At 55.8% G+C, this 115,343-nt stretch carries 97 protein-coding genes and 1 tRNA gene; 53 read left to right on the top strand and 45 right to left on the bottom strand.

Annotation, left to right across the window (positions count from 1 at the left end; translation table 11 throughout):
* Nucleotides 1-1,753: 1,753 nt before the first annotated feature.
* The 9 genes from ACZ500_RS22995 to ACZ500_RS22955 all read left to right on the top strand — a co-directional run bounded on the left by ACZ500_RS22995 (nucleotide 1,754) and on the right by ACZ500_RS22955 (nucleotide 10,411).
* The gene (locus tag ACZ500_RS22995) at nucleotides 1,754-1,963 is read left to right on the top strand and encodes a hypothetical protein (RefSeq protein WP_464229753.1); all 210 of its coding nucleotides are present in this window, start codon (nucleotides 1,754-1,756) and stop codon (nucleotides 1,961-1,963) included.
* A 10-nt stretch (nucleotides 1,964-1,973) separates the two neighbouring features.
* The gene (locus ACZ500_RS22990) at nucleotides 1,974-2,198 is read left to right on the top strand and encodes a helix-turn-helix domain-containing protein (RefSeq protein WP_464229752.1); all 225 of its coding nucleotides are present in this window, start codon (nucleotides 1,974-1,976) and stop codon (nucleotides 2,196-2,198) included.
* Between the two features lie 162 nt (nucleotides 2,199-2,360).
* A complete protein-coding gene (locus ACZ500_RS22985) occupies nucleotides 2,361-4,919 on the top strand; it encodes a phage/plasmid primase, P4 family (RefSeq protein ID WP_464229751.1) in 2,559 nt (852 codons plus the stop codon).
* 234 nt (nucleotides 4,920-5,153) lie between these two features.
* Nucleotides 5,154-5,501, top strand: a complete 348-nt coding sequence (locus ACZ500_RS22980; protein WP_464229750.1) for a hypothetical protein — start codon at nucleotides 5,154-5,156, stop codon at nucleotides 5,499-5,501.
* An 8-nt stretch (nucleotides 5,502-5,509) separates the two neighbouring features.
* Nucleotides 5,510-6,880, top strand: a complete 1,371-nt coding sequence (locus tag ACZ500_RS22975; protein ID WP_464229749.1) for a DEAD/DEAH box helicase — start codon at nucleotides 5,510-5,512, stop codon at nucleotides 6,878-6,880.
* Between the two features lie 174 nt (nucleotides 6,881-7,054).
* Entirely contained in the window at nucleotides 7,055-7,609 is a 555-nt protein-coding gene (locus ACZ500_RS22970) for a hypothetical protein (RefSeq protein ID WP_464229748.1), read from the top strand.
* Nucleotides 7,610-7,681: 72 nt separating this feature from the next.
* The gene (locus ACZ500_RS22965; RefSeq protein WP_464229747.1) at nucleotides 7,682-8,191 is read left to right on the top strand and encodes a hypothetical protein; all 510 of its coding nucleotides are present in this window, start codon (nucleotides 7,682-7,684) and stop codon (nucleotides 8,189-8,191) included.
* Nucleotides 8,139-9,713: a hypothetical protein gene (locus tag ACZ500_RS22960; RefSeq protein WP_464229746.1), complete on the top strand. Its 1,575-nt coding sequence runs from the start codon at nucleotides 8,139-8,141 to the stop codon at nucleotides 9,711-9,713. Before ACZ500_RS22965 ends, ACZ500_RS22960 begins: the two co-directional genes overlap by 53 nt.
* 11 nt (nucleotides 9,714-9,724) lie before the next feature.
* Nucleotides 9,725-10,411: a hypothetical protein gene (locus ACZ500_RS22955; RefSeq protein ID WP_464229745.1), complete on the top strand. Its 687-nt coding sequence runs from the start codon at nucleotides 9,725-9,727 to the stop codon at nucleotides 10,409-10,411.
* A 172-nt stretch (nucleotides 10,412-10,583) separates the two neighbouring features.
* Here the strand turns inward: ACZ500_RS22955 and ACZ500_RS22950 are convergent, their stop codons facing one another.
* Complete coding sequence (locus tag ACZ500_RS22950; RefSeq protein WP_464229744.1) at nucleotides 10,584-11,024, bottom strand: hypothetical protein; 441 nt, start codon at nucleotides 11,022-11,024, stop codon at nucleotides 10,584-10,586.
* A 233-nt stretch (nucleotides 11,025-11,257) separates the two neighbouring features.
* Here ACZ500_RS22950 and ACZ500_RS22945 point away from each other — a divergent pair, with 233 nt between their 5' ends.
* From ACZ500_RS22945 to ACZ500_RS22935, 3 genes are read left to right on the top strand one after another with little or no spacing between them, the layout of a single operon-like run.
* Entirely contained in the window at nucleotides 11,258-11,428 is a 171-nt protein-coding gene (locus ACZ500_RS22945) for a hypothetical protein (protein WP_464229743.1), read from the top strand.
* On the top strand, nucleotides 11,425-11,628 hold the full coding sequence (locus ACZ500_RS22940; RefSeq protein WP_464229742.1) for a hypothetical protein: 204 nt from the start codon (nucleotides 11,425-11,427) through the stop codon (nucleotides 11,626-11,628). The genes ACZ500_RS22945 and ACZ500_RS22940 overlap by 4 nt, the downstream gene beginning before the upstream one ends.
* Before the next feature lie 47 nt (nucleotides 11,629-11,675).
* Complete coding sequence (locus tag ACZ500_RS22935; protein WP_464233109.1) at nucleotides 11,676-12,899, top strand: tyrosine-type recombinase/integrase; 1,224 nt, start codon at nucleotides 11,676-11,678, stop codon at nucleotides 12,897-12,899.
* Here the strand turns inward: ACZ500_RS22935 and ACZ500_RS22930 are convergent.
* Nucleotides 12,853-12,939: transfer RNA gene (locus ACZ500_RS22930), tRNA-Leu, on the bottom strand. The two genes, ACZ500_RS22935 and ACZ500_RS22930, sit on opposite strands and share 47 nt — an antisense overlap.
* A 146-nt stretch (nucleotides 12,940-13,085) precedes the next feature.
* On the opposite strand from ACZ500_RS22930, the gene ACZ500_RS22925 reads away from it, so the two are divergent.
* A complete protein-coding gene (locus ACZ500_RS22925; protein ID WP_464229741.1) occupies nucleotides 13,086-14,048 on the top strand; it encodes a bifunctional riboflavin kinase/FAD synthetase in 963 nt (320 codons plus the stop codon).
* A gap of 132 nt (nucleotides 14,049-14,180) precedes the next feature.
* A complete protein-coding gene (locus ACZ500_RS22920; RefSeq protein WP_464229740.1) occupies nucleotides 14,181-15,239 on the top strand; it encodes an FAD:protein FMN transferase in 1,059 nt (352 codons plus the stop codon).
* Here ACZ500_RS22920 and hflX read toward each other — a convergent pair.
* The 7 genes from hflX to ACZ500_RS22885 all read right to left on the bottom strand — a co-directional run bounded on the left by hflX (nucleotide 15,205) and on the right by ACZ500_RS22885 (nucleotide 21,378).
* On the bottom strand, nucleotides 15,205-16,911 hold the full coding sequence (gene hflX, locus ACZ500_RS22915) for a GTPase HflX (protein WP_464229739.1): 1,707 nt from the start codon (nucleotides 16,909-16,911) through the stop codon (nucleotides 15,205-15,207). The two genes, ACZ500_RS22920 and hflX, sit on opposite strands and share 35 nt — an antisense overlap.
* A gap of 224 nt (nucleotides 16,912-17,135) precedes the next feature.
* Nucleotides 17,136-18,503 (bottom strand): replicative DNA helicase, encoded by a 1,368-nt coding sequence (dnaB, locus tag ACZ500_RS22910; RefSeq protein WP_464229738.1) that lies wholly within the window; start codon nucleotides 18,501-18,503, stop codon nucleotides 17,136-17,138.
* A 36-nt stretch (nucleotides 18,504-18,539) separates the two neighbouring features.
* Nucleotides 18,540-19,001, bottom strand: coding sequence for a 50S ribosomal protein L9 (rplI, locus tag ACZ500_RS22905; protein WP_464229737.1), 462 nt, complete (start codon nucleotides 18,999-19,001; stop codon nucleotides 18,540-18,542).
* A gap of 22 nt (nucleotides 19,002-19,023) precedes the next feature.
* The gene (locus ACZ500_RS22900) at nucleotides 19,024-19,968 is read right to left on the bottom strand and encodes a DUF2232 domain-containing protein (protein ID WP_464229736.1); all 945 of its coding nucleotides are present in this window, start codon (nucleotides 19,966-19,968) and stop codon (nucleotides 19,024-19,026) included.
* A gap of 72 nt (nucleotides 19,969-20,040) precedes the next feature.
* Nucleotides 20,041-20,298 (bottom strand): 30S ribosomal protein S18, encoded by a 258-nt coding sequence (gene rpsR / locus ACZ500_RS22895; protein ID WP_028320406.1) that lies wholly within the window; start codon nucleotides 20,296-20,298, stop codon nucleotides 20,041-20,043.
* Between the two features lies 1 nt (nucleotide 20,299).
* The gene (gene rpsF, locus ACZ500_RS22890) at nucleotides 20,300-20,698 is read right to left on the bottom strand and encodes a 30S ribosomal protein S6 (RefSeq protein WP_464229735.1); all 399 of its coding nucleotides are present in this window, start codon (nucleotides 20,696-20,698) and stop codon (nucleotides 20,300-20,302) included.
* A 380-nt stretch (nucleotides 20,699-21,078) separates the two neighbouring features.
* A complete protein-coding gene (locus ACZ500_RS22885; protein WP_464229734.1) occupies nucleotides 21,079-21,378 on the bottom strand; it encodes a chaperone modulator CbpM in 300 nt (99 codons plus the stop codon).
* A gap of 99 nt (nucleotides 21,379-21,477) precedes the next feature.
* Here ACZ500_RS22885 and ACZ500_RS22880 point away from each other — a divergent pair, with 99 nt between their 5' ends.
* On the top strand, nucleotides 21,478-21,621 hold the full coding sequence (locus tag ACZ500_RS22880; RefSeq protein ID WP_464229733.1) for a hypothetical protein: 144 nt from the start codon (nucleotides 21,478-21,480) through the stop codon (nucleotides 21,619-21,621).
* A 22-nt stretch (nucleotides 21,622-21,643) separates the two neighbouring features.
* Here ACZ500_RS22880 and dnaJ read toward each other — a convergent pair whose 3' ends face one another.
* Nucleotides 21,644-22,783 (bottom strand): molecular chaperone DnaJ, encoded by a 1,140-nt coding sequence (dnaJ, locus tag ACZ500_RS22875; RefSeq protein ID WP_464229732.1) that lies wholly within the window; start codon nucleotides 22,781-22,783, stop codon nucleotides 21,644-21,646.
* A 622-nt stretch (nucleotides 22,784-23,405) separates the two neighbouring features.
* Between dnaJ and ACZ500_RS22870 the strand changes: the two genes are divergently transcribed.
* From ACZ500_RS22870 to aspS, 13 genes are all read left to right on the top strand, one after another.
* Entirely contained in the window at nucleotides 23,406-24,542 is a 1,137-nt protein-coding gene (locus ACZ500_RS22870) for an SPFH domain-containing protein (RefSeq protein WP_464229731.1), read from the top strand.
* 147 nt (nucleotides 24,543-24,689) lie between these two features.
* Nucleotides 24,690-25,922: a TFIIB-type zinc ribbon-containing protein gene (locus ACZ500_RS22865; protein ID WP_464229730.1), complete on the top strand. Its 1,233-nt coding sequence runs from the start codon at nucleotides 24,690-24,692 to the stop codon at nucleotides 25,920-25,922.
* Nucleotides 25,923-26,059: 137 nt separating this feature from the next.
* Nucleotides 26,060-27,304, top strand: a complete 1,245-nt coding sequence (locus ACZ500_RS22860) for a DNA recombination protein RmuC (protein WP_464229729.1) — start codon at nucleotides 26,060-26,062, stop codon at nucleotides 27,302-27,304.
* A 134-nt stretch (nucleotides 27,305-27,438) separates the two neighbouring features.
* Complete coding sequence (locus ACZ500_RS22855; RefSeq protein ID WP_464229728.1) at nucleotides 27,439-29,601, top strand: ATPase, T2SS/T4P/T4SS family; 2,163 nt, start codon at nucleotides 27,439-27,441, stop codon at nucleotides 29,599-29,601.
* Nucleotides 29,602-29,611: 10 nt separating this feature from the next.
* Entirely contained in the window at nucleotides 29,612-30,406 is a 795-nt protein-coding gene (locus tag ACZ500_RS22850) for a response regulator (RefSeq protein ID WP_464229727.1), read from the top strand.
* Nucleotides 30,403-31,656, top strand: coding sequence for a methyl-accepting chemotaxis protein (locus ACZ500_RS22845; RefSeq protein ID WP_464229726.1), 1,254 nt, complete (start codon nucleotides 30,403-30,405; stop codon nucleotides 31,654-31,656). Before ACZ500_RS22850 ends, ACZ500_RS22845 begins: the two co-directional genes overlap by 4 nt.
* A 1-nt stretch (nucleotide 31,657) precedes the next feature.
* Nucleotides 31,658-32,071, top strand: coding sequence for a chemotaxis protein CheW (locus ACZ500_RS22840; protein WP_464229725.1), 414 nt, complete (start codon nucleotides 31,658-31,660; stop codon nucleotides 32,069-32,071).
* Nucleotides 32,052-33,656 carry a chemotaxis protein CheA gene (locus ACZ500_RS22835; protein ID WP_464229724.1) on the top strand — a complete coding sequence of 535 codons (1,605 nt, stop codon included), beginning with the start codon at nucleotides 32,052-32,054 and terminating at the stop codon, nucleotides 33,654-33,656. The genes ACZ500_RS22840 and ACZ500_RS22835 overlap by 20 nt, the downstream gene beginning before the upstream one ends.
* A gap of 13 nt (nucleotides 33,657-33,669) precedes the next feature.
* Nucleotides 33,670-33,888 (top strand): hypothetical protein, encoded by a 219-nt coding sequence (locus ACZ500_RS22830; protein ID WP_464229723.1) that lies wholly within the window; start codon nucleotides 33,670-33,672, stop codon nucleotides 33,886-33,888.
* Nucleotides 33,889-34,130: 242 nt separating this feature from the next.
* Nucleotides 34,131-35,483, top strand: coding sequence for a sigma-54-dependent transcriptional regulator (locus ACZ500_RS22825; protein WP_464229722.1), 1,353 nt, complete (start codon nucleotides 34,131-34,133; stop codon nucleotides 35,481-35,483).
* Between the two features lie 395 nt (nucleotides 35,484-35,878).
* Nucleotides 35,879-37,912 carry an ATP-binding protein gene (locus ACZ500_RS22820; protein ID WP_464229721.1) on the top strand — a complete coding sequence of 678 codons (2,034 nt, stop codon included), beginning with the start codon at nucleotides 35,879-35,881 and terminating at the stop codon, nucleotides 37,910-37,912.
* Nucleotides 37,913-38,046: 134 nt separating this feature from the next.
* Nucleotides 38,047-39,324 carry a histidine--tRNA ligase gene (hisS, locus tag ACZ500_RS22815; protein WP_464229720.1) on the top strand — a complete coding sequence of 426 codons (1,278 nt, stop codon included), beginning with the start codon at nucleotides 38,047-38,049 and terminating at the stop codon, nucleotides 39,322-39,324.
* Nucleotides 39,325-39,337: 13 nt separating this feature from the next.
* Nucleotides 39,338-41,140, top strand: coding sequence for an aspartate--tRNA ligase (aspS, locus tag ACZ500_RS22810; protein WP_464229719.1), 1,803 nt, complete (start codon nucleotides 39,338-39,340; stop codon nucleotides 41,138-41,140).
* A 30-nt stretch (nucleotides 41,141-41,170) separates the two neighbouring features.
* Here the strand turns inward: aspS and ACZ500_RS22805 are convergent, their stop codons facing one another.
* The 7 genes from ACZ500_RS22805 to xseA all read right to left on the bottom strand — a co-directional run bounded on the left by ACZ500_RS22805 (nucleotide 41,171) and on the right by xseA (nucleotide 47,782).
* Nucleotides 41,171-41,590, bottom strand: coding sequence for a hypothetical protein (locus ACZ500_RS22805; protein WP_464229718.1), 420 nt, complete (start codon nucleotides 41,588-41,590; stop codon nucleotides 41,171-41,173).
* A gap of 604 nt (nucleotides 41,591-42,194) precedes the next feature.
* On the bottom strand, nucleotides 42,195-42,986 hold the full coding sequence (locus tag ACZ500_RS22800) for a TlyA family RNA methyltransferase (protein WP_464229717.1): 792 nt from the start codon (nucleotides 42,984-42,986) through the stop codon (nucleotides 42,195-42,197).
* A gap of 18 nt (nucleotides 42,987-43,004) precedes the next feature.
* Entirely contained in the window at nucleotides 43,005-44,924 is a 1,920-nt protein-coding gene (gene dxs, locus ACZ500_RS22795; RefSeq protein WP_464229716.1) for a 1-deoxy-D-xylulose-5-phosphate synthase, read from the bottom strand.
* Nucleotides 44,921-45,829 (bottom strand): polyprenyl synthetase family protein, encoded by a 909-nt coding sequence (locus tag ACZ500_RS22790; protein ID WP_464229715.1) that lies wholly within the window; start codon nucleotides 45,827-45,829, stop codon nucleotides 44,921-44,923. The genes dxs and ACZ500_RS22790 overlap by 4 nt, the downstream gene beginning before the upstream one ends.
* Nucleotides 45,822-46,061 (bottom strand): exodeoxyribonuclease VII small subunit, encoded by a 240-nt coding sequence (xseB, locus tag ACZ500_RS22785; RefSeq protein ID WP_464229714.1) that lies wholly within the window; start codon nucleotides 46,059-46,061, stop codon nucleotides 45,822-45,824. Before xseB ends, ACZ500_RS22790 begins: the two co-directional genes overlap by 8 nt.
* Before the next feature lie 222 nt (nucleotides 46,062-46,283).
* Nucleotides 46,284-46,427, bottom strand: a complete 144-nt coding sequence (locus ACZ500_RS22780) for a hypothetical protein (RefSeq protein ID WP_464229713.1) — start codon at nucleotides 46,425-46,427, stop codon at nucleotides 46,284-46,286.
* Entirely contained in the window at nucleotides 46,391-47,782 is a 1,392-nt protein-coding gene (gene xseA / locus ACZ500_RS22775; protein WP_464229712.1) for an exodeoxyribonuclease VII large subunit, read from the bottom strand. Before xseA ends, ACZ500_RS22780 begins: the two co-directional genes overlap by 37 nt.
* A 357-nt stretch (nucleotides 47,783-48,139) precedes the next feature.
* Between xseA and ACZ500_RS22770 the strand changes: the two genes are divergently transcribed.
* The gene (locus ACZ500_RS22770) at nucleotides 48,140-49,633 is read left to right on the top strand and encodes a pyruvate carboxylase subunit B (RefSeq protein WP_464229711.1); all 1,494 of its coding nucleotides are present in this window, start codon (nucleotides 48,140-48,142) and stop codon (nucleotides 49,631-49,633) included.
* A 196-nt stretch (nucleotides 49,634-49,829) separates the two neighbouring features.
* Here the strand turns inward: ACZ500_RS22770 and ACZ500_RS22765 are convergent, their stop codons facing one another.
* The gene (locus ACZ500_RS22765; protein WP_464229710.1) at nucleotides 49,830-50,393 is read right to left on the bottom strand and encodes a TraR/DksA family transcriptional regulator; all 564 of its coding nucleotides are present in this window, start codon (nucleotides 50,391-50,393) and stop codon (nucleotides 49,830-49,832) included.
* Nucleotides 50,394-50,811: 418 nt separating this feature from the next.
* On the opposite strand from ACZ500_RS22765, the gene tmk reads away from it, so the two are divergent.
* The 7 genes from tmk (at nucleotide 50,812) to ACZ500_RS22730 (ending at nucleotide 59,573) form a co-directional block, all read left to right on the top strand.
* Nucleotides 50,812-51,540, top strand: coding sequence for a dTMP kinase (tmk, locus tag ACZ500_RS22760; RefSeq protein ID WP_464229709.1), 729 nt, complete (start codon nucleotides 50,812-50,814; stop codon nucleotides 51,538-51,540).
* 35 nt (nucleotides 51,541-51,575) lie between these two features.
* Nucleotides 51,576-52,547: a DNA polymerase III subunit delta' gene (holB, locus tag ACZ500_RS22755; protein ID WP_464229708.1), complete on the top strand. Its 972-nt coding sequence runs from the start codon at nucleotides 51,576-51,578 to the stop codon at nucleotides 52,545-52,547.
* A gap of 307 nt (nucleotides 52,548-52,854) precedes the next feature.
* Complete coding sequence (locus tag ACZ500_RS22750) at nucleotides 52,855-53,688, top strand: PSP1 domain-containing protein (protein WP_464229707.1); 834 nt, start codon at nucleotides 52,855-52,857, stop codon at nucleotides 53,686-53,688.
* 11 nt (nucleotides 53,689-53,699) lie between these two features.
* Nucleotides 53,700-55,607 carry a methionine--tRNA ligase gene (metG, locus tag ACZ500_RS22745; RefSeq protein WP_464229706.1) on the top strand — a complete coding sequence of 636 codons (1,908 nt, stop codon included), beginning with the start codon at nucleotides 53,700-53,702 and terminating at the stop codon, nucleotides 55,605-55,607.
* A complete protein-coding gene (gene xth, locus ACZ500_RS22740) occupies nucleotides 55,604-56,377 on the top strand; it encodes an exodeoxyribonuclease III (protein ID WP_464229705.1) in 774 nt (257 codons plus the stop codon). Before metG ends, xth begins: the two co-directional genes overlap by 4 nt.
* 208 nt (nucleotides 56,378-56,585) lie before the next feature.
* Entirely contained in the window at nucleotides 56,586-57,737 is a 1,152-nt protein-coding gene (locus ACZ500_RS22735) for a glycosyltransferase family 2 protein (protein ID WP_464229704.1), read from the top strand.
* A gap of 78 nt (nucleotides 57,738-57,815) precedes the next feature.
* A complete protein-coding gene (locus ACZ500_RS22730) occupies nucleotides 57,816-59,573 on the top strand; it encodes a glycosyltransferase (protein WP_464229703.1) in 1,758 nt (585 codons plus the stop codon).
* A 6-nt stretch (nucleotides 59,574-59,579) separates the two neighbouring features.
* Here ACZ500_RS22730 and ACZ500_RS22725 read toward each other — a convergent pair whose 3' ends face one another.
* Nucleotides 59,580-59,753, bottom strand: a complete 174-nt coding sequence (locus ACZ500_RS22725) for a hypothetical protein (protein ID WP_464229702.1) — start codon at nucleotides 59,751-59,753, stop codon at nucleotides 59,580-59,582.
* Between the two features lie 266 nt (nucleotides 59,754-60,019).
* On the opposite strand from ACZ500_RS22725, the gene ACZ500_RS22720 reads away from it, so the two are divergent.
* From ACZ500_RS22720 to ACZ500_RS22705, 4 genes are all read left to right on the top strand, one after another.
* On the top strand, nucleotides 60,020-60,973 hold the full coding sequence (locus ACZ500_RS22720; protein ID WP_464229701.1) for a class I SAM-dependent methyltransferase: 954 nt from the start codon (nucleotides 60,020-60,022) through the stop codon (nucleotides 60,971-60,973).
* 67 nt (nucleotides 60,974-61,040) lie between these two features.
* A complete protein-coding gene (locus ACZ500_RS22715; protein WP_464229700.1) occupies nucleotides 61,041-62,516 on the top strand; it encodes a glycosyltransferase family 2 protein in 1,476 nt (491 codons plus the stop codon).
* 103 nt (nucleotides 62,517-62,619) lie between these two features.
* Nucleotides 62,620-64,023: a protoporphyrinogen/coproporphyrinogen oxidase gene (locus ACZ500_RS22710; RefSeq protein WP_464229699.1), complete on the top strand. Its 1,404-nt coding sequence runs from the start codon at nucleotides 62,620-62,622 to the stop codon at nucleotides 64,021-64,023.
* A gap of 42 nt (nucleotides 64,024-64,065) precedes the next feature.
* Entirely contained in the window at nucleotides 64,066-64,986 is a 921-nt protein-coding gene (locus ACZ500_RS22705) for a glycosyltransferase family 2 protein (RefSeq protein ID WP_464229698.1), read from the top strand.
* Nucleotides 64,987-64,993: 7 nt separating this feature from the next.
* Here the strand turns inward: ACZ500_RS22705 and ACZ500_RS22700 are convergent, their stop codons facing one another.
* The 3 genes from ACZ500_RS22700 to ACZ500_RS22690 all read right to left on the bottom strand — a co-directional run bounded on the left by ACZ500_RS22700 (nucleotide 64,994) and on the right by ACZ500_RS22690 (nucleotide 66,276).
* Nucleotides 64,994-65,263, bottom strand: coding sequence for a hypothetical protein (locus ACZ500_RS22700; protein ID WP_464229697.1), 270 nt, complete (start codon nucleotides 65,261-65,263; stop codon nucleotides 64,994-64,996).
* A gap of 106 nt (nucleotides 65,264-65,369) precedes the next feature.
* Nucleotides 65,370-66,032 carry an endonuclease III gene (gene nth / locus ACZ500_RS22695; RefSeq protein ID WP_464229696.1) on the bottom strand — a complete coding sequence of 221 codons (663 nt, stop codon included), beginning with the start codon at nucleotides 66,030-66,032 and terminating at the stop codon, nucleotides 65,370-65,372.
* The gene (locus ACZ500_RS22690; protein WP_464229695.1) at nucleotides 66,001-66,276 is read right to left on the bottom strand and encodes a hypothetical protein; all 276 of its coding nucleotides are present in this window, start codon (nucleotides 66,274-66,276) and stop codon (nucleotides 66,001-66,003) included. The genes nth and ACZ500_RS22690 overlap by 32 nt, the downstream gene beginning before the upstream one ends.
* Nucleotides 66,277-66,828: 552 nt before the next feature.
* Between ACZ500_RS22690 and amrA the strand changes: the two genes are divergently transcribed.
* The 3 genes from amrA (at nucleotide 66,829) to ACZ500_RS22675 (ending at nucleotide 71,247) form a co-directional block, all read left to right on the top strand.
* Nucleotides 66,829-67,416, top strand: a complete 588-nt coding sequence (gene amrA, locus ACZ500_RS22685) for an AmmeMemoRadiSam system protein A (protein WP_464229694.1) — start codon at nucleotides 66,829-66,831, stop codon at nucleotides 67,414-67,416.
* Between the two features lie 110 nt (nucleotides 67,417-67,526).
* Complete coding sequence (gene clpB / locus ACZ500_RS22680) at nucleotides 67,527-70,109, top strand: ATP-dependent chaperone ClpB (protein WP_464229693.1); 2,583 nt, start codon at nucleotides 67,527-67,529, stop codon at nucleotides 70,107-70,109.
* A gap of 61 nt (nucleotides 70,110-70,170) precedes the next feature.
* Nucleotides 70,171-71,247, top strand: a complete 1,077-nt coding sequence (locus ACZ500_RS22675; RefSeq protein ID WP_464229692.1) for an MBL fold metallo-hydrolase — start codon at nucleotides 70,171-70,173, stop codon at nucleotides 71,245-71,247.
* On the opposite strand, the gene ACZ500_RS22670 is transcribed toward ACZ500_RS22675, so the two are convergent.
* The 3 genes from ACZ500_RS22670 to ACZ500_RS22660 form a co-directional block, all read right to left on the bottom strand.
* Nucleotides 71,237-73,057: an ABC transporter ATP-binding protein gene (locus ACZ500_RS22670; protein ID WP_464229691.1), complete on the bottom strand. Its 1,821-nt coding sequence runs from the start codon at nucleotides 73,055-73,057 to the stop codon at nucleotides 71,237-71,239. The two genes, ACZ500_RS22675 and ACZ500_RS22670, sit on opposite strands and share 11 nt — an antisense overlap.
* 264 nt (nucleotides 73,058-73,321) lie before the next feature.
* On the bottom strand, nucleotides 73,322-74,473 hold the full coding sequence (locus ACZ500_RS22665) for an acyl-CoA dehydrogenase family protein (RefSeq protein ID WP_464229690.1): 1,152 nt from the start codon (nucleotides 74,471-74,473) through the stop codon (nucleotides 73,322-73,324).
* Between the two features lie 270 nt (nucleotides 74,474-74,743).
* Nucleotides 74,744-74,950: a hypothetical protein gene (locus tag ACZ500_RS22660; RefSeq protein ID WP_464229689.1), complete on the bottom strand. Its 207-nt coding sequence runs from the start codon at nucleotides 74,948-74,950 to the stop codon at nucleotides 74,744-74,746.
* A gap of 174 nt (nucleotides 74,951-75,124) precedes the next feature.
* On the opposite strand from ACZ500_RS22660, the gene ACZ500_RS22655 reads away from it, so the two are divergent.
* The 3 genes from ACZ500_RS22655 to ACZ500_RS22645 all read left to right on the top strand — a co-directional run bounded on the left by ACZ500_RS22655 (nucleotide 75,125) and on the right by ACZ500_RS22645 (nucleotide 77,982).
* Nucleotides 75,125-75,667: a helix-turn-helix domain-containing protein gene (locus ACZ500_RS22655; RefSeq protein ID WP_464229688.1), complete on the top strand. Its 543-nt coding sequence runs from the start codon at nucleotides 75,125-75,127 to the stop codon at nucleotides 75,665-75,667.
* 263 nt (nucleotides 75,668-75,930) lie between these two features.
* Nucleotides 75,931-77,367 (top strand): thiolase domain-containing protein, encoded by a 1,437-nt coding sequence (locus ACZ500_RS22650; protein WP_464229687.1) that lies wholly within the window; start codon nucleotides 75,931-75,933, stop codon nucleotides 77,365-77,367.
* Between the two features lie 21 nt (nucleotides 77,368-77,388).
* Complete coding sequence (locus tag ACZ500_RS22645) at nucleotides 77,389-77,982, top strand: Zn-ribbon domain-containing OB-fold protein (RefSeq protein ID WP_464229686.1); 594 nt, start codon at nucleotides 77,389-77,391, stop codon at nucleotides 77,980-77,982.
* 82 nt (nucleotides 77,983-78,064) lie between these two features.
* Here ACZ500_RS22645 and ACZ500_RS22640 read toward each other — a convergent pair whose 3' ends face one another.
* The 20 genes from ACZ500_RS22640 to gmd all read right to left on the bottom strand — a co-directional run bounded on the left by ACZ500_RS22640 (nucleotide 78,065) and on the right by gmd (nucleotide 104,747).
* Complete coding sequence (locus ACZ500_RS22640) at nucleotides 78,065-78,868, bottom strand: glycosyltransferase family 2 protein (RefSeq protein ID WP_464229685.1); 804 nt, start codon at nucleotides 78,866-78,868, stop codon at nucleotides 78,065-78,067.
* Nucleotides 78,869-78,884: 16 nt separating this feature from the next.
* On the bottom strand, nucleotides 78,885-80,081 hold the full coding sequence (locus tag ACZ500_RS22635) for a CgeB family protein (RefSeq protein ID WP_464229684.1): 1,197 nt from the start codon (nucleotides 80,079-80,081) through the stop codon (nucleotides 78,885-78,887).
* Between the two features lie 63 nt (nucleotides 80,082-80,144).
* Nucleotides 80,145-80,897, bottom strand: a complete 753-nt coding sequence (locus ACZ500_RS22630) for a DUF268 domain-containing protein (protein WP_464229683.1) — start codon at nucleotides 80,895-80,897, stop codon at nucleotides 80,145-80,147.
* Nucleotides 80,898-80,931: 34 nt separating this feature from the next.
* Complete coding sequence (locus tag ACZ500_RS22625) at nucleotides 80,932-82,272, bottom strand: lipopolysaccharide biosynthesis protein (protein WP_464229682.1); 1,341 nt, start codon at nucleotides 82,270-82,272, stop codon at nucleotides 80,932-80,934.
* A gap of 37 nt (nucleotides 82,273-82,309) precedes the next feature.
* Entirely contained in the window at nucleotides 82,310-83,296 is a 987-nt protein-coding gene (locus ACZ500_RS22620; RefSeq protein WP_464229681.1) for a glycosyltransferase family 2 protein, read from the bottom strand.
* A complete protein-coding gene (locus ACZ500_RS22615) occupies nucleotides 83,289-84,191 on the bottom strand; it encodes a glycosyltransferase family 2 protein (protein WP_464229680.1) in 903 nt (300 codons plus the stop codon). Before ACZ500_RS22615 ends, ACZ500_RS22620 begins: the two co-directional genes overlap by 8 nt.
* 26 nt (nucleotides 84,192-84,217) lie before the next feature.
* Nucleotides 84,218-85,522 carry a glycosyltransferase WbsX family protein gene (locus tag ACZ500_RS22610; protein WP_464229679.1) on the bottom strand — a complete coding sequence of 435 codons (1,305 nt, stop codon included), beginning with the start codon at nucleotides 85,520-85,522 and terminating at the stop codon, nucleotides 84,218-84,220.
* Nucleotides 85,523-85,600: 78 nt separating this feature from the next.
* Nucleotides 85,601-85,759, bottom strand: coding sequence for a hypothetical protein (locus ACZ500_RS22605; RefSeq protein ID WP_464229678.1), 159 nt, complete (start codon nucleotides 85,757-85,759; stop codon nucleotides 85,601-85,603).
* Between the two features lie 25 nt (nucleotides 85,760-85,784).
* A complete protein-coding gene (locus tag ACZ500_RS22600) occupies nucleotides 85,785-87,425 on the bottom strand; it encodes an alginate O-acetyltransferase AlgX-related protein (RefSeq protein WP_464229677.1) in 1,641 nt (546 codons plus the stop codon).
* 37 nt (nucleotides 87,426-87,462) lie between these two features.
* Nucleotides 87,463-87,669, bottom strand: a complete 207-nt coding sequence (locus ACZ500_RS22595) for a hypothetical protein (protein ID WP_464229676.1) — start codon at nucleotides 87,667-87,669, stop codon at nucleotides 87,463-87,465.
* A gap of 125 nt (nucleotides 87,670-87,794) precedes the next feature.
* Complete coding sequence (locus ACZ500_RS22590) at nucleotides 87,795-89,249, bottom strand: MBOAT family O-acyltransferase (RefSeq protein WP_464229675.1); 1,455 nt, start codon at nucleotides 89,247-89,249, stop codon at nucleotides 87,795-87,797.
* A gap of 12 nt (nucleotides 89,250-89,261) precedes the next feature.
* On the bottom strand, nucleotides 89,262-90,185 hold the full coding sequence (locus tag ACZ500_RS22585) for a class I SAM-dependent methyltransferase (RefSeq protein ID WP_464229674.1): 924 nt from the start codon (nucleotides 90,183-90,185) through the stop codon (nucleotides 89,262-89,264).
* Between the two features lie 39 nt (nucleotides 90,186-90,224).
* Nucleotides 90,225-92,678 (bottom strand): rhamnosyltransferase WsaF family glycosyltransferase, encoded by a 2,454-nt coding sequence (locus ACZ500_RS22580; RefSeq protein ID WP_464229673.1) that lies wholly within the window; start codon nucleotides 92,676-92,678, stop codon nucleotides 90,225-90,227.
* A 318-nt stretch (nucleotides 92,679-92,996) separates the two neighbouring features.
* A complete protein-coding gene (locus ACZ500_RS22575) occupies nucleotides 92,997-94,469 on the bottom strand; it encodes a glycosyltransferase (protein WP_464229672.1) in 1,473 nt (490 codons plus the stop codon).
* Nucleotides 94,470-94,526: 57 nt separating this feature from the next.
* Nucleotides 94,527-96,704, bottom strand: a complete 2,178-nt coding sequence (locus ACZ500_RS22570; protein WP_464229671.1) for a sulfotransferase — start codon at nucleotides 96,702-96,704, stop codon at nucleotides 94,527-94,529.
* Between the two features lie 401 nt (nucleotides 96,705-97,105).
* Complete coding sequence (locus tag ACZ500_RS22565) at nucleotides 97,106-98,887, bottom strand: PglD-related sugar-binding protein (protein WP_464229670.1); 1,782 nt, start codon at nucleotides 98,885-98,887, stop codon at nucleotides 97,106-97,108.
* A gap of 84 nt (nucleotides 98,888-98,971) precedes the next feature.
* Nucleotides 98,972-100,048 (bottom strand): LPS export ABC transporter permease LptG, encoded by a 1,077-nt coding sequence (gene lptG / locus ACZ500_RS22560; protein WP_464229669.1) that lies wholly within the window; start codon nucleotides 100,046-100,048, stop codon nucleotides 98,972-98,974.
* Between the two features lie 3 nt (nucleotides 100,049-100,051).
* Nucleotides 100,052-101,203: an LPS export ABC transporter permease LptF gene (lptF, locus tag ACZ500_RS22555; RefSeq protein ID WP_464229668.1), complete on the bottom strand. Its 1,152-nt coding sequence runs from the start codon at nucleotides 101,201-101,203 to the stop codon at nucleotides 100,052-100,054.
* A 217-nt stretch (nucleotides 101,204-101,420) separates the two neighbouring features.
* The gene (locus tag ACZ500_RS22550) at nucleotides 101,421-103,601 is read right to left on the bottom strand and encodes a glycosyltransferase (RefSeq protein WP_464229667.1); all 2,181 of its coding nucleotides are present in this window, start codon (nucleotides 103,599-103,601) and stop codon (nucleotides 101,421-101,423) included.
* A gap of 60 nt (nucleotides 103,602-103,661) precedes the next feature.
* Nucleotides 103,662-104,747 carry a GDP-mannose 4,6-dehydratase gene (gene gmd / locus ACZ500_RS22545; RefSeq protein WP_464229666.1) on the bottom strand — a complete coding sequence of 362 codons (1,086 nt, stop codon included), beginning with the start codon at nucleotides 104,745-104,747 and terminating at the stop codon, nucleotides 103,662-103,664.
* Nucleotides 104,748-105,185: 438 nt separating this feature from the next.
* Here gmd and ACZ500_RS22540 point away from each other — a divergent pair, with 438 nt between their 5' ends.
* The 7 genes from ACZ500_RS22540 to ACZ500_RS22510 all read left to right on the top strand — a co-directional run bounded on the left by ACZ500_RS22540 (nucleotide 105,186) and on the right by ACZ500_RS22510 (nucleotide 115,100).
* Nucleotides 105,186-106,124 carry a glycosyltransferase family 2 protein gene (locus ACZ500_RS22540; RefSeq protein WP_464229665.1) on the top strand — a complete coding sequence of 313 codons (939 nt, stop codon included), beginning with the start codon at nucleotides 105,186-105,188 and terminating at the stop codon, nucleotides 106,122-106,124.
* Nucleotides 106,121-106,648, top strand: a complete 528-nt coding sequence (locus ACZ500_RS22535) for a hypothetical protein (RefSeq protein WP_464229664.1) — start codon at nucleotides 106,121-106,123, stop codon at nucleotides 106,646-106,648. Before ACZ500_RS22540 ends, ACZ500_RS22535 begins: the two co-directional genes overlap by 4 nt.
* A complete protein-coding gene (locus ACZ500_RS22530; protein WP_464229663.1) occupies nucleotides 106,645-107,724 on the top strand; it encodes a Coenzyme F420 hydrogenase/dehydrogenase, beta subunit C-terminal domain in 1,080 nt (359 codons plus the stop codon). Before ACZ500_RS22535 ends, ACZ500_RS22530 begins: the two co-directional genes overlap by 4 nt.
* A gap of 20 nt (nucleotides 107,725-107,744) precedes the next feature.
* Entirely contained in the window at nucleotides 107,745-108,959 is a 1,215-nt protein-coding gene (locus ACZ500_RS22525; RefSeq protein ID WP_464229662.1) for a polysaccharide pyruvyl transferase family protein, read from the top strand.
* 164 nt (nucleotides 108,960-109,123) lie between these two features.
* Nucleotides 109,124-110,458 carry an IS1380 family transposase gene (locus ACZ500_RS22520; RefSeq protein WP_464229661.1) on the top strand — a complete coding sequence of 445 codons (1,335 nt, stop codon included), beginning with the start codon at nucleotides 109,124-109,126 and terminating at the stop codon, nucleotides 110,456-110,458.
* Between the two features lie 580 nt (nucleotides 110,459-111,038).
* Nucleotides 111,039-113,456 carry a hypothetical protein gene (locus ACZ500_RS22515; protein WP_464229660.1) on the top strand — a complete coding sequence of 806 codons (2,418 nt, stop codon included), beginning with the start codon at nucleotides 111,039-111,041 and terminating at the stop codon, nucleotides 113,454-113,456.
* Between the two features lie 309 nt (nucleotides 113,457-113,765).
* Complete coding sequence (locus ACZ500_RS22510; RefSeq protein WP_464229659.1) at nucleotides 113,766-115,100, top strand: IS1380 family transposase; 1,335 nt, start codon at nucleotides 113,766-113,768, stop codon at nucleotides 115,098-115,100.
* The last annotated feature ends 243 nt before the right edge of the window (nucleotides 115,101-115,343 follow it).

Here is a 115,343-nt window from a genome sequence, read left to right as displayed (position 1 = left end):
TATAGAGGGGTGCTGGTTTAAACATTTAAAGATGCCCTCGCGGAAAATGGACCGCCTGGTGCTTGACCCCGATGCCGAACGCGCAGAACAATTCAGAGGGGATACGTGGTCAGGAAACCCTTTCAGTCAGAAGAATTCGATTTTTTTTAGCTTTGAAGTTGGTTTCCAGCCAGCGTATAAAAAAAGCGCAATCTGTCACAGATTGCGCTTTTTTTATGGCTTATGGTGCCGAAGGCGAGATTGCCCTAAGAGGACATAAGCTATTGAAATAACTCGATCTGGTCTCTTCATAGTTGATGGAAAATTTCCCCATTCTGCAACCCATCCGCAACCGATTTCCATGCTTTGCAAAGCCCCTGAGTAGGATCAGATCAGGGGCTTTTTCATCCCTTCCAAGCGGAACGTCGCAACATCCAAGAGGAACTGGAGGAATCTCATGATACGGGGAAATCATTCCGGCAGATCGGGCGTGAGATCGCCGCCGAGATCGAGCGGATCTTTGAGGCGAGGGTGAAGCCGAGAACCATCGAAAAACAAGCTGAACGAAGTGCGACAAATGTCGCACCCACCCAAACCTCGCACCAACCGGGCGTTTCAGGTGGTGACAGGTGGGGACAGCCGATTCAATGGGATCATTGTGACCCATTTGTTTTGCTGCCTACCGCCCGGCAAGACAGCCGATGCAATTGGAATGGGGCCACTTTGACCTATTCCCAATTTAACATTTTAAATTCATCGCAAAGCAATTGATATTCTTGACTAAGAGCCGATGCCGTGTATTGGCGATATGCCGCATAATGTGTCTCGCGAGACAAAATATATCTATAAATTCTTGTATATGTAGAAGCCGAGGAACATTACTGCATGTCTCATGAAGTGTCTCATTAAAAAGCTAGATCATTTTGGACCGTTCGCACCAACCGCATCACTTTAACACATTCCCACTTGAACATTTTAAATTCATCGCAAAGCAATTGATATTCTTGATCAAGATCAGATGCATTCTGGTTGACCGCAAAAAAAAACGGGGGAAAAGCGAAAAAAAGAGCTTCTAAAATCCGCATAGGTAGAAAGGGAAAAATATTACAGTATGTCTCACAAAGTGTCTCACTGCACCGAAGCGGGCATTAACAGTAGCTGGCATTAACAGTCAGTTATAACTGTAAAAAACAGAGCTAAATGCAATAGAACATTCTGTATTAACAAAAATTTAGGAGTCAAACCCCATTTTATTTTTTTTCAAAAAATATCGCAAGACGAAATCACAATAATAACAATGTCTTCGCTACAGGAAGCCGTAATACATCGTATAACAAAGGGCATATTTTGGTGATAAAACCCCCTAATGGTAGGGGAGAAGTTTTTTTTGCACCGTAAGACCGACGAAGATTCAATAAGCCCGAGCAGACATTGCACGGGCTTTTTTTGTGCAGCCAGGATCGAAAAAAAATATTTTTGGAGGATGAATTTTTCCTCCCTTAGATGCCTCCCTGAATGCCTTCCTTAGCTGCCTCCCTGAACGCCATTTGACAAGTGGTTCCGCATAGTTATACCGTGCGGCTCATGGACGCAATACAAACAAGCAGGAGGGTCTCGGGGGTCGGCAGTGTTGGTCGCTTGCAGCCACCGGCGACGAATTTACAACAGCCCGCACGGATCTCCGCGAGGGCTTTTTTCATGTCCGCAGAAAGGGGGGAGCGGACTGGTGAGATTTTGGTGAAAATCTATCAAATAAACTTTCAAGGAGGAACACATGGATACATCGCGTCAGAAGGAACTCATACGGAAGCGCAAATCATTGGTCAAACTTCACTATGGAACCTATAGGGAATTTTCGCGTGAGACCGGCTTATCCACCACAACCATCGCTGATACGCTAAACGGACATCGTGTCCCTGATGCAGCCGAAAAAACATACTGGTCGAGGAAATTAAAGACAAGTGTTGATGAGCTTTGGGGATAGGGGGGGCACCATGAGTGATAAGGAATGGATGCGGGTCAAGACTGTAGCGCAGTACGCTGATATCTCCCCGCGTACTGCACGGGAATGGCTGAAACGGGGGCTCAAACACTCACGTTTGCCGTCCGGGACTGTTCTCGTGAAAAAAGAATGGGTCGATGGATATTTGGAGCAATACAGCGGACATGATGATGTGGTTGATGGAATCGTCAAAGAGATGACAGAGGGCTTATGCTGACACGCGAGCAATACGAAGCGACACAGGACTTGGCTGCGGCTGAAGCCCGGCAGGGACTTGGGCCAAGGCGGAAGGTCCGAAGACGTCCACCGCCGGAACTCAGGCGGGCGTGGGACGCGATGAAATTGACAAGTCAGCCCAAGACAGGGACGGAGGATCAAGATGAACGCACAGAACGAACCTAGAAAAGGCAACCCCGTGGTGACTGCCATCACCACGGGGCGCAAACAACATAACTCACTCCTAACTGATGAGAATGGATCACTTCCACAAGGATGTCAAGCCGAAAAACAACCCAACGTCATCATAGAGGCCGCCCACCTATATGCGGCATCAGGCTTTTCCGTGCTCCCCACCGGACTCGACAAGCGCCCGCATCGGGGGGTTTCGTGGGATCGTTACAAGGCGGAACGGCTGCGTCCATCGGAAGTCGATCGGGTCTTTCGGGGAGCTCCGGGCGTAGCGGTTATTTGTGGAAAGGTCTCGGGGAACCTGGAGGTGCTTGACTTCGATGCTGGCGGAGCTCTGTTCGATGAGTGGGCCGCCCTCGTGCCCGCCGATCTTCTGGAACGCCTGGCTATCGAGCGGACCCCGTCGGGGGGCGTGCATGTCTGTTATCGTTGCGCGGGCGATGTCTCGGGGAACTCCAAGCTGGCCTTCATTATTAAAGAGGGCAGGCCGGAAATAGCCATTGAGACCAGGGGCGAAGGCGGTTATGCCTGCACGGACCCGACGCCGAACTACTCGTTTTTCCAGAACACCCTTCATGCTTTAGTCACCGTTTCGGCCGAGGATCGAGAAATCTTGCTCGAAGCCGCCCGGAGCCTGAACGAGCACATTCCGGTGCTCCAAGAGGCTCAGAAGCCGTCCAAAATGAAACCCGGCGAAGCGCTGCGCCCTGGCGACGATTTCAACGAGCGCGGCGACGTGCGAGCGCCTTTGCTTGATGCTGGATGGACACCGGAGGGTCATGGGAATGTGAACGGAGCTCCGGCGGAGTACTGGACTAGGCCGGGGAAGAAACGGGGCCGATCTGCGACTCTCATTGAAGGCCGAGTATTCTACGTGTTTTCGACGAATGCATGGCCATTTGAGGGTGAGAAGGCATACACAGCGTTTGCAGTCTACGCCCTCCTGAAGCATTCCGGGGACTTCACTGCAGCGGCGAGGGCTCTGGCGCGCGAAGGTTACGGAACAAGCCCAGCTGTCCCAGTCACCACGGAGGGTAATGAGATCTCCCCCGACGATATAATCAAAGCTGCTTTCGAAGGGCAAAAAGGAGCAAAAAATCTCCTCATCCGGCTCAGACGCGGAAGGCTTGTCTTCGATCATGCGGCCGGGGAGTGGTTCACGTGGGATCAACACTTTTGGGTGCCCGATCCGCACGGCGAGCCCGTTGCCGCCCTCGATGACGTCCAGGCTCTCTTCGAGGCTGCGAGAGCATATTGCAGCGCTGAGATCGTTCTCCTGGCGGAGAAGCTCAAGATCAACACGGATGAGATCGCGCAAAGGCAACTGAAGACTCAGCAGGCTGACATTGAAGCCAGGGAAAAAGCGGTGATGGTGCAAGTCAGGAACCTGAACCTGATCGCCTACCGCAAGGCAGTCGCCGAGTTTGCCACGATCGGTCGTGATGGACTAGGCATATCCGGCGAGGAATGGGACCGGCACCCCTGGCTTCTGCCCTGCCTCAACGGAGTCGTCGACCTCAGGACGGGCAAACTCCGGCCGGGCTCACCCTCAGACTGCTTGAGAACAGTGTCACCCACCCCTTATGACCCCAACGCCCAGTGCCCGCAATGGCAGCGAACCCTCGGGGAAATTTTCGACCAGGACCATAACCTTGTGGACTTCATGCGCCGCATCCTGGGCATGTCCCTGGTTGGTGAAACCATCGAGCATGTCCTCATCGTCCTCTATGGGGCGGGCCGCAACGGGAAAGATACTATCCTCAGCGTGATCGGGAGCATCCTCGGGCCACTGGCTGGTCCAGTGCAGGCTGAACTCCTCCTCGATCAAGGAAAGCTTCGATCATCTTCCGGACCGTCCGCCGACATCGTAGCGCTGCGTGGGCGACGGTTGGCCTGGGCATCCGAGACGAGCGAGGGACGAAGGATGGATGCGGGGCGGGTCAAATGGCTGACAGGGGGCGGTCATCTCGTCGGTCGTGCCCCGTATGGCCGGCGCGAGATGTCATTTCCACAGTCGCACACTCTTCTTGTGCTCACCAATAGCAAGCCTCACGCGCCAGCAGACGATTATGCACTGTGGAAACGGATACATCTGGTGCCTTTTAGCATCTCCTTCGTCGATGATCCGCAAGCAGCCCATGAACGGAAGGCCGACAAGGGACTCATGGAAAAGCTGAAGACTGAAGCGGCGGGCATTCTAGCCTGGATGGTGCAGGGCTGTCTCGAATGGCAGCGAGAAGGCCTAAGCCCGCCAGCCGTCGTCCAAGAAGCAACCCTAGCCTATAAGACCGCCGAAGACCTCATTGAGACTTTCCTTGAGGACGTTTGTATTAAGGATGAAAACGCGGTCGTCTCAGCTCGAAGTTTATACGATACCTATAAAGCTTGGTGTGACGGCAATAGCATCAAACCGATGAGCGGCACAGCCTTCGGCGAGAAGATGGGGAGGCGCTTCGACAGAGTGCTACCACGTATTCATGGGAAGCAGCAGAAAGCATACAAAGGCGTCGGCATCGCTGTGGCACAGTGATAACCCCGATTGGACATAGTGTTACCGGTGTTACCAGTTAGAGCCTTTTTGCAGTAATTTTCTTAGATAGAAAAAAAGAGGTTCTTTATAGGGGTGTTTCTTGCAAAAAGCCCTCAACCGGTAACACCGGTAACACAACCACCATGCCACCAATGAATTGTCATACAAATTTAACCAATTATGACGGAGGAAACAAACATGAGCGGACGAGACCTTTATCATGCGCACCAAATCATGATGAGAAATCTCATCGAGCGCCAGCAGGACGGAACCGCACCGATCAGGTTCATGCGGGCCGTGACAGCGAACAGGGCCGAAGGCGGTCCATCAACCGGAATGTCAACAGGCTGGACGCCGGTCCCCGCCGGAGATTTTGAGGCGGCGCTCCTTCTCCCCGCTCGCCTATCACGAAGGGAAGCCCTGGCATGTGCACGGGCGATCATCAAGAGGTTGGTGCGCACCCCTGACAACCATTTCCGATGCCCTGACGACTTCGAGCAGGAACTCGTGAGCGACGCCCTCGCCGTGGCGGCCGGGAGTGATACGCCCTGGTTGCAGGCGGATGTCGATATACCTTTTTGAGGAATCCCATGCTTATCGAAATCTCCAAGGAACTCAAGATCGACGGGCCGCCCGATTTCTTCGAGCGGGATCTCATGGCTCGGCTGAGCTTTCAAAACCCGGCATTCCTAGAAGCCACCGAACGCGGTCGATGGACGGGGAACATTCCATGCACCATCGCGAGTTACACGCGGGATGATCTTAGCCGCCTGACGGTGCCGAGAGGCTTCGCCCGGCAGTTGTGCATCATAGCCCGGATGGAGGGTATCCCTTTCACCATCAAGGACCAGCGCCGGACTCTAGAGCCTGTGGATTTCGCCTTCACGGGCCGGTTGTGGGACTTCCAGGCTAACGCTGTTCAATCTGTCTTGGCTCATGACTTCGGCACCCTGGCCGCGCCCACAGGCTCCGGCAAAACCGTCATGGCCCTAGCGATCATTGCCGCCCGCCGGCAGCCGGCGTTGATCCTGGTGCATACCCGCGAATTGGCCGCGCAATGGGTTGACCGTATCGGTGCTTTCCTCGGGATACCAGCAACCGACGTCGGCATGATCGGCTCGGGAAAGAAGCGGATCGGCGAGCGGATAACCGTCGCCCTGGTTCAGTCTCTTTATAGGTGCGCGTCGGACGTGGCACAGCACGTCGGGTTCATCGTGGTCGATGAATGTCACAGGACGCCCAGCCGGACGTTTACGGAAGCCGTCGGGGCGTTTGACAGCAGATACATGCTCGGGTTGAGCGCAACACCCTGGCGGCGAGATAAACTGTCTAGGCTCATATTCTGGCATCTGGGCGACGTCGTGCACGAGGTGGACAGGGCCGCCTTGGTCGAGGCCGGGCATCTCGTGGAAGCGGAAGTCGTACAGAGAGAGACGTCGTTCCGGACTGACCTGGACGCTTCCGAGCAGTACAGCCGGGTTCTGAGTGAGTTGACGATTGATCCGGACCGTAACGCGATGATCGTCGCCGATCTTGCAGAGGCTGCCCGAAAAGGTTCGGGGATCTGTCTGGCATTGACCGACAGGAAAGCGCACGTTGAAACGCTGCATGACATGCTCAGAGACCAGGGCATCGAGGCCGCAGCCCTTCACGGTGGATTGCCAGCAAAGGAACGGGGGCGCGTGGTCGATGCTCTTCATGAAGGAAAGGTCCACGTGCTCCTGGCAACCGGGCAGCTGATCGGGGAAGGCTTCGACCTTCCGGCGCTGTCTGCGCTTTTCCTTGCAACGCCCATCCGGTTCAGCGGCAGGGTGCTGCAATATCTCGGCCGAGTGCTGAGACCGGCGCGGGGCAAAGAACGCGCTACGGTCGTGGATTTCATCGACAAAGGTGTGCCGGTACTGCGTGCCAGTGCCGCTGCACGGGCGAAAATTTATAAACATCTTTCAGCAGGGGGATGACATGTTGTATCTAGTGCCGATCGTTCTGACAACGCTTTTCTGGCTCTGCCTGTTTCTTGCAGCCCTTTAGAGCCCTAGTTTTAAAAAAGTCCATACCAACCTATGCCCCCACCGAAGATCGTCGATTCTGGGGCATCCTGGGAAGCCCACTAACCACATAAAGGAGATTTTGTTATGAAGAAAAGACAAGCCCCCACCGCAGAAAACATCAAGGCCCGTATCAAACTCGTTCGTGAAGCCCAGAGATCCCTCGATGAGGAACGGGCACACATTGAGCAGCGGCTCGAAGTTCTTCAGAAGGATCGCATCGCTATCTTGGGTGCTCACGCGATCGGGGAGGCGACAGACGAAGAGGTTCAGGAAGTTCGGACTGAAATCGAGGAATTGCAGGCGCGGCTTAACGAGCTGCCTTTTGCTCTAGAAGGGTTGCAAACGATCTGGAGAACCCTCCATGACCAGCTCGCCCGTGCAGCCAAGGAGCAAGACCAGAAGGATGCTGAGGTCAGATACTTCGAGCTCAAGAAACGCATGGCCAACGGGTCGCTAGCGGTCTTTAATAACAACAAAGGTCGTCTGCTTATCCTGGCAAATGCGTGCGGGAAAGAAGCGGAAGCCCGCAAGTTCATCCGTGATCGCCAAGAGCAGTTCAACAAGATGTCAACAATTGAAAAGACTGAGCTCCATCATGCCGAGCAGAAAATGACCGAAGACACGGACCTTAACGCCTAATTTCGAGACACCCCCCTACTTTTACCGGGGGGTGTCCTTAACTTAAATGAAAACTTAAGAGGACGTCAAGCAATGAATAATAAAAGGAGAATTGACCTAGTCAAGTTAGACAAGCTGCTTCGTGATGGCAAAAGTCAACGAGATGCTGCTAAAGTTTTCGGCGTGACTGAAGCTGCAATTTCGTTGGCACGCAAGCAATTGAAGCGCCGGATAGTCCGCACGGTGGGACTTGAAAAGGCTAATGAGGTCGTAAACAACCACCTGGATATGATGTCGCAGCTACGCAAGATCAACAACGCCATTAACGCTGAACTGACCCGTGCACAAGAAAGCGTCGAAGGTGCAAATGGCCGAGACCGTCTGGCTGTGCAGGAAATCATCATTAAGCTCTCAGCCGAGATCAGGCGGCAATTGGAATCTCAGCTCAAGATTGTCGAGGTGTGGCATGACATGAAGATTGTGGCTGAGTTCCAGGAGGAAGTTTTGAGCGTCCTGGATGAAATGGAACCTGGTGCAAGGGAGAGAGTCATTGGAAAACTGCAAGAAAGAAGCGCTTTACGCGGGACTATTGCGTTCTCTTGACGAGAGGTACAACGCGAATGACAGTGACTTCAGCCGCTACCATGACGATCCGGTGGGCTTCATCGAGGAGGTGTTGGGGGAGCATATCACCAATGACGTCCGGACCCTGTGCGAATCCGTGCGGGATAACGTCATCACCGTTGGACGCTCTGCGAACGCGGTCGGCAAGACGCACGCTATTGCACGGCTTGCAACGTGGTTCTATCTCACTTTCCCCGACAGCCAGGTATATAGTGCGGCCGCGCCACCGCAGGCGAACCTGGAGCGGCTTCTGTGGGGCGAACTCGGCGGCATCCTGGCAAAGCACCCACACCTGTTCGAGGGGCACACCGTGAAGACCCTTCACGTCTCACGCGGACCACAGAGCGGGATCTATGGGGTAACAATTCCGTCCAGCGGGACCGAGAGCGAGAAGATGGCCCGGTTCAGCGGCAAGCACGCGCCGCACCTGATGTTTCTCTGCGACGAGGCGGACGGCATTCCTGACGCGATCTTCACGGCAATCGAGAGTTGCATGTCTGGCGGTCACACCCGGCTTGTCTGCACCTTCAACCCCCGCTCCGAGGTGGGGCATATCGCCCGGATGGAGCGGGAGGGTCGCGCCAAGGTCGTGGAGCTTTCAGCCTTCAGCCACCCGAACGTCACGACTGGCACCGATCAGATTCCCGGTGCCGTCACGAGGGGAGTCACGGTCAGGCGACTCAGCGAATGGTGCCGGCCGCTTGTACCTGGCGAGGCTGAGACGGACAGCTTCCGGCTTCCAGACTTCCTGGTGGGGGCGACCGCTGCAAGCCAATCAGGCCAATCTTATCCCGCATTAGCGCCCGGACAGTACAAGGTGCTTGAGCCCGCCTTTGACTACATGGTGCTAGGGCGCTACCCCGCGCAGGCTTCCACACAGCTTATCAGTCGGGAGTGGATCAGCGCAGCCCGGTCTCGTTGGGATGCCTACGTGGCGCAGCATGGTGAGATTCCGCCGGCCGGGACAAAGGCCGTCATGGGGGTGGACGTGGCCGAGTTTGGCGCCGATGCCAATGTGGCGGCCTTCCGCTATGGTGGGTATGTCGAGCGGCTGATACAGTGGGCAGGCGTGGACATTGCAAGCACCGGGGACAGGGCAACAGATGAATACCGAGCCAGGAAAGTGCTCCGGGCGTGCGTTGATGCGACGGGTGTCGGCGCGGGCGTGGCACCCCAGATGCGGCGCTCTGGCTGTGCGGCCTCGGCGGTGAAGGTGGCGTCTTCACCTACCCAGCGGACCGAACTAGGTGAATTTGAACGCCTGCGTGACCAGTTATGGTGGTCATGCCGGGAATGGCTTCGGACCGATTCCGGCGCGATGTTGCCCCCTGATGAGATGTTACTCGAAGAACTGGCGACGCCCACCTATGAGGTTCGCAACGGCAAGATCAAGATCATGGCGAAAGACACCATGCGGGAGCTGCTGAAGCGCTCCCCGGACCGGGCCGACGCGCTGTGCTTAACGTTTTATCAACCGGACCTGCTGTTTCCAGGGCTATAGGAGGACCGATCATGATCAATATCATCGAGAGCAAACGTAACGAGAAAAACGGAATTTGGACCCTCAAGACCGCTGAGGACGAGAAGTTGCACCTGAGTCACATCTTTGCGGGCATTTCGTGGCCTATCGCCGCGACGCCCGCATACTTCTGCCTGATCGGTTGCGAGCATAGGGATGAAACGCGCTTTGAGGGAAAGGAGACGCCCGAAGGCCGATTGATCCTTTTGACTGAGGCCGAGGTTCCCCCGATCGACCTGACGGGACTGTGCCGTTTGTTTTCCGACGCAACTATCACCTATGGCTGTGATCGGACGTTCGGACCGTCGATGCCCGATGGAAGCGACGCGCAAGACTTCTGTAAATTCCTTCGCGCCTATGTTTGGGAGCACAAGCTATCTGGTGTGCCCATGCCGGAACCGGCACCGTCAGCCGATAACTTCCTGCTTGGCTTGGGTGTCGTGCGGAAGCACACTATCGAGAACGGCCGACTGACACTACCCGATGACTCACCCATCCGGGCACAATTGAAAGGACTGACCGTTCAAGACTTGGAGGACAGACCTGACCAGCGGTTCCATGCTGTCAACGCTGCAAGATTTGCACTGTGCGGCATGGACAAACATGGATACTATCGCAAGCCATTCAAGTTGGTGCGCAGACCCGCGCGTCATATTGGAGGGAACCCTGTAGGGCATTAAAAGCGATAGGCTCAATTGTAGAAGACCGCAGGATGCCACAGAATCGACGATCTACCCTAAAGCCATGTCCTACTATGGCACAAATCGAAATAGACGCTCTAAGATGCTCATTGTCAATGCCGCCCGTCTTGTGCGGTGCGGTATTGACGAACACTTAGGGGATCTCGGCGCGTCATTGCCCGGCAGAAGACTGCAAATCATCCAGCATATAGCCACTGATAAAAACATTGAAAGTAGCAGTACTTGTGTAAGGTACCATAATAACAATATCGCTGCCGCCACTGAAATTGATACCGGAGTTGAATTGTCTTCCGCTTCCGCTTCCTCTATATCGCGGACAGTCATTTTCAGAGATTTGTAAATAGCTAACACCGCTTATTGTCGTTCCAGCAAATATTTCAGTTAGAATATATTTTTTGCCATCTGGCACAGTCATCATAACGATTTCTTGCGTGGTTTCACTGGTCTTCAATTCCTTAAACACACTGACGATGTTGCTCTTATACTGAGGCAATGTGTTTAAAGGGTTAAGCGGCCCTGCGTGGACACTGTTAGAAAGCAAGATCAAGGCGGCAGCAACAATAATGGTTCTCAAATAGGTTTCCGGTCGCATCGGTGTCCCTCCTGGCTCAGTTTATGCGATCATGCTTTGAACTTTTCTTATTGACAGACTGAGTAATCCTTGTCAAGATGAATACGCGTAAATTCATAACCGGAGGGCCATCCGTCAATGGCATTTCGTATTTCTGGAAACATATCGCCCGAAGTGGCCGGTATCCGCGAGGACCGGAAGGCTTGTTATGAGCCTACGCACCACTTCGGGTTTTTCTTTTAGGGAGGTACATCATGAAGCTAGGAGAGCAGATCAGAATATGGGAGCGTTTGGAACGTCAGCACCCTGGACTCACGAACAACCTTTACGACTTCCTGTGTCCGACGGGGGGGACTGACCCCGACGAGGAACGGCTGCAAGCGCTGGATCGCCTCGTGGCTAAGTATCTAGGAGGTGGCCGATGAACGACAAAATGCGAGCACAAGCGTGGTATCGCGCGAGGGAAGACCAGATCGCCGACTTTGCGGAGATCGAGCCCCTTTTACCATTCACCCTCTTGGACTACATCAATACCGCCCTGGCCGGGGATATGGAACATGCCGGTCAGATTCATGCGGCAATGATGGAAGCAAAAAACAACATTGCAGCCGCTCAGCCGAGTTGAGATCGGCGTTTCTATGACCTAGAGCACAGGGGGACAAACTATTGAGCGTGAAAGTGAGGCAACGGCCGGCGGGCTCGGGGATCTGGTGGATCTTCATCGACCATCAGGGGGTCAGGAAGGCCAAGAAGGTTGGGACGGACGAGAGGGCCGCACGGGAAGCCGCGAAGAAGATCGAGGCCAAACTCGTGCTGCAAGAGTTCCATCTCGAAAAGAACGGGGGTGAAACCCTGCCGACTTTCAAGGTCTACGCCAGTGAATGGCTCGAAACCTACATCAAGCCGCTCAGAAGGCAATCGACCTATGAGCGGTACAGGGAGACCCTTGGAAGATACGTCTTTCCCACAATCGGGAACCTGCCTATTGACAAGATCAAGCGGGGACAGATCAGGAACATGCTCTTGCGGATTCATGCCAGGGGGCTGTCCAGAAGCACGGTTTGCCTTGTGCGGGACGTCATGAGCGGGCCATTCGAGTACGCCATTGACGAGGAACTTTTACAGGCGAACCCCGTCAAGGGCATCCTGAAGCGGCTGAATATCCGCAGGGATAAGAAGATCACCATCGAACCGCTTGACCATGCCGAGGTCCAGGCCTTCCTTGAAACGTGCCAAGAGCATTTCAGGGATCATTATCCGTTCTTCCTGACAGCCTTCAGGACCGGAATGCGCCTGGGTGAACTCCTGGGCCTTCAGTGGGGGGATGTCGATTTCAACGGGAAGTTTATCATGGTGCGGCGGACGTACAAACTCGGGAAATTCAACGCCCCCAAGAACGGCAAGGTCCGGCGCGTCGATATGAGCGATCAGTTGCACGCCGCCCTGCAGGCGCTTCTGTCTCAGAGGAAAAGGGAGGCGTTGAAGGCGGGCCTTGGGGAAGTGGTTGAAAGCGTATTTCACCGGGACGGAAAGCCCATCGAACAGAACTACATCCGCCGGGTGTTCAAGCGGGCCCTCATGAAGGCCGGTTTGCGGGAGATCCGGCTGCACGACATCAGGCACACCTTCGCATCCCTTCTATTGAGCGACGGACAGAGCCCTGCCTACGTCAAAGAGCAGTTGGGGCACCATTCCATTCAGATGACCGTGGACGTCTATGGGCACCTTCTGCCGAGCAGCAACCGGGACGCTGTCAACCGACTCGACTCGCAACCATCCGCAACCTATCCGCAACCAGCCCAAAAGCAAGAGGCGCAACCTATTGAGATTGCGCCTCATTTTTATGCTATGGTGCCGAAGGCGAGACTCGAACTCGCACAGGCGTCCACCCACTAGACCCTGAACCTAGCGCGTCTACCAATTCCGCCACTTCGGCACGCAAGAATGGGGTTGAAAATTTAGATCCTTGATACTATAGTTTCGCATAAGCGTTGTCAATACATTTATGCGGCTCTGACAGGCCGGCTGGGCAATTCACGAGGATTGGCGCCGGCCTTCCGTATCGGAAACCAAGGAACAGTTATGACCACCCTTTACAGCCTGGATCAACTGGAAAAACCGCTCGTCAACCCTGTCCTTACCATCGGCAACTTCGACGGCGTCCACAGGGGGCATCTCGCCCTCTTCGATACAGTCAAGGCCCGCGCCCGGCAGGTCGAAGGGCAGTCGGTCGTCCTCACATTCGACCCGCACCCCATCAAACTCATGAAGCCCGAAAAGGCTCCGCCGTTGATCACGCCTACGGAGCAAAAACTTCAATTGATCGATGCAGCGGGCATCGACGTGATCCTTTGTCTTCGGTTCACCCGCCAGTTTGCGTCTCTTTCCGCGGAGGACTTCGTCCAGAATGTCCTGGTGCGAAAGATCGGCATCCGTGAGTTGGTGGTGGGCTACGATTATGCCTTTGGCCGCAACCGGGAAGGCAACACGGCATCTCTCAAGGCTGCAGGCAGAAAATTCGGTTTCGAAGTCCATGTGATGGACCCGGTCCACATCGATTCAACCCTGGTTTCGAGCACCGCCATCCGGCAACTGGTGCGGGCCGGCCAACTGGACGAGGCGAAGAAGCTCCTCGGCAGAAACTACCAGATCACCGGCACCGTCAAGACCGGCAAGAACAGAGGTGGACGGCTGCTGGGATTCCCCACCGCCAATCTGAACGTCGTCGACGAACTGGTGCCGCAGCGCGGGGTCTATGCCGTGGAGGTGCTCACGGACAGCGGAACCTATCAGGGCGTAACCAACATCGGTTACAATCCCACTTTCGACAACGGCGCCTTTTCCATCGAAACCCATGTCCTCGATTTCAATGAAAATCTGGTTGGCAAGACAATCCGCGTCCGTTTCATCGCCCGCATCCGCCAGGAACGGAAATTCGAATCTGTCGCCGCCCTGGCCGAACAGATCCGGAATGACATCATCGAGGCACGGGAGATCTTCGCCCGAAACCGCAAGCGATCGGTGACCGAGTCTTCGGCCTCCTGACCCTCTTCGACAAAGTTTTTCTTTCTGTGGGATCCTGCGGTTTTCGGTTGCATTGGATCGCTTTTTGGTATAGGTCTTCCCTGTGTGTTTTGCGTGGAAAGAAATCCTGAAAAGGTACTGGGAGGAAGCTATATGAAGACGACCCATTCGTCCGCCCTCCAGAAGGGCGTCGACCGACGTACGTTCCTGAAGCTTTCAGGCATGCTGGGGCTTGGGGCGGCTGCAGTGCCTGTCCTTGCCACCCAAGCCGAAGCGGTCCGGTTCAATCGTGACGAACATAAAGTCTCCATGACGCGCGTCGCCATGGGGACTTTCGTTTCCATGACCCTTATTCACCCTTCCAGGGACGAGGCCCAGGACGCCATGGGCCGCGCCTTCGACGAAATCGACCGGTTGAGCCGTGAGTTGAGCCGCTTCGACAGCGCCACAGCCGTTTCGCACCTCAACAGCGAAGGAACCCTGCGCGATGTCCCCCCCGAGCTTGCCGACGTCATCGATCGCTCATTGCGCTATTACCGCCTCAGCAACGGCTGCTTCGACATCACGGTGAAACCGATCGTCGATCTCTTCCAGGCCTGTTTCGACATGTCGGGGCAGGCTCAGACCCTCGAGCCCGACCTGGAAAAGGTTCTTCCGCACATCGGCGCCGAGAAGATCGTCTTTTCCGGGCGCACCCTGCGCTTTGCCCAACCCGGCATGGGTATCACCCTGGACGGCATCGCAAAAGGTTACATCGTCGACCGGGCCTCCGAAATGCTCACCCGGCTCACCATCCGCAACCACCTCATCAACGCCGGGGGAGACATCAGGACCTGCGGCTCCAAAGAGCACCACAAACCGTGGTCCATTGCCATTCAGGACCCGCAGAAACAAAAACGCTACCCCGACGTGATCCGCCTCAGCGAAGGGGCCGTAGCCACCTCCGGGAACTACGAGGTGTACTATGACCATGAAAAAATGTTTCACCACATCGTCAACCCGAAGAACGGCCACTCACCGCTTCAAAGCAGCAGCGTATCGGTGTGCGCCGCCACCACGATGGATGCCGACGCCCTGTCCACAACCGCTTTCGTCATGGAACCCGCCCAGGGGCTGCGGTTTATCGAGTCCTTGCCCCGCTGCGAGGCCTTCATCCTGACGAGGGCAGGCGATACGTTCAAGAGTTCAGGTTGGGGGAATCAGGCCATATAAGCCCCCCGATCATCTCGACAAGTCTGACCAGTGTGGGAGGATGCAGCGCCGACACAGCGTATCCTCCCATTTTTTCGGCCAGATCCTCCGCCTCCCGCGCCTCCAGAAGATCGGCCTTGTTCAGGAGCTTGAGAATCGGGATCTCCTGCAGTTTCAAATCCTCCAGAATACGTTCCACGGTCGCTGCCTGCTCCTCCAACTGCGGATGGGTAATGTCCATCACGTGCAGGAGTAGATCCGCGTCCTGAAGCTCCTCCAGCGTCGCCGCAAACGCCTCCATCAGACTCTGCGGCAGATCACGGATAAACCCGACCGTATCGGTGATAATAGCCTCGCGCTCCTCTGGGAAGCGCAGCCTCCGGCTGCTGGGGTCCAGGGTCTCGAAAAGACGGTTGCGCGCACCGACCGTACTGTGCGTCAGAGCGTTCAGAAGAGTGGACTTTCCCGCATTCGTATAGCCCACAATGGAGATCACCGGCAGCCGCCTTGCATTTCTCAAGCGCCTCCTTCCGGCGCGCTGAAGCTTGATCGCGCCCAGCTCTCGGTTCAACGCGGCGATCCGGTCTCTGACCCGGCGGCGGTTGATCTCGAGTTTGGTCTCCCCCGGTCCGCGTCCCCCAATCCCGCCTGTAAGCCGCGACATCGCGGTATTCTTGGACGCCAGACGCGGAAGAAGGTATTTCAGCTGAGCCAGCTCCACCTGGATCTTCCCCTCACGCGTCACGGCGCGCCGCGCGAAGATGTCCAGGATAAGCTGACTGCGATCGATAATCTTGAGATCGGTGTACTTTGTCAGGTGATCGACCTGGGCAGGGGTCAATTCCTGGTCGAAGATGATCAGCCCGGCTCCGGTCTGAAGACACTGGAGCACCAGTTCACCCAGTTTCCCCTTCCGGATAAGGAAACGTGCGTCTGCCTCGCGGAGCCGCTGAACCACCTTGGCAACCACATCGAGGCCATCCGACCTGGCCAGTTCCTCCAACTCATCCAGATGATTCTCGGCCTTCCACCTCGGTCCAGTCGTCACCCCTACCAGCAAAGCCTTTTCCCGCCGATCCAGCGCATGTCCTCCCTGCGCTCTGACCAGCTCGGCCTCGAGAGACTGGATCATCGCCGGGAAATCCACCCGCAGCTGCCCGATATCGGTGACCTTTTCCGTGATCCATCCCTGACCCTTTTCCGGCTGGGGAAGGATATGAGCATAGGTGATCGCCCCGGCAATCCCCCGTTCGTCCACCTCGACGCAGACCATTGCATCGAGGGCGAGCAGCACCAGATCGGAGAGATCCTCCTCCGAGAGAGGCTCCCTCTCCAGATGCGTATGGACGCATCGGAGCCCGCACAGACGCCCCGAACCTTCGCGGTAACCGGATAGTTCAGGAATCCAGACATGGCTGTGGTCCCCCACCACCACGTGGGACACCTCCCCTTTCCGGGTAAGCAGCAGGGCAACCTGCCGCTTCAGTTCACGTGAAAGAGACGCTGTCTCGCGGACCAGCTCGCGGGATATCAACTCGGCAGGGGCCACCCTGCGGCGATAAAGGGCTTGAAGCCGCCGCTGCTGACCGGCCTTCAGGCCGCTTGTCTTGCCGTAGACAGGATCGATTGGAACCTCCCTCTGAAATCGGCCGTTTGCACGCCGGGCCTTCTCGTCCCGATCCGAAGGAGACACCCTGATGCAAAGGGCGCATCCACCGGGAAGATTCTATCAGCGATCACGGAATACACGCGCTCAGAACAGCCCCCATATCGTTCAGGCACGTGCACCGGCCGATTCACCCCGACCACAAATTTTTGGATAGTGGAAACCAGGCTTTTCCAGGAAGATCGCCCTCGACTTCAAAGGACGCGTTCGGAAAGCCATAGACGGAAAACCAGGGACGACCAACACAATTTTCACTGCATCGGGAGGTCTTCTCCGGTGTAGTTTTCGAAGCGGGTCAACTCTTTTCGGAATGTCAACTTGAAGAAGCCGGTCGGGCCGTTCCGCTGCTTGGCCAGGATGATCTCGGCCACGTTCCGGTTCTCTTCGGAATTCGGATTGTACATCTCGTCACGATAAATGAAAACAATCACATCGGCGTCCTGCTCGATGGCCCCGCTTTCTCTCAAGTCGGCCAACTGCGGGCGTTTGTTGGGCCGGTCCTCCACCTTCCGGTTCAACTGTGAAAGGGCCATCACCGGCACACTCAAATCCTTGGCAAGCCCTTTGAGCGCCCGGGAAATCTCGCTGATCTCCATCTGCCGCGATTCAGCGCTCCGCCGCCCCTGCACGAGTTGCAGATAATCGACAATAACCAGGGCCAAGTCCTGGTGCTTCTTGAGCCGGCGGCACTTCGCCTTCATCTCCAGGACTCCTGCGGCCATGCTGTCATCGATGAAGATCGGCATGTCGCATAGGTTGCTGGCAGCATGGGTGAGCCTTCCCCATTCCTCGTCCTTCAGAAAACCGGTGCGAAGCCTGGAGGCGTCGATGCCCGCATCGAACCCAAGGAGCCTGATCCCGAGCTGCGACCGGGACATCTCGAGGGAGAAGACTGCGATGCCCTTCCCCGTCTCCTTCGCGGCGTTGTAGCCGATGTTGAGCGCCAGGGCCGTCTTGCCCATGCTGGGCCGGCCGGCCACGATGATCAGATCGGAAGGCTGAAGACCGGCGGTCAGGCGATCGAAATCCGTAAAGCCGGTGGGGGTGCCCGTCACATGGCCGGGCTGCTGTGCGACAGCCTCGAGGCGCTTGAAGCTGTCCTTGATCACGTCGTTTAAGTGATGAAATCCATCTTTGACCTGGGACTCGGCAATGTCATAGACGGACTGCTCTGCCAGATCGAGTAGATCCTCGACCCGCTCCCAATCCTGAAAGCAGGACTCCGAAATGGTGGAACAGTGCCCGATCAGCTTCCGCCGGACCGAGAGGCCTTTGATAATCTCGGCGTGGTGCACAATGCCCGCCGACGTCGAAACGGCCTCGACAAGATCCGCCAGATAACGGGCGCCCCCCACACGTTCGAGAAGATTCTTCCGCGTCAGGATCTGCGACAGGGTAATCAGGTCGATCGGCTCACCGCTGTCGTAGAGCCCGCACATCCCTTCGAAGGCAGCCGTATGCGCCTCCCGGTAAAAATCATCCGGCGAAAGGATGTCCACGACCAGATTCATCGCGTCGTTGTTGATCAGAATGCCGCCCAGTACCGCCTGCTCGGCCTCCAGATTATGCGGCGGGACTTTCAGGTTGACCGGCGCAGCTTCCTTTTTGCTCAAGGCCATGGGCTACCACTCACCGATCTCGGGTTCAGGGCACAGTTACTCGGCCGCCGCCTTTTCCTCAGGGGCCACCGAGAGCTGCAGCATGGCAGTCACCCCGGGGTAGATACGAACCGGGACCTTATAATCACCGACCGTCTTGATAGGCTTGTCGAGGAGGATCTTGCGCCGATCGACCACAACCCCTTTCTTCTCCAGCCCCTCGGCGATATCCATGGCGGTGACCGAACCGTACAGTTTTCCTTCCTCACCCGCCTTCTGGGCGAAAGAAAGACCCGTACCTTCAAGCCTGTCCTTCAATTGGACGGCCTCCTCCTTGGCCCTCAGCCGCCGGACCTCGATCTTTTTCTTCTGCAGTTCGAAGACCTTGATGTTCTGGGGCGTCGCGAGCACCGCTATCCCTCTTGGCACGAGATAGTTGCGGACATAGCCCCTGGCCACATCCACTACATCCCCTTCGAAACCCAATTCATCCAAATCCTGCTTCAATATCACCTTCATGAACAGACCTCCATAGCGTGCCTCATGAATTTTCGAGCTCTTTTTTCCGCATCTTCCTGAAATCCACCCACTGATCGAAAAGGCCCAGGAGCGCCAGCACCACCAGAAGGATCTGCTGCATGAAAATCAGGAAATAGACACCGAACCTGGCCCATCCGGGGACCCGATAGCGATTCAGGAAGAAAAGAATGATGGACAACCCATGAAAAAGGTAAACCGCCATCGTGACGATCAAAACGTTCACAGCCAGCGTAGCCGTCAGCCCGGAACCGAGAAAGACAAGGAATCCCGATGCAATGAGGACCCAGACGAGCTGCTCGGGCGCATGCCAGCGGTCAAGGGACGCCGCTCCCGGCAGATCGATCCGGCGGGCCCTGAGCAGCACCCGGCCGGCAATCATGTTGAGCCACACCACAACCCCCATGCCGATCACCATCAGGGAAAAGTAGATCCGGGAAAGCAGATCGAACAGGCTCTGTGAAAAGGCCTCCACTTCGACGTTTTCCGGAGGGACAAGCCCCATCGCCTGATAGGCCTCGAAGCTCGCCTGCATCTGTGCCTCGAGATAAACAAGGATCATCTCTCCGGGGCCCATGTCGCGGCGGGCAGCCAGAACCGTCAGCAGCCCCATCCCCAGAATGCCCATGACGGCCGTCGTCAGAAAAATGACGCGCCCCGGGGCATGGCCCCTTTCCGTGAAAAAGGCCAGCATGAACCCAAGCGCCCCGAATTCCACTCCCAAGACCGCGATATGCACTCCACCGCCCAACTGCGCAGCCAGACCGATCACGGCAAGCACCAGAACCGTCAGTTTGAGGCCCTGGCGCGATCCAAGTTTGATGGAATAGTAGAAGAAGGGCAAGGGGGCCAGGAGGCTGAACAAAGGACCGAACAGAGGAAGCCATACCGGCATGGACAGCAACAGACCGGCCCACCCTGCGCACCCCAGTACATCGATCGGCTTCATGGGATCTCTGGCGCGTGGTTCCAGGAACGCGTCGATTTGGTCAGGCCACAGCCTCGGCTTCAGGCCCTTCCGTCAGCGCAGGGTTGACGTCGTATACGGCAACAGCGCGATGTTTCGAGCCTGCTTGATCGCAACCGTCAGCATCCGCTGGTGTTTGGCACAATTGCCCGAGATCCGGCGCGGTGTGATCTTGCCCCGCTCGGTGGTGAAATGTCTCAGGGTCTTGACGTCCTTATAATCGATGACAAGGCTGCTGTCGGCGCAAAACCGGCAGACCTTCCTTCTATGAAAGGTCCTTTTGAACCTTCCTCTCTCACGATTGAATGCCATCTTATTCCTCTCCTTCCCCTGATTCCGGTTCCTCTTCGGTTTCCGATTTTGGCCCTTCCTGCGATTTCGTCCGGGCCTCCTCCACCTGCCGCTTCAATGCCTCGGGATCGGCATCTTCGCTCAGCTTGACAGTCTGATACTTGAGGACCCGGTCATCCAGCCTCATCTCGCGCTGCAGTTCCTCCGGCACCTGGTTCTCGCCGCAGAACCTGATCAGCACAAAATAGGCCTTGTCAAATTTCCTGACGTCATAGGCCAAAGGTCTTCTGCCCCAGTCCTGCACCTCGATCAGTTCACCCTTCTGCTTGCCGAGGAGGTCGGTAAACTTCCTGGAAACACTCTGGTAGTCTTCCTCCGCCAGATCCGGATTAATCAGGTAGAGAGTTTCGTAATACCGCATCCCAAACCTTCTCCTTTCGGACTTTCCCCAAAAAGGGGGCATTTTGGTCCCCGCATCAGGCCGAGCCTCCGTCGGGTCGACTTTACAGGGACAAGGAGCAACCCAAAAATAGATATTTGTATAGGGAATGGATGTAAATGTCAACCGATTTCAGAAAGACCCGTCTTTTGTTGGAGACTTCAGCCACGAAGCCATCAAACGGCGGCTTTCCAGCCTGGACGCCAAACCCGAAGGAAACGAACCTATACCCCTAGACCGTTGCCGGGTGGAACCCGATTACAAAAAGAATGGATGCACCGGTAATTCATTGAACGAAAAGGTAATTCAGACAAGGATGAACCGTATGGTCCTTCAGTAGAAAGCCGTCGAAGCGGCGCAAATCATTTCTTGAGTTGCGCGGCCAATTCCTCCATGATCGCATCGAACTGCCGGCGCATATCGATCATGTTCCGGCGCATCCGCAGGATCACCTCCACTCCTGGAAGGTTGACCCCCATGTCCTCTATGAAGATTTTCGTCAGTCTGAGAGTCTCCAGATCTCCAGCGCTGAAAAGCTTGGCCGAACTCCCCTCTTCGCATACCGGGCAGACGATCTCTTCGGATTCGAGTTCGGACAGTATGTTCTCATCCAGTTCGAAGGTCTCGATCACTTCCGTAATCGTCCAGTAATCTTTGGTCATTGTCGGACCTCTCCATACAATCCCAGGGTCAGGGCACGGATGTTGGTCTGGGCTTATATTGCGGCCTTCCCCGATATCTCCCTAGTTTCCAATCCGGAAATGGTCTTTTTTGCCAATCTCGGCGTCAATCTGCACGTTTGCTTGTGCGGCGACCACCAGGTCGCCTCCGCGCAAACGTTTGATTTCCTTGATATTGGCAAAAAATCCTCATTTCCGGATTGGAAACTGGGTTGTGCCGGATAAAGCATTTCCGAATGGATTCTCCCTAAAAGCGGATTCCTTCCCGAATGTCTTCACCGTAAAAGGACGAGAGAGCCTCCGCCGCCTTCAATGCCTCCTCGTCGTCAGTCTTCGGCACTTTCACCACCAGCTTCAGCATCAGATCCCCATAGGCCTTGGTTTTGGGGTTTTTCGCACCCTTCCCGCGCAGTTTGAGCGTCTGTCCGCTCTGACTGCGCGGCGGCACCTTGACTTTCACCGTCCCCCTTGGAGTGGGAACCGTCACGGTGCCGCCCTTGACAGCCTCTGTCACGGTAATCGGCAGCTCCATATAAAGGTTGTCTTCCTCGCGCCTGAGGAAAGGATGCGGCTTGAGATGGATGACCAGAAAAACATCCCCCGCAGGCCCACCGTCCGTCCCCGGCTCCCCCTTGCCGGCAACACGCACCCGCGACCCTTCTCTCACCCCTTCGGGTATCACCACACGAATCCGCTCCACTCCCATGGTCTGCCCGGTTCCGCCGCACGCCGGGCAAGGCTTCCCGATCTGTCCATGCCCTCCGCACTGCGGGCAGGGCTTGGTGAAACGCATGGGCCCCTCAGCGACATTGATCCGCCCAGATCCTCCGCAGGCAGGGCAGGGGGTCATCCTGGAGCCTGGATCCATCCCCGAACCCTTGCAGAGAGCGCAGGTCGTCATTTTCTGCATGGAGAGTTCGGTCTCGAAGCCTTTCAAAGCCGAGATCAAATCCACTTCCATAGGATGTTCGATGTCCCTGCCCTTCCGCGGACCGCGGCCCCGAACCGTCCTTTGGCCGCCCCCGAAATCGAAAATATCGCCGAAAAGGTCCTCGTAGCCCTGATACCGGCCAAATTCGGGTTCTGCACGGCCCGCGCCCGCCTGCTGTTTGTAGGCCTGCTGCCAGTCCCTGTATTCCCTGGCTTTTCCGGCATCGAAACCCGACTGGAGCCCCTCCTCCCCAAACTCGTCATATATCTTCCGTTTTTCGGGGTTCCCGAGGCAGTCATACGCCTGCGATATTTCCTTGAAGGTCCGCTCCGCGTCCACATTGCCGGGATTGATATCCGGGTGCCATTTCCTGGCAAGCTTCCGGTAGGCCTTTTTGATCTCCACCTGGGTCGCTGTACGCGGAACACCAAGGATCTCATAGAAATCTCTAGCCATGCAGTTTTACCTCGTGTCTATCCTCGCATCCATGATTTCTGAAAATCTTAAGAAACCTCCAGAGCATTGTCAAATGGTTGAGGACCGCCGCCCCGCTCCCCAAACGTTCTTCCGCATCACTCGACTGGCCGGCCGGGCCATCACGGCAACCATGCAGACAACCTTCGACCCTCCAATCCAGAAAGTCGACTGTCCGTTTATTCCCTGGATGTGTGATCTCAACCGATCGCCGCCCACACGACGACCTTATACCCGGGGTACCTTCCCGCGGGCGCAGGTTCCGGGCATTTGCGATGGTTCACTTATTGCAAAGATTCCCTGGTAGACATCTCGTAAAGGAGTATCTTACGCCTGCTGCGGGGGAATGACAACCCGTCCCCGGGGACGCGGTTCAGGTTTTGCACCGTCCTTCGATCCGCGTCGGGGGCCGCTTCTCAGCCCTCTTCCTGGAGGGCGCCTCTGGCGGCCCCAGAACACGCATCTCCCGGACCATGCGCCTAAACGACACGTCTGATTTTAGATGCCGCCCTCGAGCCCGGGAGAACCGCTCCTCGTTCAGGCAGTTTTCATCCGGAAATGATTTCCCGGTAGCAGTCCAGCAACACGGAGGAAGCAAACATCCATGGGTTCAAACAACCGCGTCTTTCTCGAGGTCATCGAGTGGTTCGATGAAACCGGACGGGAGTTGGTTCATCGCATTCCCGAGCAGGGCTCCGGGGAAATCAAGTTGGGAGCCCAACTGATCCTCCGCGAGAGCCAGGCGGGGATCCTCTTCTATAAAGGTAAGGCCTGCGATATCTTCGCCCCCGGCCGCCACACTCTCCAAACCGGAAATATCCCGATCCTTACCAAAATCCTCTCCATTCCGTGGGCAATGACGAGCCCCTTGCGCGCGGAGGTCTACATCGTCAACATGAAGGTCTTCCCGAACCTCAGATGGGGAACCCGGGACCCGGTGGCCTTCAAGGATTCCGAACTCGGCCTCATCCGGTTGCGCGCCCACGGGATCTTCAATATCCAGATCGTGCAGCCCGCGCTATTCATCAACACCCTCGTCGGCACCATGGGCCGTTTTTCCACTGAGGAAATCGAGAGCTACCTCCGGCGGGTCATCGTTTCACGGCTCAACGACTACCTGGGTGAACAGCTCGATACCGTATTCAACCTTCCCGGCCGCTATGACGCCTTTTCGGAAACCCTCAAGGAAAGGCTTACGAATGACTTCACTCACCTCGGTCTGGGTCTGCGTCAACTTTATATCACATCCATCACCCCTCCGCCCGAGGTGCAGCAGGCTATCGACGATCAAAGCCGGCTCAACGCTATTCAGGATCTCGATCGGTTCGTCAAGATGAAAGCGGCCATGGCCATGGAACGGGCAGCCGGGTCGACCGGAGAGGCTGCCGCCGGCATGGGGATGGGGATGGGATTCATGATGCCGGCCATGTTTGCAGAAATGTTCCGCCAGGGAGGAAATGGGACGTCCACCGCAAAATCACCTCCACCCGCCTCCACATGCCCCGATTGCGGTCAGCCTGTACCGGTCGATGCCGCTTTTTGCCCTTACTGCGGGCATCAGCAGGTCGTTTTCGGCCGCTGCGCAAACTGCAGCAAGAACCTCCCCCCCCATGCACGATTTTGCCCTCAATGCGGGCATCCCGCCGATGAGAAGCCCGCCCCCGAGGTCTGCCCCCATTGCGCGGCGGAAAACCTTCCCGACTCGCTTTTCTGCAACCAATGCGGGGAGAAGCTGGCGTGAGGGCGGAAGAGCGGCATCGGTCTCCCGCGCCGCCCGGCGGGTGCGGGAAGTATCGTCCACACCGACCCGGGACACTTGCGGACGGATCCGCCGGTCCGCGCTGTAAGCCGCGTTCTCCGGTAGGTTCATTCCGTCGCACCGGGTGCCATGAACCCTGCCATTGAACTGGAATGCCCGCAATGCGGCGGCCCCATACATTTGGAAGAGACTGACCGGCTGCTGCGCTGTCCATCTTGCGGCGTCCAACACGTCATCATGACGGCCGACCGGTTCCGCTACGTCTTCTCCGCTAAAGCCCAGGATAGACCCTACCTTTACCTCCCCTACCTGCGCTTCAAAGGCACCGTTTTTGTCTGCCGTCTGCAAGGCACGGAGCATCGCGTACTGGACATCACCCATGCCGGACACCCCCTGAACGGTCTGCCGCCTTCCCTCGGTCTCAGACCTCAGGCCCTGAAGATGCATTTTCTGACTGACCGTGAAAATGCAGGCCAATTTCTCAATATCACCGAGCGGCCGACCCGGATCCTCGAAAAGGCCGGCCAGCTCTCCGATGTCGTCGGGCCAGGATCGCCCTTGTTTCACAGAGTTTACATCGGAGAAGCCGTCAGTATCATCTATCTACCGGTATTCGCACGGAACGGCCGTCTCCATGACGGGCTCACCTGCAGACATCTCGCCGACCTGCCCGCGTACGAGCAGGATCTTTTTCAAGACACACGCCCGAAACCGGACTGGAAAGTGACGCTTCTGGCCGCCCTCTGTCCAGATTGCGGGTGGAATCTTTCCGGCGAAAGGGACAGCGTCGTCCTGACCTGCGAAAATTGCCGCTCCGCCTGGGAGATCCAGGGCGAAACCCTGGTGCGGTTGCCGGTTTTGACCATCCCCGCCTCCGGGACCCGGGTGCTCTACCTGCCCTTTTGGCGCAGCACCATCGAGAGCCGGGGAATCGACATGCGCAGCTTTGCCGATCTTATCCGGGTCACCCGCCAACCCATGATCATCGCCGATGCTTGGGAGCGTGCACCATTGGCGTTCTGGGCCCCTGCTTTCAAGGTGCAGCCGAAGATTTTCCTGGCACTGGCGCGCCGTATAACCCTTTCACAGCAGCAGTTCGAACCTGTGCCCCATTTCCCGGATGGGGCCATCCACCCGGTCACCCTCCCGAGCAGCGAAGCTGCCCAGTCCTTCAAGCTGACCCTCGCAGAAAGCGCCCTTTCGAGGTGCGAGGTGCTGCGCGGATTGCCGCAGACGCACTTCGACAAAGGGGGCCCTGAACTCGTTTATCTCCCGTTCGAAGAAGATCCCCATGACCTGATCCACCAAGGGCTTGGGTTCGCCATCAATCGACGGGCGCTTGCCTTCGGCCGCAGCCTCTGAACCCGGGCTGAGGCCATCCGCTCGCCTTTCCCAGCCACCTTCGAGGAGCTGGAAAGAACTTGATCTCAGATCATTTCCGTATATGATTCGGTCTTCGGCGGGGCATCGCATTTAGAAGAGGGGGATTCGACAATCGCATGCTCGATTTGACCTCCATTGACTGGACCTTTCTGTTCATCACCTTGCTGGCTGGTTTTCTTCTCGGCTTCGGCACAGCTGTTGCATTTAGACATTCCCGAGTTCAATCCGCCCGGGCCATCGCGGAAGAGATTTACCGGAAGAACGAAGCGCTCCGGCGCGAGGGGCACGAGACCCTGCTTTCGCAGCTCGAAAACGCTTTCGCCCGGCTCTCCCTGGATGCCCTCGAGCACTCGACCGATGCTTTTCTCAAGCTCGCCGATGCCCGTTTCAAGGAAGAAAGGACACTCAGCGGCAGCGAACTGGGAGCCAAAAAGGCCCTCATCGATTCCCAACTCAACCGGATGTGCGGCGAACTCGACAAGGTTACGGAGCTGATTCGGGCATTGGAGCGCGAGCGCCATCAGGCTTACGGAGCACTCGACAGCCGTCTGATATCCTCCCAGGAGCAAACGAAGGCCCTTCTCGAAACGACCCAGGCCCTGCGCGAGGCCTTGGCGAACAACAAGACCAGGGGGCAGTGGGGGGAAAGAATGGCCGAAGACGTTCTGCAGCTTTGCGGTCTACGGGAAAACATCAACTACTATAAGCAGAAACAGAAAGCAGGTGGCGGATCGCGCCCCGATTTCACCTTCCTTCTTCCTCAAGGCCGCCGGCTGAACATGGATGTCAAATTTCCACTGAGCAATTATCTCAAGTCACTCGAAACCTCTTCCGACGTGGAAAAAAATCTGCGTCAAAGGGATTTTCTGAAAGATGTCCGCGCTCGAATCAAGGAGGTCACGACACGGGATTATATCGACCCGGAGCAGCATACGCTCGGCTACGTGCTCCTGTTCATTCCGAACGAACATATGTATGCGCTCATCCATGAACAAGACCCTGGCCTGATTGAAGATGCCATGAAAAACAGTGTCATCCTCTGTTCGCCACTGACGCTTTTCGCGGTATTGGCGGTCATCCGGCAAGCCGTCGATCAGTTCACCCTGGAGAAGACCACCGCTGAAATTCTGATGTTGATGAGCACTTTCAGACAGCAGTGGGGGCAATTCTGTGAAAGGATGAATCTTTTGGGTCGGCGTATCACCGAAAGCCAAAAAGAATTCGAGTCATTGATGACAACCAGACGCCGATGCCTCGATCGGGCCCTCGACCGCATCGACACCCTGCGCGCTGGACATCTCGAAAAGAGCGCGGCAAGCCCGGAAGCGGAACATTCATCGGATCCGGAGGAAAGCGCCTGAAACTTCGTGACGAGGCGGATATCGGCATCCATTTCATCCGTCCCAGTCCCGAAACGATGAACCTGGAGAGGCGATCGAATGCGGAGCTGACCGAACCCTTTTCTTGGAACGCTTCTCAGCAGCGAAGGACTCCTATGAACTCTTCTCAAAATTTCACCGAGACCGGGGAACCCCAGAAGATCACGAATACACAGAACTCCTTGACCCTGATCGAGCAAGCCAATGACCTCAAAGAACTCGGCCTCGTCAAAGAGGCGATGCAGCGCTATGAACAAGCGCTCAGAGACAATCTCCCGCCCTCGGTCATCCTGCCGCCGTTCCTGGACTGTCTGCTCCAGGGCCTCTCATGGGATCGAGCAGTCGGGCGAATCGAGGAAATCCTGGGACAATCGGGCTGTGACACCTTCAGAAAGGCCCAGATCAAATATATGCTTGGCCTCGAAATGGAAAAACGCTCTCAGAGGGAGAGTGCACTCGAGCTTTACAAGCAGGCACTGGCTCTGGACGCATCCAATCAGGACGCACAGGACAAATTCCGCTGGCTGTCGTCCTGTCTATCTTCCGGTTCACGGTATGGATATCTGCTCAACACCGAGATCCTGACCGCCGATCAACTGCAGCGTGCGCTGTCCATCTCTAAGAAGATGCGCCGGAGCGTCGAATTTGTCCTGATTCACCAGTTCAAAATCAAAAAATCGGAGATCGGAAAATCGCTTTCCCTCTTTTACCGCTGCCCGTTCAAGGCCTTCGACCCCCAGGCACCGGTACCCGTGGAACTGATCAGCAACCTCAAGAAGCCTTTTCTCCTCCATGACCTGTGGGTTCCTCTGTCCTGGGACAAGAAAGGGGTCGAGATCCTGATCGACGATCCGCGTGATCTGCGCAAAACGGACCAGCTGCGTGCGCTTATCAAGACCCGAAACGTCTCGTTCTGTGTCGGGATCAAGGAAGATATCGAGGAGTTCATTCACCTTTTTTTCGACAGAAAAAAGGAAGAGTTTCTCGATCAGATGATCGAAGACCTCGAACTCATCCCCGATGTCTCTTTTGAGGAGGAGGCGGATCTCGAAGAGGAGCAGGACCTCCTCGACGAATCCTCGAGCCAGGTCGTAAGGCTCGTGGATCAGGTGCTCGTCACCGCATACCGGCGAAGCGCGAGCGACATCCACGTCGAACCCTCCGCCATTTCCAAGAAGACCCACATCCGCTTCCGGATGGACGGCGTGTGCCAGGAGTATCTGCAGGTGCCCAATTCCATGGCACGCGGGATTCTTTCGCGACTCAAGATCATGGCGGGTCTGGATATCGCCGAACGCCGCCTGCCGCAGGACGGAAAAATCAAATTCCGGCGCAAGGGGGTGCCTTCCTTCGAGCTGCGTATTGCGACCATGCCCACGGCTGAAGGCTTTGAGGACGCGGTCCTGAGGATCCTCGCCATGGCAGGCGCCATGAAGATCTCCGAGATGGGCCTGACCGAGCGGAATCTGCGCGTCCTCAAACGCGTCATCAGCCAGCCCTATGGTCTGGTGCTCTGTGTAGGTCCGACGGGATCAGGAAAAACCACCACCCTTCATGCGGCCCTCGGGCACATCAATCAGCCGGGCATCAAGATTTGGACAGCGGAAGACCCGATAGAGATCACCCAGAAAGGCCTCCGCCAAGTCGAAGTGAAACCCAAGATCGGTCTGAACTTCGCCCGGGTGATGCGCTCCTTTCTGAGAGCCGATCCCGACGTAATCATGATCGGTGAAATGCGAGACACCGAAACCGCAGCCATCGGCATCGAGGCATCGCTCACAGGTCACCTGGTTTTTTCCACGCTCCATACGAACAGCGCCCCCGAAACGGTCACCCGGCTCCTGGACATGGGGCTGAACGCCCTCAATTTTTCCGATGCCTTTTTGGGCGTCATCGCTCAGAGGCTCGTGCGAAAGCTCTGCAAAGACTGCCGCCAGGCCTACCATCCCACGCGGGAAGAATTTCAGGAAATGGCCGCCGAGTATGGAGAGCAAGCCCTTGAAGCCGCGGGGATCCGGTACGATCCCGAAATGACGTTTTACCGCCCGGGCGGTTGCGAGGAATGCTCGGGTACGGGATACCGAGGACGCCTGGGCATCCATGAGCTGATGGAAGGAACCACTCGGATCAAGCGGTTGATCAAGAAGCAGGCCAATACGGAAGAGATCTTCGAGCAAGCGGTTCAGGAAGGAATGACGACTCTGAAACAAGATGCCATTCTCAAGGTATTCGAAGGCCTGACGGACTTCAGCGAGGTCCGCCGCGTATGCATCCATTGAGGTGAAATGTATGAAGAAAACAGCCCTGGTAGTCGACAACGATTTCTTCTTCGTGGAATTTTTGACGGAACTCCTCGAAGGCCGGGGATACGAGGTCCAAAAGGCCTATGATGGGAAAGAAGCCATCCTCGGTCTGAAAGATCACCCCGTGGACCTCGTTTTCATCGACAATGTCATGCCGAAAATAGACGGTCGTCAGCTGATCGAGTTCATACGGACCGCAGATCCCGGGAAACATTTTCCGCTTGTACTCGTTTCTTCGACCGTTGTTGAACAGTGGGACACCATCAACACGTTCGGAGCCGATTTCTATATCGCGAAAGGCCCGATTGATAAAATGGAGGAAAAAATCCATTATTTTCTAGACCGTTTCGAACAGGAGGGGGGCCTTCCATTCGACAGCCGGGATTCTGTCATCGAACCTTCAAACATTTATCCCCGCCAGACCACCAGCGAACTGATCGACCGGCTCAATTTCGAGCGCGGCATCACGGAGAGCATTGGGCTGGGCATTATCGTCATCGACAAGGATGCCAAGGTTATGCGGGCTAGTGCCCGCGCCCTGAAGATTCTCGGTACAAGCGTCACCGATACCCTGGGTACCCATATCGGTGTCCTGTTCAGCGGCGGGGCGGGACGAAGGATCATCGAAATCCTGAAAAGCATCCTGATCGATCAGGATCGAACCTGCATCCGCTTTTATATAACACTTCGAGACAAAACAATCCGCGCTTACGCCTCTCTTTTCCGCGTCGAGGGAGTGATCAGCGGATGGACCCTGGCCTTGGAGGATCAGCCGGCATGAGACGCACCAGCATCAAGAACAAACTGATTTTGGGTTTTCTCCTGTTGCTCCTGATGATGCTCGTTGCGGTCGAATCCATAAACCGTCTGACCGACGATTTCATTCTCGCCCAGTCGATCTCGGCGGTGCTGGCGATGATTGCAGGAGTTCTTTTCGGGAGTCTCTTTTCCCATTCCTTCCTGAGCCGTCTGAACGATCTTCGGGATGCCGCCCGCAGGATCGCCCAGGGAGACCTTACGAGCCAGGTCGGCATCATCTCATGCGACGAGGTCCGGGACCTCGAGGAGGGGTTCGCGCTCATGCTCGGGGAGCTGCGCAGGATGATCGCCGACATCCAGCGCGTTGCGGGGGAAGTGCTGGCAACCCACGCCAGCCTCGACAAGCTGGTCGAAAAATCCCTCGAAAACAGTCGTGAAATCAGCGAAGCAACCACCGCCATCGCGGACGGATCCGAAAAACAGACTGTCATCGTGCAGGAAACATCCGTCCGGATCAATGAGGCCCTGAACGGCCTGGACCACATGGCAAGGCAATCCGCCGATACCGTAGCCAAGCTGCACGAGGCCCGTCTGCGGACACGAATGGGAGAAAGCAATGCCCGGGATACCGCCGGGAATCTCGAACAGGTCCTGCGTCAAATGGCCGAATACGCTGTTCCCATCCTTCAACTCTCCCAAAAGATCGAGAAGATCAGAGTCGTCATCCGGATCATCGATGATATCGCCCAAAAAACGGACCTGCTCTCCCTGAACGCTTCCATTGAAGCGACAAGGGCGGGGGAAGCCGGCAGAGGCTTTGCCCTGGTGGCGAACGAGATCAGGAGCATGGCTGAGAACAGCAAACAGTCTTCACAGGAGATCGGGCATATTGTCCAGGAACTACTGGAGGACAACCAGGCCGTGGTTTCGGCGCTGAAGGCGACTCAGGAAAAAATTCAACAGGGACGCGAAGTTACGCGAGGCATTGTCGAGATCTTCAAGGACACTTCATCGGTGGTCGAAGCCATCTTCTCGGAGGCCAAGGGGATGGAAGCGGTGATCCAGATTCAGCTGAACCAGATCAAGGGCATCCTCAACCCTTTCCAAGATCTCCTCCAATTGGCCAAACAGAATTATCTCGCCACCCAGAAGACAACCCTCGCCACCGCAAGGCAAAAAACCGACACGGAAAAGCTCGTGGAATCCATGAATTTTCTTCAAAATCTGTCACAGGAGATGATGGACACCCAGAGACGGTTCCGGGTTCCCTGAAATGACGATGCAATGGTTCGCCTTCAAAACAGGTCAGGAGGCTTTGGCCCTCCGAGCCGAGCAGATTCAGCGTGTTCTGGATCAGTTTGTCCTCACACCGGTCCCGCTGATGCCGCCTTACCATAAAGGCCTTCTTTACGATCGCGGCAATGTCTACGACGTGATCGACCCGGGGGTGCTCCTGGACGGCGAAACCGCCGTCGAATCGGGTCCAAACAGCCGGATCATTCTGCTCTGGGATCCCTGCATCCGATTGGCGCTGCTGACCGACATGATTGTCGGCCCCATGGAATACGATCCACAAAAGGTTGACCCTTTATCCGTCTCCTTCGCAGACGAAGCCTTTCGAGTTCTAACCCCCGACCGCATCTGGTCGCTTCTGACCGTGGAGCCCGATGGACCTGGCCAAATATGAAGCCCTTTTTGTCCGGGAGTCCGGACGATACCTGGATGAAGCCGAACGTCATCTTCTCGCCGCCGAGAAGGATCCCGCGAACCGCGGCCTCTGGCGGGAGATCCATGGAAAGATCCATTCCATCAAAGGAATGGCCCTTGCGATGGGTTTCGAAAAGATCTCAACGCTCGCGCACGGCATGGAAAACAGCTGCCAGGCATTTCAGAACGGGCAGGCAGGCGCCTCGGAATCCACCTTTCGGGCGCTTTTCAAATCCCTGGACCTGCTTCGCATACTGGTCAAGGGAAAAGGCACATCGCCTTCACCGGAAGCCCGCGCGGAATACGATTCGATCCTGAGCACCATCGAAAATCCCTCTTTTCTCGAAGAAGACTCCGGTTCGTCTCCTGCCGAAGGTGGAAGGTATCCAACAGCATCACCTCCTGCGATCGATGCGATCCGGATCCGCTATTCCCTCGTCGACGAACTTCTGGGGCTGGCGGAAGAAATCCTTTCCCTCGAGAAGACCTTGCCACAGCTGCCGCAGGAATATCTTTTCCCGGGATTCAAGAACTGGCTCGCGCATATGCGCGCCATGCTGAAGGGGCTCTATTTCCGCCTGGCGCAACTGCGGCTCATGTCCTTCGGGGATTTTACAGATCTCTTCAGCCGAACCGTCCGCGACCTCGCAGCGAGACAGGGGAAAAACGTCCGCATCAGCGTCCTTGGAGGCGAAGTCCAGGCGGATATGAGCCTGTTCGATCGACTGCGCGAACCGTTCGTCCACCTGCTCAACAACGCCGTCTCCCATGGGATCGAAATGCCCCTGGAGCGTCTACAAGCCGGCAAAGAGGAAACCGGAATCCTTTCACTGAAGGCCGAACGTCGGAGGGACCGGCTTCTCCTCACCATTTCCGACGACGGGAAAGGAATCGACCGCGGCGGCATCGCCCGTTACCTCGAGGAAAAGCGTGGATTGACCGCAAAGGAGATCGCAGGGCTGGACGATGACACCTTTCTGAAAATCACGCTGGAGCCAGGGTACAGTTCCGCCCGAAAAACCTCTCAAGTCGCCGGGAGAGGCGTCGGCATGGACGTCGTCGCAGAAACGGTGAAGCACCTCGGAGGAGAGATGCGCATCCATTCGAGCGGGGGGAATGGAACATCCTTCACGATGGATCTCCCCCTCGTCCTCTCCATCATCCCCTGCATTCTCTTCGAGATCACCCCTTACCTCCTGTGCCTCCCGACCATCGAGATCGACGCCATATACCCGAACGAGAAGGGAGACAAACGACTGACCGGCCTTCTATGCGATCTGCGCGCGCTTTTTACCGGAGCGGAATCCACAACTGGAAGCGGCTACTGTCTCAAAACGGTCCCTTTTGAGCAGGCAGAGGACAACTTGGCGGCAATACCCGTCCTTATACCGGTGGATCGCGTCCTCGGAAACCGGGAAATCCTTCTTCTGCCTCCCAGTGGACTCGTAGCGAGGGCAGGCATTTACAGCGGACTCGGCGTCATGGAAAGCGGCGGGCTGGCCGTCCTGCTCGACCTGGGAGCGGTGCTCCGGAAAACCGCCTTGCAGCCCTCGATCTCTCCCTAGTTTCCATCCGGAAATGGTCTTTTTTACCAATCTCGGCGTCAATCTGCACGTTTGCTTGTGCGGCGACCTCCAGGTCGCATCCGCACAAACGCTCGATTTCCTTGATATTTGCCAAACAGGGACCCGCCGCGTAGCGGTGGGACTGAGCAGCGAAGCGGTGAAGAAAAATCCTCATTTCCGGATTGGAAACTTTGCCGCGCCGGATGTTCTTTTCCGGATGGAAACTCCCTAAGATGTCCATTCGGAAACGAGCGTTTCTAGCCAATGTCTAAGAAACCAAGCGTTTGTGCGGATTGACGCCAAAATTGGTAAAAAAGACCCTTTCCGAATGCAAAATACCTATTCAGCATAAATATCCCTGCAGAAGGACAGCCCCCAATCGATTTTTCTCTACGTGAAGAAGCGCTTCCTGCTTGACTCTGTCGACAAATACTGTAAAAGAATAGCACTTGACAGGTATGATTTGGGGGTGTAATGGCGGAGAAGCGCAAAGGCAGAGTTCTGGTTGTAGACGATGAAAACGGCATCCGGCAGGCCCTCAAGATGGTACTGCAGGAAGATCATGACGTCATCCTGGCCGCCTCCGGCGCAGAGGCTATGGATGCCTTCACTCGAAACGCCATCGACCTGGTTCTCCTCGATATCCTCCTGCCGGACGCAAACGGCCTCGATCTTCTGAAAACATTCAAAGAGATGGACCCGGACACGGCGGTGGTCATGGTAACGGCAGTCAAAGAGATACAGACTGCCGTCAAGGCCATCAAGGCCGGCGCCTATGAGTATATCATCAAACCATTCGTCGTCGACGACCTGCTTGCAGTCCTCGACCGCGCCCAGGAAAAAAAGCGGCTCCTCAAACAGGTCACCTATCTCAAACACGAGCTTCAGCGCTACCAACTTTTCGAGAAGATGGTTGGGAAAGACCCGAGGATGACGGAGGTCTTCGACCTCATCACGACAGTTGCTTCGAGCGACGGAGCAGTGCTGATTCAGGGCGAGAGTGGAACCGGAAAGGAGCTCGTCGCCCGGGCCATCCACAATCTAAGCTCCCGCAAGGATCAACCCTTCGTAGTGATCAACTGCGCCGCCATTCCGGCTTCCCTGATGGAATCGGAGATCTTTGGCCACCAGAAAGGGGCGTTTACGGGAGCGGTATCGAGCATGATGGGAAAGTTCGAGGTCGCCGACGGTGGTACGGTCTTTTTAGACGACATCGACTGCCTCGAGGTCAGCATGCAGGCCAAGCTCCTGCGTGTCATCCAGGAAAAGGAATTCGAACGGGTTGGCAGCAACAAGGTCATCAAGGCGGACATCCGCTTTGTGGCGGCCTGCAACAAGGATATGCAGACCCTGATCCAGGAGGGACGCTTCCGCGAAGATCTTTTTTACCGTCTGAATGTCTTTCCGATCAAACTGCCGCCGCTGCGCGAGAGGCGCATGGATATTCCTCTCCTTCTCGAGCACTTCCTCGACTGCCATGCCCAGCGCACCGGAAAACCGGCCAAACAGTTCTCCGACGAGGCCTTGGCCCAGCTGACAGCCTATCAGTGGCCGGGCAACGTCCGCGAACTGCAGAACCTCGTCGAGAGGCTTTTCACCATCACCAAGAGCGACCTGATCGGCATCGAAAATTTATCGGGGCTCAGCATTCCAAACAGGCAGATGCATGACATGACGCTCCGGGAAGCCGTCAATGCCTTCGAGAAGGACTTCCTCAGCCAGGTACTGGCCCGCGTCCGCGGCAATCGCAAGAAGGCGGCAGAGATCCTTGGGGTCCACCGCAACACGCTCCTTTCGAAGATCAATGACCTCGGCATCGAATGTTGAGGGGAGGAGCAGACCCCCGCTTCATGTGGTTCCGCCACGCACGGGAACTCGATGCACCAGGAACAGACCACCTCAGTTCCCTCGACTGCCCACTTCTTTGTGCACAGTTCTTCTTTCGCACCAGCGGCTCCCCCTCCCATTGGCCGTCTTCTGCACCCATATCCGGAGGGCAGCCGGGTTGTAAAGACCTGTGTCAGCCTCCGTGGTGTGAAACGATCTCATCCCTTCATCCTGCATTCAGGCACTGAAATTGCTTGAAGAGGGGTGCAGATCTTGCTGAAAGACAATCCTTCCGGCTGAACATGCTCCAAGAAACGACGGCAGCCGAGGAACAGGATCTTTGAAACGATAAAAAGACTCTTTCCGGATGGAATCTGCCTCATGGAGGTGGAGGAATGGAAACACAGGCCAGCTGCGTCAATATCAAGCCCGTCATCGAATATCTGGAGACTGCCAAACCCACCGTCGATATCGCCGAATTCATTCGGGGTCTCGATCCCGAAATCGACGCCCTCGAAAACCCGATCGAATACCTGACGGACCCCAACAACTGGATCTCGAGCATCGTCCTCGTAAAGATCCACGAGCGTGCGCGCATCCTTTTCAAAGACCCCGACATCTCTTTCAAAATCGCCCGCTTCGCTGTAGAAAACAGCTCCCTCGGCTACCTTCAAAAGGTGGCGGTCAAGATCTTCTTTTCGCCCAAAAGCAGTCTGCGCCATATCCAGAGAATCAACGACAAGTTCAGCCGGACCAAGCGCATCGAACTCTACCGGATGGATCGAAACAGCGCCGTGCTGCGCCTCCACTGGCATCCCGAACTGGTGCTTTCGAAAGACATCTGCCTCTATAACCAGGGACTGTATGCCTATTTTCCGACCATCTGGGTAAACAAACCCCTCGAAATCAAGGAAACCTGCTGTTATTTCAAGGGCGCACCCTATTGCGAATATCATCTCCGCTGGCCCTTCGCCTACCGCCTGCGGCACTATTTCTCCCGGTTTTTCACCTCGAGGGCCATGCTGAAAGAGATCATCGCCGAACAGGAGAAGGACAAGGAAATCATTGTCCGCAAATACGAAGAGGTGAATCAACTGAACCTGCAACTCAACAGCAAGGTCACCCAGTTGATCGCTATTCAGCAAACCGGCAAGGCCATCCTGACCATCCTCGAAAAAGACCAGCTTCTGACCGCCGTGATCGACATCCTCGCCAAGGCCTGCAGCATCTGCCGGGCACTCATCATGGTCACCAGTGACACCGGTGACACTCTGCATTATCTTCATGCCTGGGGGTTTGAAGGCGAAACGCCGGAATGGATGAAGAATTATTCGATCCCGATCGAGCGGAGAGGCAATATTCTGACGAAGGTCGCCCGGGAGGGCCGGGACTGCCATCTGCTGGAGGTCCGCGGCGAGCACCTCAAGAAGGAGCATTTCTTTTCAAGGGAAAACAAGCCGATCGCCATCTATGCCTGCCCCCTGATCATCGATTCGAAGGTGGTCGGGGTGATCGCCATCGATGCCGCGGCCATCCGCGGGGTGCCCAAGGAGACCCGCGAAACCCTGAAGATCTTCGCCCCTTTTATGGCGATCGCCATCGGGAATGCCAAGCTCTACTCCCGCTTGAAATCCCAGATGGAGGAATTGAAACGCTCCCGGATCCTCTTGAACCAGGCCGAGAAATTCGCCTTTCTCGGCCACCTGGCGGCCCTTCTGGCTCATGAGATCAAGAACCCCATGACGGCCATCGGGACCTTTATCCAGATGCTGCCGGAAAAGGCCCACATCAAGTCCTTTATCGAAGACTTTTATGCGATCGGTATGGAGGAGGTCGCCCGCATCAACAACCTGATCACCCAACTGCTCGATCTCGCCAGCACGAAGGAGAGCCACTTCGAACCAGCCGATCTGAATTCCCTTTGCGAAAAAATGGTCCTGCTGTTCACCCCCCAGGCCAGCACCAAAAATATCCATCTGCACCTCGCCTTGAATTCAGAACCCTGCATCTTTCCTATGGATGCGGAAAAAATCAGGCAGGTCATCCTGAACCTCATCTCCAATGCCGTTGAATTCACGCCGCAAGGCGGAAGCATCACCCTCACGACCCGGCGGCGGTTTCAGGCCCCGGTCCCCCCCGGCTTCGTCCTCGAGGTTCAGGATTCCGGCCCGGGAATCAGCCCCGAACTCCTCGGAAGGATCTTCGATCCCTATTTCACCACCAAGCACAGAAGCTCGATCCGCAAGGGAACCGGCCTCGGACTGTTCATCGCTCAGCGCAACGTCCAGGACCACAACGGCACCATCGAGGTTGAAAGTGGCCCCGGCCGCGGAACGCGCTTTGTCGTCCATCTCCCTGAACATGCCGGCGGGATTTGTCCAGCACCCGAATATTCGTCTGCCTTTTTTCATAAATCCGGTTCCCTATAAGAGCAAAAAATGGTATATTGAAAAATTAATATTTTTACACAGAAACGGCCCGCCCGAGCACCCCGCAGAAGGCGGGCCGCCTCTTGAAACCGGGCGTCTCGGCTTGACGCCGTCTGAACTGGGGGGATTCCTCGTTGGAATTTGCAACCATAAAAGGATTCAAAGATATCTTGCCCGAAGAAACACCTTACTGGCAGGAGACCGAGGCCACTGCACGCCGGATGTTCCAGCTATCGGGTTTTCAGGAAATCCGCACCCCGTTGATCGAGGCGACGGAGCTTTTTTCACGCAGCATCGGTGAAGAGACCGACATCGTTTCGAAAGAGATGTACTCCTTCCAGGACAGCAAAGGCCGAGGGCTCTCCCTGCGTCCGGAGGCCACCGCCTCCGTTGTCCGAGCCTACATCCAGAACCGTCTCTACCAGCAGGATCCGGTCCAGAAGCTCTTTACCATCGGCCCGATGTTCCGCCATGAACGGCCCCAGAAGGGCCGTTTCCGACAGTTTCACCAGATCAATGCCGAATTTTTCGGCGACCCCGGACCCAAAAGCGACGCTGAAATCATCGTCCTCGCGGAATCGCTTTTCCACACCCTGGGGCTGAAGGACCTCACGCTGCGCGTCAACTCCCTCGGCTGCCCAACCTGCCGGCCCGATTTCCGGGCCGAACTGCAGATCTATCTGCAGGACCGGGAGGAAAGCCTATGCAGCGACTGCCGGCGAAGAAGCCGCACCAATCCGCTGCGCGTCCTGGACTGCAAGGTGCCGGGATGCCGGGAGACCGTGGCGGATGCCCCGCTGATCCTGGATGTGCTTTGCGATGACTGCCGCAGACACCTCGAAGGGCTTCAGGAATATCTGGACCTCTCCGGGGTGAAGTATACCCCGGCCCCGCGCCTGGTCCGCGGCCTCGATTATTACTCACGGACCACCTTCGAGTTCCAGACCGAACGGCTCGGGGCCCAGAACGCGGTTGCCGGGGGCGGCCGCTACGACGGACTGGTCAAGCAACTCGGCGGCCCCGACCTGCCGGCCATCGGATTTGCGGTGGGCGCCGAAAGACTGATCACCCTCCTTCAGGAGCTTCGGCCCTGCCCGGCAGGGAAACCGGATCTTTTCATGGCGGCATTGGGCGACGCTGCCGAAAAGGCGTGTTTCGGCTGGGCCGCCGCCTTACGCAGGGCCGGCCTTTGGGCAGAGATAGGCTACGGCGCCAAAGGGCTCAAGGCCCAGATGAAGAAGGCCGACAAGCTGGGGGTTTCGACCGCGCTCATTCTGGGTGAACAGGAGATGGCCGATGGGCAGGCCATCCTCCGGGACATGCAGAGCGGACAGCAGGAAACGATCGGCACCCGCGATATCGTCCCGATGCTCCTCAAACGGATTACCGAAAACCCTGCTTCCCCCGCATAAGAAGGCAGCAACCATGCAAATCGACTCCATGAGCACCTGGCAGAGGACCCACAGCTGCGGCGGCCTCCGGGCATCCAATCTCGGCGAAGAGGTAACCCTGATGGGTTGGGTCAACAGCCGCAGAGATCTCGGACAACTGATCTTCATCGATCTGAGGGACCGGGAGGGAATCACCCAGATCGTCTTCGATCCGCAAACAGACAGCGAAAGCCACGCGAAGGCGCATGTCCTCCGGAACGAGTGGGTCCTGGCCGTGCGGGGCGAGGTCGTCAAGCGTCTGGAAGGGCAGGAAAACGGGCAGATCCCCACCGGCGACATAGAGATCCGCGTCCTCGAACTGAGGATCTTGAACCTCACCGACACACCGCCGTTCCAGGTCGACGGCGCCGTCGACGCGTCGGAGACCCTGCGCCTCAAACACCGCTATCTCGAGCTGCGGCGGCCCCAGATGTTCGCCACCTTCGAGAAGCGGCACCGCGTTGCCGCGTTCATCCGGGCATTTCTGAACAGGAAGGGCTTTCTGGATGTCGAAACGCCCTTCCTTACGAAGAGCACTCCGGAAGGCGCGCGGGACTATCTGGTTCCCAGCCGCGTCAACCGGGGGAGTTTTTACGCGCTTCCCCAATCCCCCCAACTCTTCAAACAACTCCTGATGGTGGCGGGTTTCGAACGGTATTACCAGATTGTGCGCTGCTTTCGGGACGAGGATCTCCGTGCGGACCGTCAACCGGAGTTCACCCAGGTGGACCTCGAGATGTCGTTCGCTACGGAAGAGACAGTCATGGCGATCTTCGAAGACCTGATGATCGACCTCTTCCGCGATGTGCAGGGGGTCGAGATCCCCGCGCCCATCCGCCGCATGGACTATCGGGAGGCCATGGAAGTCTACGGCACGGACCGGCCGGATCTGCGTTTCGGAATGGAAATCCGGAATCTGACGGAGCAGGTCTGCGACACGGAATTCAGGGTATTTCGGGATACCGCCGCCGACGGCGGTGTGGTCAAGGCCATCCGGGTGCCTGGAGGCGCCGCCGCTTTCTCCCGAAAAAACCTGGATGAACTGGGATCGCTCGCCGTTGCGTGGGGTGCGAAAGGGCTGGCATGGGCCAAGATCACCCCCGACGGTTGGCAATCGCCCCTCGATAAATTTTTGAAGCTCGAAGAAAAGGGGGCCATCAACGCCTCGATGGGGGCAGAACCGGGCGACCTGATCCTCTGCGTGGCCCATGAACGGCGCATCGCCAATGAGGTCCTCGGGCGGCTGCGCTCCCATGTCGCCCGGGAACGCAGCCTCATCCCGCCGGATCGTTATGCCTTCCTGTGGGTCACCCGCTTCCCGCTCTTTGAATTCGATGAAGCCGAAGGGCGCCTTGCCGCCGTGCATCACCCGTTCACCTCGCCGCTCGAAGAAGACCAGGCGCTTCTCGAAACCGATCCGCTCGCGGTGCGGGCCCGGGCATACGACCTCGTGCTGAACGGCTCCGAGCTCGGCGGCGGGAGTGTGAGGATCCATCGCCTCGATCTCCAGCAGCAGATCTTCAAGCTGCTCGGCATCAACCCTGAACAGGCCCGGACCAAATTCGGGTTCCTCCTGGAAGCCCTCCGGTATGGCGCACCGCCCCATGCCGGTATGGCCATAGGGTTCGACCGCCTGGTAGCCCTCATGACAGGGGCGCAGTCCCTGAGAGAGGTCATTGCCTTCCCGAAAACGACCAGCGCCTCATGCCTCTTGACCGAGGCCCCATCCGAGGTGGATCCCAGGCAGCTTCGTGAGCTGGGCCTTTTTCTCGTCGATTCTCAGGACGTGGATCACTGAGCCGCCGCCCGTGAAATCGTCCTGGGGCGATCAAAATAAGACGCCGCGGCACTTGATTTTTTTCAGCAGCTGCATATTTTTCTTGACAATGCGTTGGCCTTTCGGCATAAACGCGGATTCGAAATTCGAACTTTTCAGCGAAAGGATGTGATTGACATGCTTTGCACAACCGTAAAAGAAGGCATCGAATGCGCCTTCATGGAAAAGAAAGGCTGCCAGTTCAATGGGGGCAGCTGCCATCCCATCGTCGAGCAGTGTGAAGGCTGCCAGAGAGTCAAAGAATTCCCCACCGGAAAATACTGCACCGTTTTTCCGGATCCCGCAGCGAAGTGGCGTTTCTCGAAATGCAATATGGCCACCCACGTAAAAGAAGCCCCCAAGAAAGTAGACACCAAGATCAATCCCATCAAGGCTTCCAAACGCGGAAAACACTGATCGGTCCCTGCGCATCTGAGTTTTCGCCTTCTGATGGACCGGGCTGTTTGTTCATGAGCCCCGGGGCGCTGATTCATGCCCTTTGAACGGCTGGCCCGGTGTATAGTCATGCGTAAGCAGAATGGCGGTCTGAGGATGTTTCCGCTCCTGAAAAATGGATCCTTCCTCCAAGCTCCTGTCTGATCGGCCATTCCCTCCGGAGCGGGTCCACACCTGGCCAAGGCCGAAAAATCGACCGTTTGTGCGGCGGCCTGGAGGTTGCCTCCGCACAAACGGTCGATTTCATTGGCATTGACCAAACCGGGACCCGCCGCGAAGCGGTGGGACTGAGCACCCGAAGGGTGTGAAGAAAAATCCTCATTTCCGGATTGGAAACCGAGTCGCGCTGGATAAGCATTTCCGGATGGATACCAAAGAAGAGAATGGATCGATGCCGGGATCAGCCGAACCGAAACCCGCCGGAAAGGTGCGTGAGAAAAGGGGCAAAGCCGGTCGAGAAAGAAACCGTTTCAAGGGGTGAGCGCCCGAATGATCCGTTCCGGCTCACCTCGCCCGCGTTGACCTCGCCCTTGCATGGCCGAATCGAAAACCGAAGCTTTGCCATACCCTGGAAATCTTGTCAGACCAGTGCCGTCGCATCGGTTTTTCCAACACGGGCCGGTGCAAGCGTACGCCTCAGGCAGATCAGAAACTCGAGGTTCCCCTTAGGCCCCAGAATGGGAGAAGGAATCGCCTGAAGCGGCGTCCATCCCGTTTCCTCGAAAAAGCCTGTCAACTCCTCCACCACCCGGCGGTGGCACGCCGGGTCGCGGATTACGCCGCCCTTGCCCACCTGGCCCTTACCGGCTTCAAACTGCGGTTTGATCAGCGCAATGATGAAAGATGCGGGCATCAGCAGCCGCGACACCGGCGGAACAATGATCTTGAGGGAAATAAAAGAGGCATCGATGACAGCCCCGTGGATCGGACCGGGCAGGTCACCCGGCAGCAGATACCGGGCGTTGGTCCGCTCGAAGACGATGACGCGGGGGTCCCGGCGAAGTTTCCAGTCAAGCTGCCCATAACCGACATCGACAGCCAGAACCCGCGCCGCCCCCCGCTGAAGCAGGCAATCGGTAAAACCGCCCGTCGAGGCGCCTACATCGAGGAGGGTCAATCCCGCGACATCGATAGAGAAATGATCGAGGGCGGCCTGAAGCTTCAGCCCCCCGCGGCTGACATAAGGATGCGGCCGGCCGACCACCTCGAGCGAAGCGGACGGCGCGACGAGAGTGCCGGCCTTGTCTGCTGCATGTCCGTCCACCCGGACCGCGCCCGCCATGATGATCGCCTTGGCCTTCTCGCGGCTTTCCGCCAGACCGCGTTCCAGCAGCAGGCGATCCAGCCTGATCCTGTCCGGGCCTTCCGTCATGCCGGTTCCCCCCTTCCATCAGCCGCCGGTGGGTTCGCCCTTTCCCATCCGCCATGCCAGGGCCTCGGCCGCAATCCCTTTCACAGACAGGCCGCAGCGCTCTCTCAAGACAGCTGCAGGCCCGTGTTCGATAAACCGATCCGGAAGGCCGATCCGCTTGACGCGCACAGCATAGAGACCCTTGTCGTTCAACAGTTCCAATACAGCGGAGCCGAATCCCCCATAACGGACGTTCTCCTCGACGACCAGCACATGACCGCAGGTCTCGGCGAGATCCGCGATCCGGCCGTCCAACGGTTTGACGAAGCGGGCGTTGAAAACCCCTGCAGCGATCCCCTTTTCCTGCAGCAGTTCGGCCGCCGCCACAGAGGGCGCCACCATGCTTCCAACCGCGACGATCAGGAGGTCCCCTCCCTCCCGCAGCAGCTCCCCCCGGCCGATCTCGATCAGACGAAAATCCTCCTCGATCGTTACCCCCGTCCCTGCAGCCCGGGGGTAACGCACCGCCACGGGTCCCGCGTGCTTCAAAGCCGTGTAGAGCATGTGCCGCAGTTCGTTCTCATCCTTGGGGGCCATGACGGTCATGTTCGGCAGCATGCGCAGGTACCCGAGGTCGAACAGCCCGTGATGGGTCGGGCCGTCCTCCCCCACCAACCCGCCCCGGTCGATGGCGAAAACGACGGGGAGGTTGGGAAGACAGACGTCATGGATGATCTGGTCATAGGCGCGCTGGAGAAACGTGGAGTAGATTGCCACGACCGGCCTGAGCCCTTCGGTCGACAATCCGGCCGCGAACGTGACGGCGTGCTGCTCGGCGATCCCCACATCCATGAACCGCGCTGGGTATTTCTCCGCGAATTCAACGAGCCCGGTCCCCTCCGGCATGGCCGCGGTGATCGCGAAGAGCTGCTCCTCCCGCGCCCCCAATTCCGTCATGGTCCGCCCGAAGATCTCGGTATAGGTCGGAGCGGGTTTAGCCGCACCGGATAACAGGGTCCCGGTTGCAATCTCGAAGCATCCGACGCCGTGGTAGTGACACGGGTCCTTTTCGGCCGGCCCGTAGCCCTTTCCCTTGACCGTCAGGGCATGCACCAGCACCGGCCCTTCGAGGTGCTTCGTGTTCTCGAAGGCCTCGATCAGACGGTCGAGCCGATGACCGTTGATCGGACCGATATACTTGAATTTAAAAGCCTCGAAAAGCATGCCTGGCGTGAAAAAGGTCATGAAGGAATCCTCGCTCTTCCGAACCAGATTCATCACGCTTTCACCCACACCGGGCAACGACCGGATGAAGTTTTCGAGGTCCTTCTTCATCCCCACAAAGCGTCTGCCCGTCATCTTGCGGCTCAGAAAAGAGGAGATCGCGCCCACGTTGGGAGAAATGGACATATCGTTGTCGTTCAGGACCACGATCAGATCACTCTCGGTATGGCCGGCCTGATTGAGCCCCTCGAAGGCCATGCCGGCCGTCATGGAACCGTCGCCGATGACAGCGACAACCTTGTGCCGGTCTCCATGAACCTTCAGGGCCGTGGCAATCCCAAGCCCGGCCGAAATCGACGTGCTGCTGTGCCCGGTGTCGAATGTATCGTAGGGGCTTTCGGCGCGTTTAGGAAAACCGCTGATCCCGCCGAGTGTTCTCAGGGTGTGAAAACGCTCACGCCGACCGGTGATCAGCTTATGGGCGTAAGACTGATGGCCCACGTCCCAGATGATCTTATCCCTGGGCGCATCGAAGACATAGTGAAGCGCCAGGGTCAATTCCACCACCCCGAGGCTCGGCGCGAGGTGCCCGCCCGTCCTGGAAACCGTTTCGATGATGGTCCTGCGGATCTCCTGCGCCAGTTCCTCCAGCGCCTTGATAGACAGCCCTTTTAGATCCGCGGGAGAATCGATGTCTTTGAGCCGTTTGATCGTCTCTGTCTGATTCTCGCTCATTTCTTTCTCTGGATGATATAGGCGGCCAGATGACGCAGGGGTTCCGCAGACGAGTCGAACCGCGCGAGCGCCTCGACCGCATCGTCCACGAGCCCTTCCTCGACCCGTCTGGCCTCTTCCAGGCCCAACAGGGCCGGATAGGTCATTTTCTGCCTGGCCTCATCGCTTCCGACCGGCTTTCCCATAATCTCCCGATCCCCCTCGATATCGAGGATATCATCCGAGATCTGAAAGGCCATGCCGATCTTCAGCCCGTAAAATTCCAGGGCGGCCTCGTCTTCTTCGGATCCGCCGCCGAGGACGGCGCCCGAGACGATGGCCGCCGTAATCAGCGCACCGGTCTTATGCCGGTGGATGAAATCGACGGTCGTGAGGTCCGCCGTCCGGCCTTCCATCTGGATATCGACGACCTGTCCCCCGACCATGCCGTTGAAGCCCGATGCGTGCGCGATGATGTGGATCGCCCTCAGGAGCCGCTCGGCGGGGAGCCCACGGATCAGCTCCGGGCGGGTCATGATGTCGAACGCCTCTGTCAGGAGACCATCCCCGGCAAGGAGCGCCAGGGCCTCGCCGTACACCTTGTGGCTCGTGGGTTTCCCCCGCCTGAGGTCGTCGTCGTCCATGACCGGCAGATCGTCGTGGATCAAAGAATAGGTGTGGATGCACTCGAGGGCGCAGGCAACCGGCAGAACCGCCGCCCCGCTTCCGCCGACCGTCTCGGCCCCGGCAATGCAAAGGATAGGGCGGAGGCGCTTGCCACCGGCAAAAAGGCTATAGGTCATCGCATCGACTACATCCGCCGAAAGCCCTTCGGGCGCGGGGAAGATCCCCCGCAAGGCCCGATCCACCATCTCCCGCTTCGTCTTCAGATAACCCTTGAAATCAAAGACCGATTCATCAGGCATCGCCGGCCTCCTCCTTGTCGAACGGAACCACTCGGAAACGCTCTTCGCCCTCTTTGACCAGCAGAGACACCTTTTTCTGCGCCTCTTCCAGTTTTCCGGAGCAGAACTGCACCAGCTTCATGCCTTCCTCGAAGGACTTCAGAGACGCCTCGAGCGGGAGCGCCCCGCCTTCGAGGGTCTTGACAATCTCCTCCAAACGCTCCATGGCCTTTTCAAATGTCTTTTCCGGCATCGATCTCCCTCCAGGCCCCGCAACGCCAGCAAAAATCCGCGCAGGACTCCCCTTTACTACGGGCCGTTGACCCTGTCAATGCGGTAGTTTTCTTTCCGAAAGAGGCCCCATGTCCGATTTCGCTGCAGCCGGACAAGAACATCCGGCACGACAAAGTCTCCAGTCCGGAAATGAGGATTTTTTGCCAATATCAAGGAAATCAACCGTTTGTGCGGAGGTGACCTACAGGTCGCCGCACAAGCAAACGTGCTGATTGACGCCGAGATTGGCAGAAAAGACCATTTCCGGACGGAAATGAGCCGGCATGTCGAATCCCCTTGACCCCGATCTCAGGTCGAGGGTGTCTGCTGCGACCCAAAAACCCACCGCTGATCCGCTTCTAACTTTTCCACCCGCGCCTCGAGGCTCCCTGCACCAAGCAACACCTTGATGCTCTCTCCTTTGCCGACATCGGCCGCATCACGAAGAACGGTCTCCTCCGGCAGTCTGAAGGTGATGCTGTACCCGCGCTGCAAAGCCGCCGCCGGGCTCAAGTCCCTTAGGCGCCCCTGCGCCAGATCGAGGGAAAAACGTAAAGTTTCCAGGCGCCTTTCGATGCCGTTGACGAGGCTCGAAGCACTGTAAGCCAACTGCCGCCGCTCTCTCTCGATGCGGGCTGCAGGCGCGTAAAAATGCAGGGAGCGGCTCTCCGATCTCAATCGGCGGTACTCTTCGTCGAGCCGCGCTTTCATCCGCCGCAACAAGCGCCCCTGAAGATCATCGAGCCGCAGCCACCAGGCCTCGACAGCCCTTACCGGAGCCGCAACCGTCCGCTGCAGCGACTTCAACCTTGCCTCCTGCATATCCAGAAGATATCCGATCGACCTGCGCAGGCGCTGCCGCCAATCCTGCAGACGGCGCACCAGTTCCTCCTTTTCCTTTACAAGCATCTCGGCCGCCGCCGAGGGAGTCGGGGCCCTGACATCTGCGGCCATATCGGCAATCGTCCAGTCGGTCTCATGCCCGACCGCCGATACGACCGGAGCATTGGACCGCCTGATCGCCCGCGCCAATTCCTCCTGATTGAAAGGCCACAGGTCTTCCAGGGAACCGCCGCCTCGGGCGATAACGATCACATCGGGCTTCACGTACCGATCCGCCGCCTCGAGCGCAGCCAGGAGATCGGAGAGGGCCTCTGCTCCCTGGACACGAGAGGGCACGACGATGACTTCGAGATTCGCGAAACGCCGGTAAATGATCTTGAGAAAATCCTGGACCGCAGCGCCGGACGGCGAAGTCACGAGCGCGACGCGCTGCGGAAGAAAGGGCAGAGGCCGCTTGAGCGTCATGTCGAACAGGCCCTCGGCGGCGAGTTTGCGTTTCAACTGCTCGAAGGCGAGGGCCAAGGCGCCGACCCCCAAAGGCTCCAGGTAATCCAGGATAAGCTGATATTCCCCCCGCGGGGCATAGACGCCGATGCGGCCCTGCGCCAGGATCTTCATCCCGTTTTCGGGTACGAACTTCAGACCGCGCGCCTGTGGGCGGAACATCACCCCCCGGATCTGCGCCTGCTCGTCCTTGAGGATCATGTAGTAATGGCCGGACGCGGGGGCGCTGAAATTGGAAATCTCGGCCTCCAACCAAATGAAATCGAAGCGGCTTTCGAGCAGAACCTGAATCTCTCCGGTCAGCTCACTGACACGGTAAACCCGAGGCTCCCGCCCGCTGGACGTCAAACCCATTCCTGAACTCCATGCGCATCGAAGCGCTCCAATCCACGCGAGGAACTATGACCTTTGCCGATATTCATCCGTTCAGAACCTCTTCCGCCGATTTCGGCACCGGCCCTTCACTCAGACGAAAACCCCCACGTCTCAAGGAAAAGGAGCGAACACCGGGTCCTCGAGGAGCACACAGACTGAAATTCCTTGACCTGACATACCAGTCCAAAATATAGTGGGTGACCTTGCAGCATTTTGTTTCTCCTGGTCGCATTTCGCCCCCGCTGCCGGGCGGCATCCTCCCCCCGAACAACATCAGACCGCTTGCAATTCAAGGGAAACAGGTGCCAACCGAATCTTATCACTGGAGGTTTCAACATGGACAACTTTCTGGAAAGCGGCCCCAAAAACCCCTTGAAGATTCAGGATAACACCTTTCGTGATGGTCATCAATCTCTCCTGGCCACCCGCATGCGGACCGAGGATATGCTGCCCATCGCCGAAAAAATGGATGAAGTCGGGTTCTGGGCCATGGAGGTCTGGGGCGGCGCCACCTTCGATTCGATGCACCGCTTCCTCGGGGAAGACCCCTTCGAACGGATCAAAATCCTCAAAAAGTATATCCGGAAAACCCCCTTTTCCATGCTCCTTCGAGGGCAGAACCTGGTCGGCTACCGTAACTACGCCGACGACGTCGCCCGACTCTTCGTCGACAAGACCTGCGAGGCAGGGATGGACGTCTTCAGGGTATTCGATGCCTTGAACGATTTCCGCAACTTCCAAACCGTAGTCGAGCGGATCAAGGCCAACGGGAAGCATTTCCAGGGGACCATATGCTACTCCCTGACCGAGCGCCGGATGGGTGGCGAGGTCTTCAACCTGAACTATTACATCGGCAAGGCCAAAGAGCTTCAGGATATGGGGGCGGACACGCTGTGCCTGAAGGACATGGCCGGAATCATGTCCCCCTTCGATATCGCCAAGCTGATCACCGCCCTGAAGAAAGAGATCACCATCCCCATCCAACTGCACACCCATTACACGAGCGGCATGGCTTCCATGGTCTACCTGGAGGCGGTCAAGGCCGGCGTGGACATCGTCGACACATGCCTCGCCCCCTTCGCGTTGCGCACCTCCCAGCCTGCGGTGGAACCCATCGTCGCGACCTTGTACGAAACCGTCCGGGACACCGGGTTCGATCTCGCCTTGCTTCTGGAGCTCGGGGAGCACATCGAGTCCGTGGCCCCCAAGTATCGCGATTATCTCGCCAAGCATCGCATGTCGGTCATCGACACCGGGGTTCTGCAGCATCAGGTACCGGGTGGAATGATCTCCAATTTGGTCAGCCAACTGAAGGAAGCGAAAGCCCTCGACCGACTGCAGGAGGTCTACCGGGAGGTGGCGGTGACACGGAAGGAACTCGGCATGCCGCCGCTCGTCACCCCTACCAGTCAGATCGTAGGTGTCCAGGCCGTTTTGAACGTCCTTTTCGGGCGTTACAAAATGGTGACGAACGAGGTCAAGGATCTCGTATACGGGCTTTACGGAAAGACCCCGACACCAGTCGACCCGCAGGTCCAGAAGAGCATCCTGAAAGGCTACAAGAGGGGGGAAACGCCTGTGACCGGGCGGGCGGCAGACTATCTCGAGCCCGAACTCGATAAGGCCCGCCAGAATGCAGGCACCCTGGCAAAAAGCGAATTCGACCTCCTGATCGTAGCCCTTTACCCCAGCACCGGGGTACGTTTTCTCAAGTGGAAATACGGCCTGGAGCCGCGCCCCAAACAAGTCACCGGCAAGACCCTCGAAGATATCCGCAAAGAGGACGAAGCCATGGCTGCGGCCATCGAACAGGTCTGCAAGGCGATGTAGGTCATACCAGTCGGCCCGCCGGCAGGCCCCGCTCAGAGTTCACCAGACAAAAAACCTTGGGGGCGCCTGCCGATGTCCCCTTTTTACCTTCGGTGCCTGCAACCCTCAAAAACAAAACTCCCCGTCAGGCCGGCGTGCGGCCCCTCGGGGAGGTTTGGATGGTTCGTCGTTTCTCGGGGCTTCCGAGATACGCTCATTACATGTCCGCGGCGGATTCCTCGATCTCGGCTGCATCTCCATCCACATCAGCGCTCAGGTCCACCTCATAAAGACAGAGGTCGTCCTCCACCTCATCGACCCAACCGATGTCGTCCCAATCTCGCTTCTTGCCAAGCCCGGAGCGGTGGGCTGCCAGATCGCGCATGTGAGAGAACTTTTCGAGATCGCTTTGGCAGGCAACGCAAAGGGCTGTCTCCGGAACGATCAGCAGCCGCTCCATCGGGATCTGTTCACCGCATTCCTCACACAGCCCAAAACTCTCATCCTTCATGACCTTCCGGATCAGCCGCTCGATGTTCTTCAGTTCCCGTGTCTTCCGCTCGATCAGGCTGTAGTTGCTGCAGGCCGAGATCTCCCGCTGGGCATGGTCGGTTTCATCGTTGCTGTTGTCATCCGAAAAGCGATCGTAAAACTCCTTCTGGTTGGCAACCAGTTGGCGTAAGGTCCCCTCGTACTCCTGCTTGCGACGCTCGAGTTGACTCAAGAAATCCTTCCTGCCTTCCTGCATGTCGCCTCCCTCCGGAAAAGTTTCTTCTGCCATTAGTACCGCCAAGTATCACACCTCGATTGAAAAATGTTAATGCTGCAGATTTTCTTCCTGAAGCGTCGGAATAGTAGCCACTTTTAAAAGTTTGTCAATAGAGAAAATGCCTTGAAGCCTGATCCGGCGTCCTCGACCGTGCGGCCAACCGGCTTTCTTCTCTTCGCTGGAGGCTCACCCGGGGCCACCGCCCCGAAGAAACACTTTTGTCCCTTGCCTGCCGGGGCTCTTTTACCCTATACTCGTTTCCATCCGGAAATGGGATTGTGTTGGACCATCCTTTCCGGATGGATACGAAAATGTACGCGCCTGATCGGGGAACCTGCCACGTTCCCGAGCATCGTGTCTGGGCGGGCACAACTCCTCACCGAAACCCTTCCGGGAAGGGAAGGCTGAAATTCTTGCCCGACACAGGGAAATGACAGGGAGCAAACATGAAAACAAATACAAGGCCTGCGCCGTGTTCATAACGTTCGAAGGGATCGAGGGGTGCGGCAAATCGACGCAGGCCAAACGGCTTGCGCACCGTCTGGAGGATCGTGGCGTTCCCATCCGGTTTACGATCGAACCCGGCGGGACCCGCATCGGCGGGAATATACGGCGGATACTGCTGGACGCGCGCAATTGTGATCTTTCCCCCCTGGCTGAGCTTTTCCTCTACGAGGCGGACCGCGCACAGCATGTCTTCGAGGTTATCGAACCGGACCGCAAAGCGGGTCGATGGGTCGTCTGCGACCGCTTCTATGATGCCACTACGGTTTACCAGGGGTATGCCAGAGGGCAGGACCCTCTTTTCGTGGCCTCGCTGAACCGGACGGCCGCCCGGGGCTTCACCCCGGATATCACATTCCTTCTCGACTGTCCGGTCGGCATCGCGCTCGCCCGCGCGCGGCAGCGGGAGGCTGCAGTAAGCCAGGCCGACCTCACCGGCCAAAACCGCTTTGAAAACGAGTCCGAGGCCTTTCACCAATCCGTCCGCGAGGGCTATCTCGCACTGGCGCGTTCGGAGGGTCTTGGCGGGCGCTTCCGCATCCTGGACGCAACGTTGACCGTCGACCGTCTGGAAGAAGAGATCTGGTCCATTCTCCTTCCGCTCCTGCCGGAAGGCCCCGCGCACGGCGAGACATGTCTTTTTCCGACATCATAGGACAATCGAGGGCGATCGGCCTGCTCCGCCAGGCCATGAAGCGGGATCAAATGCCCCATGCCTACCTTTTCACAGGCATCCGGGGCGTCGGGAAGACCTCGACCGCACGCGCCATGGCGATGCATCTGAACTGCACCGCACCGATCGAGGAAAAGGGCTGCGGACGATGCGCCCCCTGCAGACAGATCCTTGGCGGCAACCACCCCGATCTGCTTTTCATCCAGCCCGAAGGTGCGAACATCAAGATCGATCAGGTCCGCGGCCTGAATCGCAAACTCGCTTTTGCACCGGTTTCGGCTCCCTACCGCATCAGCGTCGTCCGGCGGGCTCAGGCCATGACGGAGGAGGCCGCCAACGCCTTCCTGAAGACGCTGGAGGAGCCGCCTCCCGGAAATATCCTGATCCTCCAGGCCGTGGAACCGGGAGACCTTCTCCCAACCATCGTTTCGCGCTGCCAGCGGATCGCTTTCCAGCCCCTCGATAGCCGGGAAATCGCTGCATGGCTGACGCAGCACCACCAGACCGACCCAGAAGCCGCAGGGGTCGCGGCCGCGATCTGCGGCGGAAGCCTTGGGATGGCGCTGAAAATGGTCACGGGACCCTTCCTCGAAAAGCGGCGGAACTGGCTGCTCCAATTGATAGACATGCTGTCGAAGCCTGTGGATGCCGTTTTCACACTTGCAGCGGAATGTGCCGCCGAGGACGCGAAGGTCCGCCTCGAAAATTCCGGTGACAATCTGCCGGGGCTGCAGGATCTTCTCTCTGTATGGGAAAGCTGGTACCGTGATCTCCTGCTTGCTCGAACGGGTGCTCCCGAATCCCTCCTGATCAATCGCGATTTCTCTCGGCAGTTGAAAAAGATCGCCGAACGGTTTAAAATAGTTGATTTGATAGACGGCATTTTTCGCCTGGACCGGGCGCGCCGCGATATTTTGAAGAATCGCAATACAGGCCTCGTGTTGACCCATCTGATCTTCGGGCTAAGAAGGATCTCCGCGGCGCCGTAAAACCAGTACCGGTGCACCGGACCTTTCTGATCTATAAACGCCGATATCCGAGCCAGAGTGCTCCCTGCGCGCGTTTTAAGGCAAACGGGCCAAACGGCAGGCAGCAGGCCTTTTCGGCTGCGTGCGATCCAGGCGCCGGCGCAAAAGCGTCTTATTGGAGGCGCGGCCCCGAGCCGGGCACTGAAAATCGTAGCCAAGGCCGGGTCGAAAGAAGGCCTCTTGCATTTTCGAGGGGGTCTATCTGCGCGCAGCGAGCGTACTTCCGCGCCTTCCGGGTAAAGATATCGCTGAAACAGCAGGAAATGGCATGAGCAAAATCGTCGGCATCCAATTCAAACCCGATGGGAAGATATATAATTTCGAATCGGGGCACTTTGTACTGAACAAGGGCGACAAGGTCATGTTGGTGACCGAAGAAGGCCCCGCCGTTGGGTGTGTCTGCACAGAACCGCGGAACCGCCCGCCACAGGTCCCTCAAAGACCGCTGCAAAAGGTCTTTCGGCTCGCTACGGAGGAGGAGATAAGCCGTTTCGAGGAAAACGCGCGCCTCGAGCAGGAGGTCTACGAAGCCTGTCTTGAACGGGTAGAAGCGAGGGAGCTTCCCATGAGCCTCGTCGGCGTGGAGCGCCGGTTCGATGGCAGCAAATTCGTCGTCTTTTTCACGGCCGACGGGCGGGTGGACTTTCGTGCCCTGGTCAAGGACCTCGTCAAGAGGTTCCGCACACGGATCGAGATGCGCCAAATCGGTGTGCGGCATCAGGCAAAGATGGTCGGCGGCCTCGGGACCTGTGGACGTCCGCTTTGCTGCGCCAGCTTCCTCAGCAACTTCGAACCCGTGACCATCAAGATGGCCAAAGAACAGAATCTTTCCCTCAATCCGACCAAGATATCCGGCATGTGCGGAAGGTTGATGTGCTGTTTGTCCTACGAGCACGGCTTCTATGAGAAGATGAAGAAGAACCTGCCGAAGATCGGCAAGAAGGTCTCCACAGAACAGGGCGAAGGGCGTGTCGTCCGCCAGAACGTGCTGATGGAGACCCTTACCGTCGCCCTGGAATCGGGGGAAGAAATTGAAGTGGGCATAGGCGATTTGACAAAAGACGGCCTCTTCATAAAGAAGAAGAAACCACCAAAGGAGTAACCAGGATAATCTTGCCGACCTTCTACATCACCACACCTATATACTATGTCAACGCGGAGCCGCATCTCGGACACGCCTATTCGACGATCGTGGCGGACGTCCTCAACCGCTTTCATCTGCTGCGGGGGGAGAACACCTTTTTCCTGACCGGGACCGACGAGCACGGCGACAAAATCGTCAAGGCCGCCGATGCCGCCGGCGAGTCTCCGGCCGCCTACGTCGACCGCATCAGCGGGATGTTCCGTCAGCTCTGGCCCAAGCTGAACATCTCCCATTCGCATTTTATCCGGACCACCGATCCCACGCACAAGGCCGTTGTCCAGGATATCCTTACACGCGTCAAGGAACAGGGGGATATTTATTTCAGCGAATACGAAGGCCTTTATTGCTATGGCTGCGAGCGGTTCTACACCGAGCGGGAGTTGGTGGACGGAAAATGCCCCGACCATCGGACGCCGCCCGAGGTGATCCGGGAGGCCAATTACTTTTTCAGGATGAGCCGCTACCAGGACTGGCTACGCGATCACATCGAACGAAATCCGGATTTTATCCGCCCTGAACGCTACCGGAACGAGGTCCTTTCCTTTCTGAAGGAGCCGCTGGAAGACCTCTGCATCTCCCGCCCCAAATCGCGCCTCGAATGGGGGATCCCCCTGCCTTTCGACGACAACTTCGTCACCTATGTGTGGTTCGACGCCCTGATCAATTACATCTCCGCCCTCGAATATCCAGAAGGCCAAAACTTCAAGACATTCTGGCCTGCCGCGCAGCATGTCATCGCCAAGGACATCCTCAAACCGCACGGCATCTACTGGCCCTGTATGCTGAAATCGGCCGGGATCGAACCCTACCGGCATCTGAACGTCCATGGATACTGGATCATCGACAAGGGCAAGATGTCGAAAAGCCTCGGGAACGTAGTGAAACCCCTCGACATGGTGGACCGTTACGGCCTTGACGCCTTTCGCTATTTTCTGATGCGCGAGATGGTGTTCGGCCTGGATTCCGATTTCAGCGAAGAGGGGTTCATCACCCGGGTCAATGCAGACCTCGCCAATGACCTCGGCAATCTGGTGAGCCGCAGCGCGACCATGGTCAACAAATTCTTCAGCGGGCAGTACCCTGACATCCAGGGGCCGACGCAGCCGATCGATGACACGCTGAAGGCCCATGCCCTCGCACTCGTGGGCCGCTTTACGGCGTTCATGCTCGAACCGGCCTTTCACAAGGCCCTGATGGCGGTCTGGGAAATCATCAACCATGTCAACAAATACATCGACGAAACCGCGCCCTGGGTCCTCGCCAAATCCGACCGCGAGCGCCTGGGCACCGTCATTGCTCATATCCTTGAAACCCTGCGGATCGTCTCGGGCCTGATCTGGCCGTTTATGCCGCAGTCCGCCGAAAAGATCCAGATGCAGCTCGGGCTGCCCCGCTCAGGCCGCGATCTGATGCTCTCCGAACTCGAAGACTGGGGGAAAAAAGACGTTTTCACGGCCATTCGGACCGCCCCGGCGCTTTTTCCCCGGATCGAGGGGCGGAAGGAAACGGCGGCAGTTCCCTCCAAACCGCCCAAGGCGGAGAAGAAACTCGACAAACCACTGATATCTTACGAAGACTTCGAAAAGGTGGACCTCAGGGTGGGAACGATCCTCGCAGCCGAGGCCATCCCCAAATCGAAGAAATTGATCAAGCTCAGGGTGGATGCCGGGGGAGAACGCACCGTCGTCGCCGGCATCAAGGAGCATTACAAACCCGAGGACTTGCCCGGAAAACAGGTCCTCCTGGTTGTCAATCTGGCGCCGGTCACCTTGATGGGGGTGGAATCACAGGGGATGATCCTGGCCGCATCCGATGGGAAGGGCATGCATCTTCTGACACCTGAACAGCCCAAGGAACCCGGTACACGCGTCAAATGATGAAGATAGCCACCTTCAACACCAATTCTGTACGGGTCCGTCTGCCTTCGCTTATCCAGTGGATGAAAGATCAGCAGCCGGACGTGCTATGTCTGCAGGAAATCAAGGTCCAGGACAAGGACTTTCCTGCCGCGGCGTTCGAGGAAATGGGATACCGTTCGGCTTACAAGGGTCAGAAGTCGTACAACGGCGTGGCGATCCTGAGCAAAATCTTCGGCGAAGGCATTCGTACAGCCCTCTATGACCACGGCGATAAGGAGGCCCGCTTCATCGGGGGCCGGTACGGAAACTTTCACCTCCTGAATGTATACGTCCCGCAGGGTTTCTCGACGGACAGCGACAAATTCGCATACAAACTCCAATGGCTCGAGGATCTGCTGACCTATATCCGGCAGCACTTTACGCCTGGAGACCCCCTGCTGGTCGTAGGAGACTTCAACGTCGCTCTGGATGCCCGTGATGTCCACGACCCGGAGCATCTGGCCGGTCAGGTCGGCTTCCACCCGGAAGAACAGACGCGTCTGCGCGCCCTGCTCGATTGGGGGCTGACCGACCTCTTCCGCCGGTTTCACGACGGTGGAGGGCTTTATACTTTCTGGGATTACCGCGTCCCAAACGGTTTCAAGCGCAACATCGGATGGCGCATCGACTACATCCTGACCACTCAATCCATGGCAGACCGGGCTACAGGCGCCTGGATCGACCGGGAGGCGCGGGCCGCCCAAAAACCCTCGGACCATACCTTCCTTGTCGCCGAGTTCGAAGGCTGAGCTGGTCTGGGTGCATACACCGCCGACAGACTCCGCTCCGGGCGGCGTCGGATCTCTCCTCTCATTGGAATGGTTTAGCGCGGTCGGTTGAAGACGGTAAATCAATCCAGCGACATCAACCGCTTAAGAGAGTGCACAAGCGTATCGCCGATCAACCCCTGCTGCACGTCTGCAGATGGCAAACAACCCATAACAGTCTGAAGCAACCATGACCTCTTTCGCTATCACCATTCCCAATCTCAACCAAAGCCATTTCCTGGCAACCGCGCTCGAAAGCCTTCGGCGTCAGACGGTACCCTTCGAAGTCGCCTTGATGGATGGGGGATCGACAGACGGCTTTCCCGAGGTGGCCAGCCGTTACACCGATATAATCACCTACTCGCGATCGGGAAAAGACGGCGGCCAATCCGCCGCCATCAAAGAGGGGTTCGAAAAAGGATGCGGAGATATCGTCGCCTGGCTGAACGCGGATGATTACTATTTTCCCGATGCCTTGAAAAAGGTGGCTGATTGCTTCGATAGCCACCTCGATGTAGACGTTATCTACGGCGATGCGGTATTTGTGACTCCGGAGGGATTTTTTTTGTCATATTATCCTTCCGTAAAACATTGCCGTGATATTTCCGAGATATATAAGGCCTGCATCATCTGCCAACCGGCATGCTTTGTCAGGCGTAGGGCCTATGATGAAGTTGGAACGATCAATACATCCTTGGTGTACACCATGGATTGGGACCTGTGGTGCCGGCTCGCAAAAAAGGGGGCAAAATTCCTGTATCTCCCTGAAGTATTGGCCGCTGTGCGTTATTATGAGGGAACCAAGACGTTGAGCTGCAGTTTAAGACGCTATTGGGAAATATATCGTATAGAATTACTCTATAATCATTTTATCCCCTTTATCACTATCGAATTCATGGATTACGATGTGATGGTTTTAAATAAACAAACAAAATCGACAAAAGCTTTCAGGCATTTTTACAATAAGGTTTACACACCTTTTAAATCTACATATCATAAGGTATTTCAGCGTCAAGATGTCTCTTACGAAGGTCTTTTGTACGGATTTCACCGGTGGGACCCCATTGTTGAAGGAACCTGCAAGATTCATCTTCCCTGGTATGAAAAACAATTTTGGCGCAATCTCAAATTAAAAGCAGAACCATTGGATCGAAATTACGAAATCACCATCGACGGCAAGAAGCTCCAGCCTTCATCTCTGGCTGGAGGCATCCTTATTCAGCCTATACCCCCATCGAATGGACATGCCCACGAGATCGGAATTACAAGAAAGGGAGAGGAGTCATGGCGATTTTGCTCATTGACCAGCGATCTCATTGAACCTGTCCAGGATCCTAAATGATTACAGTGCGCCTTTTTGTGAAACCCCTTCATAAAAAACATCTCAAGAAGAAAAACACCTGCATCTCCGCTTGCAATCATGACCACTCTTAGACCATTGCTGGAAAAACGCATCATCAGGCGCTTCAGGCGAAGTCGGCCGTTTTCCCACTTCAAAAGACTTCTCAACCGGCATGTGGTCGCTCCATTGCTGAAAGGCATCCTCCGTCCTTCAGGCAGAGAGGAACATCGATCTTTCCCCGCTTTACGTCTGTTCTGGGACATCCCGACCCCCCCTCTCCTGAGCGTGTTGATGCCCGTCTATAGACCCGATATCGCGCTCCTCGAAAAGGCCGTTTCATCTGTTCAAAAACAATACTACCCGAATTGGGAACTTTGCCTCGTCGATGATGGATCCAATGATGAACATGTCAGCGGTATGCTCCGAAAATGGAAAGGGGATATACGCATCAAGGTTCTTCATTCAAAAATCAACGAGGGAATCTCCGCCGCGGTCAACAAAGCCGCAGCGTTGGCCAACGGTTCATACCTCGGAGTCCTGGACCAGGATGATGAACTGCATCCAGGCGCTTTATTGGAATATGCACGCGTCATCGCCCGCGATCCCAAAGTGGATATCATCTACTGCGATGAAAATAAAATCGACGAAAAGGGCCATTTCTGTTCGCCTTGGTATAAACCCGACTGGAATCCCGATCTGGCGCTCTCTTTCAACTATGTCATGCATTTCGTGCTCTACCGATCCAGTCTTTTCCACGACCTCGGAGGCGCACGAACCCGTTTCGACGGATCGCAAGACTACGATCTGCTTCTGCGCGCCGTCGAAAAAACCCAGAGCATCCACCACATCCCCAAGATACTCTACCACTGGAGGATCAGCGAGGGGTCGATAGCCGGCGGACCGGAGGCGAAACCCCATGTATTCGTGAATGGTTTGGCCGCGCTGGATGACGCTTTGCGCCGCAGGGGAATCCAGGGCTCAGCCGAACACGCTCCCGATGCATGGAAAGGCGTTTACCGCGTTCGCAGAAAAATCAACCGTTCCTGTACAACCAGCATCCTCGTTCTGCTGACCGGCAATCCTGCTGAGCCAACCCCCCTTTTCCGGAACATCGCCGCCCTCATCCCGAGCGCGGGAAGAGAAATCATCTGCATGGACCCATCCGCCCCCGACCCTGACAAGACAAGCGTACCTCCTGATCTCCCTTTCACCTATGTCGCCTCTCCGCAAAACACAGCGGATCGCTCTCCGGCCTGTTTCAACGCCATGGCCCGAAAGGCCCGGGGGGATTTCCTGCTTTTTCTCGATGACACTATGGAAATCCTTTCTTCCGAGACACTGCCCGCGCTGCTCGAACAAGGTCAGCGTCCCGAGATCGGTGCCGTCGGGGGCAAAGTCTTTTACCCATCCGGGCTCGTCGAGCATACAGGCATCATCATGGGTCCCTTCGGCCTTCTGGGCTATGCCAATCGTGCCACACCGGATGATGTCGGGTATATCGGCATCAAACGCATGATCGCGAACTACAGTGCCGTCATGGGACTCGGCATGCTGACCCCCCGACTGCTTTTCCTCCAGCATGGCGGCTTCAATGAACAATATCACCGGCATTGTTGGGATGCCGATTATTGCCTTCGGCTTCGCGAGCGGGGTCTTCTGGTCACATCTACCCCTTACGCAACGTTCAGGCACCATATCGCCGCCCGCTCGACGCCCCTCGTGATATCCGCCCAAGATAAAGCGGTTTTTAAAAGAAGATGGCCATATGTGATTGACAATGACCCTTATTTCAACAAGAATCTGGCGCGGTCACGAGAAGACTTCTGTCCTGGATAATATGAATTATTCTAGATTGTATCCATCCGGAAGTGATTTCCCGGTACAACGCAGTTTCCAATCCGGAAATGAAAATTTTTTGCCAATATCAAGGAAATCCAGCGTTTGCGCGGAGGCGACCTGTAGGTCGCCGCACAAGCAAATGCGCAGATTGACACCGAGATTGGCAAAAAAGACCATTTCCGGATGGAAACAAGATATATGTTTTATGTGAACTTCAATCGAAACATTATTCTGTAAACTCAAGAGATTTTTTCATGGAAGAAAAAAAACGGAGCCCTTCCTGAAGCTTTATGGAACAAATAACAGATGGCGAAACTTCACCTATTGAGATAAGAATGAATGAAATATTGACCCATTGGCTCGAATCTTTTCAATGTCCGGACTGTGGCAGCCACCTCTATGCGGACAATAAAACATCGCTTTCTTGCAGGAATTGCGGGAGAATGTTCGATTCCAATCAAGGGATCTGGAATTTCCTCCCCACACATGTTTCCCACCAGCAGGAGAAAGAAAGAGAAAAGAACGGCTGGCTTCATAAAACCAGGGTAGCGGAGCATGCGGGATGGAACCATCCGGCTGAACACTATCTCGCATTGCCCGATCATCCACACCCTTATTATCAGGCAGCGTTGCGGTATCTGAGGATTGTGATCGCATGCGGCACACCCTGGCATGGACGGCGCACTCTCGAACTTGGCGCAGCCGAATGCTGGGGCACCCGCCATCTGGTAGAGGCGGGTGCTGTGGGTGTCGCACTGGATTATGATCCCCATCGTATGGTATACGGCCAGATATTGATGGACAGACTTCCCATTCAATTCCTTCGGATTCAAGCCGATGCCGAGAACCTGCCTTTTGCCGATGAATCATTTGACAGAGTGTTCTGCTGCTCTGTCCTGCACCATTTTTCCGACCTGGAACGCGCCGTCCAAGAGATTTCCCGTGTTCTTCGCCCCGGAGGAATCCTTTTCGGCATACACGAAGCCTACCACCCTCCTTACTATAGACGTCAGAAGATCATCCACATGAGCGAAGACACGGTGCCCAATCTTTTTGTCGGGATCAACGAACAGTCCTACACCGCAGCGCATTACCGCCGCCTTTTTCACCGTGCCGGCCTCAAAGCCGAGTTCATTCAACCAGGTTGGGACGTGCGCGAGGAGGACGGCGGCCTTCGAATCGAACCAGGCGTCAACGTCCACTCACGGCATTCTCCCCCATCGGCGCTATCTGCCCGTGAATGGCGCAGGGATCCGGTCGGGTTTTTCTCCAGGCTCATCCTCAAAACCAGGATATGGAAAATCTTCACATCTCGGTCGATATTCCCCCTCCTGCGTTTTCAGATCCTCAATTGGACCGTCAGAGAAAAAATCCTTGTCGTAAGGAAACCGATCTAGCAGGAGACCGTGGTGGTTCGACCATTCCACGACCTCCCCGCGATTTACATGACAGGAGCGGCATCTTTTGGCATCCAGGACACTTTACCAGCAGAGTGAAAAACCGGCGCCTTTCATCTCCATCATCATCGTCACATGGAACAAAAAGGAGGACGTTGTCAATCTCCTCGAAGCGCTTTCCAAACTCGATTACCCGGCGGATCGCCTCGAAACGGTCCTCGTCGACAACGCATCGACTGACGGAACCGTTGAACGGGTCCGCCTGACCTATCCAGACGTCCATATCCTGAAGCACGAAGAAAATCTCGGGGGATCGGGTGGATTCAACGCGGGTATGCGCTGGGTCCTGTCAAATAGACCGAGCGCCGATTACTTGTGGCTTTTGGACAATGATGTTCTCGTACCCCCTGAGTCTCTGGACATGCTTGTCCGTGTTCTTGAATCCCACCCAGACGCAGCTGTCTGCGGCTCCAAAATCCTCGACCAGCAGAATCCCGAAGATCTGATCGAGATCGGGGCTTATATCGATTACCGGCGCGGCGACATCCTTCAAAACAGGGGAACCCCTCAGCAGCAGAGGGGGACAAACAGCATCGAAGAGGTCGACTATGTCGCCGCCTGCTCGCTGCTCGTCAGGACCTCCGCCGTAAAAAACGTCGGGCTGTGGCACGAGGATTTTTTTATTTATTGGGATGATATGGAATGGGGTGTACGCTTCAAGACCTTCGGATACAAGGTCCTGGCCACCCACGATTCCGTCGTTTTTCATCCCAGCTGGGCAGGCAGGACGTCCGACAAGTCCGTCATCTGGAGGAACTACTACCGCGCCCGCAACGGTCTGTGCTTTTTCAACCATTACTGCAACGGTCTGAAAAGAAGGCTTATCCTGGGACGAATGATCCTGCGCTTCCATCTGATCGGTGCAAACAACTGTCTTCGGTCTGAAACCGCCGTGTCCGAGGCGTTCTCGGAAGCGATCGACGATTTTTTCAGGGGGCGCTATGGCAGGAAGGGCATCGCTTTACCGGAATCCGATCTCGCAAGATTTATAAAAGTCCGGAAGCCTGAGGACATTTTTGTTTTTTTACCTCAAGAAACCATGATCGAAAGCGCCGAGCCGCTTTTTGCTCAGCTCCTCGTTCAGGGAAACGTGTTTCGCTTGCACCTTATCGTACCCGAAGCCCCGTGGAAAGACCGGCCGTCTTTTCTCCATAGAAGCCATCTTTTGACGTTCAGGCCCACCGCATCCGGCAGCGTCGCCACGATCGACAAGATGCGGCTTCTGTCCTCGATCCGGCGAATGAGCAGGGCAAGGCCACTGCTGATCACTCCGGCCGTCACGCCCAGATTCCTTGCGCTGACCAATCTCCCTATCGCGAAAGTGAATTATGAAAAAGGCGAAACGATCACGATCCAGCGACTGAACGTACCGCTACTGCTTCACAGCTCGTTCAAAACGCTTTGGGATGTCTGCCGAGCGCTGCTCACCCCACCGGCGAGGATCTGGCGCATGCCCGAGACCACCGACCTCGATCCCTCGTGACATGGACTGCATCTCTATGTTATGTAGTTTCCATCCGGAAATGATTCATCCAGCACAACCCAATTTCCTGAGCCTTTAACGCTAAGACGTAGCGGATCTGCTTATGCGCATCATCATCCTCGGCGGAGGCCCCTGCGGCCTGGGTGCAGCCTGGCGCTTACAAGAACTCGGACACATGGATTGGGCCCTCTACGAACAGGGTCGGGACTGGGGCGGCCTGGCGGGCTCCGAGCAGGACAGTGAGGGGTTCTGGTGGGACTACGGCGGCCACGTCCTCTTCGCCCATTACCGATACTTCGAGCGTCTGATGGCGAAACTTCTCGACGAATCCGACGGCTGGGTTTCCCACCGCCGCGAGTCCTGGATCTGGATCCGGAACCGCTTCGTCGCCTATCCCCTGCAGCGCAATATCCGCCAACTGCCCAGAGAGGCTCTCTGGCAGTGCCTGCAGGGCCTGTTGGAGATCCACAACACCCCTCTTGCAGCCCCGCCCCGCCATTTCGATGAATGGATCGAGGCGAACTTCGGCCGCGGCCTGGCGGACTGCTTCATGCGACCTTACAACCTCAAGGTCTGGGCCCATCCTCTCGAAGAGATGGACTGGAACTGGATCGGCGAGCGCGTCGCCCCGACTGACCTGGCCAGTGTCCTTCAGAGCCTGGTGTTTGAAAAGGAAGAGCGCACATGGGGACCGAACGCCCAATTCCGTTTCCCGCGCATCGGAGGAACCGGATCCATATGGCGGGCCTTGGCTGCAAGCCTCCCTGAAAATCAGTGTTTTCTCGGAAAAAGGGCCGTCACAGTCGATCCCGCCAAAAAAACCCTTCGATTCGAAGACGGATCTACCGACGGGTATGACCGGCTCATCAGTTCCATACCGCTGGACCAACTGCTCGCCTTGATCGAAGGGGATTCCAGCCTGCCGCGCCGAACCGGCTTGACACACACCGCCACGCATGTCGTGGGACTCGCTCTGAACGGAAATCCGCCTGAGGAGCTTGCGGACAAGTGCTGGATGTACTTTCCCGAAAGTGATTGCCCTTTTTATCGCGTTACGGTTTTCAGCAATTACTCCCGAAACAACGTACCGGATGCCGACCGCTTCTGGTCCCTGCTTCTCGAGATCAGCGAGGACACGAAAACGGCGGTTACAGATCACCAACCGGAAAAGGTGATCGATTCAGCCATCCAGGGAACACTCAACACGCACCTGATCGCCGACCGGTCATCCATCCACCACGCCTGGCACCGCCGTCTCCCCTATGGCTACCCTGTCCCCACTGTCGGGCGAGACGCGGAGCTCTTCCCCCTTCTCCGGAAGCTCGAGAACCAGGGGATTCTGTCACGCGGGCGATTCGGGGCGTGGAGGTATGAGGTGGGAAATATGGATCACAGTCTGATGCAGGGCGTCGAATGCGTCAACAGCCTCCTGGACATGGGCGAGGAATTGAGCCTATGGTACCCGGAGATTGTCAACGCCCCCCACCCATCAGGCGCTAAACGCTGAAGGGAAGAACGGCCTTGGGCACGCGCTTTTTTGGTTCTTGACATGATCGACGTGGTTATCGTCACCTATAACCGGAAACCGGTCCTTTTCAGGAATCTCGATCGACTGAGGTCCTCTCCCCTGATTCGAAAAGTGATCGTGGTGGACAATGCCTCCACGGATGATACTCTTGAAGAGGGCAGGGTCCGCTACCCTGACATCCAATGGATCGCCTCGACCACCAACGAAGGCTGCATCGCCTGGAACCGGGGCATGGCAGCCGCCAGGACCCCATGGGCATTGATCCTCGACGATGACTGCTTCATTCACGACGACGCCCTCGGACAAGCCTATGCGTTTGCGGCACACACGCCGTCGATCGGACTGACCGCATTCAACGTCATCAGTGAGAAAACGGGTACATCCGAATGGGGTGCAATCATTGACGGCATCCGCACGGTCACGGATTGGCCCAACGCGATCGGCGCCTGCATGCTCATCAACACACAGGCATTCCGTAACGTTGGTGGATACAAAGATTTTTTCCTCTGTTTCAACGACCTGGAACTGGCTCTCAACCTGTGGCGAAACGGGTACCGTGTCGTTTTCCATCCCGGCTGGACCGCCTGTCATCTCGGGCCCCGGCCGGCCCCTTCAAAAAGGCGTTTCGCATACGAAATCCGCAATCTTCTTTGGACAGCATGGGGACACTTGGACATGCCCTTCTGCTTTGCCCTCACTCTCAAATTCGTTTCGGTGGCCATCGTCGACCTTTCAGGTCGTCATCTCTCCGAGCAAATCCTGGGGCCTGCCTGGACGGGGATCCGAAAAGGGTGGCTGATGCGCGACAATTCAAAGCCTAAACTTCCACCTCCTATCCGCAGGCTTCTTTTCAAAAACCTGTTCCTGAGCGGCCGCACCAAGTCTCTAAGAAATCATCTGATCACAACCATTTACGGACGACCTGTCAAAGATCGCGACTGACCCCTTCTTAGATCGCGTTTACTCCTGAAAACCCTATTTCGTAGGCCTGCCTTCTGCAAATCGTCTTGTTTTCAAATCGAAAGGGCGGACCAATCCCGGGGATAGCACGCATCCCGAAAGATTTCATCCAGCATGACCCCGTTTTCCATTCGTGTCCATCCGGAAATGATTTCCCGGTACAACCCAGTTTCCAATCCGGAAATGAGGATTTTTTCTTCACACGCTTCGCGTGCTCAGTCCCACCGCTTCGCGGCGGGTCCCGGTTTGCCAATATCAAGGAAATCAAGCGTTTGCGTTTTGGCAGCTTGCTTTCCAGTCGCCCAAGCAACAAAAACCCAGAGGGACACGGAGATCAGCTGGACCCGAATTTTCCCCGTCAGCGTTTACGTCGTCTTTGCAGCCGGACAAAGATGAGCGACAGGGCAGCGTTCATGGGCAGGATTGCGGGCCTTACAGATTTCCCGCCCGTGGTAGATGAGGATGTCGGAGAAGCGCCGCCAGCGTTCGCGCGGCAGGAGGCCGCCAAGATCGGCTTCTATTTTGTTGGGATCCGTGTTGGTTGTGAGGCCCAACCGCTGCGCCAGGCGTTTCACATGGGTGTCGACCACGACGCCCGGGACATCGAAAGCGGCCCCCAAAACGCAGTTGGCGGTCTTCCGGCCCACACCGGGCAGTTTCAGAAGCTCCTCCATCGTACCGGGCACCTGCCCGTCGAACCGTTCCACCAACCCCTTGCAGGCGCCTTTGACAGACTTGGCCTTGTTGCGGAAAAAGCCGGTCGGGCGGATGTCTTCCTCCAGTTCCTCGATGGGAACCTTCACGTAATCCTCGGCGGAGCGATATTTCCGGAAAAGCTTATCGGTCACCTGGTTCACCTGCTTGTCCGTGCATTGAGCCGACAGGATCGTAGCGATCAGCAGTTCGAGCGGGTTTTCGAATTTGAGGGCCGTCTTCTCCTGGGTGTAAAGCGGATCGAGGATCTCGAAGATCCGCGCTGCGCGCTCACGCTTTTCCTCACGGTTTTCTACTTTCTTTGGCTTGGCCACGGTCGATGTCCTTTCGATAGGGGATTGCTTCGATCGCTTGACGATCTTCTCTTCGACCATTCATGCCGCCAATCATAACCTTGTGTCCATCCGGAAATGATTTCGCGGTAGAACTCAGTTTCCAATCCGGAAATGAGGATTTTTGGCCAATATCAAGGAAATCAAGCGTTTGCGCGGAGGCGACCTGTGGGTCGCCGCACAAGCAAACGTGCAGATTGACGCCGAGATTGGCCAAAAAGACCATTTCCGGATGGAAACTACCTTACTGTGCCCGAATGCAGCAGCAAAAACATCAGCCCCATGGTTCAAAGAATGCGGGGTCTTTCAGATCATCTCCTTGCCATGCCCGATTTCCTCTCTATCCTCGAAAACAGGGACCGGCCTTCGGAGCGCGAAAGCAAACCCCCATGATCAGCGAAGACGCCGCGGTCCGCAGCGCACCGGTGGGGCTGAGCATCCGAAGGGTGTGAAGAAACCGGGACCCGCCCCGACAGGGCGGGACTGAATCCTTTGAACGGAGCCCCCGGCTTCGAGCGAGTATAAGGAGAGCATACAACGCCTGTCAAGCCACCGGAGAAATCCTCAGGACCGCGTCAAGGGCACCTGCAAGGCCGGCAAAGAAACGTTGACACCGGGGTATATCGTCTTATGATGATGTGAATGTCGAAGACGCTGAGGATTTCCGGGAGGCCGGGACTCCATCCCTGGTGGAGGATCTCTTTTCCAATGTCGTCTTTCGCACCGAGAGGACTCCGCAACTGTCAAGACGTGTCATTCACGGGAAAGGACATGCCGCATGGAACGCGAGGACCAGTTGACCCCGGAACAGGGGCGTTATCTGATCGACGTCGCTCGCAGAACGATCGAAAGGGCCCTGCACACAGCCCCGGCAGAGTCCGGCGCAAGCGCAGACCGGCTGAATACCGATGTCTTTCAGGAGCGCCGCGGGACATTCGTCACCCTTACCAGGAACGGGCAATTGAGGGGCTGCATCGGACATATCACCGCCCAAGCGCCGCTGATCGAGAGCGTCCGTGAAAACGCCCTCAGCGCCGCCTTCCGGGACCCCCGCTTCCGCCCTTTGTCGGCCGATGAACTCGACCGGATCGCGATCGAGGTCAGCGTCCTGACCGAACCCCAACCCTTGACCTACACCAGCGCCGCCGACCTCCTCGCCAAACTGAGGCCCGGGGTGGACGGGGTCATCCTCAAAAAGGGATACCACCAGGCGACCTTTCTCCCGCAGGTCTGGGAGCAATTGCCCCGGAAAGAGGAATTCCTGGCCCACCTGTGTATGAAGGCCGGACTGGACCCGGAGGCCTGGCGCAAAGGGGGTCTGGAGGTCCTGATCTACCAGGTGCAGGCCTTCGAAGAAAGATCCTGATCCCGTACGCTTGTTGACATACAGCCCGATCGTTCCTAACTTTTAGAGCGAATTGAGCGTAAGACAATAACGCACCTCACCTCGAATCATTCCCAGGAGGAACCGGATCTATGCGTTTCGATAAGTTTACCCTAAAGGGACAGGAAGTCGTTCAGGTCGCACAGCAGCTCGCCGAGCGTTTCGGGCATCAGCAGATCGAACCGGAGCACCTTGCAAGGGCCATCCTCGAACAGAAGGAAGGCGTTGTTCCGCCGCTGCTGGCGAAGATCGGGGCGGATCAGAAGCAGCTCACCCAGACCTTCGAAGAGGCCCTGGACAAGATGCCGAAAGTCTCCGGCGGCGGCTATGGGCAGGCCTACATCTCGCCCAGGACCAAGGCCGTCCTTGACAAAGCCTTCCAGGAAGGCGAGCAGATGAAGGATGAATTCGTCAGCCTCGAGCACATTCTGCTTGCCATCGCCGACGAATCCCAGGGGGAGGCCGCCCGCATCCTCGCGCGGTCGGGCGTCACCCGCGACGCCATCCTGAAATCCCTCGTGGATATCCGGGGAGGGCAACGCATCACGGATCAGAACCCGGAAGACAAGTATCAGGCCCTCGACCGCTTCAGCCGGGACCTGACCGCCATCGCCGCCAAGGGGACCCTCGACCCGGTGATCGGCCGGGACGACGAGATCCGCCGCGTCGTTCAGGTCCTTTCCCGCCGCACCAAAAACAACCCTGTCCTGATCGGCGAACCGGGTGTCGGCAAGACCGCCATCGTCGAAGGTCTCGCCCAGCGGATCGTTCAGGGCGACGTCCCCGAGACCCTCAAGGACAAGCGCGTCGTGGCCCTAGACATGGGCGCCCTCATCGCCGGGGCCAAGTACCGCGGCGAGTTCGAGGACCGGTTGAAGGCCGTTTTGAAGGAGGTCACGGACAGTCAGGGTGAGATCATCCTCTTCATCGACGAGATGCACACCATGGTCGGAGCAGGCGCGGCGGAAGGCGCCGTCGACGCCTCCAACATGCTCAAGCCGGCGTTGGCCCGAGGCGAACTCCATTGCATCGGCGCCACCACCATCAAGGAATACCGCAAGTATATCGAGAAGGACGCCGCGCTCGAGCGGCGCTTCCAGCCCGTCATGGTGGAGGAGCCGAGCGTCGAGGACACCATCTCGATCCTCCGCGGTCTGAAGGAGAAATACGAGGTCCACCACGGCGTGCGGATCAAGGACTCGGCGCTCGTGGCCGCCGCCACCCTGAGCCATCGCTACATCACCGACCGCTTCCTGCCGGACAAGGCCATCGATCTCATCGACGAGGCCACATCGCGCCTGAGGATCGAGATCGACAGCATGCCGGCTGAAATCGATGACATTCAGCGAAAGATCACTCAGCTCGAGATCGAGCGGGAGGCCCTCAAAAAGGAAAAGGACACGGCCTCCAAGGACCGGCTCGAGAAGCTCGAAAAGGAATTGGCCGAGCTCAAGGCCGAGACGGAGGGCATGATCGCCCACTGGAAGCGGGAAAAAGAGGCGATCGCCAACATCCGCGCCATCAAGGAAAAGCTCGAGACCACGCGTTCGGAGGCGCAACTCGCCGAGCGGCAGGGCGATCTCACCAAGGCGGCGGAGCTCCGCTACGGCACGCTGATCGAACTCGAACGGCGACTTTCCGAGGAAAACCGCAAGCTGGAAGAGCTGCAAACCGGGCAGAAAATGCTCAAAGAGGAGGTCGACAGCGAAGACATCGCCGAGGTGGTGGCCAAGTGGACCGGCATCCCCGTGGCCAAGATGATGGAAGGGGAACGGGAAAAGCTCCTCAAGATGGAAGACCGCCTGGCCCAGCGAGTCGTCGGGCAACAGCAGGGGATCGTCGCCGTGTCCAACGCGGTGCGGCGGGCGCGTTCGGGGCTCCAGGACCCCAACCGTCCGGTCGGGTCGTTTGTCTTCATGGGCCCGACGGGCGTCGGCAAGACCGAGCTGGCCCGAGCGCTGGCCGAGTTTCTCTTCGACGACGAGCAGTACATGGTCCGGATCGACATGTCGGAGTACATGGAGAAGCACTCCGTCGCCCGCCTGATCGGGGCCCCTCCCGGCTACGTCGGCTACGAGGAAGGGGGCTACCTGACCGAGGCCATCCGCCGGCACCCGTACTCGGTCATCCTCTTCGACGAGATCGAAAAGGCCCATCCGGACGTTTTCAACGTGCTGCTGCAGATCTTAGACGACGGCAGGATGACAGACGGCAAGGGGCGCACCGTCGATTTCAAGAACACGGTTCTGATCATGACCAGCAACGTCGGCAGCCAGTGGATCCAGGAACTCGGCGGCAGGGACCCCGAAGAGGCCGAAAGGCGCGTCATGGAAGCGCTGCGGGCCACCTTCAAACCGGAGTTCCTGAACCGCATCGACGAGATCGTGATCTTCAACTCCCTCGGCACCGAGGAAATCAAGAAGATCGTCGAGATCCAGGTGAACCTCCTGGCCAAACGCCTGGCGGCAACCAAGATCACCCTCTCGTTGACCGATGCGGCCAAGGCCTTCATCGCCCGCTCCGGGTTCGACCCCGTGTACGGCGCGCGGCCGCTCAAGCGGACCATCCAGCGCCTCCTCCAGGATCCCCTGGCCGTGAAGATCCTGGAAGGATCGGTCAAGGAAGGAGACCAGGTCATCGTCGACCTGCAGGATGGCCAGATCGTCTTCCGGTAAACTTTCACCGCCCGGACATCCCTCCGCCGCAAGGAGGCGGGATGTCCAGGCCTCCTTTTGGATGAAACCATCCTTTCTGCCAAGGCTCATCAATCCGCCGCTGGAAGACCCGGGGCTCTTCGTTCCCTTCCGGTTCAAGCGAAGGGCGCTTCTTTTCGACCTCGGCGACCTCAGACGTCTCTCGCGCCGCGACCTCCTCAAGGTAAGCCATGTCTTCGTCAGTCATGCCCACGTCGACCACTTCGTCGGTTTCGACGCAATCCTGCGGGTCCTGCTCGGCCGCGAAAAGACGCTGCACCTCTACGGTCCGCCGGACTTCAGCCGCCGTGTATCCGGCAAGCTGGCCGGCTACCACTGGAACCTGATCCAGACCTACCCGCATGTCCTCGCCTTCGAGGTCCATGAGATTCACCCCGGCGAGACCCACACCATCGGGTTTTCGTCCCGGAACGCCTTCGACGCCTCCAGGCCGCCGCTCATCGAGGAGGCGGATGGAGCCACAATCCTCGTGGAACCCGACTTCGCGGTCTCCGCCTGCATTCTCGACCACAGAATCCCCTGCCTCGCCTTCGCGATGGAGGAGCGGATGAAGGTGCAGATCATCAAGGAAGGCGTCGAGGCGCTGGGGCTCCCGGTCGGCCCCTGGCTCACCCGGTTCAAGGCAAGGCTCCAGGAACATCCGGACCCGGGCGAGCCCTTCCGGGTGACGTGGAAAAATCAGGGTCAAGGATGGGAAGAAAGGGTCTTTCCGATTGGGATACTGGCGGAGCGGATCGCGCGGTCAGGGCCGGGAATGAAGATCGCCTACGTGACGGATGCCGTGGGCTCCGCGGAAAACGCCTCTCGCATCACCGCCCTTGCGGCCCATGCCGACATCCTCTTTATCGAGGGGGCCTTTCTGCATCGGGACATTGCCGTCGCCCGCAAGACCCGGCACCTCACCGCGCGGGAGGCCGGGGCGCTGGCAGGGGCCGCCCGCGCAAAGAGCTTCCAGCTTTTCCACTTCTCCCCCCGCTACACCGGACGCGAGGGGGAGCTGCTCGAAGAGGCCCAGGCGGCCTATCACGGCGCCCGGACCGGCTTCGTGGAGCAGGCCCCGGCCGCAGGAGGGCCACCCGGATCCCCCGTCATTCGATGAATTGCATGTCGTGGAGCTGGCTGAAACGGCCCTTCCGGGCCAACAGGTCCTCGCGAGTGCCGGATTCGATGATCCGCCCGCCCTCCATGACATAGATCCGGTCCGCCTTGCGGATGGTGCTCAAACGGTGGGCCACGACGAGGATCGTCCGAGTCCCGCGGAGGTGGTCGATCGCCTTCTGCACCATCCTTTCGCTCTCCGCATCCAGGGCCGAGGCCGCCTCGTCCAGGATCAGTATGGCCGGATCGACCAGGATCGCGCGGGCGATCGCGATCCGCTGCCGCTGACCGCCGGAAAGCAGCGTGCCCCGGTCGCCGATGACCGTCTCGTACCCTTTCGGCTGCGCCATGATGAAATCGTGGGCGTTGGCGGCCAAGGCCGCTGCAAACATGTCGGCCTCCGGTGCATCAGGCCGGCCGAAACGGATGTTGTTGGCGATGGTGTCGTGAAAGAGCAGCGTCTCCTGGTTGACGATCCCGATCTGTCGACGGAGCGATTCGAGGGTAACCTCGCGGATATCCCAGCCGTCGATGGTAATGCGCCCCCCGGAGACATCGTAGAAACGCGGCACCAGATCGAGGAGCGTGCTCTTGCCGGCGCCGGTCGATCCCACGAAGGCGACCATCTCCCCTGCCTCGGCTTCGAAGGTGAGGTCCTTCAGGATCATTTCCTGCGGGTCGTAGCCGAACCGGACATCTTCGAACCGGATGGATTCCCGGTGCCGGGGGAGTTCCCGCGCCCCGGGCCGGTCCTGGATCTCGGGAACGATCTCGAGGATGGTAAAGACGCGCGCGGTGGCCCCCTGCAGGGTCCGCAGGTTGTTGCTGACCAGGGCCAGGCGCTTCACAGGGCTGTAGACCCGCGAAAAAGCGTAAACCATGGACATCAGCTCGCCCAGCGAGTGGTGGAAATAAATCTTCCCGGCGATCAGGACCCCCGGCAGGATGAGGAAGACCACGGAATCCATCATGGGGCCGAGCCCGAGGTGCCAGCGGTTCCAGCGCATCACCTTGCGGTAGAGTTCTTCGGCATAGCGCCGGAACTTGCCGGCCTCATCCCCCCCCCGGAAAAAACCCTGAATCACCTTCATGCAGCCAAGGCTTTCCTGGTAGACGGCGGTCACCTCGGCGGTTGCATCCTGAACCCGGCCGGAGTGCTTCTTGACCTTGCGGCCGAACATCCGAACCAGGCCAACGATCACGGGCCCCACGAAGAAGACCAGGAGCGTCAGCTTGTAGTTCATGAAGAAAAGATAAACGAGAAAGACCAGGGCCGTGATGGGATGCTCGATCAGCCCGAGGAGGATGTCCGAGATCAGCTGCTGCATGACCGTGAGGTCGGCGGTCGATCGCGCGATCAGTTCACCGGACTTCCGCTTGTTGTAAAAGCTCAGGGGCAGACTGACGAACTTTTCGAAGAGATCGATCCTGAGGGAGCGCACAGCCCGGTTCGAAAAGGCGGCAGCGGCCAATCCGCTCAGGTAGGTGGTGATGGATTTGAAAAAGATGGCGGCGAAGGCGACCAGGGTCAATATCACCAGGAGATGATTGGGAGAGACGTTTTCGACAATGACCTTTTCCGTCTTGCGCCAATCCGTCCAGGACCCGCCTTCAAAGGTGATCCAGGGGATCTTCCAGGAAACCGGATCCACCCCGCTCTTCATCCCCTCGTCGACGAAGGGCTGCAGGAGATAGGCCGGCACGATCACAAACACAGCCGAGACCGCCGTCAACACCAAGGCGCAGGCAACAAGCCCCCTGTGCCGGCGCACGTACCCGGCAATCTCTTTCCCCAAAATAAAATTCAGCATGGTGTCTTTAAGTTATTCGTTCGGCCGGAGCTCTTCTCGGGTCCACGTCATGCCGATCTTTTTCAAACTCGGGGCACGACGAATTTCGCCATCAAGAGCCCGGGCCTCTCTGAAGCCCGTCACGCCTCCTGCTAAGAGGGCCTGAAACCCTGCATAGTGCCCGAGCTCAGCTCCCGACATCGATACAGAAACCAGCCAGGGAGGGGAAGAAGGACGGTTCAGGAGGTCCGCCAGGTCGGCTGCGGCCGTTCGCGCCGCACTGTTTCAAAGGGCGCCGATCAATCTCGCGATGACGATCCGCTGGACCTCCGAGGTCCCCTCACCGATTTCGAGGAGCTTCTGATCACGATAGAAACGCTCGATATCGTATTCCTTCATCAGTCCGTAACCCCCGTGCAACTGCACGGCATGGTTGGCGGCCCGGTACATGACCTCGGAGCAGTGGAGCTTCGCCATCGCTGCCAGCTTGGAAAACGACTGGTTGTTGTCCCTGAGCCAGCAGGCCTTGTAGAGCAGGAGCCGCGCGCATTCGATCTCCAGGGCCATATCCGCCAGCTTGAAAGAATTGATCTGGAAATTGGCGATCGGCTTGCCGAACTGAACCCTTTCTTTGCTGTATTTCAGGGCCATCTCGAAACAGCCCTGCGCCCCCCCGAGCCCCATCGCCCCGATGGAAAGCCTCCCGCCGTCAAGTGTCTGCATCATTTGGTAAAAACCGTGCCCGCGCGGACCCAGCCGATTCTCCTCCGGGACACGGCAGTCATCGAAGTAGAGCTCGCTCGTGTTGGAGGCGCGCCACATGAGTTTGCCATGCATCTCGCGGGCCTCGTAGCCCGCGGTTCCCTGCTCCACCAGGATGCAGGAGAGCTCCGGCCTGCCGTCTTCCCGCGTGCCGGTACGGCAGAGGACCGTAGCGCCGGCGCTGATGCGGGTCGACGCGTTCGTGATGAAGATCTTGCTGCCGTTGATGACCCACGAGTTGCCGTCGAGCACCGCGTTGGTCCGGGAGTTGCTCGCATCCGAGCCGGCGTTCGGCTCCGTCAACCCGAAGCCCCACAAGGCCTCGCCCGAGCAGAGCCCCGGCAGATATCTCCGCTTTTGCTCCTCGCTGCCGAAGTAGTAGAGCGGCCCGATCCCGAGTGAATTCCCGGCTGCCACGGTAGCCGCGTGGGAGCCGTCCACTCGCGCCATCTCCTCTGTGGCGATGATGTAAGAGAGGTAGTCCATACCCTGGCCGCCATACTCCTCGGAAACGAACATCCCGAAGAGGCCGATCTCGGCCATCTTGGCCATGGTCTCGTAGGAGAATTCCTCCCTTTCGTCCAGTTCCCTCGCTACAGGCTTGATCTCCTTTTCGGCAAAGTCCCGGACAGACTTGCGCAGGATCTCCTGGTCCATGGAAAGACTGAAATCCATAAGCCCTCCTTCCAATCATTGGGGTCATTCCGGAGGGACGACCACCCGTTGTCGTCAATCAACACGGGGCATCGCGGGGTCAGACGGCCCCCCGCAGCAACCCCCGGCCTTCTCGCCTGCGGGTTCAATCAAACGACCTGTCAACCATTTCAGCCTCAGAGGGGCCTGATTCTGGGCATCATATAGCCATAGCCATCCATGGTTGTCAACGAGAAAAAAGAATATGCTAAATTACTGCAAATTATATTTAGTACTTTCCAAATACCTCTCTTAACCCTTTTCGTCCCATAGTACCAAAACTTGTAGACCAGGCCTGTGTCCAGGCGGAATGATTGATCGAGTAATGATAAAATTCCATTTAGTTTCCATCCGGAAATGGTCTTTTTGGCCAATCTCGGCGTCAATCTGCACGTTTGCTTGTGCGGCGACCACTAGGTCGCCTCCGCGCAACCGCTTGATTTCCTTGATATTGGCCAAAAATCCTCATTTCCGGATTGGAAACTTGGTTGTACCGGGAAATCATTTCCGGATAGACACCATTTAAAAACGACTTGAACCCGCTGAATTCGCTTGACAGCCCCCTCATTTCTTCAGTATACCAAATATTAAGTATTTCTAAAATATTTTTTAGATCCGGATGGGAAGCGCCGCATGAACCTTGGCACCCTGATTCGCCGCCATCGAAAAGAGCAGAAGATGACCCTCAAGGCCCTGGCTCAGAAGGCCGGCATCTCTGAAGGGTTCCTGAGCCAGGTAGAAAACAGCGTGCACTCCCCTTCGGTAGATACACTCGTCAGCCTGTGCCGCGCGCTGGGGGTCAATGCCGGAGATCTCTTGAACCAGGTCGAAGAGCAGGAGCGGCTGACCGTCATCCGCAAGGACCAGTGGGACGAACAGGACCTTCCGCACAGCGGTTTCGTTACGAGGCGCTTTTTCGCCCCTGAAAACCGCACCGTCATAGACTGCGCCGTCCTAATCCTCGACCCCAGGGCATCCATTCCGGCAAGAAAAAGCATCCGCAACGGCCAGGAGGTCCTCTGCATCCTGAAGGGATCGCTGGAGCTCCTGCACGGAGACCAGACCATTCAACTCCACCAGGGGGACTCCGTCCAATTCTGGACCGACAGCGGCAGTCAGCGCATCGCCAACACCAGCAGTGATGCAGCCGTCGCCCTGTGGGTGGGGACGCTTTAATCGGGGCAGGCGACCCGTGTACGGGCATGATTCAACACCCGCTCGAACACACAGTCCATCGGCTGCCGGTCCGCGTTGCGGCCGTGGCCGACCCTTCGATCGCATCGTGCATCATGGCCTCCAGCAGGCCTGCCGTCTCAGGGAACAAGGGGAAGGGGCAAGAACCTTTGCCTGTCCGCTTGCTTGTGAAAACGTTCTTTTTTGGATTGCACGCGGTCCGATGACATCGCCGCAGTGCCTTGGGAAAGAAAGGAGGACGAAATTTGATTACCTTCAGCGACAGACAATTGAAGACACCGAAACTTTTGAGGCCTGTTTACCTCGTCACAGCCGGGCAGTCGAAGTTCGACCGCGCCATGCCCGAAAAGCGGACCGAGGAGCTCTGCATCGACGCCCTGGCGATGGCCGCCCGCCTGATCGACAAAACCCCGGCCGAGCTGAAACGATACATCCACAGCTGTTATTACGGCCATTTTGCGGACCACTTCGGCGATCAACTCCTCGGTGAGGCCGTCATCCACGACCGCCTGGGCCTGGACCCCCTCGGCAACATCGGCGTCAAGACCGGCGGCGCCACCGGCGGCTCGACGCTCTGGGAGGCGGTGAAGGCCGTCGCTTCAGGTTACTCGGACTGCACGCTCGCCATGGGCTGGGAACGGATGGACGAGGTCCCGACGGACGAGGGGAATCACCTGATCTCCTGCGCCGCCGACAAGGACTGGGAGACGCCGCTCGGGCACATCTACACCGGGTACTACGCGGTCATGGCCCAGAAATACTGGCAGGTCTTCGGCCGCGAGGAAGACTCCTTCCGCCGCACCCTGGCGGAGATCTCCGTCAAGCATCACGGCTACGCCCGGTTCAACCCGTTTGCCCAGGCGCCGATGAAGATCACCGTCGAAGACGTCCTCAAATCCCCCGTCGTGGCCTACCCGCTGCGCGCGCTGGACTGCTGCCTGATGAGCGTCGGGGCCGCCTGCGCCATCATCTGCGACGAAGAGACCGCCATGGAACTGACGAAGGGGACCAAGAACAAGCCGCTTAGGATCTGGGTCGCGGCTGGAAGCCACACCCTGCGGCCGGCCTGTCGGCGCCACATGGAGATCCCGCTCCTCCCGCACGAGACAGCCGAGCAGTACGCCGACCTCGGCGAGCGCTTCCCGGGCGGGGAACGCTATCCGGGCTTCACCGGTTTCCTCGGCGCCCGGATGTGCACCTACTACGGCTACCGGATGGCCGGCATCCAGAACCCCATGGACGATCTGGACGTGGTCGAACTCCACGACGCCTTTACGATCAGTGACGTCCAGACCTACGAAGACATCGGCCTGCGGCCCTACGGCGAGGGCCGCGACTACGTGGAATCAGGCGACTGCTACCACACGAACCCGCATACGGGCAAGCCGGGCCGTCTGCCGTCGAACCTCTCCGGCGGCCTGATCGGCTGCATGCACGCGGTGGGTGCCACCGGCATCATGCAGACCTTCGAGGTTGCGCTGCATCTGTGGAACCGGTGGGCGGAGCTCCATGCGGATCCGGATCTCTGGAAGGCCTTCAACCGCAAGAAGCCCGACGACTGGCAGGACCTCCAGGTGAAGGGCGCCAAGCGCGGCATGGCCATCAGCCACGCCGGCGTCGGCTCACACGTCACCGCAACCATCCTCATGGACCCGGATCATCTTTTGAAACCCGATGCCTGATAAGGAGAGGAGGACATCTCGATGAGCATATTTGGAACCGTCGTTGTCAGAAGGGGGCAATACAAGATCAAGGGGGACTTCCACACCATCACCCCCAACACACCGATCCGCAGCGAGGACGAAAAATGGCATCTCGTAGGCGTGACCAATCCGAGGTGCATGACCTATATCCATACCTACGGCGGCGAGGCCGTCTTTTTCGAAAACCTGTCCAAAGGCAAGATCCACGGCAGCCGCTGCGACAACCCGGACTGTGAATTCCCGGGCACCGTCTATCTGCCGTTCCGGATCCACTGCCCCGACTGCCTGTCCCGCAACACGGTCGTGGACCTGACCGAGGTCTGCAAGACGACCGCCCGGATCCACACCTTCATGGTCTGTGAGCGCTCCGGGGCCTTCAACACCCTCGACAAGCCCATCAGGTTCATCAACGTCGAATTCGACGGCGTCTCGACGATCCTCATGAGCTACCTCTCGGTCGGGGATCCCAAGATCGGCATGCGAGTGGTCCCGATCTTTCAGACCCTCGAACCGACCTACACCATCACGGACCTCTCCTGGGTCCCGGAAGGCACTCCGTCCTCCAAACTGCCGAAGGGGTTCACCTTCGGGTAAACTCTGATGACGGGACAGGGCTGAAATCAGCCCATCCCGTCACCCAGGTGGCAGGCCGCTGCTGCGGAACCAGCAGCGGAAACTACCTCTTTACAACCCATCGCATGACATACTTCGACACGGAGATCATCCACAAAAACGGGAGCGCCATGAGTGAAAGACGTCCAGAGCGATAAAGCCTCAAATATACGTCGAGCTCCCCGGCTTCCATTGCTGCAAGATCGCCGCTGACGCCTCCGCCGCCATAAAGCGCCTTGAAATAGAAGGCCAGAGGCAGATCCAGCAGCCACGCCTCCTGACCACCCAGAACGATCTCGAGCCAGAGCAGGTAATCCTCGCATTTGCGCATCTCGGGATCGAAGCGGTGTGGGAGCTCCCGAAGCACCATCGCCGACCGCATGTGAATGCGGTTCGAAAGAAGCATTTTCAGAGGGCGAAGCCGATAAAAAGACCAATTCTCAGGTAAAGGGCCGTCAAAGGCGCCCTCATTGGCGTCGCCCCGGACCCGGAGCGTGCGGTGCCCCGTGACCACAACCGAAGGACGAGAGGCCATCCAGCCGTATTGAATCTCGAGCTTTCGGACATGCCAGGCATCGTCTGCATCGAGAAAAGCCACATATTTTCCCCTGGCGGCATCCCAACCGGCATTGCGCGCCGCGGACTGGCCCTGATTCGATGGCAGATGAAAAACGTGCACCCTTCCGCTCGCATCGGGGTCAGCAGACAAACGATCGAGGACCGCACCTGTGTCATCCGTGCTGCCGTCGTCGACCAGAATGATCTCCGCGGGGGCCGCGGTCTGCCCGAGGACCGACTGAACAGCCCGCGTAATGGTCCCACCACAGTTATAACACGGAATGACAACCGTCACCGGCAAACATCTCACGAGCCTGTCACCCTATTCATGCCTTTGGGAACATCTTTCCGGGCCAACCGGAAGCCGTATAGGTCTTACCTCTCATAAACCGCCAGCTGAGCTCATAGGCAATCCGCCTGGCCGCCCTGACGCCCCGCTTCGGCCCCCAGACGATACCGCAGCCGCGCTCCAGCATCTTTGCAGCCCAGAGCTGATATCGGTTTGCAGAATACGCTGCAGCCGCTTTTCTAAAATCCAGGTCCGCCAGAGACAGGGGCATCGAGTCCTCCTGTCCTTTTCCAGCCCTCAAGGCAAAATCGAGGACCTCTTTCAAACGTCTTTCATAGGTGTGATCGCGCCGGGTTCGCAGGAACCCGGCCTCCGCGACGGCGTCACGCTCCTTCGGGTGCTGGAGATAATACCGGATCTTGGCGACGAGATCTCTCATATCCCTGAAAACAGCCGCCTCGCGCCCGGGACGGTAAAACCTCTCCAAACCGGGAACAAACTCGGTCAAGAGGAACCCGCCGGCGCCGGGGATCTCGAAGGTCCTCGCCTTGATCTGCTTTTCGCCTTTCGAGTTGCTGAAATTGAGGCTTATGACCGAGTTTCTTATGATACGAGGAATTTCGCCGGCCTCCACAGGCCCCCGAGGCCATCCGTAACCGAAGCAATGGATGTCGACACCCGCCTTGCGCAGCTTGGCGACGACCCGCGGCCGGCTTCCATGGGCCGTACCGACGAATGAAACCCCATAGACGCATTCGCCTGCCGGAATCGGCGCCTGCATGCATCCGCTGTCGGCGGCCCATTGGGTCAACGCCACATTCTGGATCCCGTCAGCACGGTATCTGCAGACGATATCCGGGTAGGTCGTCGTCATCACATCGTATGCCTTCCCGACGAATCGGGAGACCTCCCGATATTTCCAGGAATCATCCGTTGTCCAACAAATGGTAACGACATTTTCTTTACCGCGAATCCGGTAAAGCGTCTCGTTCCAGATTTCGTAATGAAGCGGGACCGCAAGCAGAATGTCGGGTTTCACTGCATCGACCGCATCGACAAGCGCCAGGTTCAAGGCCCTGAAGTCCTGATAAGCCCCCCTATCCCACAACTCGAAATGCGTCACATCGTGCCCGAGCTCTCTGAGCGCCCGAGTGAAAGCCGTATATTCCGTCCCCAGACCACGGGAAGAATCCCCGTACTGAAATTTCCCGCATGCCAATAAAACGTGCATCATAGAACCCCGGAATCATAGCCGAAAACCTCATCCCGGCCTTTCAGGCGCAGAGGGTCGAACGCTTCAAGCACGCCTGAAGTCAAACATCCCCAAGCCGTATGACATATCAGAAGCCCGCGATAGTGAAGTGTTCTCGATATAAGTGCCATCATCCTGAATCAGTGAAAATTCCCGCAGCTGTAACCCTTTCATTGCTCTCACAATATCATGTGCTGCGAAAACGATGTTGGCATTGAAATACACGGCGGGCTTTCCAACGGGAACAGTCATCAAAAACCGCCCACCAGAAACAATGACTCGCTCCAGTTCGCGCATTGCATTCCAGCATGCATCGGCATCCAGGCAGTCACCGTAGCGCCCAAGTCCTACGTGTTCAATGACATGAAGACAACTTAAGGATTCAACGCTTTGGGACTTAAAAGGAAGGCGGCCAATATCCCCTCTGATCCCCCTATAAGACGACAACATGACAGAAGGAGGTCTGAACTCAAGATGCACAACTGGCAATATCCCACAAAGCTGTGTTATAAACGTAACACTAGATGAGATATCCAAATGCATTTTTGGCAATTTTTCAGAAACTATGCGCTTCGTTGCCCAATATGCCTGATACGCGTAGTGAGGATCAAAGCGACTTTTACTCGTTTTTTCATAAAATATAGGTGATAAACGTAATGGATAAACACCTCGATATATTTTCTTGTACTTGAAATAATCGTCCATAAACCTGAAAATTTCAAATACGCAATACGGTAAATTGCGTGGATCAGTCGTTTCTTTAATATTTGTCAGAATATTTCTTAATAAAAGCTTCATCTATAATATTGTTCCGCAGAATTTCTTGACAAAATCAGCTCTTTTGCACAAGAGATAGGGGATGTTTCGTCAAATAGAAAGCGATCGACAAACACCATACGCTATAAACTAATCCTGATGCGGCAAGAGCCAATACGATGCCAAATGGCCCACATTTACTCGGCAGGATAAAGCATAATGATACAGCTATAATAGATGTTGTAATTTTCGGAAAGATATAAACCCTTGGCCGATTTGCAAGCATGCCATATCCAGTAAGTGTTTGCCCAAAATAATATAAAGCCCATGCGGCCGTTAAAAACGGTAACAGTCTGGATAGCCCTGCATATGATCTGTTGCTTATAAGCAAAACAATATATTCATGAAATATACAGTATATAACAACCAGTAATACTGCAAAAAGGATGTAAATCAATACCATGATAAAAAGCAGCCGGTTCGCGCTTTTCATGCCATTCGGGGAGAGCAGCGATCCTGCCCGTTCATACACGATCGGTGAAAACAGCATCCCCAAAAAACCCGAAATCAAGATCAATGGATATACAGACAACTGACTCACGACAGAAAAAGCTCCGACAATTTCTTCACCGAAATAACCTTGGAGCGCCCAACGATCACAAGACTCGTACATCCAGCCGAACAATCCCCAAATAAAAAATGGCAAAGCATACGAAATGATATCTTTACCAAGATTTCGTTCTTTAGATGGAGCACTCTCGGCCTCTTTCGTTTCGACAACTCCGATCTGCTTTTGATAGATCCTCTCGATCACCAGCAGAATGGCGCCTGTTGCAATCAGATATCCAAACAAGACCCAGTTTGCTTCAGGATAAAAAAGAAGGGCCAAACCCGTCCCTGCAAGCGGCTTGAAAAAAGCGACGCCCGTCAGTGCCAACCCGACCGTCTTTCTGTCTCTGGCCGCCATGAGCACGGCCAGCCTCGTCCCGGTCCAACCGGTGCAGACTCCCACCATCAACGCCAGAATTGCGGGCACCCCCCATTTCACACCAAACATTACGCACACGACACCAAATACGGGCACACCAATGGCGAGAACCCAAGAAGTCAAGAGGACATTGAATTTATGGCATTGATATATGAATACGTTTTGGATACCCCGATCCCTGGAAACAGACCAGAAGCGCATCACCCCCTGGGCCAAAGGACCAAATACCTGGCCCGACACTGCCAAAATCAGCGTATTGGCTAGCATAAGGCGACCGAACTCCGCTGGATCCAGGAAATAGGTCAAAATCTTGACGGTGAAAATCGCCCCGGCCGCCATCCCTGCCTGCCCAAACAGGACCCAACCGGTTTCCGCCCCAATACTGAGGATGCGGGAAAGCGAATGGAAAGGCTTGTCGGTTGCAGCCACTGAAAGACCGCCTAAGATTTCCAGATCAAGGGTTTCATCAAGTGCGTAAGCGTCGTTTCAGCCTTGGGAGAAAGGTTTCTTCATCCAAAAGTCCCCAGAGATCACGATTTGCGATGCCTCTCCTCCTATGAATCTCCTTGCGCGCCCTGAACGCCCTGCTCAGGCCTTTGAGCGCGTCTTTTTTGGACCTGAAGAAGATGCCGCCCTGACCCCGCATCAGGAAAAACGCCATGCAACCGATCAGATAAGCCAAGTGCCGACCGAATGTGCGCGCCAGAAGAACGCACGGCATGTTGCGGATCCAGACCCACTCGAGGTTGCGGTGCCCGTAATAGATCGAGGTGGGAGAATCGTGAACGATGCTGCTGCTCATTTTGTGGGCAACCACGGCATCCGGCACAAAAAGGCAGCGGTAGCCTTTCAGTTGGGCCCTGAAGCTCAAATCCACATCCTCATAGAGCAGGAAGAAGTGCTCCGGAAACGGACCGATCTCACGCAGCATTCCGGTCCGATAGATCGCGGCCCCGGCGCATGCGCCGAAAACCCACTCTTCCCGGTTGAAATCCGCCGCCGGCAGCCCGCGGCCGCGGATGATGCCGGCCCCCGCCCGCGAATAACCGGCGCCGGCGCAATCCAGCGCAGCAGGATTCCAATAGGAGACCATCTTCGATGCCGCCGAACCGGCCTCCGGGTTCCGGTCGAGGGCCGCCACCAGGTTTTCGAGCCAGCCAGGTGCCGCCACCGCGTCGTTGTTCAAAAGGGCCGCATATGGCGCTTCCGCCTGGCGCAGCGCGAGATTGTTCGCCCTGCAGAAGCCGACATTCTCGGACAGCGCAATCACCTTCACCCAGGGATAACGGTCTTTCACGAATTGGACCGAGCCGTCCGTCGACCCGTTGTCCACCACCACGGTGTCGAAATCCCGGAACGTCTGCCGCGCCAACCCTTCCAGGCACTCCGGTAGAAGCGACCTTCCGTTCCAGTTGACCACGATGACCACCACCCGGGAAGGAATCCTAGACATGCATCGCCCCGCGAAGGAAACGCCCGCAGGCGGCCCAAAGGGATCGCAGCCGGGGAAAACCGCACCGATAAGCCTGATAACCCCTTTCAGCTACAAATTGATCGAAATACCCGGGCCATCGCCAAGGGCTTGGCGCATCGGCATTGGGGAGCCGTCCGCGTCGAACGCTCCTGAAGTATCTTCGCAGGGTTCCAGCGCTCTCCACTTCGGCGCGATGAGCGAGTTTTCGGAAGGCGTTCTCCCCGTGCAGTCTGTAATAATAACTTGGCCTTTCGATATAGAGGGGCTCAGTCAGACAGAGCGCCCGCAGCAAAAAATCCCAGTCATGACAATAAAGAAACGGCCTGAATCCATGCAGGGCCTCAACCACCTCCCTTGCCGCGAAGATGTTCCCGGACGAAATAGCGACGTTCGAATCGAGCAAAGCAAACCCGACAGAGGGATAGCGGGTCATTTCGGCCTGCTTGCGGTAGAAGCGACCGGCGATTTCGTTCGATTCACCCACTTCCGACCCGTTCTCATCGATGCACCGAATGCTCGAAAAGGCGAGCCTCGCATCCGATCCCTCCAGCCTCTCGACAAAATGTTCAATCCTCTCCCGTTCAAAAAGATCGTCGCTGTTCAGGATATTGATATAGCGGCCCCCGGCAAGCTTCAGCCCGCGGTTGATCGCCGCCGCCGCACCACGATTGCCCTGTCGGACGATCCGCACACCGCGACTGATTCGGGCCGCAGCACTCTCGATCACTGCGGGGCTGCCGTCGCAGGAACCGTCATCGACAACGATGATCTCGATATTTTCATAGGTTTGCGCTTCCACCGAAAGGAGAGCAGCTTCGATAAATCGTGCGTGGTTATAGGAGGGAATGACAATCGATACTTTCGGGTAGAGCATCGCGACACATCAGCAGATTCTACAGATCAGCCCCATCGCCGCAGCACTTGCTTGAAGAGGCCGTTCCATTCGTTCGGGCCACCGTTCCCCCGCGCCCGTCTCAGCCGCATGATCCATTTTTCACGAAAGGTCGGGGGTGAGGCGATAAAAGAAAACATGCGATAATCCACTGAAAAGATATTTTCGGGCTCGGAAGCCAGGAAATACCTCAATTCAGAGGTAGACCGATCATTTATACCATCATCCCACCCATTAGGCAAATGAACACCGCAACACTTGCCGGTGAGCACCGCGTTCCGCTTGGCCCGTTCGGTCGCAGCCAGGAATTGGTGGCCATAACGCATGTCGGGCTCGAGGTGGCACCCTTCACCCCATTCGTTCCAGGCATTGATGAACACCAATTGCGAGTCCCCTTCATACCTGGTGCAGGTTCTCGCTATGGCCGAGGCCAACCAGAATTCATATTTTTCCGGAGAAATATTGACAAAGCAGTTGCCATCGTTCTGACGCCGGGCGGTGTTGTCCCATGCCGGCATAACGGCCCGGAACAGCGTATAATCCGGTTCGTTCGATCGAATGCTGTTCAGAATCACCTCGCGATAGTCGTAGATACTGCCTTCATACCGGCGATTGAGGATACTCACCCAATCATTGAGCCTTCGGCTGAATACGCCATGCGGCGGGAATTCGAGTGCGGAATCGAAACCATACGGTCTCGGGTCGGTGATCCCGAAGCTCTGCGCCGCGCACAGGTGCACCCCCGGAAGTCCGCGGCGGTGGCACTCCTCACGCCAGATCTCTGCGGTCGCCTTTGGATCGGGCAGAAGGGTCACACGATAAACGATCAGCAAAGGCCGGCCGTCTATTCGGATATAGCGCCGGTCCTCGAAGGCTGAAAACAGGTTTCGTATAAAGGCCCTGTCATCCCGAACCGAATGGGTTTGAGCGATCAAAACATCGTGTTCATCGCCATCCCATCGGCGGGTCCAATTCTCGTTCGCCCAGCACAGGCAAAAAGGCATGTCCGGCCGGCCGGCCCTCAAGACCTCTTCGAATGGCCGCTCCAGAAGACGCTTGCCGTTGAACCAGTAATGGTGATAGCAGAAACCGTCAATCCCGTAGGCACGAGCGAGTTCGGCCTGCGCTTCGCGGGTCTCCGGAACCCTCAAATCGTAAAAGCCTAGATCGGACGGGATATGCGGCTGGTAGTGCCCGGCAAAATTGGGTCTGGCCTTCGCAACATTGCGCCAATCCGTAAACCCCCTGCCCCACCAGAGATCGTTTTCGGGCACAGGGTGAAACTGGGGAAGATAAAAGGCGATGATTCTCATAATCAGTATCCATCCGGAAATGCTTGATCCAGCACGACCCGGTTTCCATTCCGGAAATGAGGATTTTTTTCACACCCTTCAGGTGCTCAGTCCCACCGCTTCGCGGCGGGTCCCGGTTTGGCCAGTTTCAATGAAATCAATTGCTTGTGCTAAGGCGACCTGGTGGTCGCCGCACGGGCAAATGTGCAGAATGACGCCGGAACGGGCAAAAAAGACCCTTTCCGGACGCAAACCCATTCATCGGGATACCCCATAGTCCTGTTCACATTTCAAGGCTGTTTGAGCGGATGCGCCAATCCAGTTCGTGCAAGGTATATCGTCCAGGCACCGCGCCGGGATCCAACCGCACCCCCGCTGCGCGGGCGCGCCTGGGAATCTCCGTATAGATTTCGTTCAGGCCTTTGTGAACAGGGCTCCTGACGCTTTGCTCTTCACAGTGGTAAGGTCTTTCCGCCGTGTGGTAGAAAACTTGGAGAACCGTATCCGCCGGCGCGGTCAGAACGATGCGCATAATCGACGAGCGGGTGCCCTCCAGGCTCCCGGGCGGCAGCCAGAGCTGCGGATCACTGTCCCGACAGGCCATATCGAGACCCTCCGCCCGTTCGGTAACCAAAATATCTCCAAAGGTCTTGAGCCCCGGCAACGCTCCACCCTCGTATTTCAATACAGACCGGTTCGACAACGAAAACCGCTCCGCGAGAAGGACCGCCAAATCCCGGACCTCCCTCGTCAAAACTTCCATAAAGAAGCGCTCTACGACCTCATCAAAGATGACATCCGGTTTGCCCGCGGCGATATAATCCGCAGCGAGGTTACGATCGAAGTGCGTCCAGACAAAATCGATCTGAGCAAAATGCTCCGACAGGAAATCCTCCAGTGAAACCAGGAAAGAGTCTCGAAAGGCCAGACCGCGCAGCCGGGATCGGTCGCAACCCTTCGCGAATCCTGCCGATTCTCCAGGCACGATCGGAATGGCACGCCGGATCGCATCCAGGTTCACCGCCTCTGTTTTCCTCGCCGCACAGGGCTCCTGAGGCGTCAAGAACGGATAGGCCTCCCGGAAGAGGTCTCGAAGGTCCAGCATCTGCGCCAGATCCCCGCCCGGCACATCGGCCGACGTTTCGATCAGGAGGCCCCGATCGAGCGGCTCTGCCTCCGGAAACCATCGATTCACCAGATGCATGATCTCCCTGTAGGCCCAAAACGCACCCCTCGGGTTCCAGTGCGTATCCGACAACCGATACAGCCGTTCATCCTCCTTTTTGAACCGGAGGGTCTGACGCAGGTCGATCAGTTCCAGATCGGACTCCCGCCCCATATATTCCACGAACTGGTCGAAACGGGTCCAGCCACCGCGCCGTGCGAGAAATCCCGGAAGATATTCCGGGTAGATCGAGTGCTTGCTTGGGGCGACGACAAAGACGTACCGGACACCCTGATCGGCCAACCAGTCACGGCGGTTTTCGAGAACCAGCCTGGCCTTTGCCAGTTCCTCCGGTGTCAAGGTGATCAGTCCACGATGGTCTTCGATACTGCGATCGCCTGCGTAGAAGAGCCAGCCCTCCCGCCCCAGGATAACCTTTTCTTCAGGAGACCTCCGCAGGCATTTGACCTGCAGATAATTGAAGGCCTGGATGCCCTCGCGTCTGAACCCGAAGTGATCATTCAGATAGGCCTCGAAACGGGCCGGAAACGACAGGGCCGATTGGGTCGTCATCTCGAGCCCGGGCAAATCCGCCAGTGTACGCTTTTCGCTGTCCGAAAGGGCCGCCCTCGGTGCCAGCGCGGTCCGTATCAGCGGCGTCAGGACAACCGCCAGGAAAAAAACGGTCCGCAGGATCATCGAAACGCTGCCCCGCCGCCCAAGGGCGGCTACCCAATCATTCACGATGCCTGAATCCAAGAACGACTATAAGGTTTACACACCGCGGTGCTCCGCGCTACGGCGAAAACGCCGCGAAAGCGTTTGGCATGTCATCTATTTCGTCTCCATCCGGAAATGCTCTCCCTATAGAACCTAGTTTCCAATCCGGAAATGAGGATTTTTGGTCAATATCAAGGAAATCAAACGCTTGCGCGGAGGCGACCTGGTGGTCGCCGCACAAGCAAACGTGCAGATTGACGCCGAGATTGGCCAAAAAGACCATTTCCGGATGGAAACTATTTCACTCAGACAATCGAACATCCGCTTCCCGGAACAAAAAAACGAATCCAAAAAAATCCGCCGATTGAAAGAATGCATGGGCACAAACCCGGAAACTCCCCTGCTGTCCTAAAACCGGAAATAGATAAAGGGGTTGTAAGACCCCGCCGCCAGATAGAGGACCGAACCCAAAAGCAGCATTGCGAAGGCGGCATTTTCCAAAACCCCTGCGATGCACCGGATCATCGTGCCCGCCAGAGCGTCCGAGCCTTTGCCGAACCTGCGCATCGAGCCTAGGGCAAACGGAAAAAGAGGGGTGGCGAAAATCACCCCACACAGAATCACCCCCCATGTCTGCCGATCGAGGTAGGCTTCCAGCGGGTAACGGAGCCCATCTCCGGCCGTCAGCCCCATCATCGCCTCGAAATAGCCCAGAGCCTCAGGCAGCGTCTCGGCCCTGAATAAAACCCAGCCACCCATGACGACTGCCAGGACATAACCGTGCCTGATGGGCCGCCAGCAGCGTTCGAGCAGCGAGCCGAAACCCAGGCGCTCGAGCACCAGAAACATCCCGTGAAAGAGCCCCCACAGGACGAAGTTCCAGCTCGCACCGTGCCAGAGGCCTACCAGAAAAAACACCGTCGCCAGATTCAAATAGGTGCGAAGGGGCCCCTTGCGGCTCCCGCCCAGAGGGATGTAAAGATAATCGCGAAACCAGGTCGAAAGCGAGATGTGCCAACGCCTCCAGAACTCCCGCATGGATCGGGAGATGTAGGGATAATTGAAATTCTCGAGGAAATGGAAACCGAGCATCCGCCCGAGTCCGATGGCCATATCGCTGTAGCCGGAAAAATCGAAGTAGATTTGAATCGTGTAGCACACGATCCCGAGCCATGCCACCGGCGCCGTCAGGTCTAAAGGGGAAACAGCGAAGATTCGGTCCGCGATCGCACCCGCATTGTTGGCGACCAACACCTTTTTCCCCAGACCGAAGACAAAGCGTTCCACTCCGGCGGCGAAATCCGCGATATGCACACGCCGCGAGACGATCTGCCGGGCCAGGTCGTGATAACGGACGATCGGCCCCGCAATCAACTGGGGAAACAGGGCAATGTATAAGCCGATATTCAAAGGGTTGCGCTGAGCCGGCGCGGCCCCCCGATAGACATCGACCATGTAGGACATGGCCTGAAAGGTGAAAAACGAGATCCCGAGCGGGAGATGGACAGGCCCGATGCCTGCCGCGTCCTGTCCGAAGACGGGGTACAATAAGAAGGAAAGATTCTCGGCCAAGAACGTGCTGTATTTGAAGAAAATCAGGAGCATCAGATTGGCTCCGAGGCCTATCCCCAGCACGAGGCGAGCCCCCGTTCCGCCGCGGAAACGGACAATCAGAAGCCCGGCGGCATAGTTGACGGCAATGGATCCCAGCATGACAGCGACATAAAACACCTCACCCCATGCATAGAAAACCAGACTCGCCAGCAGAAGCCACAGATTCTGCCCTCTTCTTCCGAGAAGAAAATAAACGCCGAGCGTAACCGGCAGGAAACAGAAGAGAAATATAATGGAACTGAATACCATAAGGGCTGTACGCTAATTCATTGATTTTCCAGCAAGGCAAAAGACATAGTCGCTGGGCAGAACCTTTTCCGCGACCAGGATTTTCTCCAGCAGAATCAACCCGTCGACGAGCACCTGCCCGTCCTCGCTCCGATCGAAATTGTATGCGATATCGCTCAACAGGGGATGGAGGATCGTCCCGCCGGTCTCGGCAAGGACGATCACGCGAAGGTGTTTGGCCGCAAAATGCATGATCTCGTCCGATCTGACCGATTCAGAGGGATCCAGCGCCTTTATCGCCTCGATGTCATAGCGTTCGAGACAACCCTTGATCCGGCCATCGGCTGCTTTTTTGTAGGCATCGGGCAGAATGCGCAGGATCTCGTTCACGATGTGGAGCTGTTTATCCGTAAATTGCAGCCGGCGCGGGCCCACGTATTCCCGCATCATGAAAAGCCCCCCCAAGCGCAGGCCTTTGTTGATTTCACGAAAAAGGTGATCGAGCCGCTCGACATGGTGCACCGTCCCGACAGCCCAGATAAAATCATAGGCGTCCGGTTCGATGCTGATTTCGTTCAGGTTGCGGCAGAGATAATCGATGCCCTCGATGCCCCTCGAGCGGGCGATCTCCCGCTGCCGCGCGAGCAGGCCCTCTGCGATATCCACCACCTCGATCCGCTCGAAAAGCCCGTCTTCAAACAGGACCATCTCGCAGCCCGGGTCCCCTTCGTTGCAGCCGATGGACAGGCCCCGCAAGCCGGAATCCCCGACGCGGGCCTTCAATTCCCTGAGCGTCCACTCAAAATACCCGGTCTCGGCATCTCCGGTCATCATCTCGTTCTGGTAGCGCTGCACCGCAGGCAGAAGCTCCCAATAAAGCATCCGATCATCTTTCCGATACTGTTCCTGTGAATGATCCCACCGCTCTGCCACCCTGTCGCGCTCATCGATATCCATGGCACCCCATCGACCCGGTCCGCCCGGGCATATCCCCTGTCAGAAAGACATCCCGTTCAGATACCCCGTCTCGCCACCCCATCCCGTGACCTTCACGATGATCCCCTCACGCAGGGAAATCCCCTGGTTTTTCAGCACAGGCGGCCGCCCCTCGAACTCCCAGCCCGACATCAGAAATTCATCCCGTTGAAAATAATCTTTGACATCCGGACGGAGCCCGCCCAAAGTCGCTTCGCCCACCTCTTGCCCGTCGCAATAGATCATGACCTGCCTGACCGGTGCACCGGTCTGCCGGTCCGCCGCCCAGCCCCGCATATAGAAGGCCTGATCGTCGGTGATCGTGATGGTATCGATGCTCCCTATCGGCCTGAAGGTTGGGACAAGCGCGCTCAGGGTGGGAAGAAAGCGCTTCGAAATGACATAGACGTCCTGCTGCTCGCACAGCTCTTCAGCCATGCAGTACAGATTGGTCATCCCCAGGCGGGCCGCAAGCCGCTCGAACCAGTCCTTCCGAACATAGGCACTGCCGTATTCGTCTTTCGAAAGGCTGCGGCTCTCGCTGAACGGGATGAAGGTAAAACCGTCTTCCCCAAGCGGCACACCGGGCGGAACGGCCTTTTCGCTGTGGGTGGAAAGGATCAGGATACCATTCTCCTCGAGCACCCCGTACAATCGGATCAGCCACTCTTCGAACCGGGCGGAGGGCAGATGCGAAAAGAGCGACCCAACGTAAATCACTTCGAATCTCCGAGGGAACTGCACCTCTGAAGGCTCCGTCTTCGAATAGAAACCGTTCACCCCCAAATGGCGCTCCTGGAAACTGACAGCGTCCTGATAGATGTCGCTCACCCAGATCCTTCGGGGGTCCATCTCCTGAATCACAAACCGGGTGACCCGGCCGTAGCCGCAGGCAAAATCCAGGAAACTCCCGATGTCCTCAAACGGGCGCCGGGCCGCCTCCACTACCTTCTGAACGGTTTCAAAGGACATGACACCAGACTTGAAATACCACCAAAGGGCCTCATCTTCCCCCACATGCCCCAGGCTGTCGAGGTACATCTCGTCTTCGCGGCTGACCCGGTATTCGAAGGCGTCGGGCTGTCTTACAATCAGCTTGATGAGCGAGCTGACGACTGCTGGAGGATAGAGGTCCGGGTCGCTCGCCTTAAACGCTGCCTCGCTTCTTCCAGCCGCCCCCCCCGCAGGCTCCCATCCGATGAAGCCTTTCATCTTCTCCAGAAATGCAGCGTCGAAGGATACATCCCAGTCCTGGGGCCACCTCACCCGTGATCCCTCGATGCGCCCACCCCAATCCTCCACGCCCGCGACCGCCTCGACAAGCGCCTCACGAATACCGTCAACCGTTGGATCGGCCGGGATCAGGTTGGTCGAAATGCCTCGCAGCACGTCAACGGTCTTGTTCGCAAACGTATTCGTCACCACCCGAATCCCGGCTGCCGCCATCTCCAGGGGAACAAGGCTCGGGTGCGGACTCAGCATCAGGCTGAGGCCTACGTCGAAATGCGGCAGCAAATCACGGTACTCGTTCAGGCTCATCTTCGGCAGAAGATTGAGGCGCGAGCCCCCTTCATCGATCAGGATGCCCCTGGGAGAGGACTGGAGCGACCCGATGCCGAAAAACTCCCACGGTCCTTGAAAGGCACCTTTGGCAATGGCGTCCGACAAGGCAAGCATACCGAGCTCGAAGCAGTTTCTCGCCGCATGGGTCTCAGGCCTTGCGTAGAACACCAGCCGCCTGTTTGCCCGTTTCTTGAGCGTATCCTCCTTCACGTCGAACCGCAGGATGGCATTCTCGAAGGCGATCGAGTTCTTTTCACCCTCCTCCGCCGATTCCCGGAACAAACCGATCCGGTTGCGGCGATGGTAATCCCTCAGGATCTCCGTCGAAAAAAGTGCGTAATGCGGCAGGTCATAACTCATCCGGGACAGGACGTGGAGAGAGCCGAGTTCATAGAAGATCGGTTCGTATTCCTGGCTCAGATAAATGAAGCGGTCGCCGGCCAGGGAGCGCATACTCAGATGGGCGATATGGGCACTCCAGCAGCTCGTCGCCACCAGGGCATCCTGCGGATGGCATTGAATCGGATCGCTCCTGTCCGGCGCGTAAACGACTTCGACACGGTCGAAGAAATCCTCTAGCCCATCGTAGTCCCGGATCTTACGGCGCCATTCCATGGGCTCGAAGTAGCATTCCTCGGTGACGATGATCCTGACCGGGTACCCAGCCAGGGCCAGTCGCCTCGCCAGACTGAATACACTGATATACCCGCCGAAAAAATACTTGAAGTCGATGATCCCAATAAGCACATTCACACGGGGAGTGAAGGAGTCGCTCACATCCAAATTCAACGGGCTGATTTTGCGCCGGATGAATCGTACAGCCGGATGCTCTTCAGCTAAATCGTCCTCCGCTGTATTCGAGAGGAGATCCTCTACTCTAAGGCTCTTTTCTTCGTTCACACCTTTTTCCATTTTCCATTCCCATCGCCTTCCAACGGAGTCCAACTCGACCTGAAACAAGCAGGGAAATGAATGCAAGGCAAAAACGGCTGCGCGAATCCGTTACCATCCGGAAAGGGCTTTTTGGCCAATCTCGGGCTCAATCTGCGCGTTTGATTGCGCGGCGACCACCAGGTCGCCTCCGCGCAAGCACCTGGTTTTCTGTATATTGGCCAAACCGGGACCCGCCGCGGAGCGGTGGGACCGAGCGGCGAAGCCGGTGAAGAAAAACCCTCATTCCCGGGTTAGAAACTGGGTTCTATAGGGAAATCATTTCCGGATGGACACGAACTAACCGGAAACCCGACGAGCCGGAATAAACCATCTACGCAGCCTGTAATAGTGTTTCAATAATTTGACGGACAGAACGCTTTTCAACAAAATGGCATCCAAATGCATCGTGGTCGATCCACGCCGGAAGATCCAATTTATGACAACTTGATAAACAAGATAACGAAAAGACCATTCTGTAGAGATAAATCCATTCAGAATACGTTTCTTGCCAGCATCTATATCATGACATCTCTCTGTTATAATAATACTGAAAATAATTCTTCTTACGAAATTATTGTAGTATTGAGATTGATAATAGAAAAGCTTCGCCTTAAAAATCACAAATAGAGTGGACAAGTAAACCTTTAAACCTTTTATTCGCTCAATGATTGAAACATTTGCAAACCGTGATTGCTTATCCACTTGAACATAGTGACCTATAACATTGTCACCATGCTGGTAATAATCATAAAGCGGTTCGTCGACATAACGTATTTCGCCTCGGGTTAACGCAATACAGGCGATAAAATGGTCATGATAGATGTCGTCGATCTTTTCAGGGAAAGGCAACAGGCAAGGGACCAGATCACGCCGGAACATCGATGCCGCTCCCGTCACCGTATTAGCCAGAAGGAGCAAGTCGAGACGTGAAAAGTTGTTTTTCCTCGTGGTCCAATAGGTATCCGAAATCAGGTTGCCGCCGGCATCGACGATATTCATGTCGGAATATACGAGAGTCGTCGAGTCGTCGAACTCGCCCATCAGCTTTTCGAGCTTGGATTCGTGCCACCGGTCGTCCTGATCTGCAAGGGCCACATAAGCCGCCTCGTTGGGGACACGCGTCAGACTCTTCTCGAAATTATGGTAATAGCCGAGGTTCCGTTCATTTGCGAAAAAAAGGAACCTCTCATCACCGCCAATGCAATCTGCAATCATGGAAAGAGCTTCAGCACTGGAGCAGTCATCGTTTACGATGCACAACCAGTTCGTATAAGTTTGCCGCCTAATGGAGTCTATCTGCCGCCTGAAAAAGTCGATCGGCGGGTTGTAGGTCGCCATACAGATAGCGACCAGGGGCTCGCAGTTGCTCTTCCCTGCCGCCACAGGCTCCACCGGCAGGGCCGGCTCCAGACAAACCCGCCCCCCATCCACTTCGCAGACGGAACCGTCTGTGAGCACAGCCCGCAGCATGAGATCCGCGGTTCTTCGAGATTCCTCCGCCCGCAGGGGGATCATCACCCAGAACCCACTGTTCAGGCTGTGACCCCTTGTATCGGCGATCCCGAACTGCACACGAAAGACATCCAGCCTGGCGAGTCCGAAATTCCTGACCGGATGCGCGATGCCGTCAAAGATCACCGTCAGCCCTTGGATTCGCTCCTCCGTGTGATAGCACCAGCCCTGGACATAGAGCACATTGCCCCAGCCGACAAACAGGGGTTTCGAGAGGTCAGTATAGATATTGAAGAGAAAATCCCGCCCAAGCGGCATACTCGATCCTGCGCACCACCCTCGCCCGCCCATTGAAGACAGGATTTTCAGGAGTTCCTACGAAAGAAAAAACCCCTTTACTTTCCCATAGAAGCGAACGGCTTTCCATGACTGCGAATCGAAAATATTCCGCAGCGTTTCAGTGTGTGTCTCCAAAAGTCCTTCTAGTTCAACTATCTTACACTCCTTCTCGCGAACATCCGTTTCCAGTGACAGAATCAGCTGCTCATGCTTTTCAATCTGATTTTTATACTCGTCATCATGCGAAGCCATGAGCATTTCACATTCGGATATCTTCCGCTTCTTCTCATCAACGTCTGCCTCCAATGCCAGAATCAGCTGCTCATACTTTTCAATCTGATTCTTATACTCGTCATCATGCGAGGCCATGAGCATTTCACATTCCGCTATCTTCCGCTTCTTCTCATCAACGTCCGCCTCCATAACGCGGATCAGTCGACTCAAATTTTCCATCTGCGTTTTAAGGGACCGCTCTTTGACCCTGTATTCGGCGAGTTCCCGCTCTACGGATGCCAATCTATCGTTTTTGATAATATTCTGCGCATCATTTGCTACAATAGTTTCCCGTAACCCTTTGAGAATTTCTATATTTGAACGCAATTCAATTTCAATATTTCTACAATATTGATTTTTTACTCTCAGAATCGCATCCTGATTACCTATCTTTCCAGATAGTGCATAGATCAATTTGTTTTGTTTACATAAGGTTTTGTTTTTTTCAGATATTATCTGCATTACATCATTGGCTGCATTTTCTTTCTCTCTGAGAGCATTTTCCAGGTCTAGATTGCGAAAGAAATTGATTGTAGATTCATCCATTATATTTTTAATAATCTGCTCTTTACTCGTCACCTCTTGGAGCAGGTTATCGATTTCAACCTTCAGCTTTTCTTCATTCTTGTATAGTGCGTGCAAAGAAGTGCTATGTTCCCGAATCTCCGCGTCTTTTTTGAGAATGAGATCGCGAGACTCTGCCTCAAACGCTTTAAACCGATCTTCTTTTTCCGTTAAGACCTTCCACAATTCCTGTAATTCCCGCTCTTTTTCCGCAAAAGAACTTTCGTATCCTTCTTTGGCCTGCGCCAACTGCTGCGCATTTTCCTGCAAGACCCGGCTTTGCCGGCAAAGCATCTCTTCCAGTTCAGTTTGCTTGCGCGACAAGGCATCATTTGCCGCGATAAGCTGCCGTTCCTTGTCGTCCAGCAGCTTTTCATTCAATGTCTTGATCTCATGAATAAAAAAATCTTTCTGCGCGATAACCTCCTGAAGAGAGGAAACCCGGGAGACGGATTCCGCCAAGGCGCGCTCCTTCCCGGCCAAGGCTGTCATCTTTTCTCCGAGTTGCCGCTCGGTGCGCAGCAGAGGACCTTCTTCACCCACTCTTTTCAGAAATCCAAGGAATTTAGACAGCCGGCCCACTTCGGCATCGTCGATTTCTGAAGGGCCGTCCGCCGCCGCAAAGCTGTCTCTGCAAACAGCTCGCGCCGTCAGATAGATAATCTTGGCCCTTGAAGGCAGGTCATCCTCTTCGAAAAGCTGCTCTAATCCGAAGCGTTGCTGGTACAGATCCAAACGGATGGCCGCCTCGACCGGTTTGGCATCCTCCGGCCATGGCAGACCACAGAATTCAACGACCCGCCTCGCAGCGTGACGCGGAGTCTTGAAGAAGTCATCGAAATAGACGATGCAGCGTGACGCGCCCTCTGTGCCGCGAAGCGCGGCCGTCACATAATACTCCCACAGCCAGGCGCCGCGCTGCACTGGAATGCCGTCCCGGTGCAGCAGAGACCTAGCCACTTCCAGCGGGTTGCGCATACAAACGACGAAACGCAACCCCGGAACGAGGCGTCTCCAGAAAGGCAAAAGAATCGTTGTCCGCGGGTCCTTGAAACCCCAAAGCCCCCGCGGGAAAGAGGCGATGAGGGCACGCGCCTCATCGGCCAGAGGAGCCAAACCGGGATCGGTGTCCCACCGTCCTTCGAGAGGCGGCGGAGTATGCCAGGAACCGCCGAAATGAGCCAGGATTCGTTCGTTGATACTCAGGAATTCCTCGTTTTCGAAGAAGCCCATCTGGTTCGTTTCATGCGGCGGCAACAGTTTGTTTTCAGGGCCGAGAAACAACCCGCATGCGTGCAGCAACCCTGCGATCATCGAAGTACCGCTGCGATGCATACCAATGACGGCAATCACACCACTTTCCGACGGGTCTTCCAAATTCCTGCTTCTCCTTGTCTCCGCCGACGGAGGATCCGGTTTTCAAGCCCAAGGTGACAGCAAGCCAGACGGCGCATCAAGGCATGCCGCCGGCGCAGCACTCTCCAACCACCCAAACGTCGGCGCAGCGAGCTGGTCCCGCCCCGCTCACAGCCAAGCCGCGCCCGCGAAAAAACGGTTAGAATCACATTTGTTCAGGGGAAAAGAATCGAATTGAACCTTGAGACGAATCAGAAACGGGAACACGACAGGTCATCTTCCCCGGTCAGAGCCTACCCTTGAGTTCGGCCCCGGACCCGTTACTGACAGCAGAAATATAGCGAAATGCAAACGGTCTGTCAAGGAAGCACGCGGTCCAAGTGTACCAATAAAAGCATCGACGGCTTCAATCTAATCGGCATTCAATCTATGATCAGCTTCATCTGCCTGATATTGACGTTTACTTTAATCTTTTCACAAACATCGGCAATGGCTTTTCGCTTCTTGGAATCAATACCTTTATAGGCGATTATCATTTCCGTAACATTATATTTTATAAGAATAGATTCGAAATCGTCGATACCTCCAAGCACTTTGTATCCTTTAACGCGTTTACCTTTTAAAAAACTTTTATCGTCGATAAACCCAACGATTGAAAGATTAAGATCGGGATTGGACTCGATCTCCCTGATCACCATCTGGCCTCCAACACCGGCACCATATATCAAGACAGGATCACCATTTTGTTTATTGCTTTTGACGAATTCGTCCAAAATCCGTGAAGACAGACGTGAAAGTGAAACCATCACAAAGATGATTACCCAATAAATCATAAAAACGGCCCTTGAAAAGCTCTCGAACCGATAGACAAACAACAGAAATAGAATTGTAACGACACATCCGAGCGTGATCGATTTAAGAAAAACAATCAGGTCTCTGAGCCCTACAGTCTCCCAGACCGACTGATACACACCGAAGAGAAAAAAGGATGCTATCTGGGCTGCCAGGAGGATCGGAAGCGACTTCAAAAAAATTCCGAAGTTCGTTCCGACTTGCCCTTCAAAACGCAGCAAATAGGCGCTGTAATAAGCGATGGTGATCATCCCCGCATCCAGTAATACGACCAGGATGCCTTTGCGATAGGTAAAATTGACCAGTATCGGAGTGATGCTCCTGGATTCCACATCCGCCAGGATCGAGCGCTCGGGGTACACTTTGACCTTCCCGAGGTAGACCCAGAAAAACACGACGAAAAGCAAATACAAACCGATCAGCAGAATCCCGGGGCCCAAGCCCACATAATTGATTGCCACGGCAAGGCCTCCGGAAACCGCGGCAAACGCGTAAAGCACCAGTACGGCCTTCCGTTCCGTCAGGCCGATGGCCACCATGCGATGGGAGGAATGATCCTTTCCGCCCTGGGAAATCCTGCGGTGAAAGAGCTTGCGCATAAAGCTCACGAAGGCGGTGTCCAGGATCGGCACAAACAGGATCATCACCGGCACACCGATCACGGAGACCAAATGAACAAAACCCTGTTCGGCAGCCTTTGCCGAACTCCCCGACACCGTCAGGCATGCCAGCAGGAACCCGATGTAAAGACTCCCGGCATCCCCCATGAAGATCTTCGCGGGGTTGAAGTTGTAGATCAAAAAACCGAGGACGGCACCCGCGTAACAAAGGCTCAGCAGCAGGGTCTGATCCCTCAGATAAAATGGCGGCGTCAGAAAAAGGCAAAGGGCCAGGAAAAACGCCCCCAGAAAGGCGATGCCTGCGGCCAGACCGTCCATGTTGTCGAGAAGGTTGAACGCGTTCGTAATGCCCACCAGCCATAGAATGGTCAGAAGGAGGTTCAGCGTGTCGAATTGCGTCCAGCCTAAGCGAAACCCGAAGTATATCAGCGCTGAGGTGATGATCAACTGTCCGGCCAGTTTGTGCTGCGGGGCCATTTGTCTCAGATCGTCGACAAGCCCGAGCCCGAACATCGCCGCCCCGCACAGCACCATCGGCAGGACGGGGGCGCCAAATTGCCCCCACCCCAACTGAAAAGCCATCACCGACCATGCACCATTGACGGCCATGAAAATGGAGACCCCCCCGAGGAGCGCCGTTTTCCGTCTGTGCCAACGATTCTCCCGCGGAACGGCCACGTATCCGCGGTTGACGGCGAACCACCTCACGAGCGGCGTCAGAAAAACCGCCAAACCAAACGCCATGCCGAATGAAAAAAAATATTCGAAGGATATCATGCCCTTCATCATGAACGACTTCAGCCTATGAAATGCGCATCAGGTGGAAACCTTCATCAGAACATAGCACCCGCCAAAACCGAATCCGATATTGGCGGACCAGACAGCAAGCCACGGCGGCAGCAAACCTGTCAGACCGAGGGACCGCATGACGCCAAGGATGATAATATAGACAAAGCAGACTCCGATCCCCACCGAAACAGCCGCCGGCGCTCCCCCTTTGGGAAGGCTGAGCGCGATCGGGATCCCCCACAGGACCATCAGAAAATTGATAAAAGGAAAAGCGACCTTGAGATAGAGATTGACCAGATACTCATTGGCGTCATAACCATCCGCCTCGATCTGTTCCGCAAATCGTTTGAGCTGACCATACGTCATTTCTTCGGGTTCTTTCATCGGTACCAGGAATGCTTCCGGCTCCTGTTGAATGGGCATTTCGGCCACCTCGAAACGCGCCATGCCATACGATCCATTTTCATCTCTTGTCAGCTCTATACCCTGCAAGGCCATCCATTTGTTATTTTTCCACACAGCCTTTCTTGCATGAATCTCTTTTGTGACTGCAAACGATTCATCAAAAATAAACAGTATAGGCTGATCCATCACATTCTTGTTTCCATCAAAATGATGGATATAGCAAATTCTGTCCTCTCCACGATGCCATACATGATTTCTAAAAAGAGACCGCTCGCTGTCGACCCTTTTCACAACAGTATTCCAAATCGCCTCACTTTTGCTGCTCGTAACAGGAATCACCGTTTCGGAAAAGGCCAAGACACAACACGATAGAATCAGCGCGGCGATTAAAATAGGAAAACTGCTTTGGAAGACGCTTATCCCTCCGGCCTTCAAAGCAGTCATCTCGTTGTTTTTTCTCAAAATAGAGAATAAAATGACCACTGAAATAAGGGTTGCAGCCGGCGTCATCTGCACTGCCATGAATGGTAATTTATACAGGAAATATTTTACAGTATCTGAAAATCCAGCATTCACTTCGAGGAAATTATCGATCTTTCCAATAAAATCAATCACCAGGAAAATGCTGGTAAAACTGATCTGGCACAGGCAAAAAATATACGCAAATTCTTTGACGATATATCGCTGTAAGATGCTCATATATTATTTTGCTTGAACATTCCTGAAGAAACGGCGCAGATTCATATGGAGATGCTTCTCTCTCGACACCCTTCTAAAAAGGTACATAAAGCAGACGAGAAGAAAGATATTTGGAATCCAAACGGCAAACATCGGCGGCACAGCTGCGCTTTCCGAAAGGCTCCTGACACCGGCCAGACATAAATAGTAGATCATGAAGACCATCAGCCCCACTCCGATGCCCATGGACCTCCCCCTGCTCTGAAGCTGGGCCCCCAAGGGGAAGCCGACCAACCCCATGAGGAAAACGGCCAAAGGCACCGTAGCCTTTTCCATCAATTCGACGACCATCTCGTTGTGCCGTACACCGTCCGTCCTCTTGTCTATCTCCGTCATCAACTCCTGCACCGTGAGTTCCTTGGGCGATTTTTCCCTCGTCCGCCACGCCTTTACGATATCCTGCAACCCGACACCCAGATCGTATGCCTCGAACTTGATCGTCCTCGCAGCGCTCATATCCCTTTCGACAACCAGAATGGACCCTTTGGAAAAGTGGACCATAACCGTCTGCTTCTCACGAAGATAAATGATTTTTCCCTCGTTGGCCACAATGGTGTTGATCGATCTCGGATCTCTGCGATCGACGACGAAGACCTCTTCCATAAGCCCCGTGGCCCTGGAAAATCGGTTCACGTAAAAGGTGACGTTTGGGAAAGGCTCCGAAAAGACATTCGACCTGATCGCCGTAGCCGCCTTCGTTTGGGCCAACTCGAAGAGCGTATCCTTGAAAGACCGGTTTCCCCAAGGCACGGCAAACACCGTTATCAACAGGGTGGCAAACATGCCCGCAGCGCACAGAAAAACCACGGGCGGCAGCATCTGCTTCAGGCCGATCCCCGATGCCCGCATGGCAATGATTTCGCTGTCCGAGGACAGCCTCAGGAAAGCGACGATCGTAGACATCAGAGCCGCCGCCGGCATCGCGAACGTTAGAATATCGGGCAGCAGGTAAGCGATCATCCAGAGGACGAGGCTGAGTTTCACCCCCTGTCCTACAATCAGATCCGTGATGGGGAGAAGTTCGGTCGCAATGATGATAAATACCGCCACGACCAGGCTGGAGAAAAAAGGCGGCCACATCTCGTTGACCAGATAGCGGTCAAGTATCCTTTTCATGCACCCTTGCCGATCTGCAGGATCGTCTACGCGGCAACTCAGGGACCGCCGCGGCGCAAATTTTCGATCGGCCTCCCCTCACCGGCCCCCACCGTCAAGGCAAAGCGCTCCCACCTCAGGGGCAACTCCTGCACCCAAGAGACTCCGGCCCTGCAGATCGCGACATCTGGATCGGAATCCCCCATGGGTGCGGCAGAAAAGAGGCCGGCCGTGGCCGTCAATGGCAACGCCGCTCTGCCAGGCTCCTGTAAAGATCTTCCATGTCGAAGAGAAGCCTTTCTGCAGAAAATCGGCGCTTTACAAAAGATCTGGCCGCTAGAGCGAGGGCCTCCCGCTCATGGTCCTCGTTCTGAAGCAGATACGCCAGGCCGTTGCTGAAGCCCCGTGAATCCCCTTTGGCGCACAGAACCCCGCGCTCGCACAAGGAGAATCCCCCGTTCTGAGGGCTCTTGACACGCTTTCCCAGCAAATCGATTACGCCGCCCGCATCCGTGGCGATGACAGGGACCGACGCAGCCATGGCCTCGATAATGGAAACCGGCGTGCCTTCATTATCCGAGGTCAAGGCCAGAACGTCAAGATCCGCATAGACTTCGGTCAGATCCCTGAGCCATCCCGTAAAATGAACATAGGAAGAGATTCCCAGTTCTCTACAATGTTTTTCCAGATCCATCCGCATCTCACCGTCGCCGATGACGGCAAACCTCAGATGATCCACGCCTTTTTCCTCGATGCAAACCCTGGCTGCCTCTAGAAACAGCCGGTGGTTCTTGATAGGCACCAGGCGTCCGATGATGCCTACAAGAGCAGCGTCTTCGGGGAATCCGATCCTTCGCTTGAATCGGCCCTTCAGCTCACCGCTCGAAAGAAACGGCGTCAGATCGAAACCAAGCGGGATGCTTCTGATTTTCTCAGCAGGTGCGATGCGGAACTTGCGTGCCAGGTCCGCCTTCTGTGACGGGCTGATCGCTATGATGACATCGGTTTGCAGAGCCAGCAGGCGCTCGATCCAGACATACAGGCCGGAGACCGGCTTGCTGAAGTAACCTTCGAAGACGTGGCCGTGAAAGGTGTGAACCGTTCGGATTTTTCTCCGGCTAAACAGGTTGTAGTACATCGCCGCAAGCCGGGCCGTGGTCCCGGCCTTTGCGGTGTGGGTATCGACGATGTGAGGCTTCTTCAAATGCAGCACCCTCAATACGCTCCTGAAGGCCCGGATGTCCATGAGGGGACTGATTTCACGCTGCAATTCAGGAATGAAAATCGCTTTTTCGGGCAAATCGCCGAAAAGGTACCCCATGTCGCCCTCCTTGGGCGATATTTTTCCGGTGATCAGCGTTGTACTGAAGCGTGCCCGATCGAGATCACGCGTCAGCAGGTGGACGTGGATCGCTGGTCCGCCGATGTTCAGCCGCGCGATAAACCTCACGATCCGGATTCTTCCATCCTCCGGTTCCGCAGTCCGCAAGGGCCATGTTGAAACCTCGCGGCTCTTGAGGAACCGGATCCCCCTGCTCAACGCCTGAAAGGCATAGACAAACAGGCAGCGGAAGATCAGACCCACGAACACAAACGGTTTGACGAATGACTGCGAAGGGCTCAGATATTTCGCAAAAAGCTTGTAGCTGCTTTGATGGAACGCCAGCACCGAACCGAAAACATTCCTTTCGCTGCTCCCGCCCACGAAATGGGTGATAAAGGCCGATGGCAGATAAACGACCCGCCACCCGCTCGCCCACATCCGCCTGCACCAATCTGTGTCCTCCCAATACATGAAAAATCGTTCATCCAGATATCCGACTGATTTGAATGCCGCCAGTCTCACGACCATGCAGGCACCGGAGACCCAATCGACCTCCATGGGCGTCTGGCCATCACAGTCCATCGTCCGAACATTTTCGCGTGTAATGGGGTTGTTGGGAAAAAGCTTTGAAAAAATGGAACGGCGCCCGAAAAAGGCCGTCAGCGGGGTTGGAAAACCACGCGCCGATCCCTGAACGGATCCATCCTGATCCAGGATCCTCGGCCCCAGAATCCCGATGTCGGGATGCCCCTCCATATAACTCAGCATCGCTTCAAAAAAACCCGGACCGACAAGCGTATCCGGGTTCAAAATCAAGACGTAGGGCGCTGTACACCCAGCCAGCCCTTTATTGACCCCCTTCGCAAATCCTATATTCTTCCTGTTTTTCTCAATTCTGACCGACGGAAACCGCTCCAGAACACGATCGACGTCATCGTCTTCGCTGTTGTCCTCGACCAATACGTTGTATCTCAGATCACCCCCAACCGCTTGAATAGAATTCAGGCACTGAATGAGGAGGTCGGTGCTCTTGTAGTTTACGATCACCACATCGACGCGACCGCTTTGCGAGTCTTCAGGCGAAGATAACATCATGGTTCAATAAGCACCCGTTTCTCAGATAGTCTCCGATCCGGAAACACGAATAAACCCCGATTATTCGAAACGATTGTAGGTTCGAAAGCCGGCGCTGCCGCACAGTTGATCCTTCTGAGCCTCTTTCAAATCCTCCCGCACCATGACCTTCACAAGCTCGTCAAAAGGCATCTTGGGCTCCCAGCCCAGTTCCTCGCGCGCCTTGGCTGCATCGCCGAGCAGCGTATCCACCTCCGTGGGCCTGAAATAACGCGGATCGATCCTCACTCTCACCTTTCCGGTCGCTTTTTCGATTCCGACCTCGTCCAGGCCCCCGCCCTCCCAGGACACATCCATGCCGACCTCTCTGAAAGCCCCTTCGACGAACTCCCTGACCGAGTGGTTCTCACCCGTCGCAATGACATAGTCATCGGGTTTTTCCTGCTGCAGGATCAACCACATGGCCCGTACGTAATCGCCCGCGTAGCCCCAATCCCTCCTGGCATCGAGGTTCCCAAGATAAAATTGCTCCTGGAGCCCGAGTTTGATCCGCGCCACAGCACGGGTGATCTTCCGCGTCACGAAGGTCTCGCCCCTGACAGGAGACTCATGATTGAACAGGATACCGTTGCACGCGAAGATCCCGTAGGCTTCCCTGTAGTTCACGGTAATCCAGTAGGCGTAGAGCTTGGCCACGGCGTAAGGACTGCGGGGGTAAAAAGGGGTCTTCTCGCTCTGAGGCGTTTCCTGGACCTTGCCGTATAGTTCGCTCGTCGACGCCTGGTAAAAGCGCGATTTTCCGCAAAGATCGAGAATCCGGATGGCCTCCAGCAGCCTCAGCGTTCCGAGGGCGTCCCCATTGGCCGTATATTCAGGCGTCTCGAATGAAACCTGCACATGGCTCTGCGCCGCGAGGTTGTATATCTCGTCGGGCTGGACCTCCTGAATGATTCGAATGAGGTTTGTCGCATCCGTCAGATCCCCGTGATGCATGAAAAAGTGGACACCCTCTTCGTGCAGATCCCGGTAAAGATGGTCGATCCTGCGTGTATTGAAAGAGGATGAACGTCTCTTCAATCCATGGACCGTATACCCCTTTTTCAGCAAAAACTCCGCCAGGTACATGCCATCCTGTCCGGTAATCCCTGTGATCAGCGCTGTTTTCATCTTCCCTCTTCCACTCGATGGTCATAATATTATAATCCCATAAAAAATAAGGCTTTACCTCACGGCAAGCCACAGCACCATCCCAATACACCTTCGATATTTATAGGGGCAAAATCGCCGCTTGGCAACGCCTAAGACAGTCATGCAGGCATTTTACACCATAAAACCGGATATCGCAAAACCCGTACTGAACGTAAAAGCCCCAGAACCCCGCCTCAGGAGAACCTGTTGCGCAAAGCCGGAAAACGTGATAGAAGATCAGCACCCAGACGTTATAGTATTTACATTTCAGGAGATTGCCCGCGGACTGGGTCCTGCCTTCCATGCCGTTATTTCAGTTCGCGGGCTTTTTTTGATGTATCGCTATTTACCTTTATCTTCGGCACCGTGGGTTTCATCAGCCTTCGACTGTCTGTGACTGGATGCCTCAGAACCGCGATGATGATTTCATTCGTTATCCCCGTTTTCAACGAGGAAAAGAGTCTTCGAGAATTATACAGCCGTATCTCCGAGCACATTTCGGAAACCGGCCACGAGTGCGAAATCATTTTCGTAGATGACGGGAGCAACGACCGCTCTTTCGCCGTTATCCAATCCGTCTGCGAAAAGGATCCAAGGGTCAAGGGCATCAAATTCCGGCGCAATTTCGGCAAATCCACAGCACTGCACGAAGGCTTCAAGGCTGCAAAGGGCGAGGTGATATTCACGATGGATGCGGACCTGCAGGATGATCCAAAGGAGATCCCGCGGTTTCTCGCCAAGATCGCTGAAGGCTACGATCTCGTTTCCGGCTGGAAAGAGCAGCGCAAGGATCCCGTGCTGTCGAAGAACCTGCCGTCCAAGCTGTTCAATTTCATGATCTCGAAATTCTCCGGCCTTTCCCTCCACGATTACAATTGCGGGTTCAAGGCCTATCGCTCCGTCCTGGTGAAGCGACTCACACTCTACGGTGATTTACACCGCTACATCCCGGCCATCGCCCACGCAATGGGCTTCAGGGTGGCTGAAATTCCCGTGGAACACCACGTACGGCCATACGGGCAATCCAAATATGGCCTGGAGCGCTTTTTCCACGGGCTTTTCGATTTTATCACGGTGGTGTTTCTGACCAGGTTCCTGACGCGCCCCATGCACTTTTTCGGGCTAATAGGGCTGCTTTTCTCTGGATTGGGAACGCTGATCTGTCTCTACCTCAGTTTTCTCTGGCTTTTTGGAGAACCCATCGGCAGCCGGCCTCTCTTGATCCTGGGTGTCCTCCTGATGATTCTTGGCGTCCAGAGCATCGCCATCGGCCTCATCGGTGAGATGATCACGCACGGACACCGCTCCCGCACGGAAGGGGACGTGGTTGAACTGGTCCTCAACGATCGCCCATGATGTCCTGCAAGGGATGGCCGTTGGCCGGCATCATCGCCCACCCGATCGAGGCATTTTGGCGCTTCAGGCTTATACGGTTCGCAGGCGGGTCTTTTGTCAATCTCGGCACGAAGCTTGGCCTCACGGCCGTCTTTGACCATTTTGGACTGGCGCTATGGCTGAATTATGGACTCGTGCACTCGGTGGTGGTCGTCATAGCCTATCTTTTCCACTCCAAGATCACCTTCCGTGAAGCCCGCCGCAGCCTCGCCGGATTCAAACGTTTTTTCTTTTCGGTCCTCGGACTGAAGGTCCTGGACTACGGCATCGTCGTCGCCACCGGCCACGCCGAACAGCTAAAGAGTGCAGCCTATATGATCCCCTATGCAGGTCGATACGTCGGGGATTATATTCTCTACTTCATCATCGTATTCACCACCCTTCTCATTTTTGCCTTGCGCTACATGGTCTTCAAACATATCGTATTCAAACGCTCCCTCGATACGGAACTCCAGAAGGCGCAACTCAAAAAGGACTCGTTGTGAAGCTTTATCCTGAAGACGTGACTTACTATCTGGGGACCTTCAACGCCGCTTACATGGGGTATGCGGCGGACCCCGCCATCCGGAAGGGGGCGGCATCGGGAGGGGTCGTCTCGGCCCTCCTGATCCACATGCTGGAGCGCGGGGCCATCGACGGCGCCGTGGTTTCGCGAATCACCCTGGAAGACGGGCAGATGAAGGCTGCCACTTGGATCGCCACAGACCGGGCGGGGATTCTCGACGCCCGCACGAGTATTTATTTCGATTTCGATCCGCTCCGGCCCGAAGTCATGGACGCAATCGACCGGTTCGAAGGCGGCCTGGCCTTCGTGGGGCTTCCGTGCGACATATCGCGCATGCGGCGGCGCATGGAGAAAAACCCGCAGCTCAAAGACAAGATCAAGCTGCTCATCGGGCTCTTCTGCGGACACAACTCACGGAAATCTCTGGTGCAGCACGTGCTGCAACGAAAGGGGATCGCAGAGACCGACCTGGCGGCCTTCACCTTCCGCAAAGGGCTCTGGCGGGGGCACACCCACATCCTCCTCAAAGACGGCACGGAAAGGCGTTTTCCCTTCCAGCACTTCAGCCACTACCAGAATCTCCACGTTCTGGCGGCCTCCAAGTGCTCCCCATGCATTGACCACACCGCCGAACACGCAGACATCTCCGCCGGCGACATATGGCTTCAGCGCATGAAACACGTCGGCATCAAGCATTCTGTTTTCCTGAGCCGCAGCCCGTCCGGGGATCAAGCCCTTGCCGCAGCGATGGAAAGCCCTCCCGTTCTGCAGACGGAACCCGCCGAAGCGCGGCTCGTGTTCGCCTCCAACAAGCGGGCCCTCATCTACCACAAGGCCATTGCCGCCCGCAGCCGGGCCGCCCGCCTCTTCGGGAAGACGCTGAAAACGCCCCCCGCCTGCCGCCCGCTGCGCTGGAACGAATTTCTGGCAGCCATGATCGTTTACGGGGTCCAGCGTACCTGTGAAATACCGCGCGGGCGGGCACTCTTCTTCCGCCTTCCGCGCCGCTTCGTGTGGGCCAAACTCGCTGCATTCAAGCTCTTGACCAACTTTTGATCTTTGATCGAGGATCTCCCATGAAGCATTTTGCGATCATCGGTACAGCCCTGTCGGGCAACAAGGGGGCCGCAGGCATGGCAATCGCCCTCATCCAGAACCTCTCCAGACTTTACCCAAACGCTCGGTTCAGCCTGCTCTCCTACTTTCCCAGGAGCGACCGCCGTCTCAACCACTATCCCGGCGTCGAAATTGTCAGCGCAACGCCGCTGGCCTTGCTCTGCTGCTTTCCCCTGGCTGTGATAGCCTTTCTGTTAAGGCTTTCCGGCCTTCCTCTAGGCCCACTCCGCCAGATACCCACTCTCCGCGCCATCGCCGAGTGCGACCTCTACCTTGAAGCCGCCGGCGTCTCCTTCGTCGATGGCCGGGAGAAGTTTCTTCCGCTGAACGTCCTGTGGATACTTCTTCCCCTTGCTCTTGGGAAGCGTATCATCAAAGTCTCTCAAGCCCTGGGCCCCTTCAACAACCCAGTAAACCGCACTCTGGCAAAGCTTCTTCTGCCCTTTGTGGACCTCATCTGCGCCAGAGGCGCCAAAACCGCAGCCTATCTGCGCGCCCTCGGCCTGACTAATTTTGCCATTTACCCGGACGTCGCCTTCACCCTGCAGCTCGACGATGTCCGCCAAGAGGTTCTGGACCGCTACGTCTTCCCCAAAAGCCCCAAGGGAGTCATAGGCGTCTCCCCCAGCCAAGTGGTCTACGGCAAGTGCCTCAGCCGCCAAATCGACTATGTCCGCGTCATCGCCGCTTTCATCGACCGCCTCATATCCGAAGACTACACCGTGGTCCTCCTCCCGCATTCGGCCCGCGAAGGCACCCTCAAGACCCGCAACAACGACCTGCCGATCTCCCAGAAAATTTTTTCCCGCCTCGCCCACCCGGAAAAGCTTTCCTTTGTCAGGGAAGAACTCACCCCTTCCGAACTGCGCATCCTCATTGGCAAACTCGATTTTCTAGTTGCATCCCGCTTCCATGCCATGATATCAGCACTCGCAATGAACGTGCCCATGCTCGTTTTCGGTTGGAGCCATAAATATTCCGAGGTTCTGGAGAACTTCCACATGGAGAGTGCCGCTTTCGATTACACGGACATGACTTTCGAAACCGTGTATGAAATTTTTCGAAAGCACTACGAAAACATTATAAAATACGCTGACCTTATCAGAATCCGAATTAAACCACTTAATCAAGATGCAACTGCTTTTTACAATAATATAGTTCAGAAACCCAACTAAAATTCGCTATCTAAACTTTCGCCACAAAACTCAAATCTAATAATAACCTGAATCCGTGAGCGAATTACTAATAAAATTAACGGACTCATCAATATAATATATTGATTTTATTCGCTAACTGTGCTACGGTTTCACCTGTCAAAAGATCACTTGGGAGGTGAAACGTGAAACGATTTATCCTTGAGCGGTCCAAAAAAGATTTCTACACATCGCATTCGGGTCTTGCATTGATCGGACTGGGCATCAACTATTACAGCGACCTGCCGGGCAAAGCACGGAAGGCATTTCCTCTTGCCAAAGGCGTCAGCGGAATCGGACTGGACGACGTCGTGCGCAGCTATGTCGGCATGCTCTCTCTTGGTCAAAGCGATTATGAAGCCGTAACCAATAAGAAAGACGACACCTATTTCAAGCAGTCCCTGGGTATTCGTAAAGTGCCTTCGGCCGAAACATTACGCCAACGCCTGGATGATGTTGCCGTGGGTCTGCGGCCTTTGGTGGATGCTGCAGCAGTCGATTTTATCCGTAATTCCGAAGCGTTGATTACAAAATTGGATACCGGGCACATTCCTCTTGATTGCGATGTGTTCCCCATGGACAACTCCCAGACCAAGAAAGAGGGGGTTTCCCGCACCTACTCCGGCACCGATGGATACGCGCCCATCGCCGCTTATCTGGGCCGGGAGGGTTGGTGCCTGGAACTCGAACTGCGGGAAGGCAAACAGCACAGCCAGTGCGACTTCATCCCCTACCTGGAACGTGTCCTGAAAAAGGCCCGCACCCTGACCTCGGAAAAGCTCCTTGTCCGCCTGGATTCCGCCCACGATGCCCTCGAAACCCGTGCCACCCTTGCGGGGCATGAAAAAGTCAGCTACATCATCAAATGGAACCCGCGTAACGAAGACCAAGCGGAGTGGGCCAGCCAGATCTTTACCAAAGGGACGGTTACCTCGCCGCGACCCGGCAAAAGGGTCGGAATCCTCCGAGTCCACATCCGCCAGGAATATCAGGGCAAAACTTACCGCTTCCAAAGGGTGATGCAGGCCGTTGAGCGCACCAGCGACAAACGCGGTCAACTGCTGCTCAAACCGGACATCGAGGTGGAGGCCTGGTGGACGACGCTCGATCTCCCGGATGAAAAGGTGATCCGGCTTTACGAGGACCGCGCCACCAGCGAGCAGTTCCACAGTGAGATCAAATCCGACATGGACATGGAACGCCTGCCATCGGGCAAGTTCGCCACCAATGCCCTGATCTTGACCTTGGCCGGTCTGGCCTACAACATCCTGCGTTTCATCGGGCAGTTGGGCCTCGTCGGAGACCGGTCGCCCTTGCGCCATCCGGCCAAAAGGCGCCGCATCAAAACGGTCATCCAGGAACTGATGTATCTGGCTGCGCGGTTGGTCACAACCGGCCGGCGTTTGAAAATCGTCTTCAGCCGACATTGTCCGGCTTTTGAAGCCTTCGGGGCTGTGTACAACCGCCTGGCATGCGGCTAGATCCGCAAACCAGGAAATTTCATCAACCAAGATAGATTATCTCAGGGTGAATCATGCCTAAAAAAAGCCATAAAACATAACTGTTCATCAAAGAGCATCAAAGAACGACTCATATAGTGAGTGTAGAGGCTTCAATAGCCTCACATCTACCGGTGGACAGGCCGATATTACGCTTCTGAGCCTGAAACCGGGCGACTGTTTACTGGAGTCTCACGGATTCAGGAATAACGCATCTTTTATTTTAATTCTCTGCGCAGTTACACTGATTCAATCAGAAAACCATTTATATAGATATAAACACTAAAAAACATTTACAAAAAATAAAGTGAACATTTACTTCCAGACAATAGCAATTTTTCTAATCTACCTACTCAGCGGATATGGCCTGACAGCTCTACTTACGAATAGAATATTTTCGTCTTCCTCATTCATGCTGTTAACACCAATAATTGGGTTGTCAGCCACGCTATCCATTTTTCAAACATTAATATTTTTAAACGTACCTATAAACTTTTCCGCATTTGTTACTTTCGCTGCCTGCTTTCTATTTTCAATTATAAAGACTTCCAAAACTTCCTTTTTGGCCAAAAAATTCCACAAAATTATATTACTTTTTTTAATATTTTTTCCATCAATACTATTCTATTCTCCTATACAAAATAAAATTGATCATATTTACAATACGCAAAACTATGATAATTTCTTTCATGCATCAAATGCAAAGGATATCCTCCTTAAAGATACACCAGACTACAATCCATCAATTAACGATTTTTATAAACACGCTATTGAAAAATATCGTATTCTCAATACACGCTTAGGTTTCAATTACATTCTAGCTTTTCTTTCCATACTTACTGGTATTGATCCAGCAAATATCATTGCTCCATTTCTCTATTCTCTCTTTGTTTCTTACGTTATGGCTTGTCTTTTCGCGATATTGGAACTCTGCTCAAGAGCCACTATGCCACTAAAAATTCTTGCCTTTTTATTGCTCTGCTTTTCAGCTGTGCAAATAAATATGTATTATAGATTTTTTGCACCAAATACGATTGGACTTCTTTTCTCACTTCCAGCATATATTTACATTTTAAAAGAAAGACAATACAATATTTATTCAGTACTATTTCTTGCGCTAATTACAAGCGGAATAATTACTACATACCCTGAAATTCTTCCTCAAATTGCACTGATTCTATTTTTTTATATTATTTTTCATCATTACAAGTCTATATATAATGTCAAAAGAATCAAAAACCTTTTCGCATTTTTACTATTAACTTTAGTCTGTTCAATCATTTTTAATATTGATGGATTTCTTTTATTTTCCCAGGGTTTACAGCGTCGTCTACTTGTACTTACGGGAGACTTGTCCCATCCCGTTCATTCGAATTACCCATCAAATTTCTTCTTTGGTTTGTCACAATTATTTTTTGGGGAATCTCAACCTAATCCTTTCCAGAGAACTATTCTTTCATTCTTAATAGTTTTTTTAATTATAAACATTTTCCGTTTTTCTCGAAATGTTCGAAATGCTTTACTCAGCCTCTTTGCTGTTTATACTTGTTCATACTATTATTTCCTCAGCACTAGCTACACTTATGGTATCTACAAGACGGCAATCTTTATTGCCCCCTTTGCAGCAATATGTCTAGCAATGGCAATCTCAAATAACGCCTTTAGAAGAATATCCACACGTTCAATTCCATATCTTCTTCTCTGCCTATTCATTTCTTTAAATATAAGCACCATAATCCAATTTAAACATAACTATCACTTATCGATTGACGATAGCGAAATGTGTTATTCCTTCAAAGGTTTAAGTGCGGTTTTAGAATCCTCCTCAAGTCAATCGAAAATCTCCGCTGCAAGTATTCCGTCCGATGTTATTTCTATGTGGGCCAATTACTGGGCCCAGGACGAAAACATTACCATTCAACATATAGCGCATCCTCGCGAACTTAAAGCATGGGGAATTCAAAAAAAGGCTCTACTAACTGAATTCATTTTATACCCAAATCACAGTACGGACATATTTAATTTTGATAATGATAATGTTACACCTATTTGGAAAAACAACGTCTATTCACTATACAACGATATTGAGCTATTCTATACGCTGGGAAATGGCTGGGGTGCAGTCCACAAATCTGGTAAAAATTTATATAGAAATATTTCCGATATTGCTGAAATTAAATTTATTGCTCGTCGCTATCTTTCTGCGTGTTTAACACTAGAGTTGGAAACTCCTTCTGCCTGTTCAATTATTATTTTACTTGATAACATAATGCTTAAGAAAATTCAGTTGAATCAGGGTGTTCAAACTATTGATGTTACGCATATCCCTATTTCCCCAACAAATTTGGATTTTCTTAGCACACTCGCTATTAAAACGGTCGACGAATCGCCCAACAAAGTCATCCCACCTATAAAAATATTTTCGCTCTCATTTAGTCCCGAAAACAAGAACTTGATATTCGACCGTTACCATGCGGGACAGACTGACTATATTGTTTTTAATAAACAGGAAGATGACATTCTTAACATTAAATATTTTGCGAGCCCTGTTGCAAGAACTGCACTTCTGGACATATTCTTTGATTTTCCGTTTTATGCTTTTCTTGGCGAAGGATGGCATGCAAAAGAAGGGAGCCCTAATGAAGGAATTAAGAGGTGGATCACTCCAAATGGGACGATTAACATCAAGTGTAATAAAAATGTTAATTTTGATTTTGTAATTAAATGTTTATGGGGTGTCTCTGGATTTTTTGACATCTATATTAATGATAGATATTTTTCTTCTTTCACTACTACAGGTAATGCACAAAATATTTGGGTAAAGGATTGTTCTTTTCAAAAAGGGGATTTCTGTATTACAATTAAAGAGAGGGATGGTAAAACTATCAACGCAAAAAACGACAATAGACTTCTCTGTCTCTATATCCAGGAAATTACTTTTTATGAAAAATTCACACTTGAAAGCAAATGCGATTCCTAGACAATCGTTCAACCTTTCTTCTCGTACTGCTTTCTCGATTGATCAAATATCTAGGTTCCGCGTAGGCAGTCAAACGGTAACTGAAAACAACTGTAAATTCGGATGTTTAGACATGAGCTTCAAAAACGCGTGTTACTACGCCTCTGAATGACGATTCAGGGTTCCCAGAACCGGATTACTGATTAAAATCTCCTGAATCCGTGAGCGAATTACTAATAAAATTAACGGACTCATCAATATAATATATTGATTTTATTCGCTAACTGTGCTACGGTTTCACCTGTCAAAAGATCACTTGGGAGGTGAAACGTGAAACGATTTATCCTTGAGCGGTCCAAAAAAGATTTCTACACATCGCATTCGGGTCTTGCATTGATCGGACTGGGCATCAACTATTACAGCGACCTGCCGGGCAAAGCACGGAAGGCATTTCCTCTTGCCAAAGGCGTCAGCGGAATCGGACTGGACGACGTCGTGCGCAGCTATGTCGGCATGCTCTCTCTTGGTCAAAGCGATTATGAAGCCGTAACCAATAAGAAAGATGACACCTATTTCAAGCAGTCCCTGGGTATTCGTAAAGTGCCTTCGGCTGAAACTTTACGCCAACGCCTGGATGATGTTGCCGTGGGTCTGCGGCCTTTGGTGGATGCTGCAACAGTCGATTTTATCCGTAATTCCAAAGCGTTGATTACAAAATTGGATACCGGGCACATTCCTCTTGATTGCGATGTGTTCCCCATGGACAACTCCCAGACCAAGAAAGAGGGGGTTTCCCGCACCTACTCCGGCACGGATGGGTATGCGCCCATCGCCGCTTATCTGGGCCGGGAGGGTTGGTGCCTGGAACTCGAACTGCGGGAAGGCAAACAGCACAGCCAGTGCGACTTCATCCCCTACCTGGAACGTGTCCTGAAAAAGGCCCGCACCCTGACCTCGGAAAAGCTCCTTGTCCGCCTGGATTCCGCCCACGATGCCCTCGAAACCCGTGCCACCCTTGCGGGGCATGAAAAAGTCAGCTACATCATCAAATGGAACCCGCGTAACGAAGACCAAGCGGAGTGGGCCAGCCAGATCTTTACCAAAGGGACGGTTACCTCGCCGCGACCCGGCAAAAGGGTCGGAATCCTCCGAGTCCACATCCGCCAGGAATATCAGGGCAAAACTTACCGCTTCCAAAGGGTGATGCAGGCCGTTGAGCGCACCAGCGACAAACGCGGTCAACTGCTGCTCAAACCGGACATCGAGGTGGAGGCCTGGTGGACGACGCTCGATCTCCCGGATGAAAAGGTGATCCGGCTTTACGAGGACCACGCCACCAGCGAGCAGTTCCACAGTGAGATCAAATCCGACATGGACATGGAACGCCTGCCATCGGGCAAGTTCGCCACCAATGCCCTGATCTTGACCTTGGCCGGTCTGGCCTACAACATCCTGCGTTTCATCGGGCAGTTGGGCCTCGTCGGAGACCGGTCGCCCTTGCGCCATCCGGCCAAAAGGCGCCGCATCAAAACGGTCATCCAGGAACTGATGTATCTGGCTGCGCGGTTGGTCACAACCGGCCGGCGTTTGAAAATCGTCTTCAGCCGACATTGTCCGGCTTTTGAAGCCTTCGGGGCTGTGTACAACCGCCTGGCATGCGGCTAGATCCGCAAACCAGGAAATTTCATCAACCAAGATAGATTATCTCAGGGTGAATCATGCCTAAAAAAAGCCATAAAACATAACTGTTCATCAAAGAGCATCAAAGAACGACTCATATAGTGAGTGTAGAGGCTTCAATAGCCTCACATCTACCGGTGGACAGGCCGATATTACGCTTCTGAGCCTGAAACCGGGCGACTGTTTACTGGAGTCTCACGGATTCAGGAATCTTTAAAGTTTTCAGTA

This window comes from Desulfatiglans parachlorophenolica, assembly GCF_055394735.1.
This window is presented reverse-complemented; position numbering and strand designations above follow the sequence as displayed.

Excerpts from the sequence above, each read along its gene's own strand:
- ACZ500_RS22855 (WP_464229728.1), top strand. The coding sequence starts at position 27,439 with ATGAACTCTTCTCAAAATTTCACCGAGACCGGGGAACCCCAGAAGATC.
- rpsF (WP_464229735.1), bottom strand. The coding sequence starts at position 20,698 with ATGCGGTATTACGAAACTCTCTACCTGATTAATCCGGATCTGGCGGAG.
- ACZ500_RS22805 (WP_464229718.1), bottom strand. The coding sequence starts at position 41,590 with ATGCGCAGGGACCGATCAGTGTTTTCCGCGTTTGGAAGCCTTGATGGG.
- rplI (WP_464229737.1), bottom strand. The coding sequence starts at position 19,001 with ATGAAGGTGATATTGAAGCAGGATTTGGATGAATTGGGTTTCGAAGGG.
- dnaB (WP_464229738.1), bottom strand. The coding sequence starts at position 18,503 with ATGGCCTTGAGCAAAAAGGAAGCTGCGCCGGTCAACCTGAAAGTCCCG.
- xseB (WP_464229714.1), bottom strand. The coding sequence starts at position 46,061 with ATGCCGGAAAAGACATTTGAAAAGGCCATGGAGCGTTTGGAGGAGATT.
- xth (WP_464229705.1), top strand. The coding sequence starts at position 55,604 with ATGATGAAGATAGCCACCTTCAACACCAATTCTGTACGGGTCCGTCTG.
- ACZ500_RS22665 (WP_464229690.1), bottom strand. The coding sequence starts at position 74,473 with ATGGATTTCAGTCTTTCCATGGACCAGGAGATCCTGCGCAAGTCTGTC.
- ACZ500_RS22830 (WP_464229723.1), top strand. The coding sequence starts at position 33,670 with ATGGTCTTTTTTACCAATCTCGGCGTCAATCTGCACGTTTGCTTGTGC.
- ACZ500_RS22955 (WP_464229745.1), top strand. The coding sequence starts at position 9,725 with ATGATCAATATCATCGAGAGCAAACGTAACGAGAAAAACGGAATTTGG.
- ACZ500_RS22945 (WP_464229743.1), top strand. The coding sequence starts at position 11,258 with ATGAAGCTAGGAGAGCAGATCAGAATATGGGAGCGTTTGGAACGTCAG.
- ACZ500_RS22770 (WP_464229711.1), top strand. The coding sequence starts at position 48,140 with ATGGACAACTTTCTGGAAAGCGGCCCCAAAAACCCCTTGAAGATTCAG.
- ACZ500_RS22550 (WP_464229667.1), bottom strand. The coding sequence starts at position 103,601 with ATGATGTTATCTTCGCCTGAAGACTCGCAAAGCGGTCGCGTCGATGTG.
- clpB (WP_464229693.1), top strand. The coding sequence starts at position 67,527 with ATGCGTTTCGATAAGTTTACCCTAAAGGGACAGGAAGTCGTTCAGGTC.
- ACZ500_RS22675 (WP_464229692.1), top strand. The coding sequence starts at position 70,171 with ATGAAACCATCCTTTCTGCCAAGGCTCATCAATCCGCCGCTGGAAGAC.
- ACZ500_RS22975 (WP_464229749.1), top strand. The coding sequence starts at position 5,510 with ATGCTTATCGAAATCTCCAAGGAACTCAAGATCGACGGGCCGCCCGAT.
- ACZ500_RS22535 (WP_464229664.1), top strand. The coding sequence starts at position 106,121 with ATGATGTCCTGCAAGGGATGGCCGTTGGCCGGCATCATCGCCCACCCG.
- ACZ500_RS22690 (WP_464229695.1), bottom strand. The coding sequence starts at position 66,276 with ATGGTCTTTTTGGCCAATCTCGGCGTCAATCTGCACGTTTGCTTGTGC.
- ACZ500_RS22995 (WP_464229753.1), top strand. The coding sequence starts at position 1,754 with ATGGATACATCGCGTCAGAAGGAACTCATACGGAAGCGCAAATCATTG.
- ACZ500_RS22615 (WP_464229680.1), bottom strand. The coding sequence starts at position 84,191 with ATGCTCTACCCGAAAGTATCGATTGTCATTCCCTCCTATAACCACGCA.
- ACZ500_RS22635 (WP_464229684.1), bottom strand. The coding sequence starts at position 80,081 with ATGATGCACGTTTTATTGGCATGCGGGAAATTTCAGTACGGGGATTCT.
- ACZ500_RS22965 (WP_464229747.1), top strand. The coding sequence starts at position 7,682 with ATGAATAATAAAAGGAGAATTGACCTAGTCAAGTTAGACAAGCTGCTT.
- ACZ500_RS22985 (WP_464229751.1), top strand. The coding sequence starts at position 2,361 with ATGAACGCACAGAACGAACCTAGAAAAGGCAACCCCGTGGTGACTGCC.
- ACZ500_RS22735 (WP_464229704.1), top strand. The coding sequence starts at position 56,586 with ATGACCTCTTTCGCTATCACCATTCCCAATCTCAACCAAAGCCATTTC.
- ACZ500_RS22880 (WP_464229733.1), top strand. The coding sequence starts at position 21,478 with ATGGTCTTTTTTGCCAATCTCGGCGTCAATCTGCACGTTTGCTTGTGC.
- ACZ500_RS22610 (WP_464229679.1), bottom strand. The coding sequence starts at position 85,522 with ATGAGAATCATCGCCTTTTATCTTCCCCAGTTTCACCCTGTGCCCGAA.
- rpsR (WP_028320406.1), bottom strand. The coding sequence starts at position 20,298 with ATGGCATTCAATCGTGAGAGAGGAAGGTTCAAAAGGACCTTTCATAGA.
- ACZ500_RS22950 (WP_464229744.1), bottom strand. The coding sequence starts at position 11,024 with ATGCGACCGGAAACCTATTTGAGAACCATTATTGTTGCTGCCGCCTTG.
- xseA (WP_464229712.1), bottom strand. The coding sequence starts at position 47,782 with ATGGGTTTGACGTCCAGCGGGCGGGAGCCTCGGGTTTACCGTGTCAGT.
- ACZ500_RS22580 (WP_464229673.1), bottom strand. The coding sequence starts at position 92,678 with ATGGAAAAAGGTGTGAACGAAGAAAAGAGCCTTAGAGTAGAGGATCTC.
- ACZ500_RS22885 (WP_464229734.1), bottom strand. The coding sequence starts at position 21,378 with ATGACCAAAGATTACTGGACGATTACGGAAGTGATCGAGACCTTCGAA.
- ACZ500_RS22970 (WP_464229748.1), top strand. The coding sequence starts at position 7,055 with ATGAAGAAAAGACAAGCCCCCACCGCAGAAAACATCAAGGCCCGTATC.
- ACZ500_RS22825 (WP_464229722.1), top strand. The coding sequence starts at position 34,131 with ATGGCGGAGAAGCGCAAAGGCAGAGTTCTGGTTGTAGACGATGAAAAC.
- ACZ500_RS22820 (WP_464229721.1), top strand. The coding sequence starts at position 35,879 with ATGGAAACACAGGCCAGCTGCGTCAATATCAAGCCCGTCATCGAATAT.
- dnaJ (WP_464229732.1), bottom strand. The coding sequence starts at position 22,783 with ATGGCTAGAGATTTCTATGAGATCCTTGGTGTTCCGCGTACAGCGACC.
- ACZ500_RS22790 (WP_464229715.1), bottom strand. The coding sequence starts at position 45,829 with ATGCCTGATGAATCGGTCTTTGATTTCAAGGGTTATCTGAAGACGAAG.
- gmd (WP_464229666.1), bottom strand. The coding sequence starts at position 104,747 with ATGAAAACAGCGCTGATCACAGGGATTACCGGACAGGATGGCATGTAC.
- ACZ500_RS22835 (WP_464229724.1), top strand. The coding sequence starts at position 32,052 with ATGGACCTGGCCAAATATGAAGCCCTTTTTGTCCGGGAGTCCGGACGA.
- ACZ500_RS22725 (WP_464229702.1), bottom strand. The coding sequence starts at position 59,753 with ATGGTCTTTTTTGCCAATCTCGGTGTCAATCTGCGCATTTGCTTGTGC.
- holB (WP_464229708.1), top strand. The coding sequence starts at position 51,576 with ATGAAGCGGGATCAAATGCCCCATGCCTACCTTTTCACAGGCATCCGG.
- ACZ500_RS22585 (WP_464229674.1), bottom strand. The coding sequence starts at position 90,185 with ATGGATATCGATGAGCGCGACAGGGTGGCAGAGCGGTGGGATCATTCA.
- ACZ500_RS22645 (WP_464229686.1), top strand. The coding sequence starts at position 77,389 with ATGAGCATATTTGGAACCGTCGTTGTCAGAAGGGGGCAATACAAGATC.
- lptG (WP_464229669.1), bottom strand. The coding sequence starts at position 100,048 with ATGAGCATCTTACAGCGATATATCGTCAAAGAATTTGCGTATATTTTT.
- ACZ500_RS22605 (WP_464229678.1), bottom strand. The coding sequence starts at position 85,759 with ATGGGTTTGCGTCCGGAAAGGGTCTTTTTTGCCCGTTCCGGCGTCATT.
- ACZ500_RS22980 (WP_464229750.1), top strand. The coding sequence starts at position 5,154 with ATGATGAGAAATCTCATCGAGCGCCAGCAGGACGGAACCGCACCGATC.
- ACZ500_RS22750 (WP_464229707.1), top strand. The coding sequence starts at position 52,855 with ATGAGCAAAATCGTCGGCATCCAATTCAAACCCGATGGGAAGATATAT.
- ACZ500_RS22940 (WP_464229742.1), top strand. The coding sequence starts at position 11,425 with ATGAACGACAAAATGCGAGCACAAGCGTGGTATCGCGCGAGGGAAGAC.
- ACZ500_RS22990 (WP_464229752.1), top strand. The coding sequence starts at position 1,974 with ATGAGTGATAAGGAATGGATGCGGGTCAAGACTGTAGCGCAGTACGCT.
- ACZ500_RS22705 (WP_464229698.1), top strand. The coding sequence starts at position 64,066 with ATGATCGACGTGGTTATCGTCACCTATAACCGGAAACCGGTCCTTTTC.
- ACZ500_RS22590 (WP_464229675.1), bottom strand. The coding sequence starts at position 89,249 with ATGGTATTCAGTTCCATTATATTTCTCTTCTGTTTCCTGCCGGTTACG.
- ACZ500_RS22900 (WP_464229736.1), bottom strand. The coding sequence starts at position 19,968 with ATGAAGCCGATCGATGTACTGGGGTGCGCAGGGTGGGCCGGTCTGTTG.
- ACZ500_RS22765 (WP_464229710.1), bottom strand. The coding sequence starts at position 50,393 with ATGGCAGAAGAAACTTTTCCGGAGGGAGGCGACATGCAGGAAGGCAGG.
- ACZ500_RS22670 (WP_464229691.1), bottom strand. The coding sequence starts at position 73,057 with ATGCTGAATTTTATTTTGGGGAAAGAGATTGCCGGGTACGTGCGCCGG.
- ACZ500_RS22710 (WP_464229699.1), top strand. The coding sequence starts at position 62,620 with ATGCGCATCATCATCCTCGGCGGAGGCCCCTGCGGCCTGGGTGCAGCC.
- ACZ500_RS22655 (WP_464229688.1), top strand. The coding sequence starts at position 75,125 with ATGAACCTTGGCACCCTGATTCGCCGCCATCGAAAAGAGCAGAAGATG.
- ACZ500_RS22870 (WP_464229731.1), top strand. The coding sequence starts at position 23,406 with ATGGGTTCAAACAACCGCGTCTTTCTCGAGGTCATCGAGTGGTTCGAT.
- aspS (WP_464229719.1), top strand. The coding sequence starts at position 39,338 with ATGCAAATCGACTCCATGAGCACCTGGCAGAGGACCCACAGCTGCGGC.
- ACZ500_RS22925 (WP_464229741.1), top strand. The coding sequence starts at position 13,086 with ATGACCACCCTTTACAGCCTGGATCAACTGGAAAAACCGCTCGTCAAC.
- ACZ500_RS22630 (WP_464229683.1), bottom strand. The coding sequence starts at position 80,897 with ATGAAGCTTTTATTAAGAAATATTCTGACAAATATTAAAGAAACGACT.
- amrA (WP_464229694.1), top strand. The coding sequence starts at position 66,829 with ATGGAACGCGAGGACCAGTTGACCCCGGAACAGGGGCGTTATCTGATC.
- ACZ500_RS22800 (WP_464229717.1), bottom strand. The coding sequence starts at position 42,986 with ATGACGGAAGGCCCGGACAGGATCAGGCTGGATCGCCTGCTGCTGGAA.
- ACZ500_RS22575 (WP_464229672.1), bottom strand. The coding sequence starts at position 94,469 with ATGCCGCTTGGGCGGGATTTTCTCTTCAATATCTATACTGACCTCTCG.
- tmk (WP_464229709.1), top strand. The coding sequence starts at position 50,812 with ATGACAGGGAGCAAACATGAAAACAAATACAAGGCCTGCGCCGTGTTC.
- ACZ500_RS22920 (WP_464229740.1), top strand. The coding sequence starts at position 14,181 with ATGAAGACGACCCATTCGTCCGCCCTCCAGAAGGGCGTCGACCGACGT.
- ACZ500_RS22525 (WP_464229662.1), top strand. The coding sequence starts at position 107,745 with ATGAAGCATTTTGCGATCATCGGTACAGCCCTGTCGGGCAACAAGGGG.
- ACZ500_RS22865 (WP_464229730.1), top strand. The coding sequence starts at position 24,690 with ATGAACCCTGCCATTGAACTGGAATGCCCGCAATGCGGCGGCCCCATA.
- ACZ500_RS22845 (WP_464229726.1), top strand. The coding sequence starts at position 30,403 with ATGAGACGCACCAGCATCAAGAACAAACTGATTTTGGGTTTTCTCCTG.
- ACZ500_RS22540 (WP_464229665.1), top strand. The coding sequence starts at position 105,186 with ATGATGATTTCATTCGTTATCCCCGTTTTCAACGAGGAAAAGAGTCTT.
- ACZ500_RS22730 (WP_464229703.1), top strand. The coding sequence starts at position 57,816 with ATGACCACTCTTAGACCATTGCTGGAAAAACGCATCATCAGGCGCTTC.
- ACZ500_RS22595 (WP_464229676.1), bottom strand. The coding sequence starts at position 87,669 with ATGGTCTTTTTGGCCAATCTCGGCGTCAATCTGCACGTTTGCTTGTGC.
- ACZ500_RS22840 (WP_464229725.1), top strand. The coding sequence starts at position 31,658 with ATGACGATGCAATGGTTCGCCTTCAAAACAGGTCAGGAGGCTTTGGCC.
- ACZ500_RS22860 (WP_464229729.1), top strand. The coding sequence starts at position 26,060 with ATGCTCGATTTGACCTCCATTGACTGGACCTTTCTGTTCATCACCTTG.
- ACZ500_RS22720 (WP_464229701.1), top strand. The coding sequence starts at position 60,020 with ATGTTCGATTCCAATCAAGGGATCTGGAATTTCCTCCCCACACATGTT.
- dxs (WP_464229716.1), bottom strand. The coding sequence starts at position 44,924 with ATGAGCGAGAATCAGACAGAGACGATCAAACGGCTCAAAGACATCGAT.
- lptF (WP_464229668.1), bottom strand. The coding sequence starts at position 101,203 with ATGAAAAGGATACTTGACCGCTATCTGGTCAACGAGATGTGGCCGCCT.
- ACZ500_RS22850 (WP_464229727.1), top strand. The coding sequence starts at position 29,612 with ATGAAGAAAACAGCCCTGGTAGTCGACAACGATTTCTTCTTCGTGGAA.
- ACZ500_RS22620 (WP_464229681.1), bottom strand. The coding sequence starts at position 83,296 with ATGTCTAGGATTCCTTCCCGGGTGGTGGTCATCGTGGTCAACTGGAAC.